Annotated in this window: 96 protein-coding genes and 1 pseudogene (1 of these 97 running past the window's edge); 49 read left to right on the top strand and 48 right to left on the bottom strand. The window is 44.6% G+C overall.

Going from position 1 to position 115,343, the window contains the following annotated elements; all coding sequences use genetic code 11:
• The 6 genes from H6F74_RS06150 to H6F74_RS29870 all read left to right on the top strand — a co-directional run.
• A protein-coding gene (locus H6F74_RS06150; RefSeq protein ID WP_206756292.1) for a PAS domain S-box protein crosses the window boundary here: on the top strand, window positions 1-1,888 show its 3' portion. Its footprint begins 401 nt before the window's first position; 1,888 of the gene's 2,289 nt are visible here — the last part of the coding sequence; its start codon lies beyond the left edge, outside the window; the stop codon is at window positions 1,886-1,888.
• 53 nt (window positions 1,889-1,941) lie between these two features.
• Window positions 1,942-2,370 carry a response regulator gene (locus H6F74_RS06145; RefSeq protein ID WP_190437801.1) on the top strand — a complete coding sequence of 143 codons (429 nt, stop codon included), beginning with the start codon at window positions 1,942-1,944 and terminating at the stop codon, window positions 2,368-2,370.
• Window positions 2,371-2,476: 106 nt separating this feature from the next.
• Complete coding sequence (locus tag H6F74_RS06140; RefSeq protein ID WP_190437798.1) at window positions 2,477-5,161, top strand: ATP-binding protein; 2,685 nt, start codon at window positions 2,477-2,479, stop codon at window positions 5,159-5,161.
• 654 nt (window positions 5,162-5,815) lie between these two features.
• Window positions 5,816-7,540, top strand: coding sequence for a chemotaxis protein CheB (locus tag H6F74_RS06135; protein WP_190437796.1), 1,725 nt, complete (start codon window positions 5,816-5,818; stop codon window positions 7,538-7,540).
• 98 nt (window positions 7,541-7,638) lie between these two features.
• Window positions 7,639-9,501 (top strand): CheR family methyltransferase, encoded by a 1,863-nt coding sequence (locus H6F74_RS06130; protein ID WP_190437794.1) that lies wholly within the window; start codon window positions 7,639-7,641, stop codon window positions 9,499-9,501.
• 1,312 nt (window positions 9,502-10,813) lie between these two features.
• Window positions 10,814-12,160: an ATP-binding protein gene (locus H6F74_RS29870; RefSeq protein WP_190437791.1), complete on the top strand. Its 1,347-nt coding sequence runs from the start codon at window positions 10,814-10,816 to the stop codon at window positions 12,158-12,160.
• A gap of 325 nt (window positions 12,161-12,485) precedes the next feature.
• On the opposite strand, the gene rsmH is transcribed toward H6F74_RS29870, so the two are convergent.
• Both rsmH and H6F74_RS06115 read right to left on the bottom strand, forming a co-directional pair.
• Window positions 12,486-13,382 carry a 16S rRNA (cytosine(1402)-N(4))-methyltransferase RsmH gene (gene rsmH, locus H6F74_RS06120; protein ID WP_347269480.1) on the bottom strand — a complete coding sequence of 299 codons (897 nt, stop codon included), beginning with the start codon at window positions 13,380-13,382 and terminating at the stop codon, window positions 12,486-12,488.
• A 16-nt stretch (window positions 13,383-13,398) separates the two neighbouring features.
• Complete coding sequence (locus tag H6F74_RS06115; RefSeq protein WP_199300884.1) at window positions 13,399-15,315, bottom strand: M48 family metallopeptidase; 1,917 nt, start codon at window positions 15,313-15,315, stop codon at window positions 13,399-13,401.
• A gap of 254 nt (window positions 15,316-15,569) precedes the next feature.
• Between H6F74_RS06115 and H6F74_RS06110 the strand changes: the two genes are divergently transcribed.
• The 3 genes from H6F74_RS06110 to H6F74_RS06100 all read left to right on the top strand — a co-directional run bounded on the left by H6F74_RS06110 (window position 15,570) and on the right by H6F74_RS06100 (window position 17,572).
• Window positions 15,570-16,754, top strand: a complete 1,185-nt coding sequence (locus H6F74_RS06110; protein ID WP_190437788.1) for an NAD(P)H-quinone oxidoreductase subunit H — start codon at window positions 15,570-15,572, stop codon at window positions 16,752-16,754.
• A 90-nt stretch (window positions 16,755-16,844) separates the two neighbouring features.
• Window positions 16,845-17,285: a cyanase gene (gene cynS / locus H6F74_RS06105; RefSeq protein ID WP_190437784.1), complete on the top strand. Its 441-nt coding sequence runs from the start codon at window positions 16,845-16,847 to the stop codon at window positions 17,283-17,285.
• 107 nt (window positions 17,286-17,392) lie between these two features.
• Entirely contained in the window at window positions 17,393-17,572 is a 180-nt protein-coding gene (locus H6F74_RS06100; RefSeq protein WP_190427366.1) for a PCP reductase family protein, read from the top strand.
• Here H6F74_RS06100 and H6F74_RS30410 read toward each other — a convergent pair.
• Window positions 17,550-17,675, bottom strand: coding sequence for a hypothetical protein (locus H6F74_RS30410; RefSeq protein WP_277875764.1), 126 nt, complete (start codon window positions 17,673-17,675; stop codon window positions 17,550-17,552). The two genes, H6F74_RS06100 and H6F74_RS30410, sit on opposite strands and share 23 nt — an antisense overlap.
• A gap of 186 nt (window positions 17,676-17,861) precedes the next feature.
• On the opposite strand from H6F74_RS30410, the gene H6F74_RS06095 reads away from it, so the two are divergent.
• A complete protein-coding gene (locus H6F74_RS06095; protein WP_190437781.1) occupies window positions 17,862-18,194 on the top strand; it encodes a hypothetical protein in 333 nt (110 codons plus the stop codon).
• Between the two features lie 239 nt (window positions 18,195-18,433).
• Here H6F74_RS06095 and H6F74_RS30875 read toward each other — a convergent pair.
• The 15 genes and pseudogenes from H6F74_RS30875 to H6F74_RS06025 form a co-directional block, all read right to left on the bottom strand.
• A pseudogene (locus H6F74_RS30875) lies at window positions 18,434-18,595 on the bottom strand (HNH endonuclease); the annotation flags it as partial.
• A 127-nt stretch (window positions 18,596-18,722) separates the two neighbouring features.
• Complete coding sequence (locus tag H6F74_RS06090) at window positions 18,723-18,974, bottom strand: hypothetical protein (protein WP_190437778.1); 252 nt, start codon at window positions 18,972-18,974, stop codon at window positions 18,723-18,725.
• 26 nt (window positions 18,975-19,000) lie between these two features.
• Window positions 19,001-19,198: a hypothetical protein gene (locus H6F74_RS06085; protein WP_190437775.1), complete on the bottom strand. Its 198-nt coding sequence runs from the start codon at window positions 19,196-19,198 to the stop codon at window positions 19,001-19,003.
• A 298-nt stretch (window positions 19,199-19,496) separates the two neighbouring features.
• Window positions 19,497-20,819, bottom strand: a complete 1,323-nt coding sequence (locus H6F74_RS06080) for a 3-isopropylmalate dehydratase large subunit (protein WP_190437773.1) — start codon at window positions 20,817-20,819, stop codon at window positions 19,497-19,499.
• Window positions 20,820-21,214: 395 nt separating this feature from the next.
• Complete coding sequence (gene nuoK, locus H6F74_RS06075; protein WP_190427538.1) at window positions 21,215-21,520, bottom strand: NADH-quinone oxidoreductase subunit NuoK; 306 nt, start codon at window positions 21,518-21,520, stop codon at window positions 21,215-21,217.
• 21 nt (window positions 21,521-21,541) lie between these two features.
• Entirely contained in the window at window positions 21,542-22,174 is a 633-nt protein-coding gene (locus tag H6F74_RS06070) for an NADH-quinone oxidoreductase subunit J (protein WP_190437770.1), read from the bottom strand.
• Window positions 22,175-22,270: 96 nt separating this feature from the next.
• Window positions 22,271-22,852, bottom strand: a complete 582-nt coding sequence (gene ndhI / locus H6F74_RS06065; RefSeq protein ID WP_190437981.1) for an NAD(P)H-quinone oxidoreductase subunit I — start codon at window positions 22,850-22,852, stop codon at window positions 22,271-22,273.
• Between the two features lie 155 nt (window positions 22,853-23,007).
• A complete protein-coding gene (gene nuoH, locus H6F74_RS06060) occupies window positions 23,008-24,126 on the bottom strand; it encodes an NADH-quinone oxidoreductase subunit NuoH (protein ID WP_190437979.1) in 1,119 nt (372 codons plus the stop codon).
• Window positions 24,127-24,373: 247 nt separating this feature from the next.
• Complete coding sequence (locus H6F74_RS06055) at window positions 24,374-25,219, bottom strand: Rpn family recombination-promoting nuclease/putative transposase (protein ID WP_190437767.1); 846 nt, start codon at window positions 25,217-25,219, stop codon at window positions 24,374-24,376.
• An 884-nt stretch (window positions 25,220-26,103) separates the two neighbouring features.
• A complete protein-coding gene (locus H6F74_RS06050; protein WP_190437764.1) occupies window positions 26,104-27,237 on the bottom strand; it encodes a citrate synthase in 1,134 nt (377 codons plus the stop codon).
• A 94-nt stretch (window positions 27,238-27,331) separates the two neighbouring features.
• Window positions 27,332-27,829: a phosphohistidine phosphatase SixA gene (gene sixA, locus H6F74_RS06045; protein ID WP_190437762.1), complete on the bottom strand. Its 498-nt coding sequence runs from the start codon at window positions 27,827-27,829 to the stop codon at window positions 27,332-27,334.
• A 29-nt stretch (window positions 27,830-27,858) separates the two neighbouring features.
• On the bottom strand, window positions 27,859-29,142 hold the full coding sequence (locus tag H6F74_RS06040; RefSeq protein WP_190437759.1) for a bifunctional oligoribonuclease/PAP phosphatase NrnA: 1,284 nt from the start codon (window positions 29,140-29,142) through the stop codon (window positions 27,859-27,861).
• A gap of 367 nt (window positions 29,143-29,509) precedes the next feature.
• Window positions 29,510-30,007 carry an HNH endonuclease gene (locus H6F74_RS06035; protein ID WP_190427406.1) on the bottom strand — a complete coding sequence of 166 codons (498 nt, stop codon included), beginning with the start codon at window positions 30,005-30,007 and terminating at the stop codon, window positions 29,510-29,512.
• Between the two features lie 270 nt (window positions 30,008-30,277).
• Window positions 30,278-33,751 carry a PAS domain S-box protein gene (locus H6F74_RS06030; RefSeq protein ID WP_190437756.1) on the bottom strand — a complete coding sequence of 1,158 codons (3,474 nt, stop codon included), beginning with the start codon at window positions 33,749-33,751 and terminating at the stop codon, window positions 30,278-30,280.
• A 530-nt stretch (window positions 33,752-34,281) separates the two neighbouring features.
• Complete coding sequence (locus H6F74_RS06025) at window positions 34,282-35,616, bottom strand: N-acetylmuramoyl-L-alanine amidase (RefSeq protein ID WP_190437754.1); 1,335 nt, start codon at window positions 35,614-35,616, stop codon at window positions 34,282-34,284.
• Between the two features lie 183 nt (window positions 35,617-35,799).
• Between H6F74_RS06025 and pgl the strand changes: the two genes are divergently transcribed.
• From pgl to H6F74_RS06010, 3 genes are all read left to right on the top strand, one after another.
• On the top strand, window positions 35,800-36,522 hold the full coding sequence (pgl, locus tag H6F74_RS06020; protein WP_190437751.1) for a 6-phosphogluconolactonase: 723 nt from the start codon (window positions 35,800-35,802) through the stop codon (window positions 36,520-36,522).
• An 81-nt stretch (window positions 36,523-36,603) separates the two neighbouring features.
• Window positions 36,604-37,371 carry an FHA domain-containing protein gene (locus H6F74_RS06015; RefSeq protein WP_190437977.1) on the top strand — a complete coding sequence of 256 codons (768 nt, stop codon included), beginning with the start codon at window positions 36,604-36,606 and terminating at the stop codon, window positions 37,369-37,371.
• A gap of 454 nt (window positions 37,372-37,825) precedes the next feature.
• Window positions 37,826-38,281 carry an FHA domain-containing protein gene (locus H6F74_RS06010; protein ID WP_190437975.1) on the top strand — a complete coding sequence of 152 codons (456 nt, stop codon included), beginning with the start codon at window positions 37,826-37,828 and terminating at the stop codon, window positions 38,279-38,281.
• A gap of 299 nt (window positions 38,282-38,580) precedes the next feature.
• Here H6F74_RS06010 and H6F74_RS06005 read toward each other — a convergent pair whose 3' ends face one another.
• Together H6F74_RS06005 and H6F74_RS06000 are read right to left on the bottom strand one after the other, a co-directional pair.
• Window positions 38,581-39,480, bottom strand: coding sequence for a pyridoxamine 5'-phosphate oxidase family protein (locus tag H6F74_RS06005; protein WP_190437748.1), 900 nt, complete (start codon window positions 39,478-39,480; stop codon window positions 38,581-38,583).
• Window positions 39,481-39,492: 12 nt separating this feature from the next.
• The gene (locus H6F74_RS06000) at window positions 39,493-40,089 is read right to left on the bottom strand and encodes a glutathione S-transferase (RefSeq protein WP_190437746.1); all 597 of its coding nucleotides are present in this window, start codon (window positions 40,087-40,089) and stop codon (window positions 39,493-39,495) included.
• Window positions 40,090-40,185: 96 nt separating this feature from the next.
• On the opposite strand from H6F74_RS06000, the gene H6F74_RS05995 reads away from it, so the two are divergent.
• From H6F74_RS05995 to H6F74_RS05905, 19 genes are all read left to right on the top strand, one after another.
• A complete protein-coding gene (locus H6F74_RS05995) occupies window positions 40,186-40,731 on the top strand; it encodes a TetR/AcrR family transcriptional regulator (protein WP_190437742.1) in 546 nt (181 codons plus the stop codon).
• Between the two features lie 591 nt (window positions 40,732-41,322).
• Window positions 41,323-41,529 carry an NAD(P)H-quinone oxidoreductase subunit L gene (gene ndhL / locus H6F74_RS05990; protein WP_190427431.1) on the top strand — a complete coding sequence of 69 codons (207 nt, stop codon included), beginning with the start codon at window positions 41,323-41,325 and terminating at the stop codon, window positions 41,527-41,529.
• A 63-nt stretch (window positions 41,530-41,592) separates the two neighbouring features.
• Window positions 41,593-41,907: a DUF3007 family protein gene (locus H6F74_RS05985; protein WP_190437739.1), complete on the top strand. Its 315-nt coding sequence runs from the start codon at window positions 41,593-41,595 to the stop codon at window positions 41,905-41,907.
• A 145-nt stretch (window positions 41,908-42,052) separates the two neighbouring features.
• The gene (gene trpA, locus H6F74_RS05980; RefSeq protein WP_190437736.1) at window positions 42,053-42,847 is read left to right on the top strand and encodes a tryptophan synthase subunit alpha; all 795 of its coding nucleotides are present in this window, start codon (window positions 42,053-42,055) and stop codon (window positions 42,845-42,847) included.
• Between the two features lie 177 nt (window positions 42,848-43,024).
• Window positions 43,025-44,374, top strand: coding sequence for a hypothetical protein (locus H6F74_RS05975; RefSeq protein WP_190437733.1), 1,350 nt, complete (start codon window positions 43,025-43,027; stop codon window positions 44,372-44,374).
• Between the two features lie 11 nt (window positions 44,375-44,385).
• Window positions 44,386-44,838, top strand: coding sequence for a hypothetical protein (locus H6F74_RS05970; protein ID WP_190437730.1), 453 nt, complete (start codon window positions 44,386-44,388; stop codon window positions 44,836-44,838).
• 16 nt (window positions 44,839-44,854) lie between these two features.
• On the top strand, window positions 44,855-45,514 hold the full coding sequence (locus H6F74_RS05965; RefSeq protein WP_190437727.1) for a DUF4114 domain-containing protein: 660 nt from the start codon (window positions 44,855-44,857) through the stop codon (window positions 45,512-45,514).
• 92 nt (window positions 45,515-45,606) lie between these two features.
• Window positions 45,607-46,872 carry a polysaccharide biosynthesis protein gene (locus H6F74_RS05960; protein ID WP_190437716.1) on the top strand — a complete coding sequence of 422 codons (1,266 nt, stop codon included), beginning with the start codon at window positions 45,607-45,609 and terminating at the stop codon, window positions 46,870-46,872.
• 1 nt (window position 46,873) lies between these two features.
• Complete coding sequence (locus H6F74_RS05955; RefSeq protein ID WP_190437713.1) at window positions 46,874-47,749, top strand: FkbM family methyltransferase; 876 nt, start codon at window positions 46,874-46,876, stop codon at window positions 47,747-47,749.
• Between the two features lie 195 nt (window positions 47,750-47,944).
• A complete protein-coding gene (locus H6F74_RS05950; RefSeq protein ID WP_190437708.1) occupies window positions 47,945-49,141 on the top strand; it encodes a glycosyltransferase in 1,197 nt (398 codons plus the stop codon).
• 54 nt (window positions 49,142-49,195) lie between these two features.
• Window positions 49,196-49,972: an FkbM family methyltransferase gene (locus tag H6F74_RS05945; RefSeq protein WP_190437706.1), complete on the top strand. Its 777-nt coding sequence runs from the start codon at window positions 49,196-49,198 to the stop codon at window positions 49,970-49,972.
• Window positions 49,973-49,998: 26 nt separating this feature from the next.
• Window positions 49,999-51,081, top strand: a complete 1,083-nt coding sequence (locus H6F74_RS05940) for a glycosyltransferase (protein ID WP_190437702.1) — start codon at window positions 49,999-50,001, stop codon at window positions 51,079-51,081.
• A gap of 10 nt (window positions 51,082-51,091) precedes the next feature.
• Window positions 51,092-52,228: a glycosyltransferase family 4 protein gene (locus H6F74_RS05935; RefSeq protein WP_190437699.1), complete on the top strand. Its 1,137-nt coding sequence runs from the start codon at window positions 51,092-51,094 to the stop codon at window positions 52,226-52,228.
• A gap of 21 nt (window positions 52,229-52,249) precedes the next feature.
• Complete coding sequence (locus H6F74_RS05930) at window positions 52,250-53,338, top strand: glycosyltransferase (protein ID WP_190437696.1); 1,089 nt, start codon at window positions 52,250-52,252, stop codon at window positions 53,336-53,338.
• Window positions 53,328-54,020: a methyltransferase domain-containing protein gene (locus H6F74_RS05925; protein ID WP_190437694.1), complete on the top strand. Its 693-nt coding sequence runs from the start codon at window positions 53,328-53,330 to the stop codon at window positions 54,018-54,020. The genes H6F74_RS05930 and H6F74_RS05925 overlap by 11 nt, the downstream gene beginning before the upstream one ends.
• A gap of 58 nt (window positions 54,021-54,078) precedes the next feature.
• The gene (locus H6F74_RS05920) at window positions 54,079-55,116 is read left to right on the top strand and encodes a glycosyltransferase family 4 protein (protein WP_190437691.1); all 1,038 of its coding nucleotides are present in this window, start codon (window positions 54,079-54,081) and stop codon (window positions 55,114-55,116) included.
• Window positions 55,113-56,519, top strand: a complete 1,407-nt coding sequence (locus tag H6F74_RS05915; protein WP_190437689.1) for a hypothetical protein — start codon at window positions 55,113-55,115, stop codon at window positions 56,517-56,519. Before H6F74_RS05920 ends, H6F74_RS05915 begins: the two co-directional genes overlap by 4 nt.
• Window positions 56,479-57,732: a glycosyltransferase family 4 protein gene (locus H6F74_RS05910; RefSeq protein WP_190437687.1), complete on the top strand. Its 1,254-nt coding sequence runs from the start codon at window positions 56,479-56,481 to the stop codon at window positions 57,730-57,732. The genes H6F74_RS05915 and H6F74_RS05910 overlap by 41 nt, the downstream gene beginning before the upstream one ends.
• A 287-nt stretch (window positions 57,733-58,019) precedes the next feature.
• Entirely contained in the window at window positions 58,020-59,228 is a 1,209-nt protein-coding gene (locus H6F74_RS05905; protein ID WP_190437685.1) for a glycosyltransferase, read from the top strand.
• 14 nt (window positions 59,229-59,242) lie between these two features.
• On the opposite strand, the gene cheB is transcribed toward H6F74_RS05905, so the two are convergent.
• The 6 genes from cheB to H6F74_RS05875 all read right to left on the bottom strand — a co-directional run bounded on the left by cheB (window position 59,243) and on the right by H6F74_RS05875 (window position 71,438).
• Complete coding sequence (cheB, locus tag H6F74_RS05900) at window positions 59,243-60,352, bottom strand: chemotaxis-specific protein-glutamate methyltransferase CheB (RefSeq protein ID WP_190437684.1); 1,110 nt, start codon at window positions 60,350-60,352, stop codon at window positions 59,243-59,245.
• A 46-nt stretch (window positions 60,353-60,398) separates the two neighbouring features.
• Window positions 60,399-62,846, bottom strand: coding sequence for a hybrid sensor histidine kinase/response regulator (locus H6F74_RS05895; RefSeq protein ID WP_190437682.1), 2,448 nt, complete (start codon window positions 62,844-62,846; stop codon window positions 60,399-60,401).
• A 220-nt stretch (window positions 62,847-63,066) separates the two neighbouring features.
• Window positions 63,067-64,647, bottom strand: coding sequence for a methyl-accepting chemotaxis protein (locus H6F74_RS05890; RefSeq protein WP_190437680.1), 1,581 nt, complete (start codon window positions 64,645-64,647; stop codon window positions 63,067-63,069).
• Window positions 64,648-64,801: 154 nt separating this feature from the next.
• The gene (locus H6F74_RS05885) at window positions 64,802-65,860 is read right to left on the bottom strand and encodes a chemotaxis protein CheW (protein WP_190437677.1); all 1,059 of its coding nucleotides are present in this window, start codon (window positions 65,858-65,860) and stop codon (window positions 64,802-64,804) included.
• A 5-nt stretch (window positions 65,861-65,865) separates the two neighbouring features.
• Window positions 65,866-67,467 (bottom strand): protein-glutamate O-methyltransferase CheR, encoded by a 1,602-nt coding sequence (locus H6F74_RS05880; RefSeq protein WP_190437674.1) that lies wholly within the window; start codon window positions 67,465-67,467, stop codon window positions 65,866-65,868.
• A 119-nt stretch (window positions 67,468-67,586) separates the two neighbouring features.
• The gene (locus H6F74_RS05875; protein WP_190437671.1) at window positions 67,587-71,438 is read right to left on the bottom strand and encodes a PAS domain S-box protein; all 3,852 of its coding nucleotides are present in this window, start codon (window positions 71,436-71,438) and stop codon (window positions 67,587-67,589) included.
• An 824-nt stretch (window positions 71,439-72,262) separates the two neighbouring features.
• On the opposite strand from H6F74_RS05875, the gene H6F74_RS05870 reads away from it, so the two are divergent.
• A complete protein-coding gene (locus H6F74_RS05870) occupies window positions 72,263-72,664 on the top strand; it encodes a response regulator (RefSeq protein WP_190437668.1) in 402 nt (133 codons plus the stop codon).
• A gap of 283 nt (window positions 72,665-72,947) precedes the next feature.
• Here the strand turns inward: H6F74_RS05870 and H6F74_RS05865 are convergent, their stop codons facing one another.
• Both H6F74_RS05865 and recN read right to left on the bottom strand, forming a co-directional pair.
• Entirely contained in the window at window positions 72,948-75,467 is a 2,520-nt protein-coding gene (locus H6F74_RS05865) for an adenylate/guanylate cyclase domain-containing protein (protein ID WP_190437972.1), read from the bottom strand.
• A gap of 240 nt (window positions 75,468-75,707) precedes the next feature.
• Complete coding sequence (gene recN / locus H6F74_RS05860) at window positions 75,708-77,492, bottom strand: DNA repair protein RecN (RefSeq protein WP_190437960.1); 1,785 nt, start codon at window positions 77,490-77,492, stop codon at window positions 75,708-75,710.
• Between the two features lie 273 nt (window positions 77,493-77,765).
• On the opposite strand from recN, the gene H6F74_RS05855 reads away from it, so the two are divergent.
• Together H6F74_RS05855 and H6F74_RS05850 are read left to right on the top strand one after the other, a co-directional pair.
• On the top strand, window positions 77,766-79,808 hold the full coding sequence (locus tag H6F74_RS05855; protein WP_190437665.1) for an AarF/ABC1/UbiB kinase family protein: 2,043 nt from the start codon (window positions 77,766-77,768) through the stop codon (window positions 79,806-79,808).
• A gap of 309 nt (window positions 79,809-80,117) precedes the next feature.
• The gene (locus H6F74_RS05850) at window positions 80,118-80,900 is read left to right on the top strand and encodes a PRC-barrel domain-containing protein (protein WP_190437663.1); all 783 of its coding nucleotides are present in this window, start codon (window positions 80,118-80,120) and stop codon (window positions 80,898-80,900) included.
• A 128-nt stretch (window positions 80,901-81,028) separates the two neighbouring features.
• Here the strand turns inward: H6F74_RS05850 and H6F74_RS05845 are convergent, their stop codons facing one another.
• A complete protein-coding gene (locus H6F74_RS05845) occupies window positions 81,029-81,295 on the bottom strand; it encodes a DUF4926 domain-containing protein (RefSeq protein ID WP_190437659.1) in 267 nt (88 codons plus the stop codon).
• 210 nt (window positions 81,296-81,505) lie between these two features.
• Here H6F74_RS05845 and H6F74_RS05840 point away from each other — a divergent pair, with 210 nt between their 5' ends.
• Together H6F74_RS05840 and H6F74_RS05835 are read left to right on the top strand one after the other, a co-directional pair.
• Window positions 81,506-82,258 (top strand): hypothetical protein, encoded by a 753-nt coding sequence (locus H6F74_RS05840; RefSeq protein ID WP_190437656.1) that lies wholly within the window; start codon window positions 81,506-81,508, stop codon window positions 82,256-82,258.
• A 169-nt stretch (window positions 82,259-82,427) separates the two neighbouring features.
• Window positions 82,428-82,727 (top strand): hypothetical protein, encoded by a 300-nt coding sequence (locus H6F74_RS05835; RefSeq protein WP_190437653.1) that lies wholly within the window; start codon window positions 82,428-82,430, stop codon window positions 82,725-82,727.
• 111 nt (window positions 82,728-82,838) lie between these two features.
• Here the strand turns inward: H6F74_RS05835 and H6F74_RS05830 are convergent, their stop codons facing one another.
• The 4 genes from H6F74_RS05830 to bchB all read right to left on the bottom strand — a co-directional run bounded on the left by H6F74_RS05830 (window position 82,839) and on the right by bchB (window position 85,818).
• The gene (locus H6F74_RS05830; protein ID WP_190437650.1) at window positions 82,839-83,696 is read right to left on the bottom strand and encodes a DUF4351 domain-containing protein; all 858 of its coding nucleotides are present in this window, start codon (window positions 83,694-83,696) and stop codon (window positions 82,839-82,841) included.
• A gap of 14 nt (window positions 83,697-83,710) precedes the next feature.
• Window positions 83,711-83,995, bottom strand: coding sequence for a type II toxin-antitoxin system mRNA interferase toxin, RelE/StbE family (locus H6F74_RS05825; protein WP_190437645.1), 285 nt, complete (start codon window positions 83,993-83,995; stop codon window positions 83,711-83,713).
• Entirely contained in the window at window positions 83,992-84,213 is a 222-nt protein-coding gene (locus H6F74_RS05820) for a hypothetical protein (RefSeq protein WP_190437643.1), read from the bottom strand. Before H6F74_RS05820 ends, H6F74_RS05825 begins: the two co-directional genes overlap by 4 nt.
• 78 nt (window positions 84,214-84,291) lie before the next feature.
• Window positions 84,292-85,818: a ferredoxin:protochlorophyllide reductase (ATP-dependent) subunit B gene (gene bchB, locus H6F74_RS05815; RefSeq protein ID WP_190437640.1), complete on the bottom strand. Its 1,527-nt coding sequence runs from the start codon at window positions 85,816-85,818 to the stop codon at window positions 84,292-84,294.
• 384 nt (window positions 85,819-86,202) lie between these two features.
• On the opposite strand from bchB, the gene H6F74_RS05810 reads away from it, so the two are divergent.
• Window positions 86,203-86,649, top strand: coding sequence for a DUF29 domain-containing protein (locus H6F74_RS05810; RefSeq protein ID WP_190437637.1), 447 nt, complete (start codon window positions 86,203-86,205; stop codon window positions 86,647-86,649).
• Between the two features lies 1 nt (window position 86,650).
• On the opposite strand, the gene rph is transcribed toward H6F74_RS05810, so the two are convergent.
• Together rph and H6F74_RS05800 are read right to left on the bottom strand one after the other, a co-directional pair.
• Window positions 86,651-87,379, bottom strand: a complete 729-nt coding sequence (gene rph, locus H6F74_RS05805; RefSeq protein WP_190437636.1) for a ribonuclease PH — start codon at window positions 87,377-87,379, stop codon at window positions 86,651-86,653.
• A gap of 179 nt (window positions 87,380-87,558) precedes the next feature.
• On the bottom strand, window positions 87,559-88,113 hold the full coding sequence (locus tag H6F74_RS05800; RefSeq protein ID WP_190437957.1) for a nucleoside monophosphate kinase: 555 nt from the start codon (window positions 88,111-88,113) through the stop codon (window positions 87,559-87,561).
• A 225-nt stretch (window positions 88,114-88,338) separates the two neighbouring features.
• On the opposite strand from H6F74_RS05800, the gene H6F74_RS05795 reads away from it, so the two are divergent.
• On the top strand, window positions 88,339-88,875 hold the full coding sequence (locus tag H6F74_RS05795; RefSeq protein ID WP_190417966.1) for a P-loop NTPase family protein: 537 nt from the start codon (window positions 88,339-88,341) through the stop codon (window positions 88,873-88,875).
• On the opposite strand, the gene H6F74_RS05790 is transcribed toward H6F74_RS05795, so the two are convergent.
• From H6F74_RS05790 to pilM, 11 genes are all read right to left on the bottom strand, one after another.
• Complete coding sequence (locus H6F74_RS05790) at window positions 88,872-89,348, bottom strand: nucleoside 2-deoxyribosyltransferase (RefSeq protein WP_190437634.1); 477 nt, start codon at window positions 89,346-89,348, stop codon at window positions 88,872-88,874. The genes H6F74_RS05795 and H6F74_RS05790 overlap by 4 nt on opposite strands.
• Window positions 89,345-90,076, bottom strand: a complete 732-nt coding sequence (locus H6F74_RS05785; protein ID WP_190437632.1) for a deoxycytidine deaminase — start codon at window positions 90,074-90,076, stop codon at window positions 89,345-89,347. The genes H6F74_RS05790 and H6F74_RS05785 overlap by 4 nt, the downstream gene beginning before the upstream one ends.
• Window positions 90,077-90,133: 57 nt before the next feature.
• Complete coding sequence (locus tag H6F74_RS05780) at window positions 90,134-90,676, bottom strand: deaminase (protein ID WP_190437954.1); 543 nt, start codon at window positions 90,674-90,676, stop codon at window positions 90,134-90,136.
• Window positions 90,673-92,208, bottom strand: a complete 1,536-nt coding sequence (locus H6F74_RS05775) for a thymidylate synthase (protein WP_190437630.1) — start codon at window positions 92,206-92,208, stop codon at window positions 90,673-90,675. The genes H6F74_RS05780 and H6F74_RS05775 overlap by 4 nt, the downstream gene beginning before the upstream one ends.
• Before the next feature lie 67 nt (window positions 92,209-92,275).
• Window positions 92,276-93,736 (bottom strand): NAD(P)/FAD-dependent oxidoreductase, encoded by a 1,461-nt coding sequence (locus H6F74_RS05770; protein ID WP_190437627.1) that lies wholly within the window; start codon window positions 93,734-93,736, stop codon window positions 92,276-92,278.
• A gap of 98 nt (window positions 93,737-93,834) precedes the next feature.
• The gene (gene cobD / locus H6F74_RS05765; protein WP_190437625.1) at window positions 93,835-94,902 is read right to left on the bottom strand and encodes a threonine-phosphate decarboxylase CobD; all 1,068 of its coding nucleotides are present in this window, start codon (window positions 94,900-94,902) and stop codon (window positions 93,835-93,837) included.
• A 26-nt stretch (window positions 94,903-94,928) separates the two neighbouring features.
• On the bottom strand, window positions 94,929-95,210 hold the full coding sequence (locus H6F74_RS05760; RefSeq protein ID WP_190437622.1) for an HU family DNA-binding protein: 282 nt from the start codon (window positions 95,208-95,210) through the stop codon (window positions 94,929-94,931).
• Between the two features lie 455 nt (window positions 95,211-95,665).
• The gene (locus H6F74_RS05755) at window positions 95,666-98,323 is read right to left on the bottom strand and encodes a type IV pilus secretin family protein (protein WP_199300880.1); all 2,658 of its coding nucleotides are present in this window, start codon (window positions 98,321-98,323) and stop codon (window positions 95,666-95,668) included.
• An 82-nt stretch (window positions 98,324-98,405) separates the two neighbouring features.
• On the bottom strand, window positions 98,406-99,182 hold the full coding sequence (locus H6F74_RS05750) for a hypothetical protein (protein ID WP_190437617.1): 777 nt from the start codon (window positions 99,180-99,182) through the stop codon (window positions 98,406-98,408).
• Window positions 99,179-99,988, bottom strand: a complete 810-nt coding sequence (locus H6F74_RS05745) for a PilN domain-containing protein (protein WP_190437615.1) — start codon at window positions 99,986-99,988, stop codon at window positions 99,179-99,181. The genes H6F74_RS05750 and H6F74_RS05745 overlap by 4 nt, the downstream gene beginning before the upstream one ends.
• Before the next feature lie 4 nt (window positions 99,989-99,992).
• Window positions 99,993-101,096: a type IV pilus assembly protein PilM gene (pilM, locus tag H6F74_RS05740; RefSeq protein ID WP_190437609.1), complete on the bottom strand. Its 1,104-nt coding sequence runs from the start codon at window positions 101,094-101,096 to the stop codon at window positions 99,993-99,995.
• 211 nt (window positions 101,097-101,307) lie between these two features.
• Here pilM and H6F74_RS05735 point away from each other — a divergent pair, with 211 nt between their 5' ends.
• Window positions 101,308-102,588, top strand: coding sequence for a sugar ABC transporter substrate-binding protein (locus H6F74_RS05735; RefSeq protein WP_190437949.1), 1,281 nt, complete (start codon window positions 101,308-101,310; stop codon window positions 102,586-102,588).
• A 35-nt stretch (window positions 102,589-102,623) separates the two neighbouring features.
• Here H6F74_RS05735 and H6F74_RS05730 read toward each other — a convergent pair whose 3' ends face one another.
• Window positions 102,624-103,964: a folylpolyglutamate synthase/dihydrofolate synthase family protein gene (locus tag H6F74_RS05730; RefSeq protein ID WP_190437607.1), complete on the bottom strand. Its 1,341-nt coding sequence runs from the start codon at window positions 103,962-103,964 to the stop codon at window positions 102,624-102,626.
• Between the two features lie 173 nt (window positions 103,965-104,137).
• On the opposite strand from H6F74_RS05730, the gene H6F74_RS05725 reads away from it, so the two are divergent.
• The 9 genes from H6F74_RS05725 (at window position 104,138) to H6F74_RS05685 (ending at window position 115,062) form a co-directional block, all read left to right on the top strand.
• Window positions 104,138-104,821: a hypothetical protein gene (locus H6F74_RS05725; protein WP_190437604.1), complete on the top strand. Its 684-nt coding sequence runs from the start codon at window positions 104,138-104,140 to the stop codon at window positions 104,819-104,821.
• A 41-nt stretch (window positions 104,822-104,862) separates the two neighbouring features.
• Window positions 104,863-106,764: a P-loop NTPase fold protein gene (locus tag H6F74_RS05720; RefSeq protein WP_190437601.1), complete on the top strand. Its 1,902-nt coding sequence runs from the start codon at window positions 104,863-104,865 to the stop codon at window positions 106,762-106,764.
• A gap of 135 nt (window positions 106,765-106,899) precedes the next feature.
• Entirely contained in the window at window positions 106,900-107,544 is a 645-nt protein-coding gene (locus H6F74_RS05715; RefSeq protein WP_190437598.1) for a Uma2 family endonuclease, read from the top strand.
• Window positions 107,545-107,552: 8 nt separating this feature from the next.
• Window positions 107,553-109,016: a DUF1802 family protein gene (locus tag H6F74_RS05710; RefSeq protein ID WP_190437595.1), complete on the top strand. Its 1,464-nt coding sequence runs from the start codon at window positions 107,553-107,555 to the stop codon at window positions 109,014-109,016.
• Between the two features lie 537 nt (window positions 109,017-109,553).
• Window positions 109,554-109,970, top strand: a complete 417-nt coding sequence (locus tag H6F74_RS05705; protein WP_190437593.1) for a DUF4278 domain-containing protein — start codon at window positions 109,554-109,556, stop codon at window positions 109,968-109,970.
• Between the two features lie 452 nt (window positions 109,971-110,422).
• Window positions 110,423-113,029, top strand: coding sequence for a bifunctional aconitate hydratase 2/2-methylisocitrate dehydratase (gene acnB, locus H6F74_RS05700; protein WP_190437591.1), 2,607 nt, complete (start codon window positions 110,423-110,425; stop codon window positions 113,027-113,029).
• Window positions 113,030-113,090: 61 nt separating this feature from the next.
• Window positions 113,091-113,543 (top strand): DUF29 domain-containing protein, encoded by a 453-nt coding sequence (locus H6F74_RS05695; protein WP_190437586.1) that lies wholly within the window; start codon window positions 113,091-113,093, stop codon window positions 113,541-113,543.
• 86 nt (window positions 113,544-113,629) lie between these two features.
• Window positions 113,630-114,277: a Uma2 family endonuclease gene (locus H6F74_RS05690; protein WP_190437583.1), complete on the top strand. Its 648-nt coding sequence runs from the start codon at window positions 113,630-113,632 to the stop codon at window positions 114,275-114,277.
• A gap of 215 nt (window positions 114,278-114,492) precedes the next feature.
• Window positions 114,493-115,062: a DUF262 domain-containing protein gene (locus tag H6F74_RS05685; RefSeq protein ID WP_206756291.1), complete on the top strand. Its 570-nt coding sequence runs from the start codon at window positions 114,493-114,495 to the stop codon at window positions 115,060-115,062.
• 3 nt (window positions 115,063-115,065) lie between these two features.
• Here H6F74_RS05685 and H6F74_RS05680 read toward each other — a convergent pair.
• Window positions 115,066-115,343, bottom strand: a 278-nt coding sequence (locus H6F74_RS05680) for a transposase (protein WP_190434894.1), incomplete at its 5' end; no start/stop codon positions are given.

The raw sequence follows: 115,343 nt of genomic DNA, 5'->3' as shown, positions 1-115,343 counted from the left end.
ACAAGATGCACTCCAGATACTCAGCTTTCATCTAGAAAACTCACCACTAGCAGTCATCGAGTGGGATAGTAACTTTCGGGTGATCAAGTGGTCGCAGCAAGCCGAAACCCTATTCGGATGGGACGACCAACTAATGGGTAAACATCCGAGCGAATGGAAATTCGTAGTACCTGAAGATTTGGCATCTGTCAATGGGGTAGTATCCCGGTTACTCAATGGCAGCGAACGGCGTAATATTTCTCAAAACCGGAACTATAGGAAAGATGGCTCGATTATCTACTGCGAGTGGTACAACTCCGCTTTAGTAGATGAGTCGGGAAATGTGGTTTCGGTGCTGTCTCTGGTTTTAGATATTACTGAGCGACAGCAGACAGAAGCAGCGCTGCGTAAAAGTGAGGAGAGACTGCGGTTATCCCTAGACGCGGGAGTAATGGGGATTTGGGACTGGAACATTCTGACGGGGGAGCTGGCGTGGTCGGATACGCTGGAACCGATGAATGCTATAGCTACTGGAAGCGGGACTTTTGCCGATTTTATTGAAAAGATTTATCCTGAAGACCGGGAGTTTGTAGAGAAAGCGATCGCGCAATCTGTAGAGCAGAAAACCAATTACGCCATTGAATTCCGGATTATTTCCCCTAACGGCAATATCTGCTGGATTGGGGGAAAAGGTCAGGTTTTTTGCGACGAAACAGGAAATGCAGTCAGAATGCTCGGTGTGTGCATGGATATCACCGAGAATAAGCGATCGCAAGCAGCATTGCGAGAAAGCGAAGAACGTTTCCGCACAATGGCAGATAGTGCGCCAGTGTTGTTATGGATGTCCGGGACAGATGCACTGTGTAATTTCTTCAATCAAAGTTGGCTTACCTTCAGAGGACGAACTCTGGAGGAAGAAATGGGCAATGGTTGGACTCAAGGGGTGCATCGAGATGATTTCCAACGTTGCTTAGATACCTACATGACGGCTTTTAACGCCCGCGAAAATTTCCAGATGGAATACCGTCTTTTGCGTGCAGATGGGGAGTATCGCTGGGTTTTGGATAGAGGAAGACCGCGATTTATACCCGATGGCACTTTTGCTGGCTATATTGGCTCTTGTATTGACATCACCGAGCGCAAAAAAACTGAAGAAGATTTGCTTACCCGTGCGAAGGAATTAACCCGTCTGAGTGGTATTCTCGCCCAGACTAACATTGACTTAGAGAAACGCAACAAAGAACTCGACCAGTTTGCTTATATTGTCTCCCATGACTTGAAGGCACCATTGAGAGCGATCGCAAATCTCTCGACTTGGATTGAAGAAGATATCGAAGATAAACTCGATCCGGAAACGCGCCGTAACATGGATTTACTGCGGGGGCGCGTTCATCGCATGGAAGCACTAATTAATGCACTTTTGCAGTATTCCCGCATCGGACGGGTGAACAAACCACCAGAACTTGTAAACTTAGCAACCTTACTACCAAACATTATCGGCTCCTTGGCAGCTCCTCCAACCTTTACCATCACCATAGAGCCGGGAATGCCAACGTTATTTACACAACGCTTGCTCTTAGAGCAAGTGTTTGCTAATCTGCTGAGCAACTGTATTAAACACCACCCTTGGTCAGAGGGAAATGTGACAATATCTGTCCAGAATAGAGAAACCTGCTACGAATTTGCGGTCGTAGATGACGGAAATGGGATCGCTCCCCAATATCATGAAAAAGTTTTCGTGATGTTTCAGACACTGGAAGCGCGAGACAAGGTAGAAAATACTGGTGTTGGTCTAGCTATTGTTAAAAAAATTATTGAACAGCAAGGAGGAACAATTTGGCTGGAATCTCAATTAGGGCAAGGAGCAACTTTCTATTTCACCTGGCCTAAACAGGCAAAAAGTAAGTAATTTGGGACTGGGGGAGGATGCTCCCAATTACCAGTTTTAATTAACTTTAATATATGGAAGGTAAAATGACAAATCTGTTGCTTGTTGATGACGATGAAGTTGATGTGATGACGGTGCGACGAGCCTTTAAAAAAAACAATATCACCAATCCCTTTTATGTCGCCCACAATGGGTTAGAAGCGCTGGCTATTTTGCGGGATGAGGACAATGTAACAAAAATTCCGCGAGAGCGTCGGTTAATCTTACTCGACCTTAATATGCCGAAAATGGGCGGAATTGAGTTTTTGCGAGAGTTGCGGGCAGATCCGGAACTCCGATCAACGCCCGTGATTGTCCTCACTACTTCCAATGAAGACAAAGATAAGGTAGAAGCTTATAATTTGAATGTGGCAGGCTATATTCTTAAACCAGTAACATTTACTAAATTTGTGGAAGCAGTGGCAACACTCAATCAATACTGGATGCTCAGTGAAATGCCGTAATTAGTCAGTTGTCAAGTTGAAACGTTAGAAGATATTACGAAATATTAAAATCTGAAAATATTCAAACGTTGAAACGTCAACAGACAACAGACTAAAACTAATTTACATGGAAGAAACTTTAAAGATACTGATAGTTGATGACGATGAAGTAGATCGAATGGCGGTGCGGCGATCGCTAAAAACTGCTGGCATAAAAATGGAAGTGGTGGAAGCAATCAATTGTCAAGAAGCGATCGCATCTTTACGTCATGGTGATTTTGACTGCGTTTTTCTCGACTATCGCCTCCCCGACGGTGACGGACTAAGCTTGGTGCAAGATATCCGCTCGTCTGGGTTTAAAGCCGCTCTGGTAGTATTAACTGGCCAAGGAGACGAACAAATCGCCGTCGAGGTGATGAAAGCAGGTGCATCAGATTATATTTCTAAAAGCAAAGTCTCCCCAGAAAGTCTCGCCCGGTCGCTCAGAAATGCCATTCGGCTGAATCGGGCTGAAACGCTTGCCCAGACAGCCAATCAGCTACTCCAAGAAAGCGAACAACGCTACCGATTTGTTCTAGAAGGATCGAACGACGGTATTTGGGACTGGGATATCAGTAGAAACCAAATTTACTGCAATGAGCGCTGTTTTGAAATCACTGGCTTGTCCGGCGATGGGTTTGTAAGCACTTACGATGCGTTTTGTCAATTAATACATCCAGAAGATAGACAGGGGATTATCAAGATCGTCACCGCTCACCTAGACCTAGAGCGTGAATGTAATGTGGAATTTAGACTGCGCCATGTCTCCGGGGAATATCGTTACTGTATTGCCAAAGGCAAAGCTCAACGGGATAGCACAGGCAAAGCGTTCCGGATGTCCGGTATTATTAGCGACATCACGGAGCGCAAGCAAGCTTTAGAAAGGCAGCGTTTCCTAGCTGAGGCTAGTGCCGTCCTCTCTGCTTCCCTAGACTACCAGGGAACTATGGAAACTCTGGCACGACTGGTGGTGGCTCACATAGCAGACGTGTGCCTAATAGACATTCTGGAAGCAGATGGCTTAGTGCGTCGGCTGGGGGCGGCTGTTTCAGATCCCAGCCAAGAAAATTTGGTGCGCCAGCTAAAGCACCGCTACCCGCCGGACATCAACGGAGAACATCCGGCGATGAAAGTGTTGCGTACTGGCAATTCGGAATTAGTTCCAGAAATTACCGACGACATATTGGTAGCCGCTACCCGCGATGCCGAACACCTGCAAATAGTTCGGGATATGGGCTTCCGCTCTTATATAGTAGTGCCGCTGTTGGTGCGCGGGCGGGCAATCGGCGCGATTTCGTTGGTTTGCACCCAACTAAAAGCAGCCTACGACGTATCAGACTTAGCGCTGGCGGAAGAACTCGCCCGTCGTGCTGCCTTATCGGTGGAAAATGGGCAACTATACCGGGAAGCGCAGGAAGCGAGTAATAATTTACGCAGGGCAATTATCATTCTGGGGGAACAACAGCAACAACTGCGGACGCTACAGCAACTGACAAATTTACTTAACCAGCGTCTGTCAGATTTACCAGGGTTGTTGCGGCTGATGGTGCAAGCAGTTTGCGATGCGATCGCAGGCGCTGAGTTTTGTTTCATAATGTTGCAAAATCCCCAATGCGATCGCTTGGTGCTGACGGTCACGGCGGGAATAGGTACGGACAAGTTGCAGCTAGAAGATGGCTTTGGTTCAGAGGAAGGATTGCTTTCTCAGGTGTTTTTGACAGGAGTTTCCCAGCTGATTCAGGACGAGGAAAGAGGCAAAGAGGGACACAGCCAAGGTTCCCAGATGGCTGCTTCAATGTATGTGGTGGCAATTGAGTCGGCGCAAGCGGGACGGTTAGGAGTGCTGGCGATTGGTAACTGGGAAGACACTCATGCTTTTGACCAAGAAGACGGATTTCTGCTGGCGGCGGTGGGAGAACAAGCAGCGATCGCAATCAATAATGCTCGTCTGATTAATACTTTAGAGGAACGAGAGGAACGTTTAGCTTACCAGAATGAAATCTTGGCTCAACAAAACCGGGATTTGGAAAGTCTTTCAACTCAGATTCAACTGCAAAACCTGCAATTAATGGAAGCTGCTAGATTGAAATCGCAGTTTCTCGCCACCATGTCCCACGAACTGCGGACACCAATGAATGCCGTGATTGGGTTTTCTCAGTTACTGTTGCGCCAGCGGCAAAATCCGCTTACCTCGCACCAAGAAGATATGGTGGAACGGATTCTCAGCAATGGCAAACACCTGTTAACGCTAATCAATGACATTCTCGACTTATCGAAAATTGAAGCCGGAAAACTGGAACTCAAACCAGACCAATTTAACTTGGTGCATTTAGTCAGAGCAACAACTGATGAATTGCGATCGCTTGCTTCAGAGAAGAATCTGAGTTTAGAGGTTCAGACAGATTTAGCTAACCCGCAAATAATAAACGATAGCGCTCGCGTGCGGCAAATTTTGGTAAATCTTCTTTCCAATGCGATTAAGTTTACCGAATTCGGTGGTGTATGGGTCAAGCTTTGGGAAGTTTCTCCTGATGAAGTTGCGATCGCTGTTAAAGATACAGGTATCGGCATTGCTGAAGAAAACCTAAACCATATTTTTGAAGAATTTCGGCAAGTCGATCAATCCCTCTCTAAAAGGTATGCTGGTACAGGTTTGGGGCTTGCCATCACTAGCTCATTAGTACAATTAATGCACGGTAAAATATCAGTAGAGAGTAAGCTGGGACAAGGGTCTACTTTTGAAGTAGTCTTCGCTCGCAACGTTAGTAAGTAGTCAGCGGAGGTTGGACTCGCGCGTCAGCGTATCCCCCCTGGAGGGATGTGAAGTTTGAGCAGGTGCGAAACTAAAGTATAATTAATATTAACTAACCGATAACTCATAAGTAATAAGCAATAACTAATGGCTACCATAGAAGTCCTATTTTATTTATAGATTTAGGACTCAGGAGAGCCAGTCGCAGCTGATACTACCAACGAAAGAGTCGTGAAATAAATTTCACAGCTCAAAGCTCAAACCCGTTGAAACGGGTTCAAATCAATAAATACCAAGCATTTTAGTCCGTTTTAACGGACTTAAGCTTTCAGCCCGAACTTTAGTTCAGGGCTTGACCTACCAACGAAAGAGTCGTGAAATAAATTTCACAGCTCAAAGCCCAAACCCGTTGAAACGGGTTCAAATCAATAAATACCAAGCATTTTAGTCCGTTAACACGGACTTAAGCTTTCAGCCCGTTCGCGTAGCGTTCCCGAAGGGTACTTTAGTTCAGGGCTTGAGCGCAGAGCCAAAGTTAAGTGCCATTCCGTTTAAGACTGCTATAACTACTGACTAATAACAACTTGTAGTCTGAATAACAATCTACTTTATCTCTAAAAAAGCATCTTCCACTAGACATAAAAAGCTGTTTTCACAAAAGTAATTAGGAGTTAAATGCCCGGTCACGACATAATTGTTATTGGTGCCTCCGCAGGTGGAGTAGAAGCTCTGTCAAAGCTGGTCAAGGCTTTGCCGAGTGATCTGCCAGCTGCAATTTTTATAGTTCTTCACGTTCCAGCCCAAGGCACCAGCTTGATGCCAGATATCCTGAACCGTTGCGGCACCTTGAGAGCCTGGCACCCCGAAGACGGAGCGCCAATTCAGCACGGGAAGATATACGTAGCACCGCCAAATTATCACCTACTGGTCAAACGTGGATGCGTCCAGGTAGCGCGTGGGCCCAAAGAGAACGGTCACAGACCAGCAGTCGATCCTCTGTTTCGCACGGCGGCGCAGCACTACGGGCGGCGAGTAATTGGTGTGGTGCTGTCAGGAAATCTTGACGACGGTACTGCTGGTTTAGCAGCGGTGAAAAGCCGAGGCGGTATGGCAATTGTTCAAAATCCCGACGAGGCCCTGTTCAGGGGTATGCCGCGCAGCGCTATCGAGAATGTAGATGTAGATCATATTTTGCCTTTGAATGCGATCGCTCCCTTCTTAGTACGCTTGGCTCAAGAGCAAGTGCAAGAAAAACAAGCAGATTCTGCATCTGCTGAGATGGAAATAGAAACCGATTTGGTGGAATTAGATATGGCTGCTCACTCAAAATATGAAAGACCAGGGACACCCTCTGGTTTTGGCTGTCCAGATTGCGGCGGCGCATTGTGGGAACTGGGTGACGGAAAAGTGATCCGCTTCCGGTGTCGCACAGGTCACGCCTTTTCTGGGGAAACTCTCCTAGCGGAGCAATCAGAGACGCTAGAAACCGCACTGTGGAGCGGACTTCGAGCGCTGGAGGAGCGGGCGGCTCTTGCCCATAAGATGTTTAAAGGCGCACACGATCGCAACCAAACCAGGTCAGCTGAACGCTTTGCACAGCAGGAAGAGGAGGCACAGCAAAACGCCGCCGTTATCCGGGAAGTGCTGTTAAAAGGCCTTAAAGATGGAGATGGGGAGGAAGTGGAAAATGGGCAGGATGGGAGAGTAAACAACAAAAACGGGCAAGAGGGAGAGAGTGGGAGAGTAACAATTCCCCAATCCCCAGTCCCCAATCCCCAGTCCCCAGTCCCCAGCCCCCAATCCCCAGTCCCCAGCCCCCAGTCCCCATTCCCCATAGTGGCGATCGCATCCTCTGCTGGAGGGATGAAAGCCTTAACTACGCTTCTGTCTGCCTTACCGGAAAACTTTCCGGCAGCGATCGTAATAGTGCAGCACCTAGAACCCCACCGTGCTAGCCTACTATCTGAAATCTTGGATAAGCGCACAACTCTGGCGGTTAAGCAGTCACAAGAGGGAGATCAATTGCGTCCCGGAGAAGTCTACATCGCTCCTCCCAATCATCATCTGCTGGTTAACACAGACGCTACCATCTCCTTATCAAAAACCGAATTGGTAAACTTTGCGCGCCCCTCAGCCGATCTGCTATTTGAGTCAGTAGCAGCTAGTTTTAAAGAACAAGCGATCGCCGTCATCCTGACTGGCAAAGGTTTCGATGGTGCCAGCGGTATCAAGGCAATCAAAAAGATGGGAGGCAAAACGATCGCGCAGGATCAAACATCTTCAGATAGTTTCGGGATGCCAGAAAACGCCATTGATACAGGCTGTATCGATTGGATTCTCCCATTAGATAAAATCGCTACTACTTTGTTAAATCTGATGATGGATAGTCGTTATTCATAGTCTTTAATAATAATGTCGTTAGCTAATAGCTAATTGTTCAAATGGCTTATTAGCCATTAGCTACTGACAAACAAGCAAAAATTAAAATTTTCCTGGTAATGAATCGGCAAAATATTGATCCTGAATTTGAAGCGTTATTAGAGTACCTAAAAAACAACCGTGGTTTTGACTTCACAGGTTATAAGCGTTCTAGCTTGATGCGTCGGGTAAACAAAAGAATGCAAACTGTAGGGATAGAAACCTACAACGATTATTTAGACTACTTGCAAGTAAATGCAGAAGAATTTATTCCCCTATTCAACACCCTATTAATTAACGTTACTTGCTTCTTTCGCGATCGCGAAGCCTGGGATTACATCGGCGAAAAAATCGTTCCCCTCATCGCTGCCAACAAAGAAGCTAACGAACCGATCCGCATCTGGAGTGCTGCCTGTGCCTCCGGAGAAGAAGCTTATACCCTGGCAATGGTACTGGCTGAGGCGCTGGGGGTGGAACAGTTCAAAGCACGAGTGAAAATTTACGCCACTGAGTTAGACGAAGACGCACTCTCCGAAGCCCGCAAAGCTACTTACACTCTTGAGCAAGTGGAGAGCCTTTCCCCAGAAATGCTCGATAAGTATTTCGAGCGATGCGAACGCGGCTACAGCTTCCGTAAGGATCTACGTCGTAACCTGATTTTTGGGCAGAACAACTTAACTATCGATGCTCCCATCTCCCGCGTTGACTTGCTGGTGTGCCGCAACGCCCTGATCTATTTCAATGTCGAAACTCAAGCCAAAATTTTCAACCGCTTTCACTTTGCCCTGCGAGAGGGCGGCTTTCTGTTTTTGGGGAAAGCTGAGATGTTGGTTACTCAGGCTCATCGCTTTACACCTGTAGATTTGAAGCTACGAGTTTTTAGAACAGTACCTAAGATAGGTATGCGCGATCGCTTATCATTCATGGCAAACACTGATAAAGACCAGAAAGTGAACAAGATCGGCAGTAATACACGCATCCGAGAAGCCGCCTTTGATAACTCTGTAGTTCCACAGATAGTGGTAAATGTCAATGGCTTCCTGACGCAAGTAAATGAACGAGCCAGAGCCATGTTTGGCTTGCAGCCTGGGGATCTCGGTCGTCCCTTGCAAGATTTAGAAATTTCTTATCGTCCGGTAGAGTTGCGTTCCTGCATCGAGCAAGCTTATACAGATCACCGTCCGGTTCACATCAAAGAGGTTGAATGGAGAAGTTTATCCGGTGAATTAATCTATCTAGAGCTGGTAGTGTCACCCCTGGTAGAGATGAGCGGCAATATCCTGGGCGTTGCGATTTCTTTTACGGATGTCAGCCGCTATAAACGGCTGCAAGACGACTTACAGCACTCTAGCCAAGAACTGGAGATGGCTTATGAAGAACTCCAGTCTACAAATGAAGAGTTAGAAACGACTAACGAAGAACTGCAATCTTCTAATGAAGAATTAGAAACAACTAACGAAGAACTGCAATCTTCTAATGAAGAATTAGAAACAATGAATGAGGAATTGCAATCGACTAACGAGGAATTGCAAGCTCTCAACGATGAAATGCGCCGCCGCACCGAAGAACTCAACGAAGTAAACGCCTTTTTAGAGGCTATCTTTACCAGTCTGCGAGGCGGCGTTGTGGTGGTGAATCAAGATTTGTACATCCAGATTTGGAACCACAAAGCGGAAGATTTGTGGGGACTGCGAGTCGATGAAGTTCAGGGACAGCACTTTCTGAATCTGGATATTGGCTTACCTGTAGAGCAACTTAAACAATCTATCCGCAGATGTTTGTCTGGGGAAAGTGATTATCAAGAAGTGATAGCAAATGCTATCAATCGGCGCGGTAAGGCGATCGCGTGTAAAGTTACCTGCACGCCACTGGTTAACTCCCGACGAGAAATTCAGGGAGTGATTTTGGTGATGGAGGAGCAAGAGGCGCTAGAGGCTTCTTAGAGGATGTCTGAATAAATCGCCCACAGACTTCCAATCACCTAGTATTTTTGCAAAACTGGGATACACCCGTGGAGATCCCCCTTAAAAAGCTACGGTGTATACAGATTTCTGTACAGAACCGAAATCCTTGGAGATCCCCCTAAATCCCCCTTAAAAAGGGGGACTTTGAATCCGGTTCCCCCCTTAAAAAGGGGGGCTAGGGGGGATCAAAACGTTATAGGACAGCGCTAGAAGACTTGTGTATACACGGTAGGGACTAAGACTTGATTCTCCCCCCCCTTTTTTCTAGCGCAGCGGCGCGTTAGCGCGGGGGCTAGGGGGGATCAAAACGTTATAGGACAGCGCTAGAAGACTTGTGTATACACGGTAGGGATTAAGACTTGATTCTCCCCCCTTTTTAAGGGAGGCTGGGGGGGATCAAACTAACTTTTGACACTTCTGGGACATCCTCTTAGGGGAAATCTTGTATATAACTTAAGAGCTAGTTAGTTTCAGCCTGATAGGGGAGTGATAAACATCCTAAGTTTGTAAATCTTATGTCTATAAGGATATACCAATTTCAAATTACGTAATTACATAGGAAAGTAACAAATGGCGAAATTCTTAACAAAAAAATAAACTTCTTGGATTGATGAGCCTGGAAATAAATTTCAAGCTAAAAACTTAAACCCGTTTTAACAGTTTGAAACATTTACCCAGGAATCGTGAGATAGCTGAAGCTATAAGCCGAGAAGTAAAGTTTTCGGCTGAGTTTGGCAAGAGGCCTAATAAACAAGGGCTTTTCTGAGAAAGTAAAAAGAAACTTAAAACACATTGGTCGTGTAAAATCTCAAAAAGGCTTTAACATGAAAAGCATAATTTTGTTACTACCCCGTTCAATGACTGGTGGCTGAAAAGGAATTTTTTCCGACATTGCTTTCCAGAAACAGTAAAATCCCGTTTGAATAAGGATCGTGGATGGGGACGAGGGCCAGCCAAATCCCAGAAAGGCCTTAATAAAGCTGGGTTATTGTAATAATCACCAAATTGTGGATTACTTTAAAGCTGTAGGGGCGTATAGTATATTCACCTAATCTAAGAGAAACCCTATTCAAACCAATACATCTGGGTTAGTGATGTTCCGCCAGCGCGTAAGCACAAGCGATCGCAACAATTAATCTCTCTCTAGGAAATCTCTCTATAGGAAGAGAAAAGCCAAAAGGGCCGAAAACAAAAAAAAATAGTTTTATTTCCCAAACCTGGGAGCAAGACAAGAAAAATTGAAGAATCCTTTTTTACCCTTTACTTTTAAAAACAACCTCTAGTTCCCAAAATGAACACCAACGAATTTACCCAGCAAATGAAGAAGGTGTATAACCGCGCTGGTAGCTTATATCAGCGAGCTGGGGAATCCCATGTAATAGAGTATCCAGCACTGCTGGCGGACTCTCTCGAAGAACTCCGCACCTCGTTGGAAGAACTGCGCGTCGCTGAAGAGGAACTGCGCCAGCAAAATGAGGAACTGCAATCAGCGCGGGAAACAGTGGAAGCGGAACGCCAGCGCTATCAGGAGTTGTTCGAGTTCGCGCCCGATGGCTACCTGGTGACTGATGCTGATGGGACAATTCGGGAAGCCAATCGCGCCGCCGCTGATTTGCTCGGTATCGCGCACAATTATTTAATGGGCAAGCCGTTAATCATCTTTATCTCCCAGGAAGAACGACGCGCTTTTCGTACCAAACTTCTGCGGCTGCGCGAAGTCGGCTCGTCGGAGCGTGAGTGGGAGGTGGTTGTGAAACCGCGTCATGACAACTGCTTTCATGCTGCTCTGACTGTCGCCAGTGTGCGCGATCGCCAAGACAAGGTTATCTCCCTGCGCTGGATGATGCGCGACATCACCGCCCGCAAGGAAGCTGAAGAAAAAATTCGCGCCTATCATCTGCAAAATCTCCAACTTCAAGAAGCTTCTCGGTTGAAATCGCAGTTTTTGGCGTTGATGTCCCACGAACTGCGTACTCCAATGAACGCGATTATTGGCTTTTCCCAATTGCTGCTGCGCCAGCGTAACCATAACTTGCCCTCAAATCAAGCAAATATGGTGGAGCGCATTCTTAACAGTGGTAAGCACCTGCTGAAGATGATCGAGGAGATTCTAGATTTCTCTAAGCTGGAGGCTGGACGGCTGGATCTCGACTTAGCAGAATTTAACTTAGTCGGACTGGTGAAGGAAACCGTTGAAGAACTCCAGTGTTTGGCAGAGCAGAAGCAGTTGGAACTGAATATTCAATGTTGTCTGGATAACCCTTGTGTTGTCAATGACAAAGCCCGTTTGAGGCAGATTTTAGTTAATCTCATCTCCAACGCGATTAAGTTTACTGACTCTGGTAGCATCTTGCTGGAGGCGCAGGAATTGTCTGATAACCGAGTAGCGATCGCTGTTAAAGACACGGGGATTGGCATTGATCCGTCCGACTTACAGCACATTTTTCAAGAATTTCGCCAAATCAATCAGAGTCTAACACGCGACAGGGGTGGTACTGGTTTGGGGCTGGCGATTAGCGATCGCTTGGTTCGGATGATGCAGGGAAAGATTAAGGTAGAGAGTCAGTTGGGGGAAGGCTCCACTTTTCAGGTGGAGTTGCCAAGACAAATTCCTGTGGAGTTAGAAGTTATAAGTTGAAAGTTAGCAATTAATAATACCAATTAAAAAAAATACAACATATCAATTGCCTGTAGGGGCATGGCAATGCCTATCGCTGTCAATTTAACGTTAGCTTGGCGGTTGTAGACGCGATAGCGGCTTCCCGTAGGGTAACCGCAGCTACATAAACAAAACCCGCCTGCGCGGGTTAAAAGAACCTTGATCAGAGCGCGTTAGTCCGCGCACCATCCGGACTTCGTTTTTGTAGGCGCGAATTCCATTCGCCAGGGCTTAAGTTGACACTAATGGGCATTGCCATACCCCTATCCGTGTATCTGTCACAGATATCACGCCCTACGATATATCAAGGCTCCTTTCGTTCTGCTATTCGCAGCTTAGCTGAACGCGATCGCGGATTATTTCCTATTTCATCTTCTTGTGGTATAATCGGCTTTTTCGTCAACACCCGTAAGATTGACGTTCCCCGCAGCCCGTGCTTCACCAGTCGGTCTTCTAAACTATGAAAACTGATAATCCCAATTCTGCCTTCTGGTTTTAACCAGGTGGGTGCTTTATTTATCAAGGTTTCCAGTGCGGTTAATTCATCGTTAACCACAATTCGCAAAGCTTGAAAGACGCGAGTAGCTGGGTGAATTCTGCCGTAGCGGTATGCTTTGGGAACGCTGTAAGCGATCGCTTCCGCTAACTGTGTTGTCGTCTGAAACGGGCGTTTTTCCACAATTGCCCTGGCAATTCGTCTAGATAGGCGTTCTTCCCCGTATTTAAAGAAGATATCTGCCAGTTTCGATTCTTCCCAGTGATTGATCGCCTCAGCTGCTGTAAGCGATCGCTCCCTGTTCATCCGCATATCTAACTCGGCTTCGTGGCGAAAACTAAAGCCTCGCTCTGGTACATCGAACTGAGCCGAGCTAACACCCAAGTCGGCTATTATACCATCAAAAGTGAGATTATTCGGCTGATACTCAGAAAAATTGCCATGCCAGAAGTGGATGCGATCGCTATACTGGGCGAGTTGGGTTTTGGCGGATGCGATCGCTTGCTGATCTTGGTCAATAGCCGTCACCTGAGTATCCGGTGCAGCTTCCAGAATTAATCGACTGTGACCGCCACCCCCCACAGTTGCATCTAAATAGTGTCCCCCTGGACGGATTGCCAACCCCTCAATTAACTCCCGACTCAAAACAGGAACATGATAAAATTTCGGTGCTTCTGTTTGATTTGTCACATTCAATTCATTCACATCTGTTACTCAAAATCTAACTGCGATAAATAGACGCTTCCTCTATTTTGGAGAATATTTTTCCTAGTTTCTTGTTGGAACCTACCTGCTCATTAGTAACATTGTTCAGAACAAGCACATATAAAGAACCGGGAAACTCCATTTCTGATGTCAGATTCCTAAAAAAATCATTGTCCTGTTCTGAAGTATACACTTTCCACCAATTTCGATGCAGCGTCACACCTAGAATATAAAACGGCTTTTCTGGAAAGTATTGAACTACTTTCCGCACCAAGTAAGCTTCTTGCACTTGAGGATAATTAGATAAATGCTGGCACAAGTGTTGAACGGTTGAAGCTGGCACATTGTGCGTTTGAAATTCATCTTTTTCGCTGACAAAAGACCGCTCTTGCCTTGCTCGCGAAATTAGGTCATAGTGTTTCTCGATACGCTGCTGATAAACCTTAGCTTTTTCTATTTCTCCTTGTTGCTTCAGGAAATAGTAAATTAACTCGCAGCCTGGGATGATATTATCTGGCTCGCCTGCGATCGCTTTTTCGATGTAAATGATGCCATGAGCATCATTTTGTTTTAATAATATCTGTCCCAAGGCATAGTTAGCCGCCGGATGATTTGGTTCAGTAGAGAGTATTTCTTGAAACAACGCGATCGCTACCTCATGTCCCTTAAACTCTGCCGTCCAGCAAGCGCGATTCCACGCTTCCTCCGCAGTTAACGACCCGTTCCGGGCTTTTTCATCTAGAGTTTGCAGAGTTTTTTGCGCTTCCTGAGCATAAGCGTATCTTTGCCGCCAAGGAGTAGCCATTTCCTCCTGCCAAGTGCGGTCAAAATGGGCTGTCAAATGGCTCAAAGCCTTACCCAGAAATTTCTGGGCCGCACTCAACTGCACAGGTGCTGGCAGCAGTATTTGCTGCCCCGCCAAAGGAAGATATCCTAAAGCCGAGAGTCGATCCGATAGGCACGGGTGAGTATCAACATTACTGGTTTTTTCTGCTAGAACTTGGTCAATCCATGTACTCGCATCTTCAGAATTAACACCAGTACCCAAAGCACTAAACATCGAGGTAAAAGTTGCCATTGGTGGTTCTACCTGACGCTCTACCTGCTTATAAATACTTGGCCAAAAAGAACTCTGCAAAAATATATCTTTGACTTTTATATTAATCAGCGCCTCAGCTATATTTTGCGCCCCAGCCAATTCTGCTGCACAACGATCCGCCTCGTATTCATTTGTTCGTCTCAAAACAAAGGAATAAGCGCTGAAAAAGGGAGCATACCAGTTAAAAAAGCGATCGAAAAGCACGGAAGAACCATCATGTCCGCTGTGCCGCAATCTTTCCAACATCTGATAATAAGTTTCTTGGATGCGATAAATCCAGGCACTGAAGCGATTATGGTTTCCTGACAAATGTCCGAACTCGTGAGCAAGTACAGCGCGAAACTGCTCCGGCGAAAGGGCTTGCATCAAAGGTAGCCCTATAAGCAGATAGTTTTGCTGCCATCCAAATATCCCCAAACGCGGTACTTGACGGACACCTGCATTGAATTCCTCAGTCAACAAAATGCGGTGAAATCGAGGTGCTTGCAAGGCAGATGTTAGTTCGTTAATTAAAGCAAACAGGTCGGGAACCTCTTGCGGAGTCAGTTCTAAGCCTGTCGGCGGCGGGAACCGCACCCACAGGGATTTTAGAACAATGAACACTGGAACAAGTACCACAATGCCGACTTTGATCAGAGCGCTACTAACGTGCCTGCTGTAGATTAGTGCCAGTAAAACTAATCCAAAGATTGCCAATAGCCCTGCCAAAACCAAGAAAATATAGGCATAGCCCAAGGCAGCTAGAAGACCGACGCGGAACTTGTAGCTTGCTGGTTGCTTGCGGGCAAAACCCTCCAGACGCTTAACCAGCGCATCGAACTGCTCTTGATTCATTAGAATTCATCCAACTCTTTTATTTAGAGTTCCCAATAACCAGGCAATTTCCACAAGGTTTTGCCCGAATTATCCTTGGTTGAAAGCAGCTCGACTTTAAGCGCATCCTGCGGTCAAAGCTCCATATAATTAAGTAAGTGCAACAAAAATAAACACTCAGTAGTAAACCGTACAGATGCCCGCCGAGGCAATTTTGACGTGTTTTGTGATTGAGATGCGGCTGCCCAAATTTTCATCAAGGGAATTGCTGATATATGGCAAAGCTAGAGACTAGAACTGAACCGATGGTGCTGAACATGGGGCCGCACCATCCCTCCATGCACGGAGTGATGCGACTAATCGTCACCCTAGACGGCGAGGATGTCGTAGATTGCGAACCTGTAATCGGCTACCTGCATCGCGGCATGGAAAAAATTGCCGAAAACCGCACCAACATCATGTACGTTCCTTACGTTAGTCGCTGGGACTACGCCGAAGGAATGTTTAACGAGGCTATCACCGTCAACGCCCCAGAAAAGCTGGCTGATATCGCGGTTCCCAAACGCGCCAGCTACATCCGCGTCATCATGCTAGAACTGAACCGCATCGCTAACCACTTGCTGTGGCTTGGCCCGTTCATGGCTGACGTTGGCGCACAGACTCCCTTCTTTTACATTTTCCGGGAACGGGAGTTGATTTATGACCTGTGGGAAGCCGCTTCGGGTTATCGGATGGTGAACAACAACTACTTCCGCATTGGAGGAGTTGCTGTTGATTTGCCTTACGGCTGGGTTGACAAGTGCCAAGACTTCTGCGACTACTTTTACCCGAAAGTTGACGAATACGAACGCTTGATTACCGACAACCCCATTTTCCGCCGTCGGGTTGAGGGCGTTGGCACTATCAACCGCGAAGAAGCGATTAACTGGGGACTTTCTGGCCCCATGCTGCGCGCTTCCGGGGTGAAGTGGGATTTGCGGAAAGTTGACCACTACGAATGTTACGACGATTTCGACTGGGATGTGCAGTGGGAAACTGCTGGGGATTGTTTTGCCCGTTACTTAGTGCGGATTCGGGAGATGCGCGAATCTGTGAAGATTCTTCGCCAAGCCCTTAAGGGACTTCCTGGTGGCCCTTACGAAAACTTGGAAGCTAAGCGGATGGCAGAAGGGGCAAAATCTGAGTGGAACGATTTTGATTACCAGTACATCGGTAAGAAAATCTCCCCTACCTTCAAGATTCCCAAAGGCGAACACTATGTCCGCGTCGAGTGTGGCAAAGGTGAACTGGGAATTTTCTTGATTGGGGATGATAACGTTTTCCCCTGGCGTTGGAAGATTCGCACTCCCGATTTTGTTAACGTGCAAATCCTACCTCACATCATTAAGGGTGTGAAGGTGGCTGATATCGTGACAATTTTGGGCAGTATCGATATCATCATGGGTTCAGTGGATCGATAAAGAAAATGAAAAAGGCAAAAGGAAAAAATCACTTTTGCCTTTTTCATTTTTCATGTCTAGCTTAGATAAACAATGGGTGAGGAGTTGATAATGCAAGTTCCAGAAATTACTCAGACACTCTTAGATGCGAAAAAAAATAAGAAACTAAGCTTTGGCGATTTAGAAAAAATATTGGGACGTGACGAGGTATGGATTGCAGCGGTGATCTACCGTCAAGCTAGTGCTTCTGAGGAAGAGGCGAATAAGCTGGTTTCTGCATTAGATGTTAACCCAGTTTATGCTAAAGAATTAACAGAAAGTCCTCTAAAAGGCTTGGGGCCAGTTGTTCCTACTGATCCTTTGATTTATCGATTTTATGAAATAATGCAGGTTTACGGAATGCCAATCAAAAGCGTCATTCACGAAAAGTTTGGTGATGGCATTATGAGCGCAATTGATTTTACCTTGGATGTGGAGAAGGAAGAAGATCCCAAAGGCGATCGCGTAAAAGTCATCATGTCTGGCAAGTTTTTGCCCTACAAAAAGTGGTAACTCGTTGCTAGGGTTGGGGAAAGGCGATCGCGTTCTTGATGAGACGCTGGAAAGAGCGATCGCTTACCTGTTGAACTCCTGTGTTAAATATTTTTTTGGAGATAACTGTGGCGAATCAACCTAATGCGGTAGAGTGGACACCCGAAGCCGAAGCCAAGCTGAAAGAAATTCCCTTTTTTGTCCGTCCTGCTGCTAGGAAAAAAATCGAAAAATTTGCCCAAGAAGCAGGGCAAAAATTAATAACAGCGGAAGTTTATCAGCAAGCTAAACAACAGTTTGGGCAGTAGCAGCGGCGTAAAGTTTAGGGGCGATCGTTTTATGTTCAGTTGAGATAGCGATCGCGTAATTATCATCTCTGGCAAGTTTTTGCCCTACAAAAAATCGTAGCACTCAGCCCCATAGCCCATCTAATAACCGCTACGGCTGGTTGTTATGTTCAGTGTACCTATCGTCCCACTATTATTTGTCGTACTAGGGGCGATGGGATACGCGCTTGGTAAGGTAGTCGAGGGTGTGGTTATCAACCCTCCATAATTCGTTGTTGTACCAGGTGCCGAGGGATACTTAGTCGGCAAAGTGGCGGTAGGTCTAGCTATTGACGCAGGTGGCAAAGTTGTAGACTGGGGAGTAGTTGTAAAACTTGGCTCCATTGTAAAGAGTTTCGACTTATTTGTATTTTTTTTAGCTTTGTTCTTCTTGCTTGAAGAACTCTTTTTCGTGCCAGTCTCCTTAGAGGAAGCTTGCTGCACGAAATCTGGTCGGGAATTGCGCTGGGAAATTAATGTAAAACTGACAAAAGAAGAGATACCTGCAACGACAGACAGACTTAGAACGCTTAAGAGTAAATACTTTCTTTTGTATGCTTCTTTTGATATAGTCCGCAGGTTCATAGGTGTTCCGTTACTTTAGTACAATACTCGTCTTCTGGACGAAACCGAGGTTATTACGCAAATATACGTATACACTCAATTTAACTTTAGGTAATCTTTAAGTAAAGCTGCCACCCTTCCGAGTACATCTTTACTAAATATTTACAAATATCGGTATATTTCCGCCTAATTATAAAGTTACTGTGAAGCGATCGCGCCAGTAATACGCAGAGAAACGGATGCGATCGCTCAAGTCGCACTATTTTAAACTCAGTAAACTTACTTATTAATCCGTCTTAGGGCAGATGCAGACGGGTACTTACCAACTACTATTAATTCTTGTCGTTCTAGAATGCGCTCATCGTTGTTAAAATCTAGAATTCGTGCAGTTACTTCGCCAATATCTGTCAGCGGTTGAATCGCATTGTCATCTAGTCGAAAAATATACCTGGCGATTGTAAATCGCGGCTATACAAACAAAGTCCGCCTTCGCGGACTTTTGAAACCCGCATAGGCGGGTTTAGTCTGTCTAGATGCGAATAGAATTCGCCCTTTTCACTTTAAATACTTACTCAGCTTTAATATACTTATAAGCCCGTGCTTTTGCTAGGATCATTATATGTTCTAGCGTCAGGAAATGGTCTAATTCCCGCTTTTCATCTGGTGTAAGTTCTCCGGCTTTGTGTTTATAAACCAAGTCTTCTAAACGTTCTTGTGCTGCTTCTAATAGTCGAAAATTAACAACACTTAGAGGAGTCGTTCCAGCAGCAATGAAGTCAATAATTTCGTCATAGACTTTGGTTGTCTTTACAGCGGTCATGAGTTTATCTCCATTTTTCTCTAATTTTACTTATCTAATTCTTTTAGTTTCTCAATGGCGAACTCGCGAACTTTCTCATCTGGGTCATTAAGAGAGCGATCGCGTCCACCTTTCAAGCAGAAAAAGCGCGATCGCTTCCTTCGCGACAAATTGTATTTTGGGGAAGCGATCGCGCTTTCCAAGAACAAGCAAATCGCCCACAGACTGGAATCGATGCTCCACAAACAAAGCCTGCCGACCCACGCTGAATTAAGTCCGCGTAGGCGGACTTGGTTTGTGTAGCCGCGATTTCCAATCGCCAGGTATTTTTGCTACCTGCGTCGGAGGAAGACAATTTCTGGGAGTGAATTGGAAACGTGTCAAAAGAATTTTTCGCCGTTGGCAAAATTATATCGATCTCATCGACAGCCTTGGCTAAAGTATATATATTAAAAAGTTTTTAAACGCTCTCATAACGCCAACCAAAACGCTATCGGTACGCAAAGAAAACTTTAAATTTTCCTCTGCGTACCGAGCGCATTTTTAACTCAGAAATTCGCGGGGGTCGGTTACATATCCAGTCAACGCCGAAGCCGCAGCAGTATAAGGCGAAGCTAAATAAATCCCCGCCTCTTTATTCCCCATCCGACCGGGGAAATTGCGGTTAGTCGTAGAAACGCAAATTTCCGGCTCATTCAGACGCCCGAAAGTATCCTTGGGGCCACCCAAACAAGCGGCGCAAGAAGGTGCCGCAGGCTCAATGCAACCAGCCGCCAAGAAAATCTCAGACAGAGTTTGCCCTTCGTACTTCTGGGTGAACAAATCTTCGTAGACTTTCTGCGTTGCTGGTACTAGATAAGTAGGAACCTTCACCTGCTGTCCCTTAAGAATGCGGGCAGCGTACATAAAATCTGAGGTTTTGCCGCCAGTGCAAGAACCGATATAAACTCGGTCAATCTTGACATCCCGGCATTCCCGTGCCAAAGCACGATTATCTGGAGAATGGGGCTTAGCGACAACTGGCTCTAACTTGGAGACATCATAATGCCGATCCGAGTAGAAACGAGCGTCAGCATCCGTATAAACTGGCTCAAAGGGTTTGTTAGTCCGGGCGCGGACGTACTCAAAGGTCGTCTCATCCGGGGCGACAGTGCCATTTTTGCCACCCGCCTCAATCGCCATATTACACAGCGTCATTCGGTCTTCCATCGAAAGACCGTCGATGGTACTACCGGAAAATTCCAGCGCCCGATAGGTGGCTCCAGCAACCCCAATATCTCCAATGATTTGCAATATCAGGTCTTTCGCCAACAGGTAATTCGGTATGTCGCCATCAAAGACAAAGCGCATCGTCGCTGGGACTTTAATCAGCAGCTTGCCGGTACCCATAATGAAACCAGCGTCCGTGTTGCCGATACCAGTGGCGAACTGACCAAAAGCGCCCGCGTTGCAGGTGTGGGAATCGGTACCAAACAGCACTTCCCCAGGACGGGTGTGACCTTCTTGTGCTAGGGCAATGTGGCAAACACCTTTGTAATCAGGGTTAGCTTTAAAGTCGGCTCGGTCGGTGATGTCGTAGAAATATTTAATGTCTTGCTCTTTGGCAAAGTCGCGCAGAATATCAACGTTGCGGTTAGCGCGTTCGTCGGCAGTAAAAATGTAGTGGTCTGGAATCAAAACAATTTTTTCTTTGTCCCAGACTTTGGCATCTGCGCCAAATTCCCGCTTGAATACCCCGATTGTACCGGGGCCGCAAACGTCATGAGTCATTAACAAATCAACGTTTACCCAGATATTGTCTCCCGGTTCAACAACAGACCGACCGGAAGCACGGGCTAAGATTTTTTCGGTGAGGGTCATCCCCATAAGTATTCTCCTGCAAAGATGCTTTAATAGCGATCGCTTTACCATCACTCAAGGGCAGCGAGTAGCGCTTTCCCGCATACGCCGGAAGCGAGTAGCGCATTCCTTAATGATGCCAACTTTTTCTAGAAATATGTCATTTTATATCGCCGTCCTCAACGAGTTGCGATTTTTTTGTTTGTAGGTAGCGCAGGTGTCATCACGACAGGCATCCTGCTATAGCAATCCTAAATGATTTGTGAAACCCTGTAGGGACACAGGACTGCCGTGTCCCTACAGGGCGAATACTCGTTAACAACTTAAATAAGATTCCTATACAAATGAAATAGGACTGTTATATCAATTTAATTTAAGCTATTAGCCATTAGTCTAATAACTAATGACTAATAACTAATAATTTACCACTTGAGCAAATTAAACTGCTCCATGTCCACCGTTTCGCGGTTGCGGTAAATTGAAAGCACAATTGCCAAACCAACAGCAGCTTCAGCCGCCGCAATTGTAATCACAAAAACAGTAAAAACCTGACCTTTAATTTCTTGGGGATCTAGATAATTAGAAAACCCCATTAAATTCAGGTTTACTGCATTCAGCATCAATTCAATCGACATCAGCACCCGCACTGCGTTGCGGCTGGTAATCAAGCCATAAATGCCGATGCAGAAAAGGGCAGCGGCTAATATTAGAAAATACTGAAGTTGCAGTTGCATGAGTTTTCTTTGCTTCTATGTATTGGTATCTACGGGGAGTTTTGTGCTTTCAGTGCCTACCGTCAAAAGTTCGCGGGGACGTTCTTGCAAAGTTAAAGCTTTTGTTTGAGCTAGTTCGGAGACTATTTCTTCTGGAATATATTCGCGACGCGCCAAAATAATTGCGCCCACCATTGCCATCAACAACAGTATAGAAACTAGCTCAAATGGCAGCAAAAAGTCGCTGAAAAAATGCTCACCCAACTGCACAATGGTACTTTCAACAGCATGGGGTAAGCTGGATAAAGCCCAAGGAGTTCTTACCACCATCGTTCCCAGAAGCGCAAACAAACCGACACATACAAATCCGGTTGAACCTTGACGAATCCAACGATTGCGAATGGGTGTAAAGTCCTCCCTCTTGTTCACCAACATGATGGCGAACAAAATCAAAACGTTAACAGCTCCAACATAGATGAGAACCTGCGCCGCTGATACAAAATCTGCATTCAGGAGAAGGTATAAACCAGCAATGCTGATAAATACTCCGCCCAACAAAAATGCTGAGTAGACAATACTAGAAAACAGCACTACTCCTAATGCTGCCCCAATCATCATCACCGACAGCAAGCCAAACGAAACAATCTGAACGCCTTCTGCTAGATTCACTGCTTTTTGTCCTTTGCTAATTGCTAATTGCTAGTGCCTAATGGCTAATTGATTAAAACCATTAGCCATTAGTCATGAGCAATTAGCCACTGACTTTTATTTTTCCATCTGTTCCAGAATTTCCTCTGGACGCTGACCAGCGCGAACAGAACCAGCAGGTAGGTCGTGCGGCTCCATGACACCTTTCGGCAGGTAGGCTAGTTCGCGTAGCGGTGTCACCATCGGGTCTTGCGTGACTTTATACGGCAGACGACCGAGTGCCACGTTGTCATAATTCAATTCGTGACGGTCGTAGGTGGAAAGCTCGTAATCTTCAGTCATCGACAAGCAATTAGTCGGACAGAATTCTACGCAGTTACCGCAAAAGATACAAACTCCGAAGTCGATGCTGTAATGTTTGAGCTGTTTCTTTTTGCTTTCCTTGTTAAATTCCCAATCCACCACTGGCAGATTTATAGGGCAAACCCGCACACAGACTTCGCAGGAAATACACTTATCAAATTCAAAGTGAATTCTACCCCGGAAGCGTTCGGAGGGAATGAGTTTTTCGTAGGGATACTGTACAGTAATTGGACGGCGCTGCATATGGTCGAAAGTCACGGACAATCCTTGACCAATATACCGAGCCGCCTGCACAGTTTCTTTAGCGTAATCGCCAACTTGTTTGAGGAACTTCAACATTGTTCGTGTCTCTCTCTATCCAATTTTGGATTTTGCGGAGGTGGGAGTTTCTGGGCCTCCGATGATTTTGGATTTTGCGGAGGTCGGAGTTTTTGGGACTCCGATGATTTTGGATGTTACAACTAATCCAAAATCTAAAATCTAAAATCGGACTAGCCACCAAAAGCACCAGGAAATGCGAGTTTTAGCGCTGCGGTTAATAGGAGGTTTACCAGCGATACTGGCAGCAGGAATTTCCAACCCAAATTAAGCAATTGGTCAATGCGAACGCGAGGTAAAGTCCACCGAAGTAGAACGGCAATGAAGATGAGGAAGTAAGCTTTCAGCAGAGTCATTGTGATTCCCAGAGAGGCATCAATTACCTGCAACAAGGGACTCGCTTCATTGAATCCCAGCCAGCTGCCTAACATCTCAATGGGAATAGGGAATTCCCAGCCGCCTAGATACAAAATGGCAACCAGTAGGGCGGAGAGAACGAGGTTGACGTAGGAACCAATGTAAAATAAACCGAATTTCATTCCTGAGTATTCGGTTTGATAACCTGCAACCAATTCTTCTTCTGCTTCTGGCAAGTCAAAGGGAAGTCTTTCGCATTCTGCTAAGGCTGCAATCCAAAAGATGATGAATCCTACGGGTTGTCGCCAAATGTTCCAGCTGAAAATGCCGTAGCCAGATTGCTGTTCTACGATGTCGATGGTGCTAAGACTGTTAGACATCATAGCGATCGCTAATACGGACAGCGCTAGCGGAATTTCGTAACTAATTGACTGTGCTGCTGCTCTCAAGCCACCTAGCAGCGAATACTTGTTGTTTGAGGAATAGCCAGACATCAGCAAGCCAATCGGGGCAATGCTGGAAAGCGCAATCCACAAAAAGACCCCTACGCTTATGTTAGCAATTACCAGGTTTTGTCCGAATGGCACAATTAAATAGGACAAAAACACTGGAATAACGACGATAATCGGCCCCAGGGTGAATAGCAAGCGGTCAGTCTTGGCTGGTACAATATCCTCTTTAAAAACCAGCTTCAGACCATCGGCTACTGGTTGTAAAACGCCCAATGGCCCGGCGAATTCTGGGCCAATGCGCTGCTGAGCGGCAGCAGAAATTTTCCGCTCCAGCCATACAACTACCAAAACGCCGACCGTGGCACCAATGATCATCAAAAACATTGGTAGCGGCATCCAAATCGCTTTGGCAGCACCAGCTGGGATGCCCAAATCCTTGAGGGATTCGATAAAAGTTCCTTGTAGGTCAATGCCTGGGTTCATGAAAGCCATCGCTAAGTAATTACTGAGCTGATTCGAGACACCGGGTGTCGAATCTGTCTATCTTTTCTATTGTGAAGATTTTTTTACGACCCCAGTGTTTAGTATATCGTTGCAGAGTATCCAGCCCAGCGTGGCCCATGAGAAATTCTACTTATCAATTTGGTTAAGGGATTGTATGTGAGCAGCGAGCGATCGCATTCAGATGGATGTGTAAAGTGCGATCGCTTGCTCCTTATGCTCCAGTGCGCTATGAGCAATGCTCATCCAACCAAACAACTAAATCCGTTGCAGTCTGAAAATCTAACAGCGCCTCGCCCAACTCCTCCAACTGCGCGACGGATAATGTCCCAATCTGCTCTTGCAGTTCTTGGTCAACAGAACCAAATCGACGGGTTAGCTGACGCAGGACAAGCGATCGCGCCTCTTCTTGTTTTCCTTGTTGCAACCCTTGTTGCACTCCCTTTTGGATGATGGCTTGATAAGTTACTGATTCCTGCATAATTTCCTCCCTCAAGAGTTGGCGAATTAAACTTTCTTCAAACCGCAAACCAGCCAGCACCTCGACACAAGCAGCGAGATTCCCCCGCTCCTCTGGTTCTTCGATCATATCGATCCCGGCTGCGACCTGCTCCAATAAGGCGTTGGGAGTGTTGCTTCTAGCTAGCGTAGCCAATGGCAACAAGGCACTGTTTGCCAAAAGTGGGGCTGGGTCTTCCTCCCACAGGCGGATAACTCGATACCTATGTCTGGTATTAGTTGCAGCGAACTGCTCGGTAAAGACAGCTTCAGAAGTGGTGGACTTTAAAAAAATGACGACTTGCTCAATGGGACAGCGATACTGTCGATACAGTCGCACCCAATAGTCGAGCATTCTAAATGGTAGTGGTGGCTCCGATGCTGGCAGGGTTTGAAATTCTATGTGCAGAATTTGGTTGGCAGTTTGCAACAGCGTGAGAGAATCGGCGCGAATTGGTTCGGTGCTAAGTTCAGTTTTGAGTACCTGAATTTCGGTAGCTTCATCTGAGAGTAGCCAGCGCACGAACTCGGCTGGGTACTGTTCTGCCAGATATTTGCAAATATTATCGTAATCCAATGGTAAGCGTGGGTTGAGATTCTTTGCTTACTTTACTGGGTGATCGTGAATTAGAGCGATGCGAAGAGAGCGCTAACACGCAAAAACTTCTGAAAAATAGCGATTAATCGATTAGCGCTTGGAATCCTTAAATAGAAGCTAGTTTTTTATCGCTTCTCACCTCTATTTGTTATGACTCAGCCAAATCTTTTGGAATTCGCAAAGCTTGGAGATGCAAGTCCCATTATTTGCCTGCATTCCTGCTGGAGCTATTTGCAATCAAGTTGGTGAGTTTGGGAGCCGTGTCACCTCTAAAAGTGTTTGGAATCTAGTTGGCGATTATGGAAGCCGTATTTCCGATACAAGTGCTTATAACACTAATACCAATCAGCCCCCTGTAATCGTAAATGAAAATAATTAAATTATAGGGTTTTTAACAGTAAATACAAGAATAAAAGGTGCGGTTGACCATGATTTGCTCCATAAAGCTATGTGTCAGCAATAACACGCTAGCACTGATAACCAGAAATACTAAAACTTATATAATTGTGTTTGGGTCAAAAAAGAGCGATCGCTCTTAACCTCAGTTTTTGTAAGGAGCGATCGCTTCTTACCCATACGTAAAAAAAGCGTCATCGCTTCCCCATTTTTCCCTATTTTTAGGAAAAGCGATCGCTCATCTGGTCTAGTCTATAAAAAAGCGCGATCGCTTTGTTGGACTAAGGGGAAACGATTGAAGAAGCCATTTCCAATCTGAAAGAAGCTACAAAGCTATACTTGCAAGAGTTTACCTGAATTAAATCTTTGTTTTCTTATTAAGAATTGCGGTACCCCTCAAGAAAAATGTAGAGACGTTTTTAGGAAACATCTCTACATGAGAAATAGTTTTTTGTTTTAACTTGTGACTAACGCTGGTCGATGGGGATATAGGCAGATCCGCGATCGCCAGTGTACATTTGGGTAGGACGGAAGATGCGGTTTTCTCCGAGCTGTTCTTTCCAGTGAGCAAGCCAACCAGCTACGCGAGCGATCGCAAACACCGGAGTAAACAAATCTGTGGGAATTTCCATTTTCCGATAAACCAAACCAGAGTAAAAATCTACGTTTGGATAGATGCCTTTTGAGCCTAATTTTTCCTCAACTGCTTTTTCCAACTCCACGGCAATGTCGTAGTATTTATCGTGTCCAAACTTCTCAAACAACTGCTCTGCTAAACTTTGCAAAATTGTTGCTCGCGGATCTTTCACCTTGTAGACGCGATGACCAAAGCCCATAATTTTAGACTTGGGCGGCAAATTATCCAGCCAAGGGCGGACATTTTCCACAGAGCCAATTTCTTCTAACATGGTGATGACTTCTTCATTCGCCCCACCATGCAGAGGCCCTGCTAGAGTTCCCACAGCTGAGGCTACCACCGCGTAGGGGTCAGTCAGAGTCGAAGCCGTTACCCTAGCTGAGAAGGTGGAAGCATTCATCGTATGCTCTGCATGGAGCGTCAGACAGACATCGAAAATCCTAGCCGCCAAGGGATCGGGTTCCCGCTCGTTTAGCATATATAGGAAATTGCCAGCGTAGTCGAGATCGTCGCGAGGACGCACCGGGTCGTTACCTTTCCGCATCAGCTGGAACGCCGCCACCATTGTCGGAATCTTTGCTAAAAGGCGCACCACGGCTTGGCGAATGTAAGCTGGGTTATCCAAGGCGCGACGGGAGTAAAACAGTCCTAGAGCCGCTGCTGAGGCTTGCAAGGCATCCATCGGGTGTCCGGTTTCGGGGAAGCATTTCATCATGTCCCGGATGCGATATTTAATCCGCCTGTGGTAGCGAATTTCACTTTCAAAGGCTTCGAGTTCTTCCTTTGTCGGGAGTTCACCCCAAATTAATAAATACGACGTTTCCAAAAACGTACTTTTTTCTGCGAGGTCTTCGATACGAATGCCTCTATATTCCAGTATCCCCTGTTTACCATCGACGTAGCTGATGCTGGATTGGGCAGCCGGAATGCCTTCTAGACCTGGTTTATACTCGCAGACAGTCATGTTACTACCAGTTGGGTGAGTGAAACATTTTCAGGGTAACTTACCAAAAATGGATGTATCGGTCGCCCTTTTTACCAGAATTATTTTATCGGCATTACAGTAACAGCTTGGGTGCTGTCAGCCAAAATAGTTCGCTATTACCTATCGGCGAACCGCTAGATGGCAAGTTTAACCCGATAATTCCTGCTTTTTTCAGGATGATGGCTGCTTTGGCATTACCCCAAACCAAGATTTCTGCCCAATTTCCCAAGTCTGGTTGATGACCAACTAGCGCTAACTGGGAACCGCCTGAGTTTTGCCATGCTTCTAACCAGTTGATCCAAGTATGGATGTTTCCACTGGGAGCAAGTTGGTTTGATTCTTCTAGATGGGAACTCAGATTAGTGCGGTAGAGAATTTCGGCAGTTTGACGCGCCCTGACTAGGGGACTGGTTAGAATCAGGTCGAAATGCAGATCCAACTCTTGCAGCCGTTTTGCTACTTTACCAGTTTTTTGCTGCCCAACGGCTGTCAAGGGGCGATCGCTATCGCTTTCATACTCAGATGGATCGGCTGCGATTCCATGACGAATTAAGTATAGTTTAGTGGTCATTGGTAATCGTCTTGCCCACTCCCCAACCTTTACTCTCCATGAAGTAGGTTATCTTTGGGGTTGACCAAGCGGAGGAGTTTTTGCTTGATTTGGCTGTCAAAAACTTCCCATTTTATCTTGGCGTACTCGGAATTTTCATTAAAGCCGCCCAAAAATCCCATCGGGATTTCAAAGCCGCCTGCTGAAAGTCTACCACCACCAAAGAAGCGTCCCTGACTGTCTTGCCCAAAGGCTTCTTTGATAAATTCGTCGGGGTCGAGGGTAAGTTTGCTGGTTCTCAGGGAACCGATGACAACTTCGAGTTCTTCGTCTTCGTCGTGGACAATCCCGTAAACGACAGCAGTGTGGACGTTTTCTTCTGTTACCAGAAAATCTGCCGCTTGGGGGATGGCATCTCGGTCTTCATAGCGAAGGTAGCCGACACCAGCGATGGAGAAGTTATTCTGGACGCTGCGGTTAGTAAGCGATCGCTCGATCACATCCATCACCCGCTTAGACCGATAAGCCTGCAAAACTGCATTCAGCAGTTGAGCATCATAAAATCGGCTCAGATACCCCGCCGCCTGAAAATCCTCTTCCTGCGCCTGCATCAGTCGGTTAGTATCCGACCTTAACCCGTGCATCAACGCCGTAGCGCATTTAACGTGATCGCTGACGCTGCTATCTAACTTCAGCAAACCCCCCTGGAGATACTGAGTTAAAATCGTGGCAGTAGCTCTGGTACTAGGGCGAATATCTGTAAATTCCGCGTTCAGTTCGTTCTGGGTACTGTGATGGTCAATCACAACCCTGATCGGGATGCCAGCATTTTGCACCAAAGGCAGTAATTGACAAGTAGTGCCTTGATTATCAATCAAAACGCATCCTTGATACACGGATAAATCTTTTTCCTTCAGGCTCTGGATACCCCAGCGTCTAGCAGGTAAACCCGTAAGTTTAACCAGAGCAATATTTTCCTGATGGCTAAGAGTACCAGCATAGACAATTTCGCACTGGATATTGTACTGCTTAGCAATAAGTTGATACGCCCAAGCTCCAGAAAGAGCATCTGGATCGGGAAAATCTTGCAGTAGCACCAGCTGGCGATCGCCTCGGTGACGCTCTAAACTTTGTCGTAGCAACTCGACTACACGTTCTGGCGACGGTTCGTTCGACACTCTTCTAGAATAATTCCCCGAAGCATTGCTCGATTTGGCAGTTGGCTCCATTTCTTGAGTTTCCACAACAAACGCTGAATTTTGCTGATTGTCTATAGACATCGATTCAGCGCCTATTGAAGAACCATTGAGAGGCTTGAGCAAATTTGATTGCATATAAATGACGCAATGTCAAAGTATTTTCTGATTAATATTCCAGTTGCTGCCGCGATCGTCCTCACACTTACTGCCAGATGTTTGAGGGTTGGTCAAAATTGATCCAGGCTATGAACAAGAAGGCTACATATGCTTCAAACCCGCTTTTTCTGAGCCAACCAGGTTGTCAGACGGTGGTGATAGGATGCCGAGCTGGACAGACCGACTTATTCCTTGATCTTGACAAAAAAATTGACCAGCCGCACTCCCTCTGTGGTGGCGTTTTCCGGACTTGACACAGAAACTTAACAGGCTAGAAATACAAGTTTGTTCTTTCTTTTGACTTTTGACAAAAAACCCCCTGCACCTCTTGATTGGTGTAGGGGGTTTAAAGACCAATTACATATTTTCGCCATTCCTGATGCGTACCACTCTTGAGGTGTTTAGCAACCTCAAAGTGCAGGCTACTGTATGGTTTTCGGGGAGGGTGTCGCAATATCATATTTGCTTCTTTCGGAGTGCGGCTACCTTTGTTGACATTGCACCGGACGCAAGCGGTGACAATGTTTTCCCAGCTATCACCACCACCGCGAGAACGGGGAATCACATGATCGAGGGTTAAATCATCACCCGTGTAAGAGCAGTATTGACAAGAGTGATTATCACGATGGAGGATATTTCGACGAGTCAGAGGAATTTCCTTGTAAGGAACTCGGACATAGTATCGCAGTCGAATAACCGTTGGTAATGGGAACTCTGTATATACGAGTTTGCCGTTGTGTTCAACTTGTTCGGCTTTCCCTTTGATCAACAAGACTGCCGCGCGTCGCCAGCTCGTTATATTGAGCGGTTCATACGAGGCGTTTAACACCAGAACCTTGCCCATAAGTGATCGAGATAAGAGAAGATTTTCCCAGATAGTAACACAGCTGCCATAGGGGCAGCCGGGGAAAGTGGGAGATCCTTGTTAAGAGTTTCCGACTGGAAACACTCATAAGAGAGGCGCTGGCTCCCCAAGGACTCAGGAAAGCTTGGATGATACGTGAAGCGGTCGCCTCGCTAATAGCATTCCCAGTTGAAAATTTTTAACGAAAAAATATTTGATTGTGTAGGGACAATGCCATGTCCCTACAGATGTATCGCTTTTCAGACGCACTTAGAGAACTACGTGGTTTTTAACTTTTTTCCCAGTCAGGAGATAAGTCGTCATGTCGCCTTTGCCTTTTACTTGAATGACACCCCGCTCCTGAAACTGATACTGATATTTTAATAACTCGTATGTAGCATCTGTAACTTGTATTTCACCGGGTATTCCGTGGGATTCCATGCGAGAGGCGGTATTTACCGTGTCACCCCACAGATCGTAAATAAACTTTTTGATACCAATAACGCCAGCAACGACTGGCCCAGTGTTGATGCCGATACGGATGCTGAAAGTTTTATCATTTTTGCGGTTAAAGTGAGCGATCGCATTCTGCATATCCAGCGCCATCGCAGCGATCGCTTCTGCGTGATCGGCTCTGGGTGTCGGCAAACCACCTACTACCATATAGGCATCGCCGATAGTTTTAATTTTCTCCAATCCGTGTTTTTCAGCTAATAGGTCAAAAGCTGAAAATATCTCGTTAAGCAACTCTACGAGTTTAGTTGGCGGTGTATCAGCAGAAAGTTCTGTAAAACCAACAATATCGGCAAATAAAACTGTCACTTCGGCAAAACTGTCAGCAATGGTACTTTCATCTCCTTTCAGTCGCTCAGCAATTAACTTCGGTAAAATATTGAGCAACAGTAATTCCGATTGTTCCTGTTGATAGCGCAGTGCTTCTTCTGCTAGTTTGCGCTCAGTAATATCTTGAACAGTGCCTTCGTAATACAAAACTTGCCCTTGAGAATTTCTAACGCTGCGTGCGCTTTCAGAAATCCAAATAATACTACCATCGTGACGATAAACTTGAGATTCAAACCGGGACACCGAATTATCCTTCTGCATAGCAGCAATAAATTCCGCACGTCGGTTAGGGTCAACGTAAACTTGCTGCTCAATATTGGTAATCTTCGCCATCATTTCTTCGGCTGAAGAGTAACCATATATGCGTGCTAATGCAGGATTCACGCTGATATAACTTCCTTCAAGAGTGGTTTGGAAAATGCCTTCAACCGCGTTTTCAAAGATGCTGCGATATCTCTCTTCGGCTTGGCGCAGTGCTGCTTCAGCTTGCTTGCGTTCGGTGATATCGCGGGAGTTAACTACCATACCTGCTATTGATGGATCGTCCAGTAGATTGCTACCAGTTGATTCTAGAAAACACCAGGAGCCATCCTTTCGCGGAAAACGATATTCACAAGAAAAAACAATATGAGGGTTGTCAAGAGATTTTTGGAAAGTATCTGCAACGCGAGAAATATCATTTGGGTGAACCATGTACAACGTATTTATGCCGATTAAGTCCTCCTTCTGGTATCCCAAAATGTTGAAAACCGAAGGACTTTGATAGCGGGTAATGCCGTCAGCTCCAAAAATAGTGATTAAATCCGAACTGTTGAGAATCAGAGAGCGGAATTTAGCTTCACTGGTAGCGAGTGCGGCTTCAGCAAGGCGTGCGTCGCTTGCTTCCATCGCCAAAGCACCCATATACGCCAAATAACTAGCAAAATTCTGCTCCTCCAGCGCCCAGCGTCGAACTGTACCGATGTGTTCCAGACAAAGCACCCCCACTGTTTGCCCACCAACCCGAATTGGCGCATCCAACATAGAAGCAATCCCCAAAGGAGCGAGATAAGATGCGGAAAACTCCTGAGTTCGAGGATCGGTGTGAGCATCGTCAGCTGCAATTACCCGATCCGCTTCCAACGCTTGGAAATAGCCTGGATAGTCAACATCTGCCAGTTCTGCGCCACTGGTATGCTGCTGGTTACGCAATTCATACAAGTCAACGCAAACCAATTTTAGATTTTGGTTTGTTTCCTCTGCCCTGTTCCCACTCTCCCACTCTCCCCAGTCGCCAGTCGAGAGCCTCCAATTGTAGAGCCACACACTGGCGCGTTCCACGTCTAGAGTGTTAGTTGCTGTCTCGGTAATCTCCCGCCATGCAGCACTCAAATCTCCGGCGTAGATGGGCTGACACCTAGCCATATCCAACAACGCTGTCTGCTGTTTGCGTAGCCGAGTCTCGCTTTCTTGGAGTGTCGCTTCTTTCTGGCGAATTTCTGCTTCAGCTTGTTTGCGCTGGGTGATATCCCGAACTACGATACACAACACCTCTCTGCCACCATAGGAAATCGGGTTGGCAGAGACTTCCACATCCACAAGAGTTCCATCTTGCCGCTGGTAGCGCCGTTCTCCCAGGACATGATGTTTTTCTGTCAGGATACGCTGAATATTTTGGTCAATGGTTTCGCGACGCGAGGCTATTACGTCATAAATTGTCAGTTCTAGCAACGCCGTGGAGGTGTAACCCACCAGTTCAGCAAAGGCGGTATTAGCTTCCAAAATGCGTCTGGTATCAACATCAACCAGAAAAATTCCTTCCGAGGCTTGCTCAACTACGGCGCGGTGACGTTCTTCGCTTTCTTGTCGCTGACGCACTTGATGTTCTAAGGCTGCCAGCATCAAGTTGATGTTGTCACTCAAGCTGGACAATTCATCTTTTCCCTGGCTTTCAAGGCGCATAGAAAGGTCGTTGCTGTTGCCAATTTTCTTTACCCCAGCGTTCAAAGAAGCCAACCGCGACAAAACTAATCGCTCCAGAAGCAGCAAGGTTATGCCGCCAAAAACCGCTCCCACCACTAGCAGGGATGCGATGAGATAGCGCAGGCGGATTTTGCCTTGCTGGTAAATTTCTCTGGGGATGTCCACCCGCAACAGCAGCGCCGGCTTGCCGTAGATGTCTTTTAGTATGGTGTATCCGGCTGTGCGATCGCTTGTGGCGTTGACTGCAATCTGTCCTTTCTGCAACAAACCTTTTTGCGCTGCTTGAAAGTCGGCAGGCATTTTGGCATCATTTAGCCTGTGTATGGTGACGGGGAAACGGTTGATCCGACTTATCTTTTCCAAAGCGGCAGCATCTAGGTAGCGCCCAAAGATTAAGGCTCCGCGATTCGCTCCTTTGCCATTGGTTGGTAAAATAGGCTGCGAATTAATCAGCATTGCCCCTTCAGGAAGCAGCAGCAGTCCCGCCAAACTGCGATTAGATAGGGGACGTTGTAAAAGCGGATCTTTGGGGGAAATGCGTTCTCGAATCAACGCTGGAATCGGCGTTTTTTTCTGGCTTTTTAAATCAAAACCTGTGCCAAAGACAATTTTTGAGTTTTTGTCGATGTACAGCACCAAGTTAACCCGTAAGTTGGTGAGGGATTCTGGAATGAGATTTGATTCTATGTAAGCTTGGTTTGGGTTTTCGATAAAGTTGTAAGTGTCATCCCACTTAGCCCAATCAACAGCAGTAACGCTTAAGTCGTTTCCGGTTTCGGCAAAAATATTAATTGTTCCCTTAACCACTTGGCGAGCATTGTGTTCCTCTGCTCTGGTGAGGCTACGCAACAAGATGGTCGAGGAGGTGGCATAGAGAACCCCAACTAGACCTACGAGGGTCGCGCCAATGACGAGTAGTGTCTTCGTTCGCAGTCTCATTTGTAGGGCTGACAAGGTTAGGGTGATTACAGTTCTATTTAGGCACAGGACTATAGACGACATTATTGTCTATAGTCCATCGTCTATCCTCTATCGTCTATCGTCCAGTGTGAAATTGCTAACGATCCGGCTTAATTTGATGTAGCTCATCTGGAGGTGGCGTTGCTGCTACAAGGGGATGCTGTCGATACATCTCGGATAAGGTTTTGCTCCCCCGCCTGCGGCGACCCCGTTTTTAAGGGGGTGCAAAGAATAGCCGCAATACTGTTCTGTTAAGGCAAGAAAGCCAAAGCGATAATCGTGGTAGCGTTAAGATAGAACGTCTCTACAGGGCTTAAATTCCCACAAGCACCCCTTAACCCTTACAGGATTGGCAATTTTGTAACTACACCTTGTAGTAGCGCCTCTAACCTAAAATCTTGGGTAAAGCAATGGTGCAGAAAGCCAATTTCCCGAACGTGGTCGGGAAATTATTCGCTTTTTCAAAATAGCTTGACGATTTTGGATTTATTGCTAATCCAAAATCTAAATCACAGTAAGCTTGCTGACTCATAAAGCCGTCTGAGAGTTGCCTCAATTCTAGCGCCGTACTGTGGATCTGCTGCCCAACGTCCGCTTAGCTGCTGGATCAGAGGCGCAATCCCTCGCGTGACAAAGCGAAAGCGGGGGTCTACCTGTTCTTGTACCAAAGGCTCCAGACTAGCATAAGCTTTTAAGTGTTGGATATGCGCTCTGACACCAATTCTGGCGCTGGGAAACGATGCACTTTCGGAAGCACCGCCGACAGCTCCTAAACCTGCAAAGTTGTTTTGGCTAGGTCTGATATCGCTACCGAAGCGCAAAAAGCCTGTTTCTACACACATTTGCGAGAAGGCAATATCATAGTTTACGCCTTCGATGGTTGCTTCTTCCCGGTAGAGTTTAGGTAAATCGGGAAACAGGGCGAGGGCGTTCTCATTGTTAGCTTTGAGGAACATAATCAGCTGCACCTCAGATGTATTACCATGTCCCATAATTCGGTCAAACTGACCGGGACAAATTGGTAAAATCGAGCGCAAAAACAGGGTACGGGTGGCGCTATCCCAGTTCACAGAAATATTAAAGCTCCGCAGTTCGACGGCTTTAACATAGACTACACCCCGATATGGTACGCGACGGACTGAGGTGTTATTTGTCAAGTCAATTGAGAGCCTGTCTACCAAGTCAATTGGGATGTAGGCGTTGCTATTGATCAGGATGCCTTTTTCCCCGTACAACTGGTTGTTAATGTTGATATTTATGGGAGCATAGGTAGGATCAGTGCCAGGAACGCTGCCACCATCGCCTCGGCTCCATGAGGCAAGTCCGTCTGCTATTCCTAGTGCTAGGTCGCGGCGACGATTTTGAATTAAAAAGCGGTCGTCTGGGTTGGTGAGAAACCCAACTTCCATCAGCAGGGAGGGAATAGTGATGTTGCGGCAAAATTCTAAACGACCTACGCCTGTGGCTGTGTCTGGTTTAACTCCCCGACTGGGCAATTGGGGAACGCGGCGCAGTAGTGCCAGAAGTAGCAATTCAGCATTTTTCTTGCGCTCGTCGTTGTTGGCAATGTAGTAGACACTAGCGCCTCTAGTCGTTGGGTTGGACATGGCATCGGCATGAATTTCGAGGGCTACATCACCGCTACGAGCGCGGGCGTTTATCCAAGAAATTGTCTGCTCCATTGTCTGGTCGTCGGGGACAGAAAGAACTTCAAAATTGCGCGATCGCAATTCTTGTAAAATTAGGTCGCGCAGTAAAATCATCTCCTGGGCTTCTGTAGTGCCAGCAACTCTCGCGCCCGGCTCTCCAGCACCGTGACCTGCTGAAATAAAAATTCTTCCCATTTCAAATATTCTCCCTGCTGTAAAAGTTATTTATGTCAATCAACCAGAATAAGGATTTTTTGATGTAACGGCTAGTATCGCTCCTAATTCCAAGCTCTCAATGATGATATCGGTATCAATGGGTGCAGTTAGACAAGAAACAGTAATATTTTCGGTATGGTGTGACCCAATATAAACATCCAGATGAATAAAATTGTTGAAGTTTTACCGGATCGGACGGCGCTGATAGAGCGATCGCTGGAAATATGTCTAGAACAAATTCACAAGGCGATAAACGAGCGATCGCTTTGTACTATAGCTTTATCCGGTGGTAGCACTCCCAAGCCTCTGTATGAAGCGATCGCTTCGCAAAATCTTCCTTGGGACAAAATTCACGTATTTTGGGGCGATGAACGCTACGTACCGCCTGATCATCCCGATAGCAATCAACGCATGGCTCGTAGCGCTTGGCTTGACAAAGTTAATATCCCAGCTGCCAATATCCACCCCATACCCACCGACGAAGCCAACCCAGCAGTAGCCGCCGAGAAACACTCTCAACACCTCCGGGAGTTTTTTCAAGTTCAACCAAAAGAGTTTCCGGCATTCGATCTGATTTTGTTGGGGATGGGAGATGATGGACATACAGCTTCTTTGTTTCCCCACACAGAAGCATTACAAGTACGCGAAAAGCTGATAACAGTAGGTGACAAAGACACTCAGCCCCGCATCACCTTTACAGCGCCACTGATTAATCATGCCCGTTGTGTGGTATTTGTTGTTGCTGGTGCTAGTAAACGCCCCGCTTTAGCTCAAGTTTTTGCCTCTACTGCTGATGACATGGAATATCCCAGCCGATTAATCCAGCCCCAAGGGGAACTTTGGTGGCTTTTGGACGAAGCTGCTGGTCTTGAGCTAAAAAGTTAAAATCCCTCGCAATTCGGAATATATTTGAATCTGACCTCCCACTCCACTAATCAGGAGGGATACCGTCCGCAAGGAGATTTTATGATTGTCTGCCCCAATTGTAATCACCAAAATCCTGATGGAGCGCAAGCGTGCGAGGCTTGCTACACTCCCTTACCCGCTACTACAGCGTGTCCCAACTGTGGCGCACCTGTTCAAACCGATGCCACTTTCTGCGGTCAGTGTGGCACTAACCTCAAACCCAGTAACCCTTTAGAGGTAGCATCAGCAGCACCAGGCCCGCTACCCAGCATACCGGATTTAATGAACCCCGATCCGTTGGTAGCACCCGATCCCTTAGAGGTTACTCCACCATCTATCCCCAGTCCAGACATACCAGATCCAGTACCAGTTCCAGCTACTGTGGTCAATGAACCCCCAGCCTCAGGGAGCAGCGCTGAATCCTCATCGGAGCCTTCTTCTCGCAGCACAGGGGCGAGTGGGGCGGCAATGCCTGGTAGCTCTCAAACTCAGCTACAGCAGCAGAGCGCCCGCCTGCTGCATACCCAAACGGATACGATGATAGAATTGCCCTCGCAATTGTCGGTAATTCACATAGGCAAGCCAAATGACCAGATTCCGCCTGATATTGATGTTTCGGGTTTTCCGAATTCAGAAATTGTTTCGCGGATTCATGCCGATATCCGTGTAGAGGGTGATGCCTACTACATTGAAGACGTTGGCAGTTCTAATGGCACATATGTTAACCATAATCCCCTGCCTAGTGGTAATCGGCACCGTCTGAGAACAGGCGATCGCATTAGCTTAGGCAAAGGTGACAAGGTGACATTCTTGTTCCAAGTTTCTTAAGGCTGTCTTCAAATTGCTCATAAAAGCGCCAAAATGTACGCGGTGCAAGCCTTTGGGGTGAGGGGTCATGGCAATTGCAGACAGTTTTTTTAAGTGATAGGCTTGAGGAAATAAATAAGCATCGCTATCAGGTTTGTGTAAATTCCACCCCTAAACCTAAAAAGTATGAGAGCGGTAATCTTACTGAATCAATTCAGAGGTTACACGGACTCAACACCCTCATGGTACGATGCGATTGTAACGCCCGTGGGTATCCTAGACTAAGGACACAAAAAACTGGTGGAACGATGTTAAAAGCTTGTCTATTCCATCTGCTCACGTCGTACCAATTGGCGGTCTGACTCCAGTAGTTGAGAGATAAATCTCAATTTATTGATTGAAGGATGTTACATCTGTTCAGACTGTTACAATTCCCAAGCCTAGAGGCGGAAATATTTAGAATTATGTGACATCGGTGATTACCCTGACACTGCTGCATCCTCTCCAATCTATCCCAGTCCAAAACTGGACTTTTGCCTCCGAATCAGTTATTCGGATCGGACGCTCAACTGAGAATAATGTCATCCTCTATAGCGCCGTTGTTTCTCGTCACCATGTCGAGCTACGCCGTCATGGTGATGAATGGGAAGTTGTTAGTTTAGGTGCTAATGGCACTTATTTAGAAGGAAAACGTATCACCCAAGCGCCAGTAGTGGACGGGATGATTATTCGCTTAGCCAGTTCTGGCCCTCAAATTCAGATTCGCATGGGAGCAACAGAGTCAAAGTCCAGGCAAAACACGGTTGCGGGTAAGCAATCATCCCCCAAAACAGAGGGTCAATCTAAAGATAAAGATACTTTTATAGATCCGAGTTTCTACGAGGGAGAAGACACGAGTAAATCTAAGGAGAAGCTACTAAATAAGTTATAAAATCTGGAAAAATTAAGTTTTTCAGATTGTATTTAGTTGCCTTTGGCGATCCGCGAATTCTACGTGGATGATGCTAATGTTGCAGGGAATGCCCTCAGCTCTTTTTAGGCGCAAGTAAAGTGGTACTGTGAGGACTTCTCAGTTCTTCAAAGCATCAATATATTGGCACAAATTAGTAAGTCTATTTTCATCCGTATAAGGGTTGAGTAATACTGCTCTCAACTACCGATGCCCGCGATAGAGAGGAAGTGAAAGGAAAGTTTCACTCGCTGATGATGAAATGTTTTCTACTCTCTGGTTCATCTGGGATTAAAGGGGGAGTATTGTCCAAACCGCCAGCGCAGAGGGGTAGCACCAGCGATCGCTATTACCCGATCGATTTCAAATTCCACTACACGCAAGGCACCAGTAAATTCTGCTACGCGATCAGCGTCCCATACTACCTTAGCTTTTCCGGTTAGTTGTAAGGTGTTGCCACGTTCAAAGTCAACGAACAATAAGCCAGTATTCGGATTCAGCGAAATATTACCCAGAGTTTGGAACATATTATTACCGGAATAATCAGGAAACACAAGCTTGTTGGCGCTCAACACCTTGACAAAACCTGGGTTTCCGCCACGATGAGATGCGTCAGCACCAGCGTCCGGGTGGAAGCTGGCAATGAAGAAAGTGTCTACCTGGGCAATCTTTTGCTGCTGTTCTTCGCTGAGAGTCTGTCTGTCTTGAATACTAGGTATACTTGGTTGGGCGAAATCGCTCTCTAAGTGGCGTATTTGGATGTACTGGGGACAGTTGAAATACACCTGTTTAGGATGTACATAAATGCTGCCATCAGGCTGAACTTGAGCTTTACCGTTTAACCTTAAGCGCCTGCGAGTTGCCAGATGGATCGCCAGGATACCAATATCATCTCTCACCCGCAAGTTTTCGTTGAGCGGATCGCTATTAACTGGTGCTGCTTTGATCCGCACCGTTCCTGTTACTACCTGGATGAATCCAGGTTCACCAGTCAATAGAGATGCCCATACGCGATCGCTTGTATCGACGGTGCTGGCGATCGCTAGTCGTTGAGTACGCAGAAACTCAACAGCTGCTGGCTTAACAATCTGGCTAATATTGTGACTCAAAGCTTTAGCTGCTTCTTGGACACCCGCACGTTGTTGAATCGCCAGTTCTCCGGAATGATATATAGATGTCATTGCTTGCTTGTCTTACAAACCGGGCATTCCAACGTAACCTGGTAGTTGCTTAATCCGGTTAATCCAAGTTAGCGCATGGGGATAAGCTTCTAGAGAAACTTTGCCATCCCCTGCTAAACCGACATAAGGGTAGCAGGCGACATCTGCAATAGTTGGGCGATCGCATTCCAGCCAAGGACGCTGTGCTAAGTGTTCGTCTAAAATCTGGAGTACCTGATGTGCTTTTTTCTGAGCTAGACCCAGGTCTGTCTCCACGTTGAACAGGACTTGCCATCTGGCTTTAGCTAGACCTTGTTGAATCTCATTCGCCGCTATAGACAACCACTGCACGACTTTACTGATCAATTCAGCAGACTCTGGTAGCCAATCTTCACCCCCATAGCGCCGCGCTAGATAAACCAGAATTGCCTGAGCATCCCGAATCACCACATCGCCATCAGTTAGAAGTGGGACTTGTCCCAGTGGGTTGAGCTTGAGAAACTGTGGAGATTTTTGCTCACCGCTCATCAGATCAACAGGTACAAGCTCATGCTCCAAGCCAAGCAGCGACAGCATCAGCCGTGCTTTATGACAATTCCCGGATAGTTCGTGATTGTACAACTGGATCATTAACTGCTCCTAGACGTGTCTTTGTACCGAACGTTCGGTAATAAAACTGTACCGAGCGTTCGGTATAATGTCAAGAAGACAATCGGAGTGTTGTGGATGGAAAAAGAGGAAGCGATCGCCCGAATAGTAAAAGTTTTTCAGCAGTACGGCTATGAGGGAGCGACGCTAACGCGACTTTCAAAAGCTACTGGTTTAGGCAAAGCCAGCCTTTATCACCATTTCCCCAAAGGAAAAGAAGAAATGGCGGCTGCTGTTCTCAATTCGCTTAACCACTGTTTAGAACAAAGTATCCTCGCACCCCTGCGCGACAGTGGCGAACCGAGGGAGCGAATTCGCCTGATGAGTACAAAGGTGGATGAGTTTTACAATTGCGGTCAACAAAGCTGTCTTTTAGCGGTACTGGCAATTGGGGAATCCCATAACCTTTTTCAGACCCAGATCGGATGCGCCCTTAACCTTTGGATCGATACCTTGGCGCAGGTTTTGATTGAGGCGGGATTTAATTCGGATGCAGCACGGCAAAAAGCCGAAGATGCCATTTTGCAGATCCAGGGATCTCTCGTGCTGGCGCGAGGTCTTAATGACACTGCGCCCTTCAAGCGTGTTATTAAGCGCCTACCAGAATATCTGCTAAACGCTTAAGTTGCTCTTTAAAAATTTGGAAATGGGGGCAGAGGGACTTGAACCCTCACGACCTTTTCGGGTCAACGGATTTTCATTCTCTCGCAGCTTTCGCTACTGCCAATAGGCTTTGAGAATTGGACTCTCTCTTTACCCTCGGCTTAACGTTAGGGTAGCTCCCGTCGAGTCTCTGCACCTTCCGAAATGATTTTGAATTTTGGATTGGTTTTGGATTTATCCCCAATCTAAAATCTAAAATTATTTGGCTTGGCTCAGGATTGCCATATCTGTTGCCAGATTTAGGTTTCCCTGAATTTGAGAGCGGTCACTTGACAAATTTCTTCATCAAGGCTCAGTTTTCTAAGTCCGTAGCGTCTGCCATTCCGCCATGCCCCCGTGTTGGGAGAGATGTAATCTCTTATTTAGTACGATTTTATATCTTACACTCTAAGTGGCTAATAAATGCAACTATCTTTTTGACAAGGTGGTTAAGCGGCTTCCAACAAAGGGTAAAATATTTAGAGTTAGTCGGGCATATAAGCGGCTGTTTGTGGTATCCCCACACGGACGCTGGTACTGCTACTGTCTGGTTCTTCTACTGCAAGAAAAAATATGTTGGTTGCGATATTGTATCTAGTTCTGAGTGGAACCTACCTGATAGTTGTTCCCTTCGCCCTATATGCCTACCTGCAAAAGCGGTGGTATGTTGCCAGCTCGTTTGAGCGCGGGTTCATGTATTTTATGGTTTTCTTTTTCTTCCCTGGTTTGTTGCTGCTCAGCCCATTTTTGAATTTTCGGCCGAAGCGTCGCCTGGTCTAGAGCTAACATAAAAGCTTTTGATACTCAGCGAAGGCTGTAAAGCTGAAAGCAAATATCTTTAAAATGCGACGAATTGACATCATTGGGATTGGCATCGGCATCTTTGTTGCTGGTGGGTTAGCGTATTTGGTTTTGCAGTTGGCGGGGCTAGATAGCCTGGAGGCGGGTATTTGGAGTCAGCTGCTGCTGGTGGGAGGGTTAGTCGGCTGGCTGCTGACTTACCTGTTCCGAGTCGGGACAAAAAACATGACTTATAACCAGCAGCTGAAGGACTATGAGGACGCAGTGTTACAAAAGCGGCTGGAAGAGTTGACTCCAGAAGAATTGGCTAAACTGCAAGCTGAAATTGAACAAGATAAGAAACTGAAAAGGCAATAGGCCTCTTGCAAGAATATTTAGAACCCCTCCTTGACAGGCGGGGAGGGAGGAAGAAATATTCTCCTCCTTGAAAAGCGGGGAGGGTGAAAAGGACTTTTGCAAGAAGTCTAGTGACTAATGACTAATGACTATTGGCTACTGAAAAATGACTTCAATTCGAGAGTGTTTTGAGTCTCTGCGCGATCGCCACCAGTGCGCTTTGATTCCGTTTATCACGGCTGGCGATCCGGATCTGGAGACAACGGAATCGGCTTTACGAGTTCTTGATGCCGCGGGTGCGGATATGATTGAGCTGGGTGTTCCCTACTCAGATCCGTTGGCAGATGGGCCGACGATTCAGGCAGCTGCTACGAGAGCTTTGCAACGGGGAACTCGTTTGGATCAGGTGCTGGAGATGGTGTCGGGTGTTAGCCACCAGGTGCGATCGCCTATTGTTCTTTTTAACTACTACAACCCAATTCTCAACCGGGGAATTGAAACTTACTTAAAGCAGGTGAGTCGTGCTGGGGTAAAGGGTTTGGTGGTTCCCGATTTGCCTTTGGAGGAATCGGAGGTGCTGCTTAAAACTGCTGCTAGTCTGGGAGTTGAAGTAATTTTGTTGGTAGCTCCCACCAGTTCTGAGGAGAGAATAAAAGCGATCGCGCATCAGTCTCAGGGATTTATTTACTTAGTCAGCGTAACTGGAGTGACAGGAATACGCTCAGAAATGGACTTCCGGGCGCAAGATTTACTCAAGCATCTGCGGGCTGCAACTGATAAACCCATTGGTGTCGGGTTTGGCATTTCCGAACCAGAACACGCCCGTCAGGTGAAAGATTGGGGAGCAGATGCGGTAATTGTCGGTAGTGCCTTTGTGAAACGTTTAGCAGAAGGAACGCCAGCACAGGGATTGGATGCGATCGCTCAGTTTTGCCAAAGTTTAAAAACTGCGATTTTGTAAGCGTAGCACCTTTAAAGCTATCAGCCATAAGGATTTGCTCGTTCTCAGATATATGTCTGAGAACGAGATTTTGTATTGAAAGTTTGCTGAATTGGTAAATTTATCAGACAAAACAGAATTTTTCCTGATAGACGTACTCAAATCAGTATGAGTAGCTAGCACATCACAGCTACATTCATGCGCGTCTCGACTGTTGCTATTTGTACCTTAGCGGCTTTGACTGCTAGGGAACTCACCCAGGAAGCTAATGCCAATCCTAGTTCCAACCTGCCGATCAAGGAACCAGAAACCGACAATTTTGTTGTTCCAGTCAAGACTGTTGAAATAAACCCGTCTGACTCGATTGCAGCGCCAGAAATAGTAGCACAACAGCTAGAGTCAGGAGCCAAAAGTCAAGACTTTCTAAAAATTATGGTTCCAGAAGAGGTTGACGACTCTAACATCTCTGGTACAAAGTCTTTAGCTGAATCTCCTTTAATTGACAGGGAAGCGGAGGCTTTAGGCTCTAAAAAAATTATTTCTCTCGACGCTGGGGAGGACGCACCTCCCAGTCCTCGTTCCGAGGCTGAGCTTAGGAAGCAAAATACAGAGGGGTTCGGTACTGGTGAGAGATATGAGGAAGCGGATAAAGTGACTCTCAGCGCCTCATTACGACGAGCTGCGGCGTTGCAGATAACTCCGCAAGTAGCGCCAGAATGGTCAGTTAGTAAAGGCGAAGAAATTTCACCCGATTCAACAAATCAGCTGGCACAATTGCCAGATAACCCAACGATAAATGTACCCTCTCTAGAGGAAATTCGCAGATTGCAGTCACAGCTTGGAGAGGTAGAAAAAACTGCTGAGTTTGGCGATGTTTATCAAGGTTCACCTTCGCTTACCATCGTTACTCCTACGGGTTTTGGTGCAGATAATAACACTGGTTTTATCAGCGCCACCTATCAATCCCGGACGCGATTCGCCGATGTAAGTGATGGAGGGCTAGGTTTTGGAGTCGGCTTAGGCGACGCTCGGAAGTCGGTGGGTGTAGAGTTATCGTATGCGATCGCTAGTTTTGGCAGCAATCGAGATTTTGGTAGTGGCGGATTTAACGCCAAAGTACATCGTCGGTTAGCAGAAGATTTATCTATTGCTGCTGGCTGGAATGGATTTTTAAATATTGGCGATGACAACGACTTTGAGAACTCAGTCTATGGCGTTGTTACTAAAATTTTCCGAACCCGCGACGATATCAACCAGCCTTTTAGCCGAGTCGCTGTAACAGCTGGTGTGGGAAACGGACAATTCCGCACTGAAAGCGCTGTTGACGATGATAGAGGTGGAATCAATGTTTTTGGAAGTATCGCAGTGCGGGTCGCTCGTCCTGTTAGTTTGATTGCGGAATGGACGGGACAAGATTTAGGAGTGGGAGTTTCAATTGTTCCATTCAAAAATATTCCTCTAGTAATTACCCCTGCACTACGTGACATTACTGGCGCAGGAGATGGAACGCGGTTTGTATTGGGTACTGGGTTTTCTTTCAAGTTTTAGGTGGTGATATTATGGACTTTTGGATAACTAAAGGGCAACATTCAAAAATCAAAATTTCAAATATCCTTCTCTATCTTTTGCCTTTTACTTTTTTGCTTCTTCAGTCTTTTCCTGTTAACGCCAATCCTCCCAACCAATCAGATAATACGGGAACTAACATCTGGAATAATACAGCCCCCCGCTTTGGTTCAGGTAGCAAGCTTGATCCTGAAATTATTAATACTGCCAGAAGACTTTCCAAAGATTTAGATGATGCCTATGCTGCTTGTGTTGCTTCTGCGGAGGCATTTGCTAAGCTGCCGCGAAGATTTGCCAGAGGAGCAGCGATTTCTCCAGTAGATTGTAACACTCCGGAGTGTCAGCGACTAAATAGCTTATTAGAAGAAACCAAAAGATTCATCAGCAGTTTGGACAGTTTGGAAGCGGAAAGATTGAGAGCTAGTGGAGCTTTGGAAATTTGGTAATTAATGGGAGGGAAACATGAAAATTAATCAGATAATTTCACCTGCTTTAATCAGCGCGATCGCGCTAGGATTATTTAGCATGATTACTGCCCCACTCCAAGCCCTAGAAACTTTTGGTAATGAGGGCATTCAATTTGACCTAGACACTATTATTGAATTTGAATTTGTTGAATCAAACGGAGCATTTCAGTCAACGTTTGGGGTTATTAATTTAGATACAGGTGAAAAAACACCTCTAATTAGTGAAGCCAAACCCTCGAACAAACCACAGGATATCTCCCGTCCATCCGATTTTCAAGACGACACAGGTGTAAGCAACCAGAATGATTTTTTAGGAACTCCTGGTGATGCAGTTCCCCAACCGTTAGCTGAGTTTAAGTTTCAGGCAAATACAAGATATGCCTTTTACTTAGAATCTTTTTATAATGGCAAACCTGTAGGCATCATCTACTCAACAAATACTGAAAATCCTAACACCAGACAACAAACTGAGTTTAATGGTGGGATAGACAGTCTTGCTAAAGGTGGTAATCTCATCCGTTGGGACGATACTGGCATAGTAAAGGCTCAACAAGAAAGAGACTTTGATGATTTTATTGTCAGAGTTGGCGGTCATCAAACCTGTCCATCTTCTAGTAATATTTCCGTTAGTGTTAAATGTGCTAAACAAATTTAGTGTTTGCAGTATGTAAAAGTGAGAGATACGCTTGAAAAGGATGTGAAACAATGGACACTAGCTTGTCTTTTGGAAGCCTAAATAAACGTTAAATGCCTCTAAGTTTTATATCTTCTACTGTAATTGAGCGAACTAAAATACTTAGCAAATTTGTCTCGGTTCAACTAGCTGTAAAGCTGTTGGGGCTGGCAAGCGGAATTTTGCTAGTTCGTACGCTTGATAAACAGGAGTATGCCTATTTCACGATAGCCAATACTATGCAAGGAACAATGAACATACTGGCTGATATGGGTATTGGCAGCGGCCTTTCTGTAATTGGAGGAAAGGTTTGGCAAGACCGATATCGTTTTGGTCAATTAATCAATACAGCCCTGAAGTTAAAACGTTATATAGCAGTAATTGCTATAGTTGCGATCGCACCTATTTTACTGTGGCTGCTGATCGGTAAAGGAACTTCTATTATTTATGCTATTTTAATTTCAATTGTAGTGCTAGTAGAACTACAATTTATGCTATCTAACGGCGTGTTAACTGTAGTTCCGCGCCTGCACTCGCAGCTCAAACAGATTCAAACTCTAGATATAATTTTTGTTGCGTCTCGGCTAGGGATTTTATGGGTTGCGTACCTGACATTTTTAAATGCTGCAATCGCAGTTTTTGCATCATCCATTGCATCAGGATTACAATACTTTTTTCTTAGATTTTGGATTAGGGACAGCATTGATATAGAGGCACCAGTTCATCCGGAAGATTCAGTTGTTCTGCTAAAAATTATTAAAAGTCAAGCTCCTTATTTTGTTTTCTACTGCATTCAGGGGCAGATAACCATCTGGTTAATTAGTGTTTTTGGGAATACGCAGAATATTGCTGAAGTAGGAGCATTAGGGCGACTTGGAGTTTTATTTTCCATTATTGGAGCGGTTATGAATAGCATCATTTTACCTGCTTTTGCCCGATGCCAGTCTATAATTCAACTACGCGATCGCTATTGGCAGATTATTGGTGGCTTTTGTTTATTAGCAACAATTATAGTTGTGTTTACAGCAATTTTTCCTAAAGAAATAATCTGGATTTTGGGGAAACAGTATACTCACCTAAGCCAAGAAGTAATTTTAGTTGTAATTAGCGCCATGACATCTACTCTAGCTGCAACTATGTGGTCTATTAATACATCAAAAGCATGGGTGCAGGACTCTTGGCTTATAGTAGTAAGTACAGTTATTACTCAAATTTTTTTACTACTTATTTTGGATGTTCATACTGTAAAAGGGGTGATAACTTTTGGTTGGTTTTCCACCTTCCCCACTATTCTCGTTAATGGTTACATGAGTTATCAAGGACTTCAAAGAGGTTTATAAAATGCCAAAGTTGTACAAAAAAGCAGTTCATACTCTACAAAACGAAGGACTATCCTCATTCTTAAATAAAACCAAGAATAAAATAGTTGATACTTACAAGAAAGCCACTTTTAAACCTTATATAATTACCAAATCAGTTTCTGATGAAAGTTTTCAGTTTTTGATTAGCGATCTTTTCGCTAAATCTTGGTACGATCGCCCTCACGCTTGGCCAGAATTGGTGTGGGTAAAAGAAAATGCAATTGTTGAAGGTGACATAGTTGCTGATTGTGGCGCTCATCATGGCTTAACAGGTTTACTTTTTGCAAAATGTGTGGGTTCTACTGGAGAAGTCATCGGTTTTGAAGCGCTTCCCAAAAACGTAACAATTGCTCTAGAAAACATCAGACTGAATAAGGCAAAAAACTTTGAGGTGAGAAATTTTGCAGTCGGAAGTCATAAAGGAGACACTAAGTTTTTAGTCTATTCCAACGGCTCAGTAGGTGAACGAGATGATATGGAGGTAGTGACAGTACCAATGATTGCTCTTGATGAGGCATTCATATCAAAAAAACCGACTTTCTTAAAAATTGATGTTGAAGGATATGAAATAGAAGTTTTGAAAGGAGCAAAAGAAATCCTCAAAACACTGCCAAAATTAGATATTGAAATTCACTGTTTCTGCTTTAAAGAGCCTGTAGGTGCGGTTGAAGAACTTTTAAGTCTGTTACCCTTGGCAAATTATCAAGCTTACATCCAGCTATTAGTTGACGGTTCGATTGTTCCTTATAACCCCGGCGAACATACACCTCAATTAATTGCGAAACACGATGTTGTACACTTCTTTGCTCTTCCCAAAAAAAACATAGCTACTCCCTTGGGGATCGTGAATTCCTGAAATCACTTGGGGCGTTAATTAATGAACAAAATGCAGTACCCAATATTGGATTCGGCGATAGTGAAAGCCAACCTACTAATAGGGATATTTATTCTTGAATTTAACTGCTAATAGGGTTAATTATCCATTCATCATTTCCGGTTATTTAGTAGTTTACAAACCCTTGCTATAGGTCTAGAGTCAAAATAAATATTTATGCGAATACTCATAGCCTTGCCAACTGAACATCCAGAACTTCCTGCCATTGATAGTGTGATTAATGGTACAGCTTCGTGTTCTGGTACAACAGGCTCCATTATTCGATTAGCGGCTTTTCTGACAGAGGCTGGGCTGGATGTTTGCCTGAGTAGTGCTTGTGAGAGTAAAAGCACTATATTTACCTGCATTAAACATCAATTTGTTAAAACTAATCAATTTGACTGCCTAGTTGTTCACCAGTCACATTGGGATGGTACTTCACTGACATTCGGTAATCAAAATTTGGGGAAAACATTTCTTTGGTTCCAAAATCAAACATCCTGGGCTTTTGTTCATAATTTCTTACGTAAAGGTGGAAATCGGATAATTGTCCCTTCAATATATCATGCTAATATCTACCGAGCCGTACCCCAATGGCGCGATAAAGTAACAGTAATCTACAATTCCTATTGCCCTATTTTTACGCCCGTAGTGACTCCAACTCAACCGAGATTACTGTTTATTGGTGCAATTACTCCTAACAAAGGTGTTATTCAGCTGATGGAGATTTGGTCTTATTTGGTGCAGAAGCAAGTTAACTTAAAGTTGGCTATCGCAGGTAGTATTAGCATCCATAAAGGCTCTAGGGGCGAGCTTGGCTCACTCCAAATAGCAGAAAATAATTTTGAAACTAATCAAATTAAACCTTGGTTAACAAGTCTGCCACAGTATTACCAGCCCTATTTTTTAGGAGCATTGTCACCTGTACAGTTGCGTACCGAGATTGCTCAGTCATGGGCAGTAATTGTTAATCCTTCTTGGGAACATGCTGAAACTTTTTGTGTTTCAGCAGTAGATGCACAAGCTTGCGATCGCACAGTATTCTCAGTAGCGGTTGGAGGACTTAAAGAAACTGTCTATCAAGGTAATTTCAATTCTCTAACTAAAGAGCGCTCAGTGGAAGCCTTTGGTCAGCAGATTATTGCTGGACTATCCCATCCAGATGCAGTTAAAGAAAATGGACTATTAGCAGGTAATTTTGTCCGAAATAAGTTTAGCTATCAAAGTATTCGTAATGCCTGGATTCAAGTTCTTTCTGGACAAAAAACTAAACCAACTATCTCCCCACATTGGAATAGTTCCCGCGATTTACTCTGCGATCTGATGCGGTGGAGTAGAACAGGAATGCTTATCAATCAATACATAAGAAGTTAATCTTAAAACTAAATTATGAACTTACGTAGGCTACTAAATTCTTTCCATCGAACATTGGCGCGATCGCGTCTGGCTATTCGCTTGGCAATTTTATTACGAAATCAATGTCGCTGTATTATTAAATACCATCTCAGTGAAGAAGCCGATATAGCTAAAAATGGTGAGTTATGGTTTGCTCAGCTAATTGCCCAAAATTCATCTATTTTTATTGATGTAGGTGCTAATGTAGGCAATTGGGCAAACCTATTTTTAGTATCTATGCTAGAACCTGGAAAAGGCTTGCTTTTCGATCCTTCTGAATATGCAATCGAGAAATTGAAACAGCGTTTTGAGCAAGTAGCGGATATTGAGGTGATCCAACTAGCTGTTACAGATATGCCTGGAAAAATGACTTTTTTTGAAGAGCCAGACGCAGGGGAGACATCATCCTTAGTCCCAGAATTTAGTAATCTGAGCGCAATTAAAAAATGGGTCAATGTAACAACTCTGGATACTGAAGTGGAGAAACGACAACTCAAACATATTGATTTTTTAAAAATTGACGCTGAAGGATATGATTTTCATGTGCTACGTGGTGCTTCTGGCTTACTTTCTCAGCAACAAATTGGAGTGATTCAATTTGAATATGGTAAAGCGTGGGCAATTGCAGGTAGTACCTTAGCTGCTGCTCTTAATTTTCTGAAATCTTTTGGCTACCAAGTATTTTTGTTAAAGTCTACTGGATTATTTGAAATAAATTATAGCCTTTATGGAGAATATTTTGAATATTCTAACTTTGTAGCAGTTTCACCTAACAAAATTATCGACGTGAAACCTTTTATTCGCGTTTAATTAAATCCCTATATTTGGCTAAATGTATGAAAAATAATTGTGTAGTATTCATCTGCCAAGATAAGGAATTAACTAGAGAACGTAGAGGATATTATCGTGCTTTTGCTAAAATAATAACGACTGTTTGCGTTTCCCCACCTAATCAATGTAGTTATGAGAATTTTAATGATATTATTCCTCACAATTTGCATCCTATTTTAATTCTTCAACCAGAGGCTTCTCCAAGACTCCCGCACGGTTTAGTAGATACTAAAATACCAACCGCCTGTTTTCAAATTGATACTGATAGTTTCACAGCCTCGCGGATGAAATGGTCGATGTTATTCGATTACGCTTTTGTTTTTCATCCAGGTTTTGACCTAATTTTTCAAAGTGCTGGTCATCCCAGGGCAATTTGCTTACCTCATGCTGTTGAGTCAGATTTGTTTGAGGAACCAGAACAGGAACGAATTTATGATGTTGGGTGGGTGGGAAATTTGCAAGGTTCGCACTATTCAGCTCGTAGATACTACCTTGAGGAATTGCGAAGCCACTTTCGCATGAATGATATTAGCCATTACTACAGTGCTGAAGCAATGGCAAGTATCTATAAGCAATCAAAAATTGTAGTTAATATTAGCCGAGATAACTATCCGAAAGATGCCAACTTAAGGTGTTTTGAAGCAATGGCGGCAGGTGCTTTGTTGGTGACATCTAAGCCTAGCGAACTTGCTGAGATTGGATTAACTGAAGGAATTCATTATGTTACCTATGAACAAAAATCGGAAATTTGTGAAATAGTTAAATTTTATTTAGAACATGATAACAAAAGAACAGCGATCGGTAGTGCAGCAAAGTCTTTCGTTCTCAAGCAACATACCTATGATCAAAGAGTTCGCATTATTCTCGATTTGCTTTCACAAGATAAGGGCAAATTATTTGCGCCTGCTCGTAACTGGGATCAAGCTCAGGTTCATGCAACTTATCTGCATTATTTTGCTAAACATCTCCAGCTTGATGCTGTATTTAGAGAGATGCGTGAAATCCGAAAGGTTTCCCCCCAAATGGCTTGGCGGATGATTCCAACTGCTACTAAAGCCTTACTACGCTCTTTACAACTATCTATATAAATTCAAGGAAATGAAGATATTATCACTAAGCAACTGCCCCTTAGTTGAGTCGCAGGGTTCTGGATATATTATTCTTAATTTTTGTCGCGGGTTAGAACGGCGCGGTCATGAAGTAGATTTATTTGGGCCAGAATCTTATGAGCCATTTCAATCTCTCAAAAAGGCAAAAAGGTATCGTCAAGCTGCCGGAATGTTGTTGTTGGCAGCCTATAAATTAACAAAGAAGAAATACGATGTTATTGAGTTTTATGGTGGTGAATCTTGGCTGGCTGCATCAATTCTTGCTAAAACGCCAAACCGAAGTAGTTTGCTTGTAAGCCATTCTAATGGATTAGAAACTTACTATAATGAGTCATTAATGAAGTATTTTAATACTTTTTCATCTAATGGCTCACATAAAACATGGTATCAGTTCAATCAAAAAAAAATACTTGAAAAAGCTTTCACACAGGTTGATGGTATTGTTACTTTGAGCGAAGATGAATGCAACTATGGATTAAAGCATCAGTATAAGAACGATTCGCATATTGTAGCCATTGAACCTTCACTTTTAAATGATTATCTAGGCTTAACAATTGACTTTCAAAGAAAGCCGATAATTGGCTACTGTGGGTCGTGGCTACAGAGAAAGGGAAGTAAATTAATAGAGGCGGATATAAGCAGGGTACTTACTGATTTTCCTGAATGCTCTTTTAAATTAGTTGGAGTTGGTGACAGTTTCCAAAAATCGGCTCACTTCCCCTCTGCTCTATGTTCACGGATAGAAGTAATTCCCTTCGTTGAGAGCAAAAAAGAATTACAAAATATATATCAAATGCTTTCCATTTTGATTGTTCCTTCTATATATGAAAGCTTTGGTTTAGTTACATCTGAGGCAATGGCTTGTGGTTGTGCAGTTGTTGTTAGTAAAACTGGATTTGGCGCTAGCCTTAAACATCGTGAAGAAGCAGTGATTATTCAGGAGCCTGTTTCTCCATTTTTATATCAAGGAGTTAAGGAACTGTTGTTAAATGAGCCACTACGCTTGCAAATTGCTAAAAGAGGATATCAGCGCGTTCAAAAATTATGCTGGGAAGTTGCTGTGGAGCAATTAGAAAATATTTATTTAGAGTGGTTAAATGAATTGAGGCAAAAACATAAGTATTAAGTTATCAGGAAATGTAAGTTAGTGATTATCATATCTATTGTTCCCCGCCTGCCTCCAGCAATTGATGGAGTGGGTGATTATGCTTTAAATCTAGCTTCGCAACTGCGTAAAAATTACGGAATTAAAACGCATTTTATTGTAAGCGATCGCGCTAGCATCCTTTGCCCACAAATTGAGGAATTTCCTGTTAGCCAAGTAAAGGTGCATTCGGCTAATGAGCTGTTATCTTTAATGCCCAGCGATACAGCCACAGTTTTGCTGCATTATGTGGGCTATGGCTACGCAAAACGAGGCTGTCCATCCTGGTTAGTTGAAGGCTTGGAACGTTGGAAGCGTAGGAGAAATAACACGTATTTAGTAACAATGTTCCATGAAGTTTATGCTTCTGGTGCAATTTGGAACAGTTCTTTTTGGTTGTCGCCGCTACAGAAAAATTTGGCGGCGCGTCTGGCAAGAGTTAGCGATCGCTGTCTCACCAGCAAACAACTATACGCCGACATTATACATGAATTGAGTCGAGGCAAACAAACTCAAATTACCACGCTGCCTGTATTTTCCAACATCGGAGAACCAAAACAGGTGCCACCTTTGGCAGAGCGATCGCGGCGGTTAATAGTGTTTGGCGGACGCAGCCAAAGATTGCGTGTTTATCAAAAATCTCTGGCAGAACTAGAGCTAGCTTGTCAGCTATTGGGGATAGAGCAAATTTGGGATATCGGCTTATCAACAAACCTTAATTTACCCGCAGTTAATGGCGTACCGATAGTAGAAATGGGACAGCTACCCGCTACAGAAATCAGCAACATCCTGTTAAATTCCCTGGCGGGTTTCTTTAACTATCACCCTGAATTCTTAGCAAAATCAACCATTTTTGCTACTTACTGCGCTCATGGAGTGCTTCCCGCCAGTTCTCGATGTAGTGTGCCAACTGATGGCATAGAAGCAGGAAAACATTACTGGGTTCCGGATAAGGAGACAACAGACTGTAAAGATTGGGTGGAGGTGCAAGCGATCGCAAACAACGCCTACACCTGGTATCAAACCCATAATTTATCGGTACAAGCTAATACCTTTGCTGCATATTTAGGGAAAAAAATTGTTGAATATTAATCAAAGTCTCGAAGTCCAGCGTCAATTTGCCTCAAATGCCAGCGGTGGTAGGAGTAGCCATGCAATTTATACAGCGTTTGAGCAGGTGTTGACGCAGCTCGATCTCAAAGGCAATATTCTAGATTTTGGTGCTGGTACAGGCAATTTAACTAAGCGGCTTCAGTTATTAAATCGATTTACTTCCATCACTGGCATTGACATCATGCAGCGTCCAGTTGACCTAGATAATTCTATTAAATGGATTAGTTGGGATTTGAACGATAAAACCAATATTCCTGATCAATTATTTGACACTATTGTATCAGCTGAAGTCATCGAGCATTTGGAAAATCCTAGAGCCTTAGCACGGGAATGGTTTCGATTACTCCGTCCTGGTGGAACACTTATTTTTAGCACACCTAATAACGAAAGCTGGCGATCTTTGATAGCGCTTCTATTGCGAGGGCATTTTGTCGCCTTCAGCGATACTTGTTACCCGGCACATATCACCGCACTTCTACGCAAGGACATTCAGCGAATTCTGCGTGAATCTAACTTTTCTATGCCAAAGTTTGTTTTTACTAATGTTGGTGGTATTCCCAGCTTTCCCAAGCTGCAATGGCAAACAGTTTCTGGAGGGCTGCTAACAGGTATTCGTTACAGCGATAACTTACTAGCGATCGCTCATAAACCAATCTCCTAACTCAGCCTACGCATCAGTTATATTAATCACCCAATATTTCGGCAAAGTGACAAGCATTATGGTAAAAATTCTCATGTCATCTCGCCTATTTTATCCGAGCATTGGGGGCAGTGAAACAGACATAGAAGTCTTGGCACATGAATTTACCCGGTTTGGACACGCAATTAAAGTTGTTACTCAAACTCCAGGTAGTCATATTGATGCTGATGGTTTGGAGTTTCCATTTGATGTGATTCGGCAACCAAGTCATACCAAGCTTTTCCAACTCGTAAAATGGTGCGATGTATATTTCCACAACGGTATTATCTTGAAAGATGCTTGGCCCCTTTTGATATGCCGAAAGCCCTGGATAATTAGGCACCAAACCTGGATTAAATTACCACATGAGATTACCGGTAACTTTTCTGGTTGGAAGGCTAATTTAAAAGAATCATTAGTAAAATTTTCTACATCAATCTCAATTAGCAAATCTATAGCTGAACATTTGCAGCATCCCTCCATAATTATCGCCAATCCTTACCGCGATAATTTGTTCCGCATAATTCCTGAAATTGCCAAAACCAAAGAACTTGTATTTCTGGGACGGCTAGTTTCAGACAAAGGTGTAGAAATTCTGCTTGAAGCATTGGCCGAATTGAAACATCAGGGAATGATGCCTCAGCTATCCATCATTGGTTCTGGGGTGGAGGAGTCGAAGCTGCGACAAAAAACTAACGATTTAGCACTGACAGAACAAGTCATTTTTCTAGGTTCAAAAATCGGAGAAGAATTAGTACAGATACTAAATGAACATCAAATTATGGTAATTCCTTCACTGTGGGATGAGCCTTTCGGCGTAGTTGCACTAGAAGGTATTGCCTGTGGTTGTGCAATCGTTGGTTCAGAGGGAGGTGGACTAAAAGATGCCATCGGTTCTTGTGGAGTGACTTTTCCTAATGGAGATGTTAAAGCACTGACGAAAGCCCTATTCGACTTGTTGACTAATCCTGATAAATTATCGACTTGCAGGAGAAACGCCGAATCACATTTGTTACGTCACAAAAAAACCGAAGTTGCCAAGGCATATTTACAGGTTATTGAGGCAGCAAAAGAGTGAAACTGCTAATTGGTCTGCTAGGTATTTTAGTCATAATTTATATTTCATCTCTCAACTGGCGGCGCACTCTTAAAGCTCTATTTACGCTCTTAATTATTGAGGGTGCAGTGCGAAAATGGCTTTTGCCCCAAGCTAGCGACTTGATTTATTTTTTAAAAGACTTTGTTCTTTTAGGCGCTTATCTTTCCTACTATGGTTCCTCAGCTTCTGTGAGAAGATTGCCGATTAAAAATGACCCGATCACTATCATAATATTTTTAGTTGCCGCCTGGTGCTTGTTTCAGGCTTTTAATCCTAGTTTAGGGTCGCCTATGGTGGGGATTTTTGGAATGAGAGGCTATTTATTTTATCTTCCTTTAATGTGGATAATTCCTACCTTATTTCAATCAGAAGAAGAGCTATATAAGTTTTTGCGATCGCATCTTTTATTCTTAATCCCAGTTTGCCTCTTAGGTATTGCCCAATTCTTCGCTCCTGCTTCCAGTCCTCTTAATGTTTATGCTCCCGGCGAAGTGACATCAGCAGCCACATTTGGGGTGACATCTTCTGTCAGGGTTACAGGAACTTTCTCCTACATAAGTGGCTACTCCGTCTACCTGCTAGTATGCTTCAGTTTACTAATACCCTTACTGGCATCATCCCAGTACAAATGGTGGAAGTTAGCATCTGTTATAGAAATCTTTTTGCTAACCGTTAACTCATTTATGACTGGCGCTCGCGGTCTTATAATTGGCGAAGTTTTATTTTTGTTTGGTTATTTATTCTTACTCGCATTTACCCGTCCTATAAGTACGGTGCGCTTCCTTAGACAGTTGTTACCATTGGCTGTTGTTGTTGCTATTGTTGCTTCTATCTGGTTTCGTCCAGCAATCAATGCTTTTTGGCTGCGTACAACTTCTAACCAAGATGTATCCGGCCGCATTGTGGGCAGTTTTACACAACCTTTTGAGTTTGTTAAATACAAAGAACTTGACGGATATGGTACTGGTGCAACACACCAAGCAGCCCCAGCCCTAAAGAAAGCATTAGGTTTGCCATCCCGTGAAGTTATTCCCACTTATTATGAATCGGAAATGGGCAGAGTAATATTGGAATTAGGGCCTGTTGGTTTTTTTCTTTGGTATGGATTAAGAGTTAGTATCATTATCGCTCTTTGGCTGGTATTTTGGAAATTGAAACGAGCATTTTTGCGCCACTTAGCACTTGCAGCTTTTATCATTCAAGTAATTCAAATTAATGGTCAACTGGTTTTTAACCATACTTTCTCAATTTACTACTGGTTTCTCAGTAGTTTTATTTTTCTCTTACCTCGATTAGAGCAAATAGAAAATTGGCATCGAGAACAACAACTATTGCAAGAAGATGTCTCATCCACGTATTTCCCTAATTCACCCTACCAGTAGTCCATTTTCTCGCAATGCTGCGATCGCTTTATGGGAAGCCGACTTACTCCACGAAGTAATCACCACCATTGCCTATAACCCAAAAGGTTCTATATCACGCTACTTAAGTCTACTACCCAAACAAATTAGAAATCGTGTTGCTCATGAATTAGGGCGACGCACATGGATTACCCCCACTGATGTACCCATGCGAACCCATCCCTGGCAAGAAGCGATGCGGTTGGCGCTAGTAAAAACGGGTTTAAGCCATCGATTAGGTTTAGGAAATCAGGGGCCTATTAATTGGGTCTATTCTTCATTAGATTGTCACGTTGCTAAACATCATCTTAGGAATATTCATGCAGTTTATGCCTATGAAGATGGAGCCGCTGTGACCTTTGAAACAGCCAAGCAGCAAGGCATTCTCTGTTTATACGATTTACCAATTATTTTTTATCGCATGAGTCGCGATATTCAAGCAGAAGAATCTGAACGATTTCCCGATTTAGCACCAGCATTACAAGCAGTTAAAGAACCTGCTTGGAAAATCGAACGCAAACAGCAGGAAGTCGAGTTATCAGACCATATTTTTGTAGCATCTTCTATCACCAAAAAATCTTTGTTAGATATTGGCGTGAAACCGGAAAAAATCAGCGTCATTCCCTACGGTTCGCCCATTGACTATTTTCATCCACAACCCAAAAGCGATAAACTTTTTCGAGCTTTATTTGTGGGACGGGTAGGGCCGCGTAAAGGTGTGCATTACTTATTACAAGCTTGGCAAAAAATGCGACTTAGAGAAGCGGAATTATTATTAGTAGGAGTTAATGAGTTTCCGACTGGCTGGTTAGCTCAATATACTGATACCTTTCGCTACGTCTCCTCTGTACCTCACACTTTATTGAATCAATACTATAGTTCGGCAAATGTTCTGGTTTTTCCTTCTTTAGTTGAAGGATTTGGTTTAGTGCTTTTAGAGGCAATGGCTTGTGGAATTCCCGTTATTACAACACCTAATACGGCTGGTTACGATATCATCACTGATGGCGTGGAAGGGTTTATTGTGCCAATCCGGGATGTAGAAGCTATTAAGGAAAAACTAGAGTGGTGCTACTGCCACCCGCAAGAATTAGCAGAGATGGGACGAGCAGCTCGTCGGAAAGCTGAGCAATTAACTTGGGATTTATATCGGCAAAAATTGGCAAGTCGAGTACAAAAGCTTTTGAAAAACTAAATTGTGATATATCGCTATAATACTTAATAATTTTAAGTTAAGAATAGTTGTATTTTGGGGTTATTTTTTTTGCTGTTGCAGGCATAAAGTGAAATGGTATAACTTAGGGCAATTGATGAATTTTCCCAACACATACATATTCCTGTACACCCAATGAGTCCAAATTTTATAATTAAATTTGGATTGTTATATTCGCCTCATAGTTTATAAACACCTCCGGAAACCATTCGTCCTGATGGCATAACAAAAGCCTGTATCAGTAGGTAGCAATTCTGATAGAGGTAATTGTGAAAGTTTTACACGTTATTCCCTCCGTGAGTCCAGCTTTGGGAGGGCCAAGTCACGTTGTTTTAAATTTGGTAAAAGCTTTACGAGACTGCGGTATTGACGCGGAAATTGCTACCACAAATGATAATGGTTCAACACTGTTAGATGTACCTTTAAATCAACGGATTGTATACGAGCAAGTTCCTGTTTGGTTCTTGCCTCGGTTTTCGCCACCGATGAAAGAATTTATTTTTTCTGCGGCTCTCACTCGCTGGCTCATGTTACACATCCGCGACTATGACATCATAGAAACTCACTATCTTTTTTCCTATGCTTCTACTTGTGCTGGCGCGATCGCTAGATGGCAAGGCGTTCCCTACATAGTCCGTACTATAGGCCAGATTGCTCCTTGGGCATTGGCACAAAGTCAGCTGAAAAAACAAATCTACACCTTTTTAATTGAGCGACACAATTTGAATTGTGCAGCTGCAATCCATTGTACTTGTGCTGGCGAAGCAGAGGATGTCCGTAAATTTGGAATTAAAACTCCCACAATTACCCTACCTTTAGGAGTGGATAAACCTACTATTTCCGCTCAAGCTAAACAAAAACTACGCCAAATTTACGGCATACCATCAACTACACCAGTGGTGCTATTTCTGTCTCGCCTTCATTATAAAAAGCGCCCAGATTTGCTGGTGTACGCGCTAAGCAGACTTGCCGCCCAAAAGGATGATTTTCACTTAATATTAGCGGGTTCAGGAGAGCCAAATTATATTACACACTTAACAAATTTAGTGTCATCCCTTGGCTTAGCTTCTCGCACATCTATGACAGGCTTTGTGACTGGTGAAGATAAAGATTTGCTGCTGCAAGGTTCAGATATGTTTGTCTTACCATCGTTTTCGGAAAATTTTGGAGTTGCTGTAGCAGAAGCAATGGCGGCGGGATTACCAGTAATTGTGACTCCAGATGTGCAAATTTCGCCAGAAATTGCCGCAGAAAAAGCTGGACTGGTTATTAAAGGAGAAGTCGAGCCTTTAGCAGGTGCGATCGCTTCCCTCCTCAACTCCCCACAGCAGCGATCGCAATTGGGTGAGAATGGTAGGCGCTTAGTAAGTCGCCGATACTCTTGGCCTTGCGTCGCGCAAAATCTTGCTTCTGCCTATAGCGCCATTCTCAAAGAACAACCAATCCCTACTAATGAGCGATTAGCTATTAGCGATTAGAAAGTTGGAAATGACTAAGGACTAATAACTCTTGCGAGCATCGACGCTATCTCAGTGATCGGTAAAATATGCTGAACTGCACCAAGCGCGATCGCTTCTTTTGGCATTCCGAACACCACACAACTCGCCTCATCCTGAGCAATGGTGACACCCCCAGCCGACGCGATCGCCTGCATTCCCTCCGCACCATCTCTACCCATCCCCGTCAACAATATCCCCACAGCAGCCTGACCATAGACACTCGCCACGGATTTAAAAGTAACCGTTACAGAAGGGCGATGCCCTCCCAGAGGTGGTGAGGAAGAATACAAAAATCTGCCTTGTGCATCAAACTCCAAATGCGATCGCTCCAAGGGAAAATAAATAGTTCCCGGTTTTGGAACCTCCCCAGCACGAGCAATTTTGATAGGCATTTGACACTCAGCCGCCAACCAATCTACCATTCCTTGCAAAAAACCTTCGCTGATGTGCTGAATACAAATCACTGGCACCGGGAAATTCATCGGCAGCTGAGTGAGAATTGCGTACAAAGCTTGCGGGCCACCTGTAGACGCACCAATTGTGACGATTTTATCTTTTGGATTTCGGATTTTGGATTGGCCGTTTAAAATCGAATATTTCTTGTTACCAGGCTCAGCTTTGTAACGAATGTTGGAAGACTCAGCCTCCCGATTATTAACAATAGTATCAATTGTAGGTTTCTTTCGATAATGAGTAAAAACTGTAACCCCAGAAAGGATTTTTATCTTACCGATTAACTCCTGTTTTACCAACTCATAATCCGAACCATTTCCACCACGCGGCTTAGGGAAAATATCCACCGCGCCTGCTTCCAGCAACCGAAAAACATTGTGTTTATCCTCTTTTTGTACTGAAGTGCTAATCACAAGAATTGGTTTTGGATACGTTGCCATAACTTCAGATATAAATTCCAGACCATCCATCTGTGGCATATGGAGGTCTGTGCAAATCACATCTGGCAAACAACTGGGAATCAGTGCCAATGCCTCTTTACCACTTCCGGCTGTTCCCACCACCTGAATTTCAGGAGAGAATGCCAGAATTCGTTTCAGCAGTGTCATAGCAATAGGAGAATCGTCTACTAATAAAACTTTTATTGCCATTTTGTCAAATGCTAGTTGAAGAATTGCGCTTACTATTAGCCATAAGCTAAATAAACCTTCTCAAGGTTTCTAAAAGCACTTCCTGATTAAAAGTACCCTTGGTGATATAAGCATTGGCACCAGCTTCGGCACCCCTACGTTTATCTTCATCTGATGCCAAAGATGTCACCAGAATTATTGGCAATTCGTTATATTCCTGATGCTGACGAATCTTGGCAGTAAACCCCAGACCATCCAAATTTGGCATTTGCACATCGGATATCACCGCATCAAAGGAACGAGTTCTCAGTTTGTTGTAGGCATCCAATCCATCAACAGCTGTTACCACTTCATAACCTGCATTCTCCAAAATGCGCTTTTCTTGAGTGCGAATGGCGATAGAATCTTCCGCTAATAAAATCGAGCTTCTTTTTTCCTCCTGGGCAAATACTCTTTTCAGGGTCATCGCTGCGGTTCGTTTTTGCACAGATTTAATCAAATCTAAGGGATTTAAAACCATGCAAACTTCCCCAGTTCCGAGAATAGTTGCGCCAGCAACATTGCGAACCCGCTTGAGTAATTTACTCTGAGGTTTGAGTACGACATCCTGTTGATCTACACAGGCATCTACCAATAATCCCAGTCTCTCCTCTCCCACCTGCAAAATAACGCACAGCAGTTGTCCCTTGTCAATCGTTTTGCCATTGACTACTGACAATTCCAGCAGATCTACCAGTTGCGCTACTGATACAGGGTGATTGTCCTGAATAATAGTTTCTCTGCCTTGAATAGAAAAAATTTCATCAGAAGACACCAACCGCGTTTGTTGCACAAACTCCACTGGCAGGGCATAAACTCTGCCGCCCACTTCCACAATCAACACTGACACAGTTGCTAGGTTTATACCCAGCTGTACTCGGAGCGTGCATCCCCTTTCGGGGGTAGATTCTACTTGTATAGTTCCTTTCAAGCGTTCGACGTTGGTGCGAACTACATCCAGCCCTACGCCTCTGCCAGAAACTTCGGTGACAAAGGTGCGGGTGGAGAAGCCGGGGGCAAAAATCAAGGAGTGAATTTGAGTTGTTGTCATGGCGGCGAGTTCTTCTTCCCGACAGATTCCGCGCTTAAGTGCTGTCTGCTTAATCTTTGCAGTATCTAAGCCTCGCCCATCGTCCGCGACTTCTATCACAATATTCGTGGCGGTTTGGTAGCCTCTGACGCGAATTGTGGCGGTAGGTGGCTTGCCTACAGCTTCTCGCTCTGCTGGTGTTTCGATACCATGATCTACGCAATTGCGAATCATGTGGATCAATGGATCTTTCATTTCTTCTAGGATGCGCTTGTCGGCTTTGGTTTGGTCGCCGGCGATCGCTATTTCAATTTCTTTATTTTGCTGTTTAGCTAGATCCCGTACCATCCGAGGAAGCATCTGAAAAATAGTTGATAGGGGCAAAAGGCGTAGGGTACGTATTCCCTCTTCTAAGTCACTAGCAATGGTATCCAGTCTGGTAGTGTCTTCGTAGATGGCATTTCTTAACTGGTTGACTAGAACTCCCATGCGTTCCCCGAAGGCTTTATCTAAGGACGCACCGTTGTGCGCCCCTACATCTGAGTGCTGAGTGGTAGAGGGATTTAATTGCCTCTCAGGTTTTAGCTTTTCCTTCTGGACATTCAGCGCTGAAGTTCTCAGGAGTGTTGGGCGGCTCCACTCTTCCCACAGGGCAACAATTTCCTCAATTTCCGCCAGTCGATGAGCAATGCGGATTTTGGTGACGGTTAATTCGCCTGCTTGGGTGAGCAAGGCATCGAGATTGCGCGTTTCGACGCGAATTGTTTCGATGCGGTAGGGTTCGTTTGCTGCTGGGGGTGGTACGGTGGGGGTTCTACCGTTGGAGAAGGTCTTTTCGGCTCTAATGTCGGCAGGAGTGGGGCGGGGAGGCTCCGCTTCTAATGGTGCCGCTACTGGTGCGGGTGGTGAGGAAGGTGCTAGTAGTGTCTCTAAAGATGGTACAGGCGATATCTCTAAATCTATTTGTGGTGGGGGCGCTGCGGAAGTTGTGGCTATTGTGACGGTATGTGCTTCAACTTCTTCATGGACTCGATCGTTGTGATTGTTTTGCTTGGCTGGATCGATAGAATCAGCTCCCATCATGTGGGCAAGGACGCCAAAGGTATTGATGCCTGCTGGTTCGCCTGTGACGGCTTCATGTACCAGTTTGCACATAGCATCTATGCCTTGATACAAGCGATCGCACGTTTGCGCTGTCAGCTGTGTCTCACCGCGTTTAACACATCCCAAAATATGTTCTAGTTGATGGGTAAGGGTTTCTACATCGCGCACGCCCAGCATTCGAGAATCCCCTTTGAGGCTGTGAGCTTCTCTTAGTAATTCTTCTAATCTGGCTTGGTCTTCCGGGTACTTTTCTAAATGCAGTAAACCGTCATTTAGTTTCTGTAAATGTTCTTCACTTGCCGTTTTAAAAAGATTGCGTAGTTCTTCGTCTTCTACGATCATGACTAACTTTTAGTTTTACTTTATTGGTGATTACGTTTTTTTTATAGCTAAAATCTATTACCTTTTAGCTATACTACTGCTTTAAGATTCAAGGCGGTTTTGTTCAGTTGTTGAGTATCGTAAAGAGCTGACAATTGTATAGCTACCTGATTAATTGGTTGGACAATTTGGCGAACTATAAAAATTGCCTTCTGCCAATCAATTTTAATTTTTGTATTCTTTACACAACTACTTTCAGATTCAAGGCAGCTTCGTTTAGTCTTTGGATGCCTACCTTGGTTTGACTGATGCCACTAGCAGTTTCTGTTGCTGCCACATTGAGAGCATTCATCGCTTGGACGACTTGTTGAATAGCGATCGCTTGTTGTTTGGCACTCAATGAGATTTGTTGACTGTTCACAGCGATATTGTGGATAGAATCCGCAACCCCGGCGAAAGCGTCTGCTGTGCCTTGTGCAGTTTTAGCCCCTTCCTGCACAGTTTTCGTTCCTTCATCTGTAACCATTACGGTTAAATTAATGGAATTTTGGATATCGGCAACCAGAGTGCTAATCTTTTGAGCTGATGTCTTACTTTGATCTGCTAGTTTGCGAATTTCTGCCGCAACAACAGCAAATCCTTTGCCATGATCGCCCGCCCGCACTGCTTCTACTGCTGCATTTAGTGCCAGCATATTAGTTTGGTTGGCTACATCACTCACCAAACTAGAGATATTGCCAATCTGATTTGTTTGATCCGAAAGACGCAAAATTTGAGAAGCGATCGCTCCCACTCTCTCTTTTAGCATTGCCATCTCTTCGAGGGTTCTGTTTACCGCTTGGCTCCCCGACTCTGTGAGAGCCATAGCCTGCCTTGCTCCCGTTGCTGCTGACTCGGCTTGCTCTGCTGTAGCCCTTGAGGAAGCACCGAGTTCATCCATTGTGGTAGTTGTTTGGCTAACTGCCGCCGCCTGTTGAGCAGCCGTGCGTTCCTGTTGCTCTGCCGTGGCAGCGATTTCTGATGAAGAAGAGACAATAGTGTTGACGATTCCGCTTATTTTGGAACTAAGCGGCTTGGCAATCGTGATGCTGAAGAAAATGCCAAAGATAATCGCAGTGAGGGGGCCGAGAATCATACCCAGGATGATCCAAAATGTGGTTTGAGCTACATCTGTGTCAGCTGCTTTTTTGGCTGCTGCCCCAAATTGTTCGCTGTAATTTATAACTGCAATAATCGATTCTGTTGCTTTGTCAAAAGATGTTCTCTCTTCATTTGCTAATAGTCTGCTCACGTCATTTAGTAGAGTTGTGGCGACTTTTGCTGCTGTAAATTGAGGAACATTTCCCTTACTTTGGTTGAGAAGTTCAAGCTGCACTCCTCTAGGATTAGGGATACCTATATCCTCAAATTTTTGATAAAGCCGCAAAAATTTTTCTTGGTCTTGCTTCCACCTGCCCCAGTCTATAAGGAATTGTTTATATATTTTTTTTTCCTCCTCGGTCGCTGGAGCTGACTCGTATTGTTTAAATCCCTCCTCAATCTGCTCCCAAGCATGCTTAATTCTGGTTAATTCAACTTGCCGATTTTGTTGGCTCAGAAGTGTATTGAGCAAGGCTCGCTCTGATGACTGGACTTGAGTTTGCCCTTCGTTAATTTTCCACAATCCAACAACACTTGGCAGTGTATTCTTATTAAGAGTATTAATATGCCCGCTTAAGCTGGAGTTTCCGAGCCAACCCGCTATCCCAACTACTAATACAATCAAACCCATTAATAGAAATGAGCCGACCAATCTAGACTGTAAACTCAAGTTTTTAAACATTTTTTTTTACCCTGCTTAATCCTGAACTACACGGTGAATTTTAAAATTAGGACAAGTTAACTTATATTCTGGATGTCTACTTTAGTTTTAGTAAAGCCATTGGATTATTTCTCCTTAAGCAAGCAGCTAGTAAATGTCATCTGTAAATAAATAATTACGCTTGTTCATCAACCATCAGTCCGCCTTGTAATAAGATTTTAGTTAAATCTAAAATACACATCATTGTTTCCCGGTAAAGAGCTGTTCCCTGGAGATATTCATCATTCATAGAATGGGCGGCAGCAGGTACTGGCATCATCTGGGACGGGTTTAGGTATATTACGTCAAATACAGCATCAATCATGACACCAACCACTAAATCGTCGATGTAAACAACCATTGCTTTAGATGCAGTAACTACATTAGCAATTTCTAAATTCAAGACCATACGAATATCAATTAATGTTAATATTTCACCACGCAAGTTCATATTACCTAGAATATGAGCTGGGCAGCAGGGAATCGGCTGTAAGTGACGAATATCAGTAAACTCCCGCACCACAGCTAAGTCTAGTCCAAAATATTCATTATTTAAACCAATAACTGCAATCGGGCGACTTCCGATAACATTTTGAATTTCAGCTTGCCGCATCAAATTTGCTACCCGTTCCTGAAATATTGCTCTTTCTTCAGGGGTGGCATTCGGGCAAAAGACCCGATTTTCTTTAAAAGAATTACGAGAAGTATATAGTTCTTTACTTTTACCTTCTACCGTTTCTTCTAAGGTTACAGCTTCAACTCTATCGAAGAATTGAATTAGGTTTTCAGGATTTAGCAATCTTACAATATCTGTCCCTACTGTGGCGAAACCAGCAACAAAATAAGAGGAATTGGTGCCTTCTTGCCCATAAGATAGTTCTGCTGTAATTTTATTTATGGAGATAGTCTGTACTTCCAGAACTTGATTGACGATGATGCCAAACCGAAATCTCTGGCATTGCAGTACGATGATGCTATCGGTGAGGCGGTATTCTTCCAACTCATAACCAAACCGAAGCTGGAGATCCATGATTGGCAAAATTTCGCCTCGAAGATTCAGCGCACCGACTATAGCAGGCGGTGCTTCCACTATTGGCGTTAACTCAGGAAGAAAAAATATTTCTTGTACTGAAAGTGCTTCTACTCCATAAAGGGCAGCATTCAACCTGAAGATAATATATTGTTTGGATTCCATATAATTTATAGCTGCCTTGGTAACATTTTATTAATTTTTGCTATAAGTTCCTCAACTGTCAGGTTATCTAGTTTTTCTAAGGTAGCTTTGAAAGGTAATTTTTGTAATATTTCTAAAGCAACTGTTCGCATTTTTGTAGCTTTGATTGCCTCTCCTTCTTTATCATAAATATAGCCTAATTCTAAATAAGCGTAGATACAGTAAGGAACTAAATAAATAATTTTCTTTAAAAAAGATTTCGCTGCATTAATATCTCCTCTTTCATCTGCAATATGAGCTAGCAGGTATAGTGGCTCTTCTGCTAGAGGATTTACTTTAAGAGCCATCTGGCAATAGTCAATTGCTTTATCATATTTACCTAAATTCGCATAGATTTCTGCTTGGAGATGGTAGGGATAAAATTGCTTAGATTCCAAAGTTATCGCTTCTTCTGCTTTCTCAATAGCTAAAGCATAAAATTTATTTTTAAAAAGAGCTTCTGCTTCTAACAGAAGTGTAGTAACCGCTGCATCATTATTTTTTTCTTCGTTTAGTTTAGAAACAGATAAATTGCTCAAATCTTTGGCTGTATTATTAATTTTTTCCGCTGCTTCCTGCAATAATATTTCTGGTTTCATCAACTGAGAAGTGTTACCTATGGATTGTTCAAAGTTCATTCCCAAATTATTTGCGGAAGCGGAGGAACAAAGTATTTGTTCTCCAGTTTCCGGATATATGCTTGGTTTGGTTCCCCAAAGTCCTGCCCCTAATTCCAAGTTTTCACGCCGTTGATAGATAACTGATTCTGGAAACAATTTTGCCTCCAATAAACCTATATCTTGTCCCTGAAGTTCACTATGAGCCGTCAGGAGATATCCACCAAGCTTAAGCGTGTTGTTAAATTTATTTAAAACCAAGGAAATTGCTGGCTTTTCAAAATAAACAAAAACATTACGGCAAATAATTAAATCGATTGTTTTAATACCATAAGCTGAATTATCAAATTGCTCTTTTACCAAATTTATATTTCTAAATATTACTCGTTCGCGTATATCTTTATTAAGGTGCCATTTGTCCCCTTTCAGGAAAAAATAGCGGTCTTTTAGTTGAGACTCTAGTAAACGAAATGACCAAGAACTATAAACTCCTTGCCGGGCTTGCTCAATCGCATTTTGATTAATATCTGTTCCTAAAATAAAGATGTTCCATCTGTCACAATCTGGAATTAACTCATTGAGAAGAATAGCCAGAGAATATGGTTCTTCGCCAGTTGAGCAACCTGCACTCCAAATCCGCAGAGTTTTTGTGTACTTTTGAGCGGCTATTAATTCCGGTAATATTTTATGTCGCAGCAGAGAAAACTGTCCTTTATCTCGAAAAAAGTAACTTTCGCAAATGGTCAACGAAATTGCCAATTCTTGCCATTCATCATCACTCTGGGGGGAGGAATCTTTTAATAGTAAATAATATATTTCTGGTACGGATATATTGAATAACTTCATCCGTAAGCGAATTTTTTGGGTTAAAGCTTCTCTTTCTTCTGGGCGAATGTGCAAGCCTGTATGAGTGGCAATAAGTTGAATAAAACGCTCTAGTAAAGCCTGATTAAATTCTCCAGTAAATGACACCTCGATCTCCTTTTATTTGAAGTTGTATATAATAACGCGGATTGGCATCGTTTGTCAGCTCATGCCCATGCGATCGCTTAAGAGTGGGCAATCTATAACGGGATACTTTATAAATCCCCCTACTTATTAAAACTCTGTCCTAGAGGAATCTCAATCAAAAATTCTGCACCCTTTCCAGGTTCTGAGAAACACTTCAGCACCCCGCCATGTTTCTCTACTACAATTTGATAGCTAATTGATAGACCTAAACCAGTGCCTTTGCCTACAGGTTTGGTGGTGAAAAAGGGGTCAAATAAGCGCTTTCTCACGTCCTCCGTCATTCCTGCTCCGTTGTCTGCAATCTTAATCACCACTCTATTGTTTCGCACTTCGGTAGAAATCGAAATTGTAGGGATTGGAGACTCTTGACTGGTAACTGGGGAAGGGGAAATTGAGGATTGGGGATTAGGGGCAGAAGAGGCATTTTCCCTGAGTCCCCAGTCAACAGTTCCTATTTCCAAAGCCTCAATAGAATTGCTTAAGATGTTCATAAACACTTGATTAAGCTGTCCGGCGTAGCATTCTACCAAAGGAAGTTCGCCGTACTCCTTAATAACTTGAATCCCGGTGTGGTTAGAGTGCGGTTTCAAGCGGTGATGCAGAATCAGTAAAGTATTCTCTATTCCCTCATGGATATTTACTGGCTTCATTTCTGCTTCATCGAGTCGGGAGAAGTTCCGCAAAGACAGGACAATCTGACGGATACGTTCTGCACCAATCTCCATTGAAGACAGCATTTTTGGCAGGTCATTAATGATGAAGTCTATGTCAATTTCTTCCTGTCGGAGGAGAATTTCCGGGTGAGTATTGGGGTAATGCTGTTGATAAAGGCAGATTAAATCGAGTAGTTCTTGGATGTAGTCGCTGGTGTGGCTAAGATTTCCGGTGATGAAATTGACTGGGTTATTGATTTCGTGGGCGATACCTGCAACCATTTGCCCCAGGCTGGACATTTTTTCGGTTTGAATTAGTTGAGATTGGGCTTGTTTGAGGTTGTTCAAAGCAGTCGCCAGCTGTTGAGCTTGGGTTTGCGCGGCTAGGGCGGCGGCGCGAGTTTGGGCGTAGAGTTCTGCTTGGTCAATTGCGATCGCTAGCTGATCCACCACAGCTTGCAACAACTCCACTTCGCTATTACTCCAAGGTTTAGCACCACTGCAATGACTGCAAACAATTGCTCCTAGATGTCCGGCGTGGGTTTTTAGCGGCAAAAGCAACAGGGAAGTAATCCCCATAGGCGTTAACAGCTCTTTCGTTTGGGCATCCAGGCTGTTGTCATTCTTGACATCATCAACTCGCAGGATCTGGAGTTGGCGAATTTTTTCACTCAGCTGGGAAAGTTCTTGAGGCGGACAGTCTCCGAGCAAACTCGGTTGATTGGGCTTAGCCAGGGCTTCGTGAGTTACTGTCAAGCTAGGCTGATTGGGAAGCGACCAGCACCACAAATACTGGCAGCGGTCAACTTGCAACAAACTCCGAATCTCCTTAACAGCGGTTCCCAGAATGGTATCTAGATCCAGAGAGTCCCGAATCTGACTTGCTAAGCCAAAAAGCAAAGCTTCCCGACGCGCCAAGAGTGCTTCTTTTGCCCAATTTCGATCGATGGCGAGCGCAAGGGCGTTGGCTACCCACCCCAACATATGATTAACTGCTTCAGTAAAGCGCGAATGACTGCCCACAGCGATCGCGCCCACTAGCCGATCTTCCACAATCAAGGGATATCCCGCAAAATAACTGTTGGCGATTAGCAAACAGCTTTCCGCTAACTCACCGTTATAAAGACGCGCTTCCATCCCAGCCGACCGCAGGCTGCTATCTTGACTTAGGTAGGGTTGACGGGTTTGGGCAACGAAGCCAATTACGGAACCCTCCAGAGAGACGCGACGCTCAGCCAATAAATCTTGCCAATACACTTGGCTAAGAGAATTTGCAAAGGCAATTGCTTGCTGTTCCAGAAAAGCCTCTGAAGTAGAAGCTTCTGCAACACTCTGTTCGTTAAATGTCCAGATACTGACAAAATTCGCTTCCAGATGCTGCAACATCCCTTCTGTACAGCGGTTGAGCCTTTCTGATAATGTGCCGCCAGCGCCCAAGGCGGTGCCAATTTCTGCTTCTAAAGTATACAGACGCGATCGCTCTAGCAGTGCTGCCTCTGACTGTTTGCGAGTTGTAACATCGCGGAGAAAAACCGACAAACCATCTTGATAAGGATAGGATCGCACCTCCAGCCACGTTTCCAGAGGTTGATAAAATTCCTCAAAGTGAACCGTTACCTGACAGGAAACTGCTCGGTAAGATTCGCTTTTGAAAGTAGAACCGACTGTTTCTGGGAACTCATCCCATATACACTTACCAATCAATTCCTCTTTTGTTTTAAACAAAAGCTGCTCTGCCCGCGGGTTCAGGTAAGTAAATCGCCACTCGTTGTCCACGCTAAAGAAAGCATCGGCGATACTTTCCAAAATATTTCTGGTTATATTTTCACTTCTAACCGCCGCCTCTCGCGCCGCCTGTTCTCGTGCTAAAAGTTGGATGCGCTCTTTCTCGGCTTGCTTGTGTTCATCGATGTCAGTGTTCGTCCCAAACCAACTGACAATCTGCCCCTTGTCATCGCGCACAGGTAGCGCGCGTCCCAAGTGCCAGCGATAGCTGCCATCAGGCGCATACCGCAGGCGAAATTCAACTTCGTAAGCATCTCCTGTTGTCAGAGAATGCGACCAACGTTCAATGCAGTGTTGCACATCATCTGGATGCAGTACATTTTGCCATCCCCAACCCACCATTTCCTCATATGTGCGTTGAAAATACTCTAGAATGCGCTGGTTGACATAATCGAGTGCGCCATTTGGCTCGGCAGTCCATACCTGCTGGGGAATGATTTCCGTTAGGGCGCGAAAACGGTGTTCGTTCTGCCGTAGCGATTCTTCGGTTTGTTTGCGCTCGGTGATATCTTGGCGAATCGCCACATATTGATGTGGTTTTCCTTCACAATTCAATACTGGAACAATGGTGGTATATACCCAGTAATAAGTTCCGTTTTTAGCTCGGTTTTTGATTTCCCCTTTCCAGACGTTGCCACTGCTAATGGTTGCCCACATCTGTTTAAAAAATTCCTTTGAATGGTACCCGGAATTGATTATGCGGTGGTTCTGTCCGATAAGTTCTTCTTTAGAGTATTTAGAAATTTCGCAAAATTTATCGTTTACATAGGTGATAGTTCCGATGCGATCGGTAATCGCGACAATAGAAGATTGATCTAATGCAAACTTGATATCTGTTACTTGTTTAACTAAGTCAGAAACTTCTAACTCTGTCCGCTGGCACTCTTGTACTGCCTGGGTATCTTTGCTATTTTCAATTATAGTTTCTAGTTGAAATTCGCTTTCTCTCATCCCTAATGCCTGCTGGTGAGTCATAATAATTTGTTCTGTTGTTATTAAGTTTTCGTATGGGGACAAAAGCGCGATCGCTACTTGCCTTAATGCCCTAATTGCTTCCTGCTCTTTCTCGCTTAAATCTCGCGGCGCATAATCAATTGTAGATAGCACTCCAATCATCAATCCGGAGGGCGTGACTAAGGGGACACCTGCAAAAAATCGAATTTTTGGGGCAGATTTCACGCTGGGATGGTTCGCCAAAGAGCGATCGCACAGGGCATCTCGAACGATTATCAAATCACATTCTTGGGGGTGCGAGATGGCGCTAGCGCAGAAAGCTAGATACTTGTCTGCTTCGGTGGTGGTAATACCCAGTTTTGACACTAGCCATTGTTGTTCGTCATCCATGAAGCTCAAGTAAGCTACTGGTGTCTGGCAAATGTCAGCCATTAGACGAGTCAGATTGTCAAAACCTGCTTTCAAAGAAGAGTCTAACAGCGGGCATTGGCGCAGCTCGTCAAATTTGATACCTTCGTTTCTAGGTAAAAATGGGTTCATCTTTAAGCGCCCTCTCCTCTAAAATCCGCCTTCGAGCAATTTAAGTATAAAAAAACACTTTTTTACATATTCTAGATGCGCTGTTTAATAATATCCTTCAAAAAGCTACGGAAGGCACCCTTGAAGGCTTTAAGCCGCAGGCGATCGCTTGACACTTTGAAGTTAGACCGAGTAAGTGAGATAAATAAAAATGTAACATTTATATCTAGCCAAAAGATTTCTTACACAGATACGCAAGCAACAAACAGCAATCCTCGCCTCAACTCACTCTTGTCGCAAGAGAAGAGCTAACGCGATCGCTATGAGCCACTTAGCCCAACCTTGCTTAATCTAGGGTTCCCATAGAGGATATATTTCTATCACCCATCGATATATTTTGGATTTTTTGTTTTTAGTATAGTGGTAGAAATTAACGTAAAGTCGCCAAGCCGTTTTCTACACCCAACTTAATCTTCCACCAGCTCAAATGAAGAGCAGCTCTCAGATTTTTGTTACAATAATTTATATATAGTTCAGTAATTTTGCTGTTAGCCGCTCACTCGCAATCGAGATAAAGTGCGTATGTATGATCTACGCCTCGAAATATATCAACTGTTGCAAATTAATTTACAGAGTGATTATGTTAAAAATAATTGTTAACAAAGGGAATTAAAATGTAATGTTACAGTATACAGTGTGATTAAATAATTTTATACAAAAATGCAGTTCTCTTTTACTTACTAAAGTTAATGCCAGAAAAAACTTATTTTTGTTTAGCTAGTAATAGCCTGGGAATATTATTTGCAGTTTTAAACTTTTACTAACCTAAATCCTGGGGGAAAAAAATGCCTTCAACCTTGAATGATCTACCCGCTATCCTAGTAGTCGATGATAGTCCCGTAATGCAAACTCTGCTCAAAAAGGCGCTAGAGAAAAAATACAAAGTTTTATTAGCTGATAACGCAGTAGATGCCTTATCAGCGATATACCACCAGCCGATTGAAATTTTGTTACTAGATGTTTCAATGCCAGGAGTTGATGGATTAGAACTTTGCCGCACCATTCGCAGCTTACCACAATTTCATCATCTACCCATCATCATGTTAACAGCAAGAGATGGAGTATTTGACAAGGTGCAAGGACGGATTGCTGGTGCTACAGAATATTTGACAAAACCCTTCGATGTGGAGCAATTGCGTCAGGTTGTTGGCAGTTTTGTTAAGTCTAATTGTGCCACTGAAATTTGAAAAATTTCTCGTTGCTAATAATGCAATACGGTTCACTTAAGAACCGTTGTGCTACTTAGGGTTTGGTTTTTTAGCTTTAAGTAAACTGTATTGGATTTGATCCCCTTTTAAAAAGGCAGGCAAAGCCTTGATTTTCTACGCCCCCCAATTTAGCGTTAGGGTTGGGCGATCTTGGCGGTTTGATTGCACTAACAAAATCGTAGTGCCATTGGGGGAGGCGGGAGCCTCCAAAACTTGTGTTCCCAAGAGGGAGCCTGGAAACGAGAAACCTATGAATTATTAATTACTTCTCCGTCATCGTCCAAACGCCATCCCAGTCACTGGGGACGGGGTTGGTGAGCCAATACTTACAACGATCTAGGTGTAGGCCAGCTGCCTTATCCTGGGGATCAAGTGCCATAACTTTTGCAAACTCGCCGATAGCGAAGGCAAATTCACGATTGAGGTAAAGTTCGCGAGCTTTGTGGTAAAGCTCGATCGTATGCTGCTTCTGATCGGGAATTGACTCAGAACGTAACCCCACCAATTCATAAATACTAACTGGTTGGTTCTTGCCTTTAACTCGAATACGGTCAAGTTCTCTGGCCCATACTCTGTCATTGCAGGGTCGATAGGTGCTTTCGCTGATAATGATATCGCAACCGTACTGCTTACTGGCACTTTCTAAGCGAGATCCCAGGTTAACACCATCACCAATCGCTGTAAATTCCATACGCCGACTAGAGCCGATATTGCCACTAATTACCGTGTCGGAGTTAATGCCAATACCAATTTTGATTTCTTGCTTTTTGGATGCAAGACGACGTTCATTGAAGTCTTCCAAACGATGGCGCATTTCGACTGCTGTTTGCACCGACATCCAGGCGTGATCGTCTAGAGGTAAGGGTGAACCAAACACCGCCATGATCGCATCACCAATGTATTTATCGAGGGTGCCTTTGTGCTTAAATACAGCATCTACCATTGACTCAAAATATTCATTAAGCAACTGCACCACTTCTTCCGCCTCCATTCTTTCAGTCAAGCTGGTGTAGCTGCGAATATCTGAGAATAAGACAGAAACTTCCTTGCGATCGCCTCCTAATTTAGCATCACCGCTATTGATTAGCTGTTCTGCCAGTTCCTGCGTCATGTAGCGATACATGGTACTCTTGAGGCGTTTCTCTTGAGAGATATCATCCATCACTACCAGCGCACCGTAGACATTGCTAGCGTCGCTGGCATCAGCAATCGAGTTAATCGATAGGTGAACGCTATGCTGTTCCTCCCCAGTAGACAATAAAGTTTGATCTGGGTAATATTGCTGGCGGCATTTTTCATCAGCGGCTTTTATTGCCGCGCCAAACCATTTGGAAAAATCGCCTTCTTTGATGCGAATAAGTTCATCAATTTTTCTACCTTCTAGATGGTCTTGTTCGCTAAATCCTAAAAGCTTCTTAGCACTTTCATTAGCAGCAATAATATAACCAGATTTATCAGTAGAAACAACTCCATTAGAAAGACTGCGGAGAATATCTCGCTGCATTTGTTCTTGCTGCTTGACTGTCGCAAACAGCTTGGCATTTTGCAACGCTACTCCGGCTTGAATATTAAATGCTTCCATGAAGGCTTCATCACTTTGGTTAAAGCTTGCCTTCCAGCATTCAGGTGGTTCGGGCCAATTTTGAGGATTATATGGGGGAAGTTCTCCTTGCTTTTTCTTATTTACAAGTTGGGTGACACCAATCAATTCTTTATCTGCATTAAAGATTGGCATACATAATAAACTACAGGTGCGATAACCATTAGCTTGATCGAGTTGTTTAGAAACTCCAGAGTCGGGATCATCGTATAAGTCAAAGGAAATATTTAAAGGTTGACCAGATTCGGCAACTTTACCAACATAACCTTTGCCTTGTGGTACTCTGAGTTCTCTCATGGAACCATCAGCCAGAGATATTTTTGTCCATAAATCATGGCGATCGCTATCTAACAGCCACAAGGTACTGCGATCTGCGTTCATCAAATTCTTCGCTTCATCCATCACCCGTTCCAGGGTGTCTTCTAAGTCCAAATTACAATGGCTCAAGGAGCGCGTCGCCTTCATTAGGGCATCACTTGCCCTTTGCTTCTGCGTCGCCGCGTAAAACGACCGGGAACTTTCCAGAATTAGGCGAATTGAGGGGGCAAATTCTTCAAAAACTGTTTCGTCTTCTTTAGAAAATCCTTGCAGATCGATTCTTTCTGCTAATTTTTTTTCTGGTTCGTGCGGTAACTTTAACTTATTAATTAATTGAACTACCGCCACCAAATCTCCCTGCTCGTTGAGCAAAGGCAGAGTTAACATTGTGTAGGTACGGTATCCGGTTTTTTCGTCGGTTTGCTTGGCAAACGCTGACCGAGGATCATTATAGAAATCAAACTGTATATTAATGCTTTTCTTGCGTGTTGCTACATCTCCGGCGATGCCTTTATCAGCAGGAATCCGCAACTCTAAAGGTTTTCCTTGATCGCCTTCGGCAAGAATTGACCATAGCTGGTTCTTCTCTTCATCGAGTAAAAAAATAGTAGTGCGGTCTGCACCTAGTAATTCTCCCGTCTTCAAGGTAATAGCATTCAGCATTTCTTGCAGAATGGCTTCAAAACCCTGACTGTCGGTCAGCATTGACAGGGTGTGATTTACTACCCGAAGTTTATCTTCAACACCTGTGACGACTTCTTTAAAACTTTCCTTTTTTAGCGGCGCGAGCAGCGCTGTAAAACTTCCAGTTTTTGTAGCTAATGAGCCACCACGATTCGATTGATGTGGATGATTTTGCGGCATTTTATGCCCTGAGTAATTTTCATCTTGGTGGGGAACAACGTCAATTACCTGATCGGTGTTATTCCAACCATTGATTGTGGTAGATGAAGATGTCATATATTTTACAGGTGCCTGATGTTGAGAAAGGGAGGAGGCTTTGCAAGTATCCTATAAATTTTAGGGAGACATTTTTTGTGTCTGGTGAGCAAAGAATATACTACTCAACAGTTTAATCTCTCTTTGGGAATTAGACATCTGCTTTTATCCAGGGTAGGTGTGTTTGACCGTGGCGGCTTGAGTAAGAAGAGACTCGGCAAAGGCGATCGCATCTTTGGCGGAGTGTCCGCCAGCTAGGGTTGCTAGTTCTTGGCGGCGAGTTTGATGATTGTCTAGAACGCTTACCCTAACGACAGTGCGTTCGGAGGGAGGAAGGATAAAAGATGAAGGATGAAGTGATTTATCGTTGCCATTGGTTTCGATGACTTGTTTATCGACGCGAAAATGTCGATCTGCCATTGCTGCAACCAGAGGTTGGTGAGTAACGCACAAAACTTGCTGTCGTTGGGAAAGTTGGTGAAGTTTATCTGCGATCGCTTGCGCTACTCTTCCCGACACTCCCACATCTATTTCATCAAAGATTAGCGTACCCGGAGCGTTAAGGGTAGCATCGCCGTGTGTTCCTGCCGAGAAGCAAGCTTTCAAAGCCAGCAAAAAGCGGCTCATTTCTCCTCCAGAAGCAGTTGCAGCCAGCGGTTGCAGTGGTTCTCCGGGGTTGGGACTGAAGAAAAAGGCGATCGCGTCTGCACCAGTTGCAGTTGGGGAAATAGGCGAAATCTTAACTTGAAACTGCACCTTTTCCATTGCTAAAGGCTTGAGTTCTGCTATCAGTCGCGTTTCTAGTTCGCCAGCAGCAACGCGGCGCAGAGTTGTGAGTTTGCTAGAAACTTCGGTTAAGGTTTCCTGACACGCTTGATAATTTTTTTCCAGTTCTTCGAGAGACTGTCCTTCTCCCTGAAGTTCTGCCAGTTCTGCGCCGATGCGGGTGTGGTATGCGATCGCATCCGCTAAAGTCGGGCCATACTTGCGGCAAATCTGCTTAAGTTCCCTGATCCGCTCCTCAACCTCAGTTAGTCGCTGGGGATCTGCCTCCAAATTATCACCGTAGGCGTTAATTTGCTGTCCGGCTTCCACTACCTGCGCCAGTGCGGTACTTACCATTTCCAACACTGGTTGCAGGCTAGCATCATATGTCACCATATCACTAAGTGTTGCCTCGGCTTGCCCTAACAAGTCAGCACCCGCTGACTCGCCGGAGTCATTTTGGTAGAGAGCTTGATAAACCTGATAACTCAGCTTTTGTAAATCCACCACATGAGTGAGGCGCTGGAGTTCTTGTTCTAGCTGTTCTTGTTCGTCCGGTTCGTTTAAAGAAGCGGCGTCTAATTCTTTAGCTTGATATTCTAACAAGTCAAGCCTTTGTAAACGTTGCTGTTCAGACTGGCGGCGGTTGTCAAGCAAAGCTTGTGCTTGTTGACAGATAAGATAAGCACTTTGAACGACATCTCGCTGCCTAAGTACGGCTTCGCCAGCGTAGACATCCAGCAACTCGCGCTGGATGGCTGGTGCCATAAGTTGTACAGTTTGACCTTGAGCGGTAATTTCCACTAAGCGATCGCGCAGACGATCCATCATCTGTCGGTTCACCAGAACCCCATTCACGCGAGATCGACTGCGGAGACTTCCCTGAGAGCAGGCAATTTCCCGACAACAAACTATAGCATTGTCGTCGAGCAGTTCAATCTCCTGCTCCAACAGCCAATCACTCATCAATGGGTCTACCTTAAAAGTAGCTTCCACCATCGCGCGTTCAGCACCAGTTCTAATCGACCATTTAGATACTTTCCCGCCTAAAGCAGCATCAATCGCATCCAGAATAATCGATTTTCCGGCACCAGTTTCGCCAGTAAGAACATTCAAACCAACGCCGAATTCCAGTTCTAGCTGGTCTATCAAGGCAAAGTTTTCAATCCGTAGAGACAGGAGCATGGAGCAAAGTTCACCTTGAGGGGAGAGGTCAGGCACTGGCAACCCAGTGAACAATGGCAAGTGCCACATACGTAATAGATTAATGAAAAGAAAACGGGTACTGAGCTACCAAATTTAGTTTAGTGTCTACTTCCAAGTCTCGAAACTTTTCGCCAAACCGGGAGATTGACTTTCCCGCTATTGCTTCGAGCTTTGGCGCGTTAGCGCTTCATTATCTTAACAACAGTTATTGTTACAATACTTTACATCGCCCTGAAGTCGCTTCCCAAGCTTATGAATGTAAAAACAGTCTCCTCTGCCCCATACCAGACAGGCACAGTTGTCATCGAAAAGACAGATACTTTAGCGCCTGTTGAGGTTGATGTAGAGACGCGGTATATCCCGTCTTCAGTACCTACTACAAGCTATATCCAACCAGAAGGACTGCGCTACAATCCCGTCACCATTAACGAGATTTATCGGCAGCAACCATTCCAAGTATGGGGGCGACTGATCAGCATTCTAGTGCCATTGCTGCGCTTTGCCTTCAGTTTGTGGTGGGACAAGCAAACCGGAAAGGTTGCCCAAAATGAACGGAAACGGGCAATTGCGTTGCGCCAAATGATCGCCAGACTGGGGCCAGCTTACATCAAGGTAGGACAAGCGCTCTCGACGCGACCCGATTTAGTTCCTCCGGTATATTTAGATGAACTGACACAGCTGCAAGACCAGCTGCCACCATTTCCGAACGAAGTGGCATATAGATTTATTGAGGAAGAATTAGGCGATCGCCCGGAAAACATTTACGCTGAAATTACTCCAGATCCAGTAGCAGCAGCTTCACTGGGACAAGTTTACAAGGGCAAGCTGAAAACAGGCGAAACCGTTGCCGTAAAAGTACAACGCCCCGGTTTGAAAGAACGCATCGCCCTAGATATTTACATTCTGCGCGGTCTTGCTGGGTGGGCGCAAAACAATCTCAAACAGGTGCGAAGTGACCTGGTAGCCATCATGGATGAATTTGGCATCCGCATCTATGAAGAAATGGACTACACCCAAGAGGGACACAACGCCGAGCGCTTTGCTTCTCTATACGGTCACTTACAAGATATTTACATCCCCAAGATTTACTGGGAATACACCCAGCGTCGTGTCCTGACGATGGAGTGGATCAATGGCACCAAGTTAACTCAGCCAGAGACACTCCGCGCTCAAGGAATTGATGCCGTTCATTTAATTGAAGTCGGTGTTCAGTGTTCGCTGCGGCAGTTGTTGGAACATGGCTTTTTCCACGCTGACCCCCATCCAGGCAACCTGTTAGCAACTCATGACGGTCAGCTGGCTTATCTAGACTTTGGCATGATGAGCGAGGTCAAGCCCTATCAGCGATACGGCTTAATAGAAGCAGTTGTTCACATGGTCAACCGCGACTTTGAAGGACTTGCCCGCGACTACGTGAAGCTAGAGTTTTTAACCCCGGATACTGACCTGACTCCCATCATGCCAGCGCTTGCCAAAGTCTTTAACAACGCACTGGGAGCTAGTGTCGCGGAAATGAACTTCAAGAGCATCACCGACGATATGTCGGCTTTGATGTATGAGTACCCTTTCCGCGTCCCAGCTTACTACGCGCTGATTATCCGCTCTCTGGTCACGTTAGAAGGGATTGCCATTAATGTTGACCCCAACTTCAAAGTTCTCAGTAAAGCCTACCCCTACGTTGCCAAACGCCTCTTGACAGACCCCTCGCCAGAATTACGGACATCTCTGCGCGACCTGCTGTTTAAAGACGGCAGTTTCCGCTGGAATCGTCTGGAAAATCTGTTAAAAAATGCCCGTAACAGCGACGATTACGACCTGAATCAGGTGTTGAATCAAACGCTTGATTTTCTTTTCTCGGAACGGGGCGCGTTTATCAGGGAAAACCTGATTGATGAAATTGTCAAGGGTGTAGACACGCTCGGACGGCGGTCTTTCCAAAATTTCACATACTCGTTACGCGAACGGGTGGGAATGACGGTTAATGAGGCACCGCCAACGGTAGAGGCATCCCAGAGTCTGGATCATATCAAACGGATTTGGGACATTCTCCAAGAAACGAAGGGCTTTGACGCGATGCAACTGCTGCCTGTGATTCCCCAGTTGCTGATGAAGCCAGAAACTCAGCGCATGGGACAAAAAATTGCTGGAGGTTTGGTGCAGCGGGTAGCGGCGCGGCTGATTCGGGACGTTTTACTTCAGGATACGCCTCCAGAAGCCTCTCGGAACGGTCACAAGCCCCGCGAATATCCTCAAACACCTCCGCGCTTAGCTTTGCCTCCTGCTGCCCTTAGATAAGGCTGTATAGACCCTACGGGACGCGGTTGGGCGCTCCTACGAAGGGTAATTGCAAAAAAGGCTGGGTCATTGAAGAGCGTATCTTCGCTCCTCTATGACCCAGCTAATTTTTTTGATTAGTAATAGCATTTGTCTGTGAGGCTACAATTTGGCAAGCAATCCTCAGCAGTTAACGCACTGTTCTATTCACTTCAAGTTTGATTAATAGAAATTTACGATCCACCTTAGTTTTAGGCGATCGCTTCCCTACGCTTGCTAACCTAAAGCAGCATAGGTTGCCAACTGGATAAATCTTTAAGGATTTTGGTTATGAACGCACAACCACAGATTATTAGACAAAGTGAGTTACTCAATCGGCTGGTGCTGGATCGCAGTACGGCAGAAGAAGTCGGTCGTGTAGATCAATTGTGGTTAAATCCTCAATCTCACCAAGTTGTAGGTTTTAACTGCAAGTCAGGATTTTTGGGTAGTCTGAAACAGGTGTTTAGGTGGGAGCAAATTACTACGATTGGCACCGATAGTATTATCGTCAACAGCACTCCAGAAGTTGTTGAACCTGAAACACCCATTCAGAAAATTTCTCTGCTTGGTCATGAAGTGTGGACGGACGCAGGTAACAAGGTTGGTAAAATAGTAGACTATCTCTTGAATCCTCAAACTGGCGCTATTGTTAATTACTTATTTGTTTCTAGTGGTTGGCGTGGCGCTTTGGATGGGATTTACCTACTTCCGTTAGAAGCGATCACTTCCACTGGAAGCAAACGAGTAATTGTCTCAGATACAATTATTCAAACTCCTCAACAGTATGCGGAGGGGCTGAATCAAAAAATGACTCAAGCGGCAGAGTTAATAAAAGAAGACTATAAGAAAACTCAGGATGATTTAGAAGCTCTAAAGCGCAGCGCTCAAAATATTGCCGAACAAGTCAAAGACACAACTGAAACGGTGGCTGGTATTGCTAAAGAAAAACTTTATGAGGCGAAAGCACAACGACAAGATCCTTCTCAACCAACTGAGACAGTGCAAACGATTGATACTACAGCTCAGCTTTTACCAAACGAACCTCCACAGTTACCAGAAGATACAAAATAGCTAATTGTAAGGATAGGGAGAGAGGCGATTGATCCTCCTCTTTATCCAAAGCCAATACACAAAACTATCATTCAAGATAAAGCGATCGCGTTTTGCTGGAGAGAATGCGATCGCTACCTCTTCTTTTGCTAATTCAAAGACCTTACATTTATGTCATTTGGGGTAAGTTCAGCTTTTCCCCAAATTTCAGGTAACGGAGTTACCCAAGAAACAGGTACAGAAATCACATCTAAAGTTTCCCCATCTTTAAAGACTTCCAGAGTATATCCAGGCTCTTCCTGATTTTTGGTAGGAAGTAGATGATCTAAAACAACTCCCTTGTCGCCTTTTTGAACTGCGCTATCAGGAACGTCTTGATTAAGTAACACCCACTGAAATAATCTTGCTGTTGTCATTGTTTTAACCTTCCTGTGACTTGTCAGGATATAAAGGCATTTTTATCTATTTCATCCCAATGCTTCACAAAAGCCTATCATTTAGACTAAAGCGATCGCATTTTGCTGGAATGAATGCGATCGCTACCTCTCCTCCTCATCCAAAGCCTCTCTATTGCCTATCGTTTAAGCTAAAGGGCGTAGAGCAATTCAATCAGTAAGTGGGTAGAAATGTCAAATATTTTTAAAGCCGAAACTCAAACAATTATAAATGAGATTTTTTGGATTCCGTCTCTATCATGGGTTGCTTCTTGCAAACATCCAGACCAATTGGAGTGGTGGCGTGGAATTGATGACCGATTCAAAAAACTGCACAGCGTTTTAAAGGCTAATTTCTTTGAAGCTCCTTTTCCTCTGTCAAACCTAGAGAAAAGGGAAAGGAATTTTTACATAGCTTGGGTGGATTACTACAAAGCCCTTTACGATGTCCTTGAAAACGGATGGGACATTATTGCTCAATCCGCTAGAGAGGGGCTAAACTTTACGCTTCAATCTCCGGGAGAAGCCATGTTTTATATAATTCAGTGTCATGCTGCCGCAATGTTCGCTGTGTGCCAGCAAGATTTTGGCTACTCTAGCTGGTCATCAAAAAGCGCCTATGACGAGTACCGACTTAGGAACAAAGAGGAAATCGGAGGAGAACTTGACAAGAGCAATCAAAAGAAATTGGAAAAAGCAGTGAAACTCAACGACAACCGAGGAAAGCAGATTAACGCGCTATTTAAGTTAGAGCAGTTCTGCATTAGCAGTTGTTTAGCTGCATCAAAAAAAGACCTTAGTATGAAACATAAAATCAAGGAGCTTAATTATTGTGCAAAAGCTTTCCAAGAAAAACTTCAAGCAATACTACGCAATACACAAGGATTCGCATGGGAAAAAGGGAACAAGAAGAACTCAGACCCAAAGGGCGGTGTCTACAAATAGTGTGACCATCTTAACAAAACTTAAAATCTGGTCAAAAATCTAGATAGTCAGAATCTGCTCTTATTCTGAAACTAAGAAAGCCACTCAACCCCTAAACTAACCAGCCGCTAACAGGTTGAAGTAGACAGTGGAGTTGAAGCGTGTCCTTTAAGTTTCGTTGAGACTAATTATGAATCAGAATCAGTACAATTGGGCTGGAAGAATCCAGCCTTCATCCTCGTTTGTCCAAAAATCGGGATATGACTTCTCCACTCAAAAGAAAGTGAGTAAGGTAGAACAACAGCAGAGTATTTTGATCTCTTCCAATCCAACTGACTCTCCTAAACCGCCAGAATTAGGAGGTTTAATCCCCATATTGACTTATGGAGGAGTTGCAGTAGCCGTCATTATTGCGATGGCTTACTTCTCCCAAATCCAGCTAAAGTCGATTACTGAACTGCTTAAAACAGTGAACAAAAAAACTAAGTAACTTGTTTGTCTCTACTCCTAAAATAGTTCAGCAGCCAGTTTATATGGCTAGCTGCTGAATACTAATATTTACTTAGTCCTAATGCGCGATCGCTCTCCAATTCCACAACTTTTATGCTTGATGCTGCGCTAGCCAAGTCGCTAGTTCTGTTTCATCCGAAAATTCTAATAAAGCCTCGCTCAATTCATCTAGAGCGGTTGCAGATAAGCTGTTTATTGTGGATTGTAAATCGGGAGCGATCGCGCCGATTCTTCGAGCCAGCAAACGATTAATTATTGCCAATTTTCCTTGTTCGATTCCTTCGTGTAAGCTCTGTTCTACTCGCTCGACTCCCCAAGGTAACAGATTCCCCGACTCATCCCACCAGCGCAACCAATTGCCAGTTACTCCTGCCTTTGTACCTTGCCAAACTCCCAGGAATAAACCTATTGATGCTATCAAGTAACGTCCATTCGCATCGGGTTGTCGCAGTTGATAGTGTCCCTCTACTAAATCGTGGACTTCTAATGTCCCATCATTAGGGTCAAAAATTACATAAAATGGTACTTGTAGAATGCGCTCGTAAAAGTACCATTTTCCATAAGGATAAGTAGATTTAGCGGAGTATTCCCCTTGTTCGGTATCTGATAGAAACTCCATGACAACTGCCGGTACATCACCCTCCGCATGAGGCGTATAGCTGCGGCGAATGACTCCAGGTGCGACAGGTGACACATTGGGAATGTAAACCCAGTCTGGTGCTTTAACAACTATTTTCTCATTCACAGTGGCACAGATACCAAAGTTGGAAGCGATAATCATGGATGCAGTAATAAAACCTGCGATTTCCAGAATTTCTCGCAGCGCCGATGCTAATAAAGGGTGATAAATGTTTTCCACTGGATCGTCAGGTAATTGAAAGTCATCGGGTAGTTTTTCCCATGTGATTGTGTAGGATGTTTTAGGGCTTACTAATTGAGTTTGAGTCATGATTTTAGCGCTCTTTAATATACTTCGTCGTGAGTTCCAATATCAATCAATACAATCAATTCCTCCCCGGCTTCATTATCCTGCTGAAAAGTATAAATAATTCGGCAATCATACTCGACCCAACACGCCCATAATCCTTCTAATTGACCTCGCAATTTATGTGCTTTCAAAGAGGGAGCAAATGGGTCATTCACAAGCAATTCTAAAACCGAAAATATTGTTGACTCAAGCAGAGGATTTTTACGAACAACACGCTTAAAAGCCCGTCGAAAGCTGTTGTCCCAAACCAGAGTTCTCATTCTTGTTCAAGTAAATCAGCTTGAAGTTCAGCAAGTGTGCCACGCTTCGCTGTACCTGCTTGGAAAGCTGTTAATGTCGCAGTTGCATTACTAGCAATTTCTTGCCGTCGCTTTTCAATTCGTCTTTTTTTAATGAGTTCAAATAACAGTTCTTGGTCTTCAGTGGAGAGTTCTTCAACATACTCAACCAGAGTTTGGAAAGATACAGGAACGCTCATTAGCAGTTACTAAGATTAATTGAATGATTAAAGCTCAAAGGGCATCCATAAGGGATGCCCCTATTAGCAAAAAGCTAATTATGCACCGACCGCTTCCTTGGCGGCGTACATCACTTCTAGGGTGATGACGTTGAAGCCGCGATCGCGTGCAAATTTCTCGGTGTTGCGCTTCACTTTGCCGCGCACGAAACCAGGAACTTTGTTGAGTTCTGCTTGTGCTTCTTTGTTCCAACCGAGGTCAGAATCAGCAGAAATTCCCTTGGTAATCACTTCTTTGGTGTCGTGTCCGCCGAAGATTTCCAAGAGGTGATCTTCCATTCCCAAAGTGAAGGAATTGTAGATCAAATCTGTAATTTGATTCGTGCCTTCGTAGCCGCAGAATGGCTTGTAACCGATGGGAAAATTCTGAACGTGAATCGGTGCTGCAATTACGCCGCAGGGAATATTTAGACGCTTACCGACGTGGCGTTCCATTTGGGTGCCGAAAATGGCAGAAGGTTCCACACGAGCGATCGCATCCCCAATTTGACCATGATCTTCTGTGACAATCACTTCATCACAGTATTCGCCCACCTGCTCTTTGAACCACTCAGCATCGTACTTACAATAAGTACCCGCCCAAACAACGTGAATCCCCATTTCTCTTGACAGAATTTTGGTGATAGCGGCGGCGTGGGTGCTGTCGCCAAACACCACAGCTTTCTTACCAGTCAAGTTTTGGCAGTCAATTGAACGGGAGAACCAAGCGGCTTGCGAAACGTGCAAAGTTTGCTCGTTGATGTAGTCTGTGTAGTCAACATCTGCGCCTTGAGCGTTAATTATTTCCTGAATTTTGCGGATGCAACGCGCTGTTTCTACCACACCCATCGGCGTGATATCTACATAAGGCATCCCAAATTCTTGCTCTAGGTAACGAGCCGCCATTGGCCCGATTTCGCGGTAAGGAACCAGGTTAAACCAGGCTTTCGGCAAATTCTTGAGATTGTGAACTGATGCGCCTTCTGGAATTACCTCATTTACCTGAATTCCTAAATCAACCATCAACCGCTTTAACTCGGTGCAGTCGTGGTGATTGTGGAATCCGAGGCTGGAAATTCCGAGAATGTTAACTGAGGGCTTTTCAGTTTTCCCTTCTGGTAAATCGCCTTTTTTCCGGGCTTTCTCGATGTAAAGCTGGACAATTTGGCGCAGGGTGATGTCGGCTGCTTGCAGTTCATTGACGCGGTAGTGGTTCACGTCCGCCAGCATCACGTCTGACTTGGTTTCTATGGAAGCGCGTTCCACAAAGTTTTCCAGGTCTTCTTGGAGAATGCTGCTGGTGCAGGTGGGAGTCAGCACAATCAGGTCTGGGTGTTCTTCAACGTCTTTCCGGGTGATGTTGTCCACCACCTTTTCCTGGGAGCCACGCGCCAAAACGTTCCGGTCAACGGAACTGATGGTAACTGGGGTGAAGTTGCGATCGCGCTCTAGCATCGATCGCATGACGTTGAAGTAGTCATCCCCAATCGGCGCGTGCATGATGGCGTGGACGTTCTTGAAGGAGCTAGAGACGCGCAGGGTGCCGATGTGAGCCGGGCCTGCATACATCCAGTAAGCCAATTTCATAGAGTTCTCCCTTATGGTGATTCCTAATTTTGTGTCTGGAGGCGGCTGAAATAGTTGATTGCAAAGGCTTATTGTCTCAGATTCTCTCAAACATCAATCCGACTGTGCTTTAGAGAAATTGTTAACTTCGTCAACCTGGAAAAGAGGTTGTAATGTGCTTGATGACTAGGATGCAAGGTTAGGAAAGCGCGATCGCGCTTCCCTGTCATCGCAATTAATCTTAATTTTTTTCCACATTCCGTTTCAATTACCACATAGTATTTCCATAGTAACTATAGGCTTATATCTATATAATCGGTAGTGGAAGCAATTTTAAAAACATAAATATATTAAAAAGTCAACAGCTCATTAGCTTAAGAGCGTAAAAACTGATAAGAGGTCGTAATGCAAACTAAACAGGATTGGGAATGGCTTGCTGCAAGTTCTGAGTATCAAACTGCGATCGCAGTCCAAGAACTTTTGAGAGAGGAAAAATGGATGGAAGCAAGCGAGGGTTTAGCTTTTTTAGTTGAATCAATGGGAAAATCAAAAAGATTGGCGCTGAAGAGTCAGCTAATTGGTCTGATGAGCCATGTAATTAAGTGGAAATCTCAACCAGGGCGTAGGTCGTCTAGCTGGGCTATTAGCATTGTTTCTGCCCGTCGAGAAATTGAGGATATTCAGGAAGAAGTTCCTAGCTTGAATCGCGATTTTATTGAATCAGTTTGGGATAAATGCTTTCGGGCAGCTGTGAAAGAAGCTGAATTAGAAATGGGAATGAAATCTCAATTAACCTCACTTTCTTGGAAAGAGGTATTTGAGGAAGAATACAGCTTGTTAGCAGAAGATTAATCTAGCTAAACACAATTTTTAAAGCTTCACGCTGTGCTATTAGCATTTCTTGAATACCCTTTTCTGCTAAGTCCAACATTTGATTCATCTGAGTGCGGTCAAAAGTTCCTTCCTCCGCAGTTCCTTGAACTTCAATTACGCCCAGATGTTCGTTCATCACCACGTTGAAATCTACCTCAGCGCCAACATCTTCAACGTAGTTCAAATCCAAAAATGGCTCACCTTCTAAAAGTCCGACAGACACGGCAGCTATTTGATGACGAATAGGCGATCGCTCCAACTCTCCTATCTGCACCAATTTATCCAAAGCATCTGCAAGCGCCACAAAGCCGCCTGTAATCGAGGTTGTACGGGTTCCCGCATCCGCCTGTAAAACATCCGCATCCACAGTCACCGTGCGTTCTCCCAGTGCCTCGAAATCCAGAGATGCCCGGAGACTGCGCCCAATCAATCGCTGAATCTCTTGGGTGCGTCCAGACAGCTTGAGAAATTCCCGTTCTTGGCGTTGGGGTGTGGCACTTGGTAACATTCGGTACTCAGCAGTTAGCCAGCCTTTACCGCTACCTTCTAAGAACTTGGGAACACCCTTTTGAATAGTCACGCTACAAAGAACATGGGTATCGCCGCAGCTAGTCAGAACCGACCCCGCGGCAAATCGGGTGAACATTCGCTCAAAACGAATCGGACGAAGTTGATCAGGTTGCCGACCATCAGGACGTTGCCAAGACATCGCACTTGCCTCAAAATCCTTGATTAGAATACAGCAGTTAGTGGTCAGTTTAGCTTAACTAATCGTTTACAGCCTTAAATTACTTTTTAAGCGCCAAGATACGCAAAGGACTCTGCGAACCTTTGCGTTAGCGAAGCGACAGCACTAGCTTTGCGTTTAAAAATCTTCTCTGCTGAAAGCTAACTAAGATTAAGTTTTTGTAAAATCTCGTGCTGTACTTGCTCTGGAGTTTGGTCGCCGTTGACGGTTAACAGGCGCTGACGATGTTCGTAATATTCCAATATGGGGATAGTGCGCTCTTGGAATAAATCGATGCGGCGCTGTACGATTTCTGGTAAATCATCGGGACGCGATCGCTCTAAGGAACGGCTCATCAACACTGATTCTGGCACCTCCAACCAAATTGCCCAGTCTAGATGTTGCCCCAAATCGTCCAACAGAAAATCTAACTCTTCTGCTTGGAAAGCGGTACGCGGATATCCATCCAACAGCCAACCAGTCGTTAGATCCGGTTGTAAGAGGCGCTGGCGCATGAATTCAATCATAGTTGGGTCGGGTACTAGCTCGCCCTTGTCCACATAAGGCTGGGCTTCTAGACCTAGTGGAGTAGCAGTAGCGATCGCTTGTCGCAAGATGTCCCCAGTAGCAATGCCTGGGATACTCAGTTGGCTGCATAACCGTGCCGCCAGCGTTCCCTTACCTGCCCCTGGCCCTCCCAAAATTACCAGTCTCACTGCACCTTGCTCCTGCTGCGATCGAATCATGCTTAAGTATTGGCTATTTTGCCATCTATCGCGTACCGAGCGTGACTGCTTTGGCAAGCAGCACTATCACACCCACCTATTGACGGATAAATATATCTAGTGTTTGATTATGATGCAAAATATAAAAGCACACTACATATCGTTTGCCTTTGATAATTTTTCTTTGGCAAGCCATGTACCATTAAACATTGCCCTATGGTTGCTCAGTTAGAAAGCCCTACTCTCAATTCCACGCCACGCTTACCTTACACCGTTCAAGGGCTGGTACAAGTATTCACCAGTTCTCACCGCAATTTTTTTACAACCGTGATGGCGCAAGCCCTACGAATCGCGGGGCAAGGAACTCCAGTTTTAGTGGTACAGTTCCTCAAAGGCGGAATTGGTCAGGGACACGAGCATCCAATGCAGCTAGGGCAAAATCTAGATTGGATTCGCTGCGATCTTCCCCGTTGCATTGACACGCCACACCTCGAAGAGGCAGAAACTCACTCGTTACTCCAGTTGTGGCAGCATACACAAAATGTAGTGTATGAAGGCAAATATTCCCTTGTGGTTCTGGATGAATTGAGTTTGGCGATTAACTTTGGCTTAATTCCCGAATCTGAGGTACTGGCTTTTTTAGAAAAACGCCCTCCCCATGTCGATATCATTTTGACAGGGCCAGAAATGCCCCACGTGCTTCTGGAGGTTGCCGATCAAATTACCGAAATACGTCGGAGTCACAGACCCTAAGATGAGGAAACTGATAATGGTTTCGTTACTTCTTGTAATTTCCACTGCTCTAAAACGCTCTTGAGTTGAGTTAAAGCATCGTCATAATCTTTGAATTGAATCTCAACTATTACGGTGGGGATGCCGCGCGGGAATCTTGATATTTCCTTACCTTTTTCATATAGAAGAATAATGGGGATAGAGTTTATCTCCGCGTAAGCTAACTCCATACCTACACCAAGAGAGGAATAGCCAACATAAGCAATAACCAAGTCGGACGCACTGACTTGGTGCTTGTCTGTTTCAAAAACTTGACGAGGACTGATATCAGGATTATTGATAGGGTCCGTATTTATATGCGGGACATAAGCCTCAAATCCTATTTCCTCGCAAAGTGAGCCAAGAGTCTCATAAAAAGCTTTGATTGCTGCTGAATTCTCAATCCCAGTCAAAGCGCCAGATATGTAAATTTTTTGTGTATGTATTATACTCATAACTTAGATATAGGTTTCAACCTATCATAAACAATAGGGGCTATTACAGCTAGGAATCCAGCTATAGAAGAACCGACAGCAGGATTAATTAAAGAGGCTGTAATCCCGCAAATTAAAGCCACAATAGCCAAGAAAATACTCAAACTAAGGCGATTTTTATTTTCGTTTTCTATTTTTTGTTGTCTGGTGTTTTTTTCTGTATTTATTCTTTCTTTTTCTAGTTCAGCTTTCTCTAAAAGTTGATCCCAAAGATCATCTCTGTCAATAGGTCTGCCGAGATTTGTTTTGGATGCAAGGTTAACTCCGTAGAAACAAACCGTACAGAAAGGCTCTTTAAATCTGAGTTCTGTAGGACTATCACGGTAATTACGAACTGAAATTAGTAATTTGCCTGACCATCCAGGATCTATCGTAGTAGAAATATTAGATAAGCCTTTAGGAATCATCTTTGAGACCATTGAATGTATAGTAGATGATACTTTTTTAGAAAGGATTAAAGACTCCAAAGTTCTTATCACTACCGTATCATTAGCATCTATATAAATTTTTCCATCTTTTTCAATATCAATCACTGATTTCTTACTCCAAGAAAATCCTTGTTTTCCTACTCTTAGGTCATAACCAACAGGGGTTAAATACTTTTGCTCAAAATCTTCTATATCTAGCCCATCTTCACAAGTATTTTTGAAATCATTCATGGCTTTTTTGATGTCTTCATCGCTAAACATGATTAAGCTCCATAAATATTGCTCTCCAGGGGTTATCGGATTTATACCTTAGCTATTTTAGGCGAGAGTTCTGGCAACAGATGTAGGATTCAACAGAAACAAAGCTGCTCTTTTTGCTGTTTCTTCAGACAGCGGAATTTGTTTGAGGGTAACTAAACCATCTTGGATAAAGAAATCCCTCACCAGGATATTTTCTCCACTGTTGAAAGGAGTTTCATAAAAAACTTCATAAATCCCTGCTGAAATAATTAGCTTTAAACAGGATAGGCAAGGTTCTAGGGTGACGTAAATACTAGCACCATCAGTAGAAATCCCGTGCTTAGCAGCTTGCGCGATCGCATTCGCCTCAGCATGAACAGCACGGGATGGCATCGCTTTACTAGCATCGCAGCTACTAAGACCAGGATAACAGTATCCCTGAGTTGTACAATGAGCAGAGCCTGACGGCGATCCGTTGTAACCAGTAGCTACAACTTGCTTATTTTTAACGATTACTGCACCTACTGGAAATGCAAGGCAAGTTGAGCGCGTAGCTGCAAGTTTAGCCAACATAAGAAAGTATTCATCCCAGGTTGGTCGTTGAGAAGATTCGTACACTATTCTCTATCCTGAATGTATTGCTTACCTGTTTTGAGACATTCAGCGGCTTTCTGTAACTCCATTCCCAAATAAGCTGCATGGTCTGGACGTATTGCTGGAGAAGCCGCACAAATTTCTCTTACTAGCTTCAATGGATTTTTACCGAAGTAGCAAGCAACAGCTTCACCGCTACCTGGTGTTGTTTGGGTGACAGCTATCTGGCTATTTGTAATCTCGATTAAAAAATTTCCAGACGGATCGTAGTAGTCCTGTTGGTTACAAATCGCCGCATACTGTTGCTGGATTAAATTATCAGCATTTTCCCAAGTGTCATCATAAATATGAGCTGACTGACTAATTGTAATTAGCGGCCCCATCTTTAATTTATAATCGGAACGTCTCGTGATTTCATCTGTAATATGCCTTTGCAATGCCCTTAGCCCCATAGCATTTGCCACCCATGCGCCAAACATATCGTTACTCCTGAGCGTAGCTGTCAGGCTAAGATTTCCATTGACAACTCTTACCCAAATATGGTTTAGGCATGGTGAACCACTATGTTGATGATCTGATGTACCATCTGCTCTGCGGTTGATATTTCCCCCGGAATCCCAGAGATTCATAACAGCGCTAGCAGCGTCTATTTCTCCGATAAGTTTCTGAATTACATCCTCTATCTGATCGCGCCCAAACCAAGAGCGAAGCCGTTGTGAGTAAGTGTATTTAATACCTTCTACATAAGGAGCATCTTCTAAGATTTGAGGAATATAGTTTTTGATGGTTTCAGGATCAACAGGTAAATAATTTGGTTCAGGAAAGTAGAATTCATCAGGCTCGTCAGTAACAACAGCCATTAAGTTGATCAATTCCTGAACATATCCATCGTAGCCAGTGGGTCGAATTATTCCAGTTGTCTTAATGCGATGAATTATTTTGACCCAGGTTTGAGCAATGGTTTTTCCTTCAATGCGATGTCCATAAAGTTGCCCAGGTAGTACAGTTGGCACTACTTCGGACAGCGGAATGTCCAATAACGGAGAACCCCACTGTTCAACTACACCCCGTTGCGCGTAAGACTTTACTAACTCTACTGCCTCAGCAATTGATTCGGCTTTTTCCGGTGGTGTAATGGATTGCTGTAATTGGTATAAGGCACTATCTGAAATCTCAATATCAATATACCCAGGAATGTAAGAGTTTATCACCCAACATCTACGCCCAGTATCAGTTTTACCTTCTCTGAAGCCCTTCCGAAAGAAGTCCAGCAGGCACTCACATCCACCAGCGTTACGGTCTTCCTTGGTTGCGTTGAGAATTACCAAAAATCTTACATGAGGATTAGCTAGTAGATTCCTAATTAAAAAGCTAATTCCCCTAGTTGGAGAGTAAAGCTGCCCAATAACAGCATATTCGTGGGGTTGCAGATGTTTGGCGATCGCTTGCTTAACAGTCCAACCTGTGACAACGGCAGTTTGCCCCGTACCACAAATGAGCTGATTAGGCTTGTACAGTGGATTGTACTGAAATTGAGTTACTTGATCGGTTACTGCCATGAAATGCTGATAGCACGATCTTATATCATAACATCTTATTTAGTTATTTTATAAAAAATAGCTAAAATCAGGAAGAACGCGATCGCCGGAAATTAAAAAAGCCTTCGAGGAAATCTTGCAATCCAGTATTCTTGCTGAGTCGCTGTTGATGCCACTCTTGCGCGGTTTGGTAAATAATTTCTGACAATGTGGAAGAAATGGGAGGCAACTGCAACAAAGCATTCACCGTGATTTTCTGCTGTATCGCCAAAGCGATGATGTGAATCAATTCATCAGCTTGAGTTCCGACGATGCAGCTGCCGAGAATTTGCCCATTGCGACGCAAAATAAGTTTACAAAACCCGGTTGTTTCTCCCAACATCTGGGCTTTACTTGCAGATTTGAAATATTGCCGCAACACTACGACATCCTTAACATAGATGCGTCTGGCTTGCTCCTCTGTTAAACCAACTCGTGCCAACATGGGGTCAGAAAAAACAGCTGTGGGAATGCCGCGATAGTTTGCTTTGAAGATGGGCAAAAATAAGGCATTTTTCAGGGCGATGCTGGCTTCGTACTGGGCGATGTGAGGAAGCTGATGACCACCAGCAACGTCTCCACAGGCATAAATGCGGGGATTTCTGGTTTGTAGCTTTTCGTTCACCTGAATGCCACGGCGATTCATCTTCACCCCAACGCCTTCCAAATTTAAGGATTTGATGGGCTGCGATGATGGCGTACACAGCAAAATTTCATCAGTTTCGATAGCTTTGTTGCCAGCTAAAACCCACTTTTTGCCATCAATCTGTTTTACTTGTGTCACCTCTGTTTGCGTCAGGATGCGGACACCCTCGGCTTCCAGTTGCGCTTGAATTAGCCTAGCTGCCTCTGGGTCTTCTTTGGCTAAGATGTGCGAACTACGTGCCACCAAAGTAACATCTGCACCCAACCGCGCTAAAATCTGCGCCATTTCAGTGCCAGTTGCGCCGCCGCCAATCACTACCCACTCTTTGGGTAGTTTTTCAGGGAATTTCTGCTGCCAATCTGCTGGTGTCAGATAGCCAGTAGATTGTAGTCCGTCGATTTCGGTTGTTGCTTTATTTGAACCTGTCGCAATTAGGTAGGCACGCGATCGCAATCTCCGCCCGTTGACGACAAAGCCGAGGTAAGGTTTGCGGCAAAATTCCCCCTCACCAATAATTACATCAACGCCCAAAGAAGCCAAAACAGCAGGGGAATTTTGTTCTTCTAAGGTGGAGACAACGCCCGATGCCCACTCAATTGCCTCGCTAAATCGAATTGAGATTTGCTGCGGGGAAGTTGCATCAGCCTTATCCCAATAAACACCAAATTGATCGGCGTTACTCGTCTGCTGAAGAACTCGCCCAACCTGAGTTAAAGATTGGTTGTAGATACCAGAATGTAGGGACAACCCTGGCGGGGTATTTTCAATTAAGGCGACGCGGGCTTGCAGATGGGCAGCAGCAATTGCCGCATAGCGCCCTGCCTGTGTACCTCCTATTACAACTAAGTCGTACTCAACTGCCATAATTAGTCATTTGTCAGTAGCTAATTGATAATAGCTAATTGCTAATTGTCAATTGCCAGTCTGACCTTAGTTATTAGCGATCGCTAATGGCTATTTACTCAAATTGCTGCCAAACCTGCGATTAGGCGCTGATTTTCCGCCTCGGAACGCACCGCCACCCGAAAGTAGCGATCGCCCAATTCTGGAAAACTCACACAATCACGAATCAGAATCTTACTCTGCTGGAGAAGTTTGGACTGTACCTGTGGGCTGGGTTGTTCTGACTCAACCAGTAAAAAATTAGCCGCACCCATGTAAGGATGCAACCCCGGTATTTGCGCCAGCCCTTGAAACAGTTGTAACTTTGCGGGTTCCAACCAATTCCAAGTTTGCTGTTGAAATTCTGTATCCTGTACCGCAGCTATACCAGCAGCAGCAGCTAAGGTGTTAACAGGCCAGGGGTCGCGCCGAGTTTGCCAACGGCGGAGTCGGTCGGGGTGCGCGATCGCATAACCTAAGCGTAGCCCTGGCAGACTGTAGAACTTAGTAAGCGATCGCAATATCACCAAATTTGGGTAATCCTGTACCATTGAAATCAAACTTTGCTCTCGGTCTGGTGGCAGAAAATCCATAAAGGCTTCGTCCACCACCACTAAAGCAAATTGTTCCAAATATGGTACAATTTCATCCCTCGAAAACATCCGACCAGTGGGATTGTGCGGGTTATTAATTAATAAACCAGCCGAAGCTGGGTTGAAAGAGGCAAGACGCAAAAGCATCTCTTGCCCCAATTCCCAATTTCCAATTCCCAATTCCCAATTCAGCACTACCGCCTTAAACGCCAACAGCGATCGCCAGTAATCGCCAAAGGCAGGCGTTACCAGACAAGTTACTGCAAGGGATGACAAATCCCACCCAGCCCAAGTTAGCAACTCTGCCGAGCCATTACCCGGCAGAATCCAATCAGGCGCAAGTTGGTGTAGCTGACCCAGAGATAGCCGCAGATCGTGGTATTCCGGGTCAGGATAGGCTCCCAGGTACTGAATATGCGCCTCAATAGCCGCAAGTGCCGCTGGGGGAGGCCCCAACGGATTGATACTAGCCGAAAAATCAAGAATTAGGTGGGGGGAACAGCCTGCCAGTGAAGCTGCCCAGGCTAAGTTACCCCCGTGAACAGGTCGCCTCAAGGATTTTTGCCGCTTTAGATAAGCTGTTATTCTTCAGGCGCGACTTTTTCTTTAAACAATTTACCAGCAGAAAATGCTGGAACCTTAGTCGCGGGAATTTCCATCTTATCGCCAGTTTTAGGGTTACGTCCCTCACGAGCTTTGCGTTCCCGTGACTCAAAAGAGCCGAAGCCCACCAAAGTCACCTTAGCGCCAGAAGAAACAGCTTCCATGATGGCTTCCAAAGCAGCACTCAAAACCGCGTCAGCTTGCTTCTTCGTGACATTAGCTTTATCTGCCACGGCATCAACCAATTCACCTTTATTCATGTTTCATCACTCCAAACGGTTTATACAAAACGTGCTTTTTGCACCTCTACAGTCTCAAAAAAGGGCTATAGGCACGGTTCTTCGAGAGGAATTTTAGCCTTGAAAAAGCTGAAACTCCCACGCCCTCGAAGTTTCACTGCATTATTCTAAAGTGTGTACGCTTGATATGGATCGTTGAAACCTTTAAGTTATGTGGATTTGAGGATTTTTTTTGATTAAGTCTATCTAATGGAGTATTTCTTAGAGTCCTAAACGCCAGTTTTGGGTTCAAAAACTCCCCCTATTCCACAAATAAGCCCCCTGTCTTCCGACAAGGGGCAGGGGCAGCCTAACTACTAAAGTCGCTGCTACTCAAACCAAGCCCACCTGCGCGGGCTTTCTCTAGTAACGAAACTCTAGCCTCGGTGGGCAGGCTTTGTTTGCCTAGCGCCAGGCTGACGGTCTGGCACTACCTTCTACTGATTCGGAGCCGGGAAACCCTTGGGATCCAATAGCTGACGCGCATTTTGTCCTGGGGTGTAGCTGTAGCCAAACGAGGAGCGAGCTGCGTCATCTAGAATCTGAGGTGTCAGCAACACAATCACCTCTTGTCGTTGATTCTGTCGGTTAGTGCTTCTAAACAAGGCACCCAGGATCGGAATATCGCCTAAAATTGGCACCTTAGATACCGTAGTTCGGTCAGACTCCTGAATGATGCCGGATAGAATTAGAGTTTGACCATCCCGCAGGCGAATTTCTCCAGAATTCAGCTGCCGAGATTGTAGCAAGGTGATGACACCAAGAGGGGTGTTTTGAGAACCTCCAACCGACGATACAGTGGGACTCACAGCCAGGGAAACAAAACCGTTATCGTCGATCCGATTCACACTGATATCCAGAATTAGACCTGCCTGCTTAATGATTGGTCGCGTACTAGGAACTTGATTACCTCCGGCATCAGCGACGAAGGTGGTTTCAGTACCTCCAAACACCTCCTGTGTTAGGTTGACAACCGCTCTCTGTCCTTCTTGTACTACTAGAGTCGGGTCGGTTAAAATCTTAGCATTGCCACTTTGAATCTGCGCCCGCAATGCTGATAGAAACCTGCTAGGGAACTGGAACAAGCTAGGGAGACTGTAGGTAAAAGTGCCAGGAGTACCAGGAGTAACCTGGGTTGTTTGCCGGCCTGTTGTTGGGTCAATTGTTACTGTTGTCGTTGGAGCGGTGCCTAGAGTAAAGTCTGTGACACCAGGCTGGAAAGGATTCCTGCCTGTACCAAACGGAGGACGAGCATATATTCCAGGCTGTGTTGAAAAGCCAATTACATTGCCTAAATTATCTGTTATGGGCTGTGGAGAAGACTGAACATTACCCCTCTGATTTATGGGACTACCAAACGGCTGAGGAGTACCAGTACCAAAGGGGGCATTAGGCTGAGCATCTAGGAAAGGATCTCCTTGAAACGGACTCTGGATTACCGTTGGGCTAATCAGACTGCCAGTCACTTGTGCGTTCGTAGGTGGTGTAACACCGCCATAGTTAAATGCTGCTGCTCCCCGGTCAATGCTAAAGAAACTGTCCCCGATCCCAAAGGAGAAGCTGGTGCCTAAGTCACTGGTGTTTAATAAGTTGACATCAACGATCTTGACATTCACAGCAACTTGGCGACGGCGGGCATCGAGCTGAGTTAAGAGGTTTGTAGCGATTTCAACTTTGCGAGGCGTACCAACCAGTGTGATGGAATTAAGTCGATCGTCGGTTGACACTGCTACTCCTTTGAGTAACAAGGGTGCATTTCCCTCTGTTGCTCTGAGTGCTAGGATTGATGGCGTTCTGATTTCGACGGTTCGAGCGGCTGCTCCCTCGCCAATTGTCTGAATTTGAATTTGCTCTGTAGGAATTTGAGTTTCTGCACCCTGGGCAGTCAGAAAATTTGCTGCTGCCGTAACGGGAACTTGATTGAGTCGAATGCTGCGTGCGATGACGTTCCGAGCGTCGTCGGGCAGTCTAGCACCTACGAAAATTGTGTTTCCAACTCGGTTTGCTTCTAAGCCGCTCAATTGGAGGACGGTGTTGAAGACATCTTGAACTGGCTCGTTTTCAATATCCAGGGAAATTGTGGGGCCGCTTTCTGGGGTTGCACCACCGGGAGCTGGAGCTGGTGCGGGTTGTCCAGGTTGACCTTGTGCCGCAGCTCCTGTAAAGGCAAGGTTAAGACCCGCAGAACGGGCGAGTAATCCTAAAACTTCTCGAACGGGGGCATCGCGTAAGACTAAGCGGGGTACGCGCTCAGCTGTACCGAGATCGATGACAGTGGGGGCGGCGTTGGTGTTGGAGATGGTAATATCGCCAACTGGGGGCGCGATCGCTCTCGGTAAGAAAGGCGGTGCCGCAGTAACTGGTTGCACAGCCCCCGCGGCTGGTGCTGGAACCCCGTCAATCGTAATTTTCGGGTTTGGCACCAGAACGTCTGGGTTGGGGGTGGTTATTACTGGTTGAGCCGGAGGAACTACTGGTAGCGCTGGAGCCGCTTGCCCCGGCAATGGCGCTGCTGGAGCCAGTGGCGCTGCTGGAGTCAGTGGTGCTGCTGGAGTCAGTGGCGCTAGCGGCGGTGCAGCCTGAGCAATTGGCGCTGCTTTCTCTGGGAGAGGATCTTTGACTGGTGCCGAGTCGTTTGGAGTGGGAAGTGCGGCTTTGGTTGTACCTGCAACTGGGTTAACGCTTAAGGTAATACCTCGTTCTTTATTCGAGCTAACTTCTCCAGATGGTGCTTTGTCTTCCCCGCTCACTATCACCCGGATGCTGTTGGCATCCTGCTGATTCACCACTATCGATGCGATGCCTGGAGCCGGGTTTTCCTGACGGAAACTCTCACCTTGAGCTAAGCTCAACTGGGTATTTGGCAAATCTGCCGTTAATTCATTTCCACGGCTAACTGTAAAAATCTGAGGGCTGATAACAGACTCCTTAGAGTCTTCGCCCTCAGATGTTTTTAGCACTACATCCACACCGTTAGCCGTCGGATTGAGCTGCACGTCTGTTACTTGCGTAACAGATGCCATTACTCGTTGCGTTGCTGGCAAAACTAATGCCGAACCCAGCAAAATCCCACCCAATTTTGATAGCTGTTTCACTATTTTCTCCTCACACAAAAAACCAATTTCTGCATCTTAAATAACAGCTTTCATGCCGACTTTTCGGCACCATAAGCGCTGTTTACTGCGCCGGTGGTGGAGCCGCCGCTGCCGCTGCCTGTTTCGCTTCTTCCGGTGTCAATGGCAGCAGCACCTGTAGCTTAAAAGAGTTTTCAATCAAAGTTCTGTTGTTTGGTTTACCGCTTGGGATAATTTTTCCTTGGCGGTTTACCACAACTTTTTGTTGAGTCTCACTTTCAAGCATCCTTGCTTTATAGTCTTTTACTAACAGCAATTGCTGTAATCGTTCCAGACTTCTCATAACAGATTGGGTTTGCCCGTAGTCGCCTTCAAAAACTACGTTATACACCTTATGTTTGAGTTTTCCATTGACCTCTGCTCCCAACGAGCTATCAGTAATCACATTACTACTATTGGGAGTTCCGGCATCATTTGGAGCTGGCTCAAATTTTGTCAACTTGGCACTTCTAGCTCTAACGAAGCGGTTGATATCCAGCATTATCGTATCCAGGTTTTTCTCATTTCCAAACATGGAAGTGACAGCGATATTTTGCTGTTTTGCCTGATTTAAGTTTACCTTTGCCTGTGCAAGCTGGTTCTGGAGCTGTTCTTGTTGTTTAATTTGTTCCTGCTTGTTTTTCACATCGTTTTGCAGGGTTTGATACTGATCCCATGCAGGCAGCACCATATTAACACCCAGGTAAGCTGCTCCGAGTAACCCCAGTACACCCAGTAAAGCACCGCTTACTGTGGGCGTGAAGGTAATTCCAAAGGCAGTGGGATATTCAGCTGCGTTATCCCCATCTTGAGATGGTAAAAAATCTGGATTAGCGGTCATTGTTGAAGCGCTCCTTTGTTCTGAAGGTTTCTAAGCCGAGTTACCAATCCTACTGCACCCTTGCGTTCCCACTCTCGGAGTAAGTCGGCAGCAGGGGCATTGCTGAGGCTGGTTTGAATTTTGTATTCCACCACTTTTGGCAATTTGATTTCTAATTTAGGGCCATTCCCCTCAGTTACGTTTTTAGGAAGTTCCACCTGGGTTGTGTTGTCTTTCAACTCAGCAATCACTATTTGGGTGTTGTCGCTGTTGAATAACTTAGACCGCTGCAACGTCAGTAAAAAGTCGTTTACGTGGTCGAAGCTGGGGGCTTTTCCGGTAATTACGATGTTGGAGTTTGGTGGTTCAACTGTAGCACCGGGGCTGGGGGGGGCGGCGGCGGCAGCAGCTGCATCGGGGGTAGTTTGTTCAATGGTGGTGATTTGCAATCCTAGGGGGACGCGATCGCGTATATCCTGTAAAATTGCTGACCAAGGATAAATTTCGTTAAAAACACTAGCGAGTGCCTTTGTCTCTCCTTGAACCGCCTGGGTTTCTTGATTTACTTGTTGAATTTGCTGCTCTAAAGCTTTGCCTTTATTGAGCTGCTCGTCCAATGTACCGCTGACCACAGTCAAGCGTTCTGTTTGGTTTTGCAGCAACAACCACAGTCCTCCCACCGCTGCTGGTAGCAGCAGACCAACTGCCAATCCCGCATAAAGCGGCAGCATCTTCTTACTATCAGGGGCTGATGATTTGCCACCGCCACGAGCGGGGCCTGGTACTATGCCACGATCCTTAAGAAAATTGATATCTAAGCTATACATCCCTTTAAACCTCTCTTAGTCCTAATCCCAACACAACTCCTAATCCCGGTCTTTGCACTGGCGAAATTTCTTCTGTCACCTCCAAAGAGAGAGCAGCAACTGGGTCTACTTGCGTAGTTGGCAAGCTTAACCGTTGCGTGAAAAATTCATCCAGTTGTCCAATTCCTCCTCCAGGCCCTGCTAGTAGCAGCTGCGCCACTTCCAAATTTTCGCTCTGATTTAGATAAAAATCGATAGAGCGACGTAGTTCGTCGGCTAGCTCTCCTAAAACTCTCACCAAAGCAGCCATACCGGGATTGATGCCTGTTGCACCCGACCTGACGTTATCTACTGGCGTGTTGGGAATTGTCATCGCTTGCAGCGTTTCGGTGCTTCTCGATGTTGGTAAATTCATCGCCCGGTTAAGAGCAGTCTGAAGTTGGAACGTTCCAATGGGAACGGTGCGCGAGAATTGCGGCACTCCATCCACGATAATCGCAATTTCGGTGCTATCGAATTCTATATCCACCAATACAGCTGCTTCTTGAGGCCCAAATTGTCGCAATTGCTCTCGAATCGTCCGAATTAGGGCAAAGCTACTAATCTCCAACACATCGATTGTTAACCCAGCTTCCCGGAAAGTCTCGATATAGCTGTTTGTAATTTCCTTGGGAGTGGCAACTAGCAGCACCTGCACCTTTTCAATTCCATCTTCATCGGTGAAAAAGCCCAGCTTCTGATAGTCCACATCGGCTTCTTCCCGTGGGAATGGCAGATATAGACCTGCTTCGTGATCCAGCACCATTTCCCGCAACTCTCTATCATCGAGTTCGGCTGGTACTGGGATAACGCGCACTACTGCTTCTCGCCCAGAAACGGCTGTGGCAACGTTCTGGACTTTTATTTTACTTTCTGCCAGTGCCATCTTAATTAGTTCAGCTAGAGCCGGGGCATCTGCAATCTTGCCTTCTAGGAAGATTCCTTCTGGAACCTCTGTAGAGGAGAGTGCTGCCAATTTGAATCCTTGACCCTGCTTGCGTAGCTGAGCAATATTAATCCGTTCCGGGGCGATTTCTATACCAATTCCTTTGGTACGTTTGGCTATTAATCCTTTAAAGCGGGTAAACATATTTTTTTGTTGGCTTTTCTTCGCAGCCCTGCGATCGCGTAGTAGGTGAGGAGATTGGGTTTAGGGAAATACAGACAGATTTATGGTACCCAATCTAACTCATAAACACATCGGTAGAGACAAAACTACACCCCGAAAGATTCCATACATTAGATATACCTCATCGGGTAGTATAGATTACTTCTATTGCCAAAATGGGATTGCGATTTACATGAGCCGGATAAATACCTGGAGACGTTTGAGCATATTCACCCTATTGGGATTGATGCTCAGCTGGGTGATTAGTTGTAGCCCTAGTCCATCCTCCTCAGGAAACCCAGAAATTGAATTTTGGACAATGCAGCTACAACCACAGTTTACTGAGTATTTTCAAAAGCTGATTGCTAACTTTGAAACTGAAAATAAAAATGTCAAGGTGCTATGGGTAGATGTTCCCTGGAGTGCGATGGAAAGCAAAATCTTGACAGCGGTTTCGGCAAAAACGGCACCGGATGTGGTAAATCTGAATCCTGACTTTGCCTCCCAGCTGGCATCGCGCAATGCTTGGTTAGATTTGGATGCTAAAGTTCCTCAACAGGTACGCTCGGCATACTTACCTAATATATGGAAGGCAAGCACTCTTAATGACAAAAGTTTTGGCATTCCCTGGTATCTGACGACGCGGGTAACAATTTACAATACCGATCTGTTTAAAAAAGCTGGTATCAGTAAACCACCAGCAACTTATACGGAATTAGCACAGGTTGCTGAAGCAATTAAAAAGAAAACTGGCAAGTATGCGTTTTTTGTGACGCTGGTTCCGGAAGATTCCGGGGAGGTGCTGGAGTCGTTGGTGCAGATGGGCGTTCAACTGGTGGATGCGGAAGGTAAGGCGGCTTTTAACACGCCCACAGGTAAGGCGGCGTTTCAGTATTGGGTAGACCTTTATAAGAAGGGATACTTGCCGCAGGAGGTATTGACGCAAGGGCATAGACGTGCAATAGAACTATACCAGGCTGGGGAGACGGCGCTGCTGGGGACGGGGGCGGAGTTTATGAATACGATTGAGAAGAATGCACCCGTTGTCGCGCAAGTGTCGGCTGCTGCACCGCAGATTACTGGCGAGACGGGTAAGAAAAATGTGGCGGTGATGAATTTGGTAGTTCCCCGCGATACTAATCGGCCGGATGATGCTTTGAAGTTTGCTTTGTTTGTGACAAATACAGAAAATCAGCTGGCTTTTGCCAAAGCTGCGAATGTGCTACCTTCTACAGTTGAAGCACTAAAAGAGTATGAACGCCAATTAGCGGGTGATGCCAAAACATCGCCATTGGCACAAGCTCGCGCTATCAGTGCTAGAGATTTGCAAGATGCAGAGGTGCTGGTTCCGGCGATGAAGGATCTTAACAAGTTGCAGAAGGCAATTTATGAAAATTTGCAGGCGGCGATGTTGGGGCAAAAGACGGTAGATCAAGCCGTGAGTGATGCGGCTTTAGCGTGGAATCAGAGGTAGTTTTTTAACGCAAAGTAACGCAGAGAACCTTTACGTTACTTTGCGTTTTTCAAAAAATGACCTATTAGATATAGGGAACCGCACAAGACTATTAAATCATCTGGGGCGGCGATCGCTATGGCTGCTTCCAAGCCAGCTGTGAGTTCGGGATAGATGCGACATGCTAATTGCGGGCAGATGTTTTGTGCAAGGGTGGCTAAAGATTCAGTTTCGGCTGAAGTATGATCTGGTACGGGGACTAAGTAAAGCTTTTCGCCTTCTCTAAGTAAAGCTTTAAAAATATCTGCATGGTCTTTAGTTGAAAGCATCCCCATCACCCAATGTATGTGTGACTTTTCCAGTGTATCGACATACTGACGCAGAGCGATCGCAGCTGCTGGATTATGTGCGCCATCTATTAGTAATTGACGATTTTGCCAGGTTGTCCACTGGAGTCTTCCCAACCATTTAGTTTTTCTCATCCCCGATGCGATCGCTTGTTCGGTAATTTTCCAACCTTGTTGCTGAAGAATTTGGAAAGATGCGATCGCTAACGCGGAATTCAACAGCTGAAAATCTCCCAACAACGGCAAAGGATACTTTATCGATTTTCGATTTTCGACACCTTCTTTATCAAGGGGGGGATCGGATTCTGCATTGAATTCCAAATTTTCAATACCCCTATATTCCACCCATCTTTCTCTACTCTGTGTCCTCTGCGCCTCAGAGGTTCGTAACTCTACCGCCGCTTGAGGGAAAACAGCAGGACAACCTAATTCCACAATCCGTTGTTTTACGACTGCGATCGCTTCCTCTGGCAATTGCCCAATTACCGCCGGACATCCTGGTTTGAGGATACCAGCTTTTTCTCTAGCGATGTCGGCTAGGGTAGGGCCTAGTACCTGCCAGTGTTCCCGACTGATGGAAGTTATGATGGTAACGAGAGGGCTGGAGCATACATTCGTTGCATCCAAACGTCCTCCCAATCCGACTTCCACCACCACGACATCTACTTCCTGCTGGTAAAAATATAACCACGCAGCAGTGGTGATGACTTCAAACTGAGTCGGTGACTCTTCATCTGGTTGGATAGCTGCTTGGACTTGTAGCAGCAATTCTCGCAGCGTTTCTAGGGAAATTGGCTGTTCGTTGAGACAAATGCGCTCATTCCAATCAATTAAATGCGGGGAAGTGTAGCGTCCGACACGATAACCCGCCTCTGTTAGAACTGCGGAGAGATAGGCACAAACTGAGCCTTTACCATTTGTTCCAGCGACATGAATAACTGGGACAGAGTGGTGCGGGTTGCCCAAATCAGTTAATAGTTTTTCAATGCGTTCTAGTCCGAGATGAACACCAAAACGTTGAAACGGTTGAAGAATTGAGTCGATATCCATGAGCAATTAATACTAATTTTTTTTAAAATTTATTTCTTGTGTAATTTATTGTGTAAATCAGCACAAGCATTCTCTAGCGCATTTACAGGCGATTTGCTAGATATGTGCGGTTATTATACGTTAGGTGGTTTGACCTGAGACGGTATTTTTTTCAGCAACTAAGAATTATTAAGATGGCAACAACTAAAGGCTTACGGGGTACGGAAGACCAAGGGAAAACTCGCCTGCTTTTGGCGCTGTGGGATATGGGCGGAGCGAAGGCGGAAGTTAAGAAAGGTGAATTAACCCAACGAATTCAAAGAACAAATGAGAAAGCTGCGGACTATCAGGGCATTTTTCAAGAATTAGAAAAAGCCGGAGCGATCGCTATCTCCAAGAATAAGATATCCCTGTCTTCCGAAGGTGTCCAGTTGCTAGGCGAGAAACTCGAAAGTGTTGATTTCGAGTTTGACTCTCAAATAGGGGCAAAAACTGCCAATGCTTTGTTGAAGTGGCTCCGAGAGATGGGAACACTATCAAATGGTGCGACTGCTCCTGGTGTGCAAAGTAAGGCGGAAGGGAAAGCGATCGCATCCTACGACGAGTTTAAGCCAGTGGCGTTGGATGTATACGACCAGCTGAACCGGGATTATAACCTGGACAATCTGGTGCCAATTTATCGGATTCGGCGGGAAATTGGGGAACGGGTAACGCGATCGCACTTCAACGAGTGGCTGCTGGAAATGCAAGCCAACGATCTTGTCCAACTCATCGGCGGCGAGATGACAGACATCACACCTGATAAAGCTGAAGACTCCATCAAAACTGAACTTGGCGGAATACGTTACTACGTCAAACGCCTAAGTTCTAAAAATTGATCTAAATCTTTTTGTAAATTCGTTACCTCACGCAATAAGCCATGACTAACTCTTCTGTTTCCTCCGTCGAATCCTTAAAATCTGCTCTTTTGGATCAAAACCCATTTAACGAGGTCGTTGTACGCTATCAAAATATTTGGGGACAGGGATTTCTTGATGTGGAGTCTCTAAATAATCACGCTTCCAATGCAGTTTTTCAGGCGATTGAGCAAAATCGGACAACCTCGATAGTCATAACTGCGGAATATGGAACTGGTAAAACCCACCTTATTAGCCGCATCCGTCATCATCTACAGTCTCAGGGTGGTGCATTGTTTGTCTACGCCAACAAATATGGTGACATCCAACAAATTAAGCAAGGATTTCAGGTAATTTTAGCTGACAGTCTCAGAAACCTTGGTAGCCAAGAAGTCACACAATGGCAGGAACTAGCGACATCTATGGCTAACCAGGTATTTAAGGCTGCTAACCCTAAGAACAAGACTGTTTCTCCTAAAGAGCTAGTTGAAAAATTTGGAAAGGGTAAACCAGAGCAAGTCAATAAATGGGTGAACGATCTAGCCAAAGGATTTCGCAAAGTAAAAGATGTTAGTGATCCTAATATTGTCAGAGCAATTTTTTGGACACTCTCAGATGAAGAAATGCTTGATGCAGTTCAATGGTTAGCTGGTCAAGAACTAGCTCAATTTAAAGCTAACGAGTTAAGATTACCCACTCAACGTCAATCTTTTGATGCTGTTTTGCAAATTTTGGATTTGATAAGTGAATATAACGAACTTGTCATTTGTTTTGATGAATTAGACAATCCAGACACTGATCCAGACACTGGCTTGACAAGAGCGCAAGTTGTGGCTGGTTTAATAAAAGAACTTTTTGAAAATCTCAAGCGTGGGGTAATTCTGAGTGTGATGCTTCCTGCTGTATGGAAGGATAAAGTTAAGCAAATGCCTAGCTTATCTTGGCGGAAGATTTCTGACTATGGAGAACCACTTGATTTAAAATTCATGGATGAGGATTCTGTCATTAATTTAGTGACCTTGCGGTTAAGAGATTTTTATCAAGCTCAAAACTTGGTTCCTCCTTATTCAGTTTATCCATTTTCTGAAAGTCAACTCAGGGGTATTGGTAAAACAAAGTCAGAAACCGTTAGACAAGTATTGGTGTGGTGTAAAGAGAACTTGTCTAAGATGCTAGACCGTGAAAGTGTAAAACCACCTTCAGATCCAGTAGAGGAGGCTTTTATTGAAGAAATGCAAGAAAATATAGGAAATTACTTAGATGATAATTTCCAACTTGCTGATGCTCTTTTATTTGGCTTTCAGACATTCATTGGACAGACAGTAGAAAGAGTAACCATTGAAGAGGTTACAGATAAAGTATATAAAAAGAAAACGGACAAGCACCTCAATTTCAAGATAATTGGCAAAGAAAACGGACAACCTGTAAAAATTGGCGTTGCAGTTCTTCAGTATGCTGGTGGCGTGGCGCTGGGAACAGGTTTGGGCAAGCTGAATGACTATAAAAAATTTGATTTAACTAGAGGTTGTTTAGTTCGTTCCAGGTCTAAGAAAATGACTAAACCTATGGAATCCAAGTATCTTGAACCTCTAATCAGAGAAAAAGGTGGAGAATTTGTGGAACTCAAAGAAGATGAGATAAAACCTCTAATAGCTATTCGTGCTGTTCATCAAAAGCGAGAAGTGGACTATAACTTAAGCGAGGCTGAAATTATTAAGTTCATCACTGAGAAAGGGGCTGAAAAAATGCTAGGAGCTAGTAACCCTCTGCTTAAAGAAATTCTCAGCGATCCATCTTATGAGGTGCCTACGGATATGATTGAAGACGAACCCGTAGTTTCAGAGGAGCCAATGATGGTTGATGTATCTGAATCAGACAACATAGAAGAAGCAATCGACACTTTATTCAACAAAATTAATGCTTGATATCCTGGCTATAGCAGTCTTAAATGCTTCGTGAAGGCAAGATACCCGACTTCTCTAAGAGTCGGGTATCTGAAGGTCTAGCATCTCACAACTCCAATAAGATTGCTATATAAGTTAAGTGCAACAGAGAAATTTATGAGTACCATGCGGACAAAACTACCGACTGATACTTGGGTTGTAGCTACATGGGATGAATTTATCCAAACCGTTGAAGACCCAGCTTATCAAAAAGCTAAAGGCTACTACTACAATGGACGAATGAGGATTGAAACTATGTCAGTAGGCCCTGATCATGCAAAAGATAATGGGATTATTGCTATTGCTGTCACCTTATTCGCCGCTCTCAAAAATATCCCACTGAATTGCTTGGATAACTGTAGCTACCGGAAAACAGGTGTTCGAGAGTGCCAACCTGATGTATCTTACTACATCGGAGAACGGGCGCAAATGGTACCGACAGGAACAGCGATCGCTAATCTTGACATTACTCCACCGCCAGATATAGCTATTGAAATTTCTGACAGTACCCTAGCTGATGACAAAGGCGAAAAACGCTTACTTTATGAAGATATAAAAGTATCTGAATATTGGATAGTGGATGTGCAGCAAGCCGAAATAATTGCCTTTGAAATAATTTCTAGTGGTGGTAGTAGAAGAATTACTCAATCTCAAATATTACCAGGTTTAGAGATGGCAGTATTAGAAGAGACTTTGCGGCGCAGTCGTCAAATGGCACACTCTCAAGTTGTGGCTTGGTTATTAACTCAATTTCAACCATAAGATGAAGTATGTCGCCAGTCAATTTTGTCAACCTTGATACTGCCCTAAAAGTACCAGCGCCAGACATTGAAGCGTTAATTCAAGGGAGAGCGATCGCAGCTACGCCTCGGACATTCATTGATCCGGGGCGACAATTTGCTCTCTATCCTGCTGATGCTTCGATTAACTTGCTACCAACTGAGCAACATTATCGCCCGAATTTTTTGTCTGTTGCTCAAACTGCATTTGCCCAGTTAAATTCTGAAACAGTCACAATTAAAGCTTGGGCTAGGTGCGAACTGTGCCAAGTTATAGATAATTCTGAAGCGTTAGAAGCTTTGTCGCGGTTGACAATTTGGACAACAGAAGCATTGCAGCAAATTCTCTCGCAACGTCCTTATATTTTTCTGACTTATTTACGAGTTTATCCGCTACCTCAACCGATAGAAGTTCCAGTAAATCCCAAGGGTAATTTTGTTTCTTTACCGAATCTCCTAACTGTTACTGAATCTTCGCCTGTATTGAGCGATCGCGTCTTCACTCAACGCCGCCAGCAGCTAGAACACAGACAGCCGCCACTGCATCCAGAATTGGAAGAATTGCAGAATGCGATCGCGCAGTTATCTATCAACAACCCAACAGCTAAAGAACTAGATCGAGACATCAAAGTTTTTCTCGGTTGGACTGAATCCTTACACCTAAGACAATCTGACCCCGATTTAGCTTGGATAAACACAATTGCTGACTTAGGTAATCGTAGTAAAGAAAATGAAGGCACAAGTAACTATCAAGCTGGTACTGATTTTGAGATTGTAGTCCGTAACAGCCTTGAATTTTTAGGCTTTACAGTTGACTATTTCCATAAAGGCGGTGCTGGTGGTGTAGATGTCTTCTGTTCACAACCCTATCCTCTAGTAGGTGAATGTAAAGCAGGTAAAAGTATCCCCAACCCAACCGCAGTGCAACTGTTAAATTTGGGAACGCTACGCCTCAAAAGTAAAGAACTATTTCAGCAAGCTGCTAAATTAATTATTGGCCCCGGCGAACCAACTACCCAACTTAATGATGCTGCAATAATACAAGGTATGGCGATTATTAATCCTGAAACACTTGAGAAACTGGTAAAACTGCAAAGTAAGCATCCTAACTCAGTAGACTTGTTTAAGCTGAAAAATTACCTGAAGCCGGGACAATCTGATGATGAAGTTGAAAAATACATTGCTCAAGTTGAAAAAGAGATTAGATTGCGATCGCATCTAGTCCAGCTCTTGAAAAAGCATCTAGAAACTACAGGCGATGAGAATGTTGGCATTGATGCCCTTCATGTAGCTTATCTTTACTCCAATCCACCTCAGCCATTAAAAACTGAGGAAATGCACGATATTCTGATTGAGCTTTCCTCACCTTTAGCGGGTTACTTGGGACGAATTAAGGGTAGTGATTGGAGGAGCGATCGCTTTTACTTTCTGCGCGACTTGTCAATGGATATCTGAGATAGAGAAAGCGATCGCTTGTATTTCCGGCGCAACTTGTCAGCCTAGGCATACTCCAGCTTTGGAGAGAGCGATCGCATTCTTTGAAATATAATCATCAACTAGCGATATTTTTCTCGCATTGCGAATCAGATGCAAGTTGTAACGTTAAAAATTTTTGTGCTGCTTGTGGTGTGAAAAACCAAATTTAGTTCATCAAAATAATTAGCCTTTCTGGGAAAGTTAGCCGCTTCTCTTAACATCTGGAACGCCACAAATCACCAGATGAATCGCACCAAGTTTATCGTCCCCAGGCCATAGTGGGCTTCAGTGTGCTATCTGCCAAAAGATATAAATGCTGCTTAAAGTATCTTAATCGTTGACGATTTGCTGGCGAACTGTAAAAATAGATACAGAAATAAAAATATTTACTTCTTACCAAATGGGGATTCGGAGCCATCAACGGCACTGGAGAATAGAACTAGAGAGAGATGTCGCACTCGTAACCTACCTCATTTAGTAAGAAATACTCAGGAAACTTAATCAGAGGCAAAATTTATGAAATTTTCTTATCGCGGTAGCAGTTATGAAAACACCTCACCCACCCTGGAAGTGACTGAAGGCGAAATTTTGGCTAAGTATCGGGGTCAAAATTATAAAGTTCAATATCCCAGACACGTTCAGGTTCCTGATGTGATCGTTAATTTAAAGTATCGTGGCGTTCCCTACATCGTCGGCAAAACCGGAACAACCGATACTCTACAGCGGCAACATCTTGAACAATTGGTAAATTTACCGGAGTGCAAATTGTCAGCGGATAAAAACCGTCAAAAAATGATGGATGAATCCGCTAGAATGCACTTGGAGAGTATCCGGCGCAGTCTGGAACACCGCATCCAGGTAGCCAAAGCTAACGGAGATGAAAACCTGATGCGCCTTCTGGAGGCAGAGTCGAAGCAATTGAGCGGGTGCTAATTAGGTGAAACTGATTAGAATATCTCTGGTAGGCAAGATGCCTGTCAGAGATATTTAATTTAGTAGTCTGCAATTAAAGTGCGATCGCGTTTCGACAGAAAAATATCGCGCTCATCCCCCTAAAGGTGTAGAATTTGATCTAAGCACGAAATCTTCAAATCTGAAGACGACGGATTCCTGGTTTATATAAGTAAGCGGGCGATAGAGAGCGATCGCCTTTTTTTTTGTGCAATGTTGCCGTCGAACAACCAAGTTGCAGCAATCCGTACAAATCCTATTTCAATTTTTCACAATAATTAATAATGTTGATCTGCGTCTCAAGCAGTAGCGGCGACACTCTCTGTTCACTGGTGGCTGTGAAGCGCAGGTATCGAGATTGTATTCTCCAGGCGGAGAACCTAAAAGCGATTCGCCCCTAAATTTTGCTCTTAATTGTTTGTGGAGACTAGAAAATGTTTGAATCTTATCGTCAACACGTTGCTGAACGTGCGGCTTTGGGAATTCCCCCTTTACCCTTGGATGCCGAACAAACATCGCAACTGTGCGAAATGTTGAAAAATCCGCCAGATGGTGAAGAAGAGACGTTGTTGGAATTGTTGCGCGATCGCATTCCCCCAGGCGTCGATCCCGCAGCTTACGTCAAAGCAGGATTTCTCACCGCCGTTGCCAAAGGCGAAACCAAAAGCCCCCTAATTTCCCCCATCTACGCCATCGAGTTGCTGGGGACAATGGTAGGCGGCTACAACGTGCAATCGTTAATAGATTTACTTAAATCAGACGATGAATTGGCATCAGCAGCCGCAACAGCTTTAAGCAAAATCATGCTGGTGTATGATGCCTTCCACGATGTAGAGGAATTATCCCAAACTAATCCCTACGCTAAACAAGTAATCGAGTCTTGGGCGGCGGCTGAGTGGTTCACCTCTCGCCCCACTTTGCCCGAAGCCATTACCGTCACCGTATTTAAGGTGCCCGGAGAGACGAACACCGACGATTTATCTCCCGCAACCCATGCCACAACCCGCCCGGATATTCCCTTGCACGCCTTGGCAATGCTGGAATCTCGGCAACCGGGAAGTTTGGAAACGATTGTCGAGTTAAAGAAAAAAGGGCATCCCGTTGCCTATGTGGGGGATGTAGTGGGGACTGGTTCATCGCGCAAATCTGCGATCAACTCAGTGCTGTGGCACATTGGCAATGATATACCTTTCGTGCCGAACAAACGGGCGGGGGGATATATATTAGGGAGTGCGATCGCGCCCATCTTCTTCAACACCGCCGAAGATGCAGGTGCATTGCCCATCCAGTGCGATGTCACCCAGATGGAAACCGGCATGGTAATTACCATTCATCCTTACAAAGGTGAAATTACCAACGAATCTGGCGAAGTAATATCCACCTTCAGCCTCAAACCCGACACCATCACCGACGAAGTACGCGCCGGAGGACGCATTCCCCTACTTATCGGACGCACCCTCACCGATAAAATCCGAGTTGCCCTTGGTTTGGAAACAAGCCCCATCTTCATCCGTCCTCGCCCACCCATCGACACGGGCAAAGGATACACCTTGGCACAAAAAATGGTCGGCAAAGCCTGCGGACTCGCTGGGGTGCGCCCTGGAACTTCCTGCGAACCAATAATGACCACTGTTGGTTCTCAAGATACCACAGGCCCCATGACCCGCGACGAACTCAAAGAACTCGCCTGTCTGGGTTTCAGTGCAGACTTGGTAATGCAGAGTTTCTGCCACACCGCTGCCTATCCAAAGCCAGTGGACGTGAAAACCCACAAAGAACTGCCCGACTTCATCGCCCAGCGTGGCGGTGTCGCCTTGCGTCCCGGCGATGGTATCATCCACTCTTGGCTGAACCGGATGCTGTTACCAGACACAGTGGGAACTGGCGGCGACTCCCACACCCGCTTTCCCTTGGGTATTTCCTTCCCAGCAGGTTCCGGGTTAGTTGCGTTTGCAGCAGCTTTGGGCGTAATGCCGTTGGATATGCCGGAATCTGTTTTAGTCCGCTTCAAAGGCGAATTGCAACCCGGTATCACGCTGCGGGATATTGTCAATGCCATCCCATATATTGCCATCCAAAAAGGTCTTTTGACTGTCGAGAAACAGAACAAGAAAAACATCTTTTCTGGGCGAATTATGGAAATTGAAGGTTTGCCAGACTTGAAAGTTGAGCAAGCTTTTGAATTTACCGATGCCAGCGCTGAACGTTCTTGTGCAGGTAGCACAATTAAACTCAGTATCGAGACAATTTCTGAATATCTGCGTTCCAACGTAGCGCTGATGAAAAACATGGTAGCGCGAGGCTATGCCGATGCGCGTACCATCATGCGCCGCGTCGCCAAGATGGAAGAATGGTTGGCAAATCCCGTGTTAATGGAAGCAGATCCGGATGCGGAGTATGCAGAAATTATCGAGATTGACTTGAACGAAATCAAGGAACCAATTGTCGCCGCACCGAACGATCCTGATAACGTCAAGTTACTTTCTGAAGTTGCTAACGATCCAGTGCAAGAAGTATTCGTCGGTTCTTGCATGACGAATATCGGACACTATCGCGCCACCGCGAAAGTGTTGGAAGGCGAAACAGCAGTCAAAACCCGCTTGTGGATTTGTCCTCCAACTCGAATGGATGAACACCAACTAAAAGAAGAAGGTGTTTATGGCGTATTTGATGCCGCAGGTGCGCGTACAGAAATGCCGGGATGCAGTTTGTGCATGGGAAATCAAGCCCGTGTGGATGATGGTACAACGGTGTTTTCAACTTCCACTCGCAACTTCAATAATCGCATGGGTAAAGATGCGCGAGTTTATCTCGGTTCTGCTGAATTAGCCGCTGTTTGCGCGATGTTAGGACGCATTCCCACAGTGCAAGAATACATGGAAATTGTGGCGAAAAAAATTCATCCTTTTGCGGGTGATTTGTATCGCTATCTCAACTTCGATCAAATCGCTAATTTTGAGGATGAAGGTCGCGTGATTGCCTTAGAAGATATGCCCAAGATTGAGGATATTTTGGGTATTCCATCTGGTGCGTTGAAGTAGAATAACTGTAGGGTGGGCAAAGCCCACCTTAATCAACTGATGAATAAAAGGATATCAGGTTATGAGAAGCCCATCGCTCCCCAACCCAAATAGTCTCTACGAACAAGACTTTTATCTGTGGATACAAACTACTGCTCAACAGTTAAAAGAAGGTCGATTTAAGGAGATAGATATTATTAGTTTAATTGAAGAAATTGAAAGTATGGGTAAAAGTGAAAAGCGAGAGTTAAAAATTCGGTTGATTATTCTTTTAATGCACCTTCTTAAATGGCAATATCCGCCTGAGAAACGGAGCGCAAGTTGGCGCAGCACTATCACCGAACAGCGTATTTGTATTGAAGGGTTACTAGAAGATAGTCCCAGTTTGCAGCCTCTAATTTCAGAAGTATTTGATGATTGTTATCAAAAAGCTCGCCTGAAAGCATCCGATGAAACAGGGATTAAATTAAGCTTTTTCCCTAAAGAATCACCTTTTACTCCCGAAGAAAGTTTGAAATATAGTTTTTTAGATTGATAAATCCAAATGGACATTCCCCTGCAATGGAGAGGCCAAACTGCGTTTCTGCCTGAAATTGCTGACAATACAAATGAGGCTTAAAGATGCTGTTGGAATTAAAGCGATTTAATATACCACCTGGTCATAAAGTTTTTCTAGAAGATATAACTTGGCAAGAATTTGAAACCATCTTAGAAGAGTTAGGAGAACATCGTGCGTCAAGAGTAGCCTATGACAATGGAATATTAGAAATCATGACACCCTTGCCAGAGCATGAAAGCATTAAACTTTTTATTACTGATTTTATCGGAATTCTTCTAGAAGAACTAGATATTGATTTTTATCCTCTTGGTTCTACTACTTTTAAAAACAGGGATATGCTCAAAGGGATAGAACCCGATAACTGTTTTTATATTCAAAATGAAGCAGCCGTAAGAGGAAAAGAAAAATTAGACTTATCCATCGACCCACCTCCAGATTTAGCCTTAGAGATAGATATAACTTCTCGCACTCATCCAAGTATTTATGAAGCATTAGGAGTGTCTGAGCTTTGGCGATTTGAAAAGGGGAAGTTACAAATTAATATATTACGAGATAGAAAGTATATTGAGTCAGCCTTTAGCCTGATTTTTCCTAATTTACCGCTTATTGAGGTGATTCCTCAGTATTTGAGCCAGGTAAGGACTGTTGGTAGGAATAAGACAATGAGAGCTTTTAGAAATTGGGTACGGAAACAAATTACAGTATCGTAAAATCTCAGCCTCGACTTCGATCAAACCGCCAACTTTGAGGATGAAGGCCGCGTGATTCCGCTGGTGGAAGAAATCCCTGTTTTGGGGATGCCTACGGCGGCTGGTCGATAATAGAGCCGTACCCATAGTTGCCCTCAGGCTTTAGCGTGGGGCTACACAAATGAAGCCCGCCTGTGCGGGCTTTTTAACATAAATTTGCAATATTTTCGTCTTTAATGAGACAAAATGCAGTCTATCATTGTATAGAACAAACAATAAAGTCAAAAGTAAGAATGAAAGCATCAGAAACCAGCCTCCGCAATTTACTAGAAGGCGGTAAACAGTTTCAAATACCGCTTTTTCAAAGGCCATACTCTTGGAGAAAGGAGAACTGGGAGACTCTGTGGGAAGACTTGATGAGTCTTTATAAAGATGAGGTGAAAGGCTTTTATTTTCTAGGCCCTATAGTAACCCAAGCAGTACCTGGAACAGCTGATGGGATATCTCCATTTATTGTTATAGACGGACAACAACGTCTTACAACCCTTACCATCCTTCTGGCAGCACTGCGAAACTATTTAAAAAAATCTGATCAACAGATGGCAGACCAGGTGCAGGAATTCTACTTAATAAATAAGTATCAAAAAAATGACGATTTCTATAAAGTGCTGCCTACCCAGGATGACCGCGAGGCATATTATAGAATTATCCAGATAAAAAAAGAGAAAGGCAAGGAGCTAAAAAAAGAAGGACAAATATATGAAGCTTATAAATTTTGGCTCTCCTGTACTTATGGGTATAAGTAAATTTTATTTAAATAAGCAAGCTAGCAGCTTCTCTCGTAAAGATTCAAAGCTCTTAAAACCATAGCTCTGCCGAATAATTAACTTAATTCTATTATTAATCCCTTCCATCACTCCGCTCGTCGTTTTACTAACAAAGTAATGACTAATTTCAACCAGATGATTCTCAATACTATGAACAGCTTTTCCGAAAATAATGCGGGCAGAATTCAACCAGCTTTTGAGTCGCTTAAATCCAATTTTTACGGTTGGACTCGTTTCATAAATGTCGCGGAGTTCCTCCT

The organism is Trichocoleus sp. FACHB-90, from assembly GCF_014695505.1.
GTDB lineage: Bacteria > Cyanobacteriota > Cyanobacteriia > Cyanobacteriales > FACHB-T130 > Funiculus > Funiculus sociatus.
This window is presented reverse-complemented; position numbering and strand designations above follow the sequence as displayed.

What these genes read in the sequence shown, in the direction of transcription:
- cheB (WP_190437684.1), bottom strand. Translation starts at nt 60,352, where the DNA reads ATGGCAATAAAAGTTTTATTAGTAGACGATTCTCCTATTGCTATGACA.
- pgl (WP_190437751.1), top strand. Translation starts at nt 35,800, where the DNA reads ATGAATAAAATTGTTGAAGTTTTACCGGATCGGACGGCGCTGATAGAG.
- H6F74_RS05970 (WP_190437730.1), top strand. Translation starts at nt 44,386, where the DNA reads ATGGACTTTTGGATAACTAAAGGGCAACATTCAAAAATCAAAATTTCA.
- H6F74_RS05750 (WP_190437617.1), bottom strand. Translation starts at nt 99,182, where the DNA reads ATGACCGCTAATCCAGATTTTTTACCATCTCAAGATGGGGATAACGCA.
- H6F74_RS05865 (WP_190437972.1), bottom strand. Translation starts at nt 75,467, where the DNA reads ATGCCGCAAAATCATCCACATCAATCGAATCGTGGTGGCTCATTAGCT.
- H6F74_RS05715 (WP_190437598.1), top strand. Translation starts at nt 106,900, where the DNA reads ATGAGTACCATGCGGACAAAACTACCGACTGATACTTGGGTTGTAGCT.
- H6F74_RS05725 (WP_190437604.1), top strand. Translation starts at nt 104,138, where the DNA reads ATGGCAACAACTAAAGGCTTACGGGGTACGGAAGACCAAGGGAAAACT.
- H6F74_RS05720 (WP_190437601.1), top strand. Translation starts at nt 104,863, where the DNA reads ATGACTAACTCTTCTGTTTCCTCCGTCGAATCCTTAAAATCTGCTCTT.
- H6F74_RS06025 (WP_190437754.1), bottom strand. Translation starts at nt 35,616, where the DNA reads ATGGGAAGAATTTTTATTTCAGCAGGTCACGGTGCTGGAGAGCCGGGC.
- H6F74_RS05825 (WP_190437645.1), bottom strand. Translation starts at nt 83,995, where the DNA reads ATGAGAACTCTGGTTTGGGACAACAGCTTTCGACGGGCTTTTAAGCGT.
- H6F74_RS05770 (WP_190437627.1), bottom strand. Translation starts at nt 93,736, where the DNA reads ATGGCAGTTGAGTACGACTTAGTTGTAATAGGAGGTACACAGGCAGGG.
- H6F74_RS05795 (WP_190417966.1), top strand. Translation starts at nt 88,339, where the DNA reads ATGGTTGCTCAGTTAGAAAGCCCTACTCTCAATTCCACGCCACGCTTA.
- H6F74_RS06035 (WP_190427406.1), bottom strand. Translation starts at nt 30,007, where the DNA reads ATGGGCAAGGTTCTGGTGTTAAACGCCTCGTATGAACCGCTCAATATA.
- H6F74_RS05870 (WP_190437668.1), top strand. Translation starts at nt 72,263, where the DNA reads ATGCCTTCAACCTTGAATGATCTACCCGCTATCCTAGTAGTCGATGAT.
- H6F74_RS06130 (WP_190437794.1), top strand. Translation starts at nt 7,639, where the DNA reads ATGAATCGGCAAAATATTGATCCTGAATTTGAAGCGTTATTAGAGTAC.
- recN (WP_190437960.1), bottom strand. Translation starts at nt 77,492, where the DNA reads ATGCTCCTGTCTCTACGGATTGAAAACTTTGCCTTGATAGACCAGCTA.
- cynS (WP_190437784.1), top strand. Translation starts at nt 16,845, where the DNA reads ATGCAAGTTCCAGAAATTACTCAGACACTCTTAGATGCGAAAAAAAAT.
- H6F74_RS06040 (WP_190437759.1), bottom strand. Translation starts at nt 29,142, where the DNA reads ATGCAATCAAATTTGCTCAAGCCTCTCAATGGTTCTTCAATAGGCGCT.
- H6F74_RS05940 (WP_190437702.1), top strand. Translation starts at nt 49,999, where the DNA reads ATGAAAAATAATTGTGTAGTATTCATCTGCCAAGATAAGGAATTAACT.
- H6F74_RS05695 (WP_190437586.1), top strand. Translation starts at nt 113,091, where the DNA reads ATGAGAAGCCCATCGCTCCCCAACCCAAATAGTCTCTACGAACAAGAC.
- H6F74_RS05995 (WP_190437742.1), top strand. Translation starts at nt 40,186, where the DNA reads ATGGAAAAAGAGGAAGCGATCGCCCGAATAGTAAAAGTTTTTCAGCAG.
- H6F74_RS05775 (WP_190437630.1), bottom strand. Translation starts at nt 92,208, where the DNA reads ATGGCAGTAACCGATCAAGTAACTCAATTTCAGTACAATCCACTGTAC.
- H6F74_RS05760 (WP_190437622.1), bottom strand. Translation starts at nt 95,210, where the DNA reads ATGAATAAAGGTGAATTGGTTGATGCCGTGGCAGATAAAGCTAATGTC.
- H6F74_RS06090 (WP_190437778.1), bottom strand. Translation starts at nt 18,974, where the DNA reads ATGACCGCTGTAAAGACAACCAAAGTCTATGACGAAATTATTGACTTC.
- ndhL (WP_190427431.1), top strand. Translation starts at nt 41,323, where the DNA reads ATGTTGGTTGCGATATTGTATCTAGTTCTGAGTGGAACCTACCTGATA.
- H6F74_RS06030 (WP_190437756.1), bottom strand. Translation starts at nt 33,751, where the DNA reads ATGAGACTGCGAACGAAGACACTACTCGTCATTGGCGCGACCCTCGTA.
- H6F74_RS05985 (WP_190437739.1), top strand. Translation starts at nt 41,593, where the DNA reads ATGCGACGAATTGACATCATTGGGATTGGCATCGGCATCTTTGTTGCT.
- H6F74_RS05850 (WP_190437663.1), top strand. Translation starts at nt 80,118, where the DNA reads ATGAACGCACAACCACAGATTATTAGACAAAGTGAGTTACTCAATCGG.
- H6F74_RS06015 (WP_190437977.1), top strand. Translation starts at nt 36,604, where the DNA reads ATGATTGTCTGCCCCAATTGTAATCACCAAAATCCTGATGGAGCGCAA.
- H6F74_RS05745 (WP_190437615.1), bottom strand. Translation starts at nt 99,988, where the DNA reads ATGTATAGCTTAGATATCAATTTTCTTAAGGATCGTGGCATAGTACCA.
- H6F74_RS06080 (WP_190437773.1), bottom strand. Translation starts at nt 20,819, where the DNA reads ATGGGGATGACCCTCACCGAAAAAATCTTAGCCCGTGCTTCCGGTCGG.
- H6F74_RS05935 (WP_190437699.1), top strand. Translation starts at nt 51,092, where the DNA reads ATGAAGATATTATCACTAAGCAACTGCCCCTTAGTTGAGTCGCAGGGT.
- trpA (WP_190437736.1), top strand. Translation starts at nt 42,053, where the DNA reads ATGACTTCAATTCGAGAGTGTTTTGAGTCTCTGCGCGATCGCCACCAG.
- H6F74_RS05960 (WP_190437716.1), top strand. Translation starts at nt 45,607, where the DNA reads ATGCCTCTAAGTTTTATATCTTCTACTGTAATTGAGCGAACTAAAATA.
- H6F74_RS06110 (WP_190437788.1), top strand. Translation starts at nt 15,570, where the DNA reads ATGGCAAAGCTAGAGACTAGAACTGAACCGATGGTGCTGAACATGGGG.
- H6F74_RS06135 (WP_190437796.1), top strand. Translation starts at nt 5,816, where the DNA reads ATGCCCGGTCACGACATAATTGTTATTGGTGCCTCCGCAGGTGGAGTA.
- H6F74_RS05965 (WP_190437727.1), top strand. Translation starts at nt 44,855, where the DNA reads ATGAAAATTAATCAGATAATTTCACCTGCTTTAATCAGCGCGATCGCG.
- H6F74_RS05895 (WP_190437682.1), bottom strand. Translation starts at nt 62,846, where the DNA reads ATGATCGTAGAAGACGAAGAACTACGCAATCTTTTTAAAACGGCAAGT.
- H6F74_RS05910 (WP_190437687.1), top strand. Translation starts at nt 56,479, where the DNA reads ATGTCTCATCCACGTATTTCCCTAATTCACCCTACCAGTAGTCCATTT.
- acnB (WP_190437591.1), top strand. Translation starts at nt 110,423, where the DNA reads ATGTTTGAATCTTATCGTCAACACGTTGCTGAACGTGCGGCTTTGGGA.
- sixA (WP_190437762.1), bottom strand. Translation starts at nt 27,829, where the DNA reads ATGACCACTAAACTATACTTAATTCGTCATGGAATCGCAGCCGATCCA.
- H6F74_RS05690 (WP_190437583.1), top strand. Translation starts at nt 113,630, where the DNA reads ATGCTGTTGGAATTAAAGCGATTTAATATACCACCTGGTCATAAAGTT.
- H6F74_RS05835 (WP_190437653.1), top strand. Translation starts at nt 82,428, where the DNA reads ATGAATCAGAATCAGTACAATTGGGCTGGAAGAATCCAGCCTTCATCC.
- H6F74_RS05955 (WP_190437713.1), top strand. Translation starts at nt 46,874, where the DNA reads ATGCCAAAGTTGTACAAAAAAGCAGTTCATACTCTACAAAACGAAGGA.
- H6F74_RS05785 (WP_190437632.1), bottom strand. Translation starts at nt 90,076, where the DNA reads ATGTTTAGCGATGAAGACATCAAAAAAGCCATGAATGATTTCAAAAAT.
- H6F74_RS05705 (WP_190437593.1), top strand. Translation starts at nt 109,554, where the DNA reads ATGAAATTTTCTTATCGCGGTAGCAGTTATGAAAACACCTCACCCACC.
- H6F74_RS05830 (WP_190437650.1), bottom strand. Translation starts at nt 83,696, where the DNA reads ATGACTCAAACTCAATTAGTAAGCCCTAAAACATCCTACACAATCACA.
- H6F74_RS05790 (WP_190437634.1), bottom strand. Translation starts at nt 89,348, where the DNA reads ATGAGTATAATACATACACAAAAAATTTACATATCTGGCGCTTTGACT.
- H6F74_RS05685 (WP_206756291.1), top strand. Translation starts at nt 114,493, where the DNA reads ATGAGACAAAATGCAGTCTATCATTGTATAGAACAAACAATAAAGTCA.
- H6F74_RS29870 (WP_190437791.1), top strand. Translation starts at nt 10,814, where the DNA reads ATGAACACCAACGAATTTACCCAGCAAATGAAGAAGGTGTATAACCGC.
- H6F74_RS05950 (WP_190437708.1), top strand. Translation starts at nt 47,945, where the DNA reads ATGCGAATACTCATAGCCTTGCCAACTGAACATCCAGAACTTCCTGCC.
- H6F74_RS05855 (WP_190437665.1), top strand. Translation starts at nt 77,766, where the DNA reads ATGAATGTAAAAACAGTCTCCTCTGCCCCATACCAGACAGGCACAGTT.
- H6F74_RS05890 (WP_190437680.1), bottom strand. Translation starts at nt 64,647, where the DNA reads ATGTTTAAAAACTTGAGTTTACAGTCTAGATTGGTCGGCTCATTTCTA.
- H6F74_RS05840 (WP_190437656.1), top strand. Translation starts at nt 81,506, where the DNA reads ATGTCAAATATTTTTAAAGCCGAAACTCAAACAATTATAAATGAGATT.
- H6F74_RS05975 (WP_190437733.1), top strand. Translation starts at nt 43,025, where the DNA reads ATGCGCGTCTCGACTGTTGCTATTTGTACCTTAGCGGCTTTGACTGCT.
- H6F74_RS05710 (WP_190437595.1), top strand. Translation starts at nt 107,553, where the DNA reads ATGTCGCCAGTCAATTTTGTCAACCTTGATACTGCCCTAAAAGTACCA.
- H6F74_RS05730 (WP_190437607.1), bottom strand. Translation starts at nt 103,964, where the DNA reads ATGGATATCGACTCAATTCTTCAACCGTTTCAACGTTTTGGTGTTCAT.
- bchB (WP_190437640.1), bottom strand. Translation starts at nt 85,818, where the DNA reads ATGAAATTGGCTTACTGGATGTATGCAGGCCCGGCTCACATCGGCACC.
- pilM (WP_190437609.1), bottom strand. Translation starts at nt 101,096, where the DNA reads ATGTTTACCCGCTTTAAAGGATTAATAGCCAAACGTACCAAAGGAATT.
- H6F74_RS06145 (WP_190437801.1), top strand. Translation starts at nt 1,942, where the DNA reads ATGGAAGGTAAAATGACAAATCTGTTGCTTGTTGATGACGATGAAGTT.
- nuoH (WP_190437979.1), bottom strand. Translation starts at nt 24,126, where the DNA reads ATGAACCCAGGCATTGACCTACAAGGAACTTTTATCGAATCCCTCAAG.
- H6F74_RS05820 (WP_190437643.1), bottom strand. Translation starts at nt 84,213, where the DNA reads ATGAGCGTTCCTGTATCTTTCCAAACTCTGGTTGAGTATGTTGAAGAA.
- H6F74_RS06005 (WP_190437748.1), bottom strand. Translation starts at nt 39,480, where the DNA reads ATGACATCTATATATCATTCCGGAGAACTGGCGATTCAACAACGTGCG.
- H6F74_RS06140 (WP_190437798.1), top strand. Translation starts at nt 2,477, where the DNA reads ATGGAAGAAACTTTAAAGATACTGATAGTTGATGACGATGAAGTAGAT.
- H6F74_RS05845 (WP_190437659.1), bottom strand. Translation starts at nt 81,295, where the DNA reads ATGACAACAGCAAGATTATTTCAGTGGGTGTTACTTAATCAAGACGTT.
- H6F74_RS06000 (WP_190437746.1), bottom strand. Translation starts at nt 40,089, where the DNA reads ATGATCCAGTTGTACAATCACGAACTATCCGGGAATTGTCATAAAGCA.
- H6F74_RS06115 (WP_199300884.1), bottom strand. Translation starts at nt 15,315, where the DNA reads ATGAATCAAGAGCAGTTCGATGCGCTGGTTAAGCGTCTGGAGGGTTTT.
- rph (WP_190437636.1), bottom strand. Translation starts at nt 87,379, where the DNA reads ATGTCTTGGCAACGTCCTGATGGTCGGCAACCTGATCAACTTCGTCCG.
- H6F74_RS06050 (WP_190437764.1), bottom strand. Translation starts at nt 27,237, where the DNA reads ATGACTGTCTGCGAGTATAAACCAGGTCTAGAAGGCATTCCGGCTGCC.
- H6F74_RS05875 (WP_190437671.1), bottom strand. Translation starts at nt 71,438, where the DNA reads ATGAACCCATTTTTACCTAGAAACGAAGGTATCAAATTTGACGAGCTG.
- H6F74_RS05735 (WP_190437949.1), top strand. Translation starts at nt 101,308, where the DNA reads ATGAGCCGGATAAATACCTGGAGACGTTTGAGCATATTCACCCTATTG.
- H6F74_RS05810 (WP_190437637.1), top strand. Translation starts at nt 86,203, where the DNA reads ATGCAAACTAAACAGGATTGGGAATGGCTTGCTGCAAGTTCTGAGTAT.
- H6F74_RS05885 (WP_190437677.1), bottom strand. Translation starts at nt 65,860, where the DNA reads ATGGAATCCAAACAATATATTATCTTCAGGTTGAATGCTGCCCTTTAT.
- H6F74_RS05920 (WP_190437691.1), top strand. Translation starts at nt 54,079, where the DNA reads ATGGTAAAAATTCTCATGTCATCTCGCCTATTTTATCCGAGCATTGGG.